Consider the following 110,729-nt stretch of genomic DNA (forward strand, 5'->3'; position numbering starts at 1 on the left):
GGAAATCGCCAACGCCGCTCGCGTTTTGGGGAATTTTCAAACGGCGGTTTTGGGGAGATTACGTCCGGCGGTTACACTGCTGGCATGGCTCTACCTCAAGGGCATTTCCAGCGGTGATCAAGGAGGTGCTCGGCCTCACCGACGGCTACCGCGAGAGCACGCAGAGCTGGCGCGAGCTGCTGATCGATCTGAAGCGCCGTGGCCTCACCCGCGCCCCGGAACTGGCCATCGGTGACGACGCCCTCGGCTTCTGGGCGGCGCTGCGCGAGGTGTTCGGCAGCTCGCGCGAGCAACGCTGCTGGGTCCACAAGACCGGCAACATTCTGAACGCGATGCCGAAATCCGTGCAACCCAAGGCCAAGGGCCATCTGCACGACATCTGGCAGGCTTAGACCAAGGCTGAGGCCGAAGCCGCCTTCGATTTCTTCCTCGAGACCTATGGCGTGAAATACGACAAGGCGACCGCCAAGCTGCTCAAGGACTGTGAGGTGCTACTCAGCTTCTACGACTTCCCAGCGGAACACTGGAAACACATTCGGACCTCGAACCCGATCGAGAGCACCTTCGCCACCGTCCGACACTGCACCGGCAAGACTAAGGGATGCCTGAGCCGGAAAACTGGGCTTGCCATGGCCTTCCGGCTGATGATGTTGGCGCAGGCTAAATGGCGAAAGCTGGACGGGGTCAATCGACTGCCCGAGATCGTCCAGGGGATTGACTTCAAGGCAGGGATCAAGCAACTTCAAGACGCCGCCTGATCATGCCGTCACCAACTTTCGGGCATAGCTCCACTCTGGAGGTATGTAGATCCTAAGCGGTTCCGCTACCGCGCGATCCGGCTTTCACAGATTTTCGAGAAACAGTGTCTAAATCCAGCTCCCGCAACCAATACCACTCTCCCAGAGCTTTGAAATTCGTCACTAGAGGCCGCCTGACTGTTGGGGGCTTGGGGCGAGCGCCGCGCGATACTTGAGCCCTCGTGTATGAACAGAGATCAACAAGATGGAAGGTGAGCGATTGATAGCTAAGGCTCCTTTCTCACCCAGTCTTTGACTGGTTAAATTTCTCGATGCTGCCGTACACTTCCGCCAGCCGATCAAGTGCCACCTTCTGGGGGTCTACGTAGTCTGTGATCCGAAGATTCGACAAATACGATTCCAGTGCTCGACTTGTTCCTTCCCGTCCGTGGTCAATGCGGTGTGCGAGAATCCGGTCGATCGTCCCTAGGTCGACGCCAATGAGGCGCATAACGGATGACGAGGTTCGTCGCAGGTCATGTCTGTTCCAACCGGAGGTGCCACTCTCGCGATAGATTGCGGTGCCAATGCGCCCCCAATTTTGGAGCGGCGTATTTTCGGTGGAGGGGAAAACAAGATCATCCGGCGTCCGGCGTTCATAGCTTGGGAGTGTCTTGAGTAACTCAACCGCGGCGGTGGATAGCGGAAGAAGCTGAGATCTAGGTTGTCCGCGTGGCGTTTTGACTGTCGGCTTGAACCACTCTTCCTTTTCGAAATCGACGTGCTTCCATTGCATCGAGACCACTTCGTTCAGCCGTGCAGCAGTGAGCAAGATGAATTTGATCGCAATCGGTCGGACATCGACCGCAGGGCGCATCTTCATTTTCAAAGCGCGTGGCGCAGGATATGTCAACAAAGGCAGGATCGCCGCGATTTCATTTTGATCCAAGACGCGATCGCGTTCGCCCCGGATGTCGGGATCATCGCTGGCGGGGTCGGCCGTGTCGCGCAGATCTGCCACTTCCAAGGTTGGGCGTCGCTTGTTACCGACGGCACGAAACTTTCCCCGGCCAGCGGCCCAGTCCATGATGGGCATTAAGTAGAGGCGCGCTTTCTGCGTCTGGCCATTGGCGGTGTTTTTGCCCGAACGTGGCTTATATCTCTGCATGGCGTCTGCCAGATCGTCTGGTGTGATATCTAGTACGCGGCGATCCAGAAGCTTTGCGAAGACGGCTTGGATACGTCGCTCAACTTCCGATCTGAGGCCTGTCTTTGATGGCTTCCACATTTTCAGAGTTACGGATTTAAGGTCTTTGTACTCATCCGTTAAATTCTGCAGGGTAGGGGCCTCTCTATGAGCCGAAGTCGCCGCTTTGCGCACGTGGTTCAGATTACCCATTGCGCCCCTCACCTCGGCGCGCTTTTGAGCCGCACGGATACGAGCCTCCTTCAGGGAGACCTCTGGATACGCGCCAATTGTGATCCGTTGCTCCACGCCATTGAGGGAGCGGACGCGGACCGAAAAGGTCTTGCGACCGGTCGGCGTCATCCGAAGTGTCAGGCCAGGTTCACGAGCATCGACGAAATCCATCCGCTTTGACGGACAGTGCTTTTTGATGAATGCATCCGTGATTTCAAATTTGGCCATTTCGCCGTCTCCTCAGTGAATGGCTAATTAAACTGGGGACGCACTGGGGACGCAACAAGAGGCCGGTGCTTATCCACAGAAATCAATCAATTATCGGACTTGGAACACAAGTATTACGCTAGACTTCATGTCAAATATCTGAATTCGTGGGCATTTACTGGGGGAGGAGTCTCTATGGAGCGGGAAGTCTACGGAATACCCGTTCTCTGAAAAGCGCTACCTCCAAGGATTGAAAATCCTCGTGTCGGTGGTTCGATTCCGCCCCCGGCACCACTACAATTTCCGCGATAGTCCGAACTTGTCCGATGTGTCCGTAAACATTGGCAATTCGGCTTTGAGTTGTCCAGCGTGTTCCGCGGTTGTCCGCCTCAAGCCAAGAAATCTGGGGGTGGAATATGGGGTTTCGAAATGCTAATTTTTAGCGTGCCGTTGACCGATATCGCCCTGAAAAAGCTGCAACTTTTCGAGCGTCCGTTCAAGCGCTCGGACCAGAATGGATTACTCATTCTGGTAAAACCAAATGGCTCCAAGCACTGGCACTTCAAATATCGGTTCCAGGGCAAGGAAAAACTGATGTCCTACGGGCCGAACCCTCTGATCTCGTTGAAGGACGCCCGGGACAAATGCGACAGGGGCCGGCGCCTCCTGTTGGAGGGCATTGATCCCGCCAACGTGAAGAAAGAGCGCAAGCGGGCCGCGCAGGTCGCACAACGAGGCCGCTTTGACTTTCTCGCGGCGGAGCTTCTTGAGAAGAACCGACAGGAAGGTCGGGCCGAGACCACGATGAATAAAAAATCGTGGCTCATGGACATCGCGAACAAGGACCTGGGTGACCGCGCGGTGATAGAGATCACTCCGAGCGACTTTCTTGCGGTGCTCAAGAAGCAAGAGAAAGGCGGAAAAATCGAAACGGCGAGCCGCCTGCGCACAACAATTGGCGAGGTGTTTCGCAACGCCATCGCGAGCGGGATCACCGAGAACGATCCGACGCTGCCGCTGAAGAGCCTCACGGCCCTTGCAAAGACGGGTTCGCATTGGACTGACGGCGCCAGCGACAGGGCTATGTCTCCGGCTCGTCCAGCGATCCGTGGATTGCAAATTGCTCCAGCCCAGCGGCCTGCGCCTTGATCACGCGGTATGTCTCCCTGACGCCGGCCTCGGTCAATTCGCGCGCGACCGTCAGCAGAGTGTTGGGATCATGTTCGTCGCACAGCTCTGCCATCTGCGACACTTCCTCCAGCGCGACGTTGCGGGCGGCCTCGTGGGAGGGCGCGCCGTAGATGTCGACGAAATGCTGCGCCAGGTGGTCGGCCAGCGCGTCCCGCTCGGACGGTTCAATCTGCGTTACGGCGACAAAGCTGACGCGGCCGAAGGTTTCGCACCCCAACCACCCGTTGGCAAAGGCCTGTCGGGCCTTGCCGGTCAGATCAGCCTCGGACCAGTTGGAAAACTCGAAGCCGCCGGAGATGCACCATTCGCCTGTTCTGGCAGGGTTGTGGAAAACGCGGGTGTCGCTTTCGTCGAAATGGATCGCGCGGGCTAGTTTCATGCAGGCTCCGTCAGCAGGGTGGTGAGGGGGATCAGTCGTGAGGTGGCCCCGGTTTTCAACAGCAGACCCAGATGTTCGTCAACTCCCGTGAACGTTCCCTCATATCTGCCGGCCGTTATCCTGGCATTCAGGCCGTGGGCGACGGCTAGCCAATCGCGATGCAGTCGCGCCTGGCCTTCATCGCTCCAGGCGTTGATCTGAACCAAGGTGTGCCGCACCCACGCCTCGAGCAGCGTCGTGGGGTCGACTTCGCCGCAGCCCTCGGCGTAAAGGGCCGTCGCATCGGGCGTCAGTCCTGTGTCCTGGACGGGTGGCCACAGGTCCAGCGTGAGGCCGATGACCAGCCAAGCGGGAACGACATCGGGATCAGCCGTGTCGGCGGCGATTTTCAACGCACCGCAGCGCCCGCCGTTGACGTAGATTGTGCCGCCCCAGCCCAGATGCACGGCGACCTCGGGCGGCGCAAGCGCGCCGAGCGCATTCTGGAACCCGACACCGCAGAGCGGAAGCATGCAGGCGGCCTCGCGCAGCGTCACATCCGGCGCAAACACGATCGCCGCGCGGAGCCGGTCATGGCCCAGATCATGGCAGACCAGCCCCGCGTCGCACACCTCTGCCGCCTTGGCGCAGGCCAGCGCGAACGGGTCCGCGCCATCCGCCTCCAGCCCGGTGAACAGCGGAGGAAAAACCGGCGGCGTCATGCGTGGCCAAGCGCGATCAGTTGCTCCGCGACCGAGCGGAACCCGGCGGCCTGCGCCGACTCAGGCTTGGACACCACGATCGGCGCACCGCCATCTGCCGCCAGCCGGATATCGAAGTGCAGCGGGATTTCCGCAAGCAGTGGCACACCCAGCTTCGACGCCTCGGCGGCGACGCCGCCATGGCCGAACATGTGCTCTTCATGGCCGCATTGCGAACAGATATGCGTGGACATGTTCTCGATCATGCCGATGATCGGCGTGCCGAGCTGATTGAACATGTCGATCCCCTTGCGGGCATCCAGCAGCGCGACGTCCTGCGGAGTCGAGACAATGATCGCGCCGTTCAACTGCGCCTTTTGTGCCAGCGTCATCTGCACGTCGCCGGTGCCGGGCGGCAGATCGACAATCAGCACATCCAGCGCGCCCCATTGCACCTGTGTCAGCATCTGTTGCAAGGCGCCCATCAGCATCGGCCCGCGCCAGACGACGGCCTGATCGTCGTTCGTCATCAGCCCGATGGACATCATGGTCACGCCAAAGTTGCGCATCGGCAGGATCGTCTTGCCATCAGGCGAGGAGGGCCGCCCCGACACACCCAGCATACGCGGCTGCGACGGGCCATAGACATCCGCATCCAGCAGCCCGACACGCCGCCCGGCAGCGGCCAAAGCGCAGGCAAGATTGGCGGCGACCGTGGATTTGCCCACGCCGCCCTTGCCGGATGCGACTGCGATGATCCGGTCCACGCCAGGTATCTTCTGTGGCCCTGCCGGTTCCGCCGCGCGGGTCGGCTTCAGATCGGGGGGCGCGGTGGGGGCACTGTGGGCGGTCATCACGACCGACAGATTTTCGACGCCGGGCATGGCGGTCAGCTTGGACTCGACCTCGTCCTTGACCTTGCCATAGGCGGCCGCGTGTTTGCCGCTGACCTCCAGCACAAAGCGCACGGCCCCGTCCTGAACCGTCAGCGCCTTGATGAGGCCGGCATCAACCAGCGACGCGCCGCTGATCGGATCGGTCAGCGTTTTCAGCGCGGCCAGCACATCCTCGCGGGCGAGCGTCATGCCCGGCTCAACCCTTGATCGTGCCGGTCACCACGTGTTCCAGATCGACTCCATCGACCGTCAGGACCATCTTGGCCTCGAACTGCTTGCCTTCGGTGCCGTCCGTCTTGCGAAATGCTTCCTCGATCGCCTGCTGGGAGGTCACGCCGACCTGCTTGAGGAATTTCCGCATCGACATGTTGAAATCATCGCTCATCGTTGTCTCCTTTTCGAGGTTGTCAGGATCAAACCTACTAGTGATCCTTGCGCTTGGACAGGTAATCATCGGTGGTGCGCACGCGCGGACGTTCCCTGCCGGCAAAGGGATTGTTCTGCGAATGGACCTGCGCCTGAACGCGGCAATTGTCGCACATCTGGATCATCCGAGCCGTGGCAGGATTGGCAAACATCGCGTGGTTGCCCGCCAGCTTTTCCATGATCCTCTCGACCGTGGATTTGACACCGAAGAGGGCGCCACATTCGACACAAGCGAAGGGTTCTTCCTCGTTCAGCACCACCTGGGACAGCGCTGTATCGGTCAGGTCGATCTGCGGGTGCAAGGTGATCGCGTCCTCGGGGCAGACATTGGAACAGAGGCCGCATTGCAGGCATGCATCCTCCTGAAAGCGCAGTTGCGGCATGTCGGGATTGTCCACAAGCGCGCCCGAGGGGCAGAGCGACACGCAGGCCAGGCAGAGCGTGCAGGCATTGGTGTCGACAACCACCGCACCATAAGGCGCGTGATCGGGCAGGGGGATGACCTGCCCCTCGGGCGACAGCGCCTTGGCGGCGAGGCGCGCGACCTGGCGGCGAGAGCCTTGCGGCAGGATCGGATCTGTGGCGGGGCGGGCCGCTATCTCGCGGTCGAACATATGATCCGACAACGCGTCAGGGTCCGCGATATCCAGCAGCGCCACAGCATCGCCCGCACCCATCGCCGCCGCCAGCGCCGCTTGGTCCTGCAGAACGTCGCGGTCGCTTTTGGGGGCGAGCAGAACATCGACAGAGGCAAACCCGCTGGCCAGTGCCGCCAGCATTTCGGCATGGCCGAACATCGCCAGCGCGTCGATCTGCAGCGGGATGACATGAGCGGGCAGGCCTCGGCCATAGCGCGCGGCAAGGCGAATCATCTCCGCCCCGTGCGCGTCGTGCACCAGCAGCGCGCCCGACTGACCGCCCGCCTTGCGGTAGCTTGAGGCCAGCGTGGCAATGCGCCGGAACACATGGTCGACGGGGGGCACATCATAGCTGATCGCGCCCGAGGGGCAGACGGCCGAACACGCGCCGCACCCGGCGCAGATCAGGGGATCGATGCTGACATGCTCGCCCGCGGGCAGGATCGCGCCCGTCGGGCAGACGTTCAGGCAGTTCGAGCAGGCAGGTTGCCCGGCACGCGAATGGGCGCAGAGGGATTCCTCCAGCCGGATATAGAGCGGTTTCTCAAATGTGCCGACCATCTGGCTGGCGGCGAGGATGGCATCCGCCACGGCAGTCAAGCTGCCCGGATCGGCGCGCAGATATCCGTCGCGTTTCTCCGGCGCGGGAAAGAGGGGCGTTTCGCCCGTCAGATCGAGGATCAGATCACATTCGGACTGCGCCCCATCGCGCGGGTCTGTCAGCGATGGGGCGCCGCGCCCGCCCGGCAGGACTTGCCGGAATGCGTCGATCGAGATGTGGAACTGACCGAGTGTCCCCGAGATATTGCCCACCCGCCCGGTGCAGCAATCGAAGCGGCTGGTCACAGGCAGGTCGGCCCCTGTCGGCAATAACAGCGTCACTGCCAGAATATCTGCCAGCTTTTCCGCGGCGGTAACCGCGACTTCGCCCGCGCCGATGATAAGACAGACCCCGTCCGAGACGACATCCGTCGTCTTGGGCGCGGGTTGGGGCAGCGCGGCCTCAGCCACCAGGGCGGCCATTTTCGCAGACGTATCGCCCTTGTCCGCCGTCCAGCCCGCGCGGTCGCGTATGTCGACGAATGTCGGTTCCGGCGCGCCGATATCCTCGGCCAGATCACTGAAACGGCTCGCCTCCTGCTGGCAGGCGATCATCACCTCGCCGCCCTCCATCGCCTTGGCGGCGAGGTCGATCTGAGATTGGCAGAGGGCCGTGTGCAAGCGCGAACATTCCATCCCCGCCCCGGCGCTCAGCGCGGCCGGGTCTATGGTCTGGGTGCCGAGGCAATCACAAATCAGCAGGGTTTTCTTCATTTCGCCTCCTCGCGCAGCGCGAGGTTAGGACGGAAAGCGAGCAGATGAAAGACGGTCCCAAAATTTTGATGCCTCCCGCCAGAGTTGACCTTGCGGCAGGGGAGGGGCCGGCAATCGACAAGACGGGATTGACGGGGTTACGCCAAGACTCCGCTTTGATTTTTCTCTATAACTCAGTACACTGAATGAAACTCTTGTCAGTGTTTCAGCCAGCGAGTGCCAGCTTGACCTTCGTCTTTCCCAATTCCCAGTCCATTCCAGTTGGGGTGGTGGTGCGGAAGTCGCCGGGTGTGACGCGCTGGGCGAAATGGGCGTGGCGGGCGGTGGGTATTCTGCCCGGTGCCGGACCGGCGAACTGGACCGTTCTGCGCAACGAAGGCGATGTGACCGAATTTCACGCTGCGACGCTGCCGCTGAAACTGTACGTCTCCGACACCGAGGCGTATGTCCACGAGCTGCAGACGCGGCAGCCATCCGTCTATGTCGTGCTTAGCCCGGACGCGTCATCGCAGGACATACCATGGAAAGTGACGCTGGTCTCGGCCTCGCCCTACGAGGCGCAGGATTACTGCGATTCCGCCGAGGTGATGGTTGAAAAGGTGGCGATGCCGGGTGGCATGCAGGCTTGGGTCGCGGATTTCCTGTCCCGCCATCACGAGGAAGAGACGTTCGTGAAGCGCAAGCGCCGCGATTGGCGCGCGGAGGATGCCGAGGACGGTATCGGCGACGCGCGCATCGCGCAGGACAGCGATGTCTACCGCTCGCCGCGCAGCCGCCTGGGGGCATTGAAGTGACCCGTTCTACCAGTTTCTGGGCGCGCCGGCGCGCTGCCGTCCAGGCCGAGGCTGAGGCCGAAGCCGCCGCCCAGCAGGCCGCGCTCGATGCGCGCCAGCAGCAGGCCATTGCCGAGAAAAGCGACGAGGAGATTTTGGCGGAACTGGATCTGCCTGATCCCGAAACCTTGACCAAGGGGGATGATTTCGCCGCGTTCATGTCCAAGGCCGTGCCGGAGCACCTGCGCAAACGCGCACTGCGCAAGCTGTGGCGCAGCAATCCGGTTCTGGCCTGTGTCGACGGGTTGAACGATTACGACGACGACTATCTGGCCGGGAGCTATGGAAATGCGCCGTTGAAGACCAGTTATCAGGTTGGAAAGGGGCTGATGGCGCATGTGCTGGAGGTGGCACATCAGAAAGAGTTGAACGCCGATGAGGGCGTGCCACTCGACAAAGAAGAAAATTCGGAAGAAGATGAAAGCCACGAAGACGTGGTTGCAGCGGTTGAGACGCCTGCGACTGACTTGGCGACCGACATCGAGCCGGAGCCGCAGGAGATTGACCAGCAAAGACCGCGCCGAATGGTTTTTCGCTTCGACGGGAACACCGCATGACATTGGCACAGGCACAGCAGCAGATAGACGAAGAAGATCGCCTGCGCGCGGATCTTTACAATTATCTCGGCGTGTTGCTGGCCGGTCCGCCGGACGAATTGCTGCTGGCGCAGACCGCGGGGCTGACTGGTGATGCATCCCCTCTGGGGCAGGCGATCGAGGGGTTGGCGCGGGTTGCGAAGGTGACGAAACCCAAATCCGCCCTCACGGAATACAATGCCCTGTTCATCGGCCTTGGGCGCGGCGAGCTGCTCCCTTATGCCAGCTATTACATGACGGGGTTCTTGAATGAGAAGCCGCTGGCCAACCTGCGCGCCGACATGGCGGCGCTGGGCATGACGCGGGCGGAAAACACGTTCGAGCCTGAGGACAACATCGCCTCCCTGATGGAGATGATGGGCGGCATGATCGTCGGGCGCTTTGGCGCGGCGACGCCGCTGGCGCGCCAGAAAGAATTCTATAGCAAGCATATCGGCCCATGGGCCCCGCATTTCTTTGCGGATCTGCAAGGCGCGAAATCATCGGTTCTCTATGCCTCGGTCGGGGCTGTGGGGGGCGAGTTTTTGAATGTCGAACAAGAGGCATTTCGGATGATGGCGGGCTGATGGCCGCCAGTAATTCGGCGGGAGGGGCCGCCACGACGATAGCAGGGAGGAGACACTTACCATGGCTGATACGAAACAGGGCACGACCCGCCGGAATTTCCTGAAGATTGCCGGCACCGCGGTGCCCGGCGTTGTGGCGGTTGCCGCAGGCAGCAGCGAGGCGCAGGCCGCGCCCGCCGAAGTGGACCTGTCATCCCAGGTGATGCAGGATACGGAACATACCCGCGCTTATCTGGAAAGCACCCGCTTTTAAGTCAGCGCCGCCCGTCTGAAAACAGGGCGGGCACGGGCAATTCATAGGTACCAAGACTGCGGGCAGCGCAGATGTAGGGAGAGAGACCATGCTCAGGAAAAAGACAAATGGAAGCGCACGCCGGGCTGCTAGGACGCCTGCTGCAAGCGCTGCGTCCACTGGCGTTGACCGCCGCACATTCCTGCGCGGCTCTGGCCTTGCGATCGGCGGCCTGGCCGCGGTCGCGGCAACCGGCGGCACGGTGTCGCGCGCGACCGCGCAAACCGCCGCTGCGCGGGCAGTCGAGATCAAGAAATCTGTCTGCACCCATTGTTCGGTCGGTTGCACGGTGATCGCCGAGGTTGATAACGGCGTCTGGACGGGGCAGGAGCCCGGCTTCGACAGCCCGTTCAACATGGGCGCGCATTGCGCCAAGGGCGCGTCAGTGCGCGAACATGCCCATGGCGAGCGGCGCCTGAAATACCCGATGAAGAAAGAAAACGGCGAATGGGTTCGCCTGAGCTGGGAACAGGCGATCAACGAGATCGGCGACGGCATGATGAAGATCCGCGACGAAAGCGGGCCGGATTCAGTCTATTGGCTGGGCTCTGCCAAGCACAGCAACGAGCAGGCCTACCTGTTCCGCAAATTCGCCGCCTACTGGGGCACCAACAACGTCGACCATCAGGCGCGTATCTGCCACTCGACCACCGTGGCGGGCGTGGCGAATACATGGGGCTACGGCGCCATGACCAACAGCTACAACGACATCCACAATTCCAAGGCGATGTTCCTGATCGGCTCCAACCCCGCCGAGGCGCATCCGGTTTCCCTGCTGCACATCCTCAAGGCGAAGGAGCAGAACAACGCGCCGCTGATCGTCTGCGATCCGCGCTTCACGCGCACTGCGGCGCATGCGGACGAGTATGTCCGCTTCCGGCCCGGCAGCGACGTCGCGCTGGTGTGGGGTATCCTGTGGCACATTTTCGAGAATAGCTGGGAGGACAAGGAGTTCATCCGCACCCGTGTCTGGGGCATGGACCAGATCCGCGACGAGGTGAAAAACTGGACCCCCGAAGAGGTCGAGCGTGTCACCGGCGCGCCCGGCGAGCAGCTGGAGCGCGTCGCGCGCACGCTGGTCAACAACCGTCCCGGCACGGTGATCTGGTGCATGGGCGGCACGCAGCACAGCAATGGCAACAACAACACCCGCGCTTACTGTATCCTGCAACTGGCCCTTGGAAACATGGGCCGTCCGGGCGGCGGCACCAACATCTTCCGTGGCCATGACAACGTGCAGGGGGCCACGGACCTTGGGGTTCTGGCCGATACGCTGCCGGGCTATTATGGCCTGGCGGAAGGCTCGTGGCAGCATTGGGCGCGTGTCTGGGAAGAAGACTTGGATTGGCTCAAGGGCCGGTTTTCCGATGCGAGCGTCGGCGACACCAAGATGATGAACCTGACCGGCATCCCGGTCAGCCGCTGGATCGATGGTGTGCTGGAGGACAAGGCCAACCTTGATCAGCCGGACAATACCCGCGCGATGGTTCTGTGGGGTCACGCGCCCAACTCGCAGACCCGGATGAAGGAAATGAAGACGGCGATGGAGCGGCTGGATATGCTGGTCGTGGTCGATCCCTATCCGACCGTGTCCGCCGTGATGCAGGACCGCACCGATGGCGTCTACCTGCTGCCGGCCTGCACGCAGTTCGAGACGCGCGGCTCGGTAACCGCCTCCAACCGGTCGCTGCAATGGCGCGAGAAGATCTTTGATCCGCTTTTTGAATCGCTGCCCGATCATACGATCATGGCGAGGTTCGCCGAGAAATTCGGCTTCCATGACCGTATGTTCCGCAACATCGCCATCGACGATGGTGGCGAGCCGAATGTCGAGGACATCACCCGCGAATTCAACCGCGGCATGTGGACGATCGGCTATACCGGCCAAAGCCCTGAGCGGTTGAAGATGCACATGGCCAGCCAGCACACGTTCGACCGCACGACGCTGCGCGCCAATGGTGGCCCGGCGGATGGCGATGTCTACGGGATGCCTTGGCCCTGCTGGGGCACAGCTGAAATGAACCACCCCGGCACGCCCGTCCTTTATGACATGTCGGTCCCCGTGGCCGAGGGCGGCCTGACCTTCCGCGCCCGCTTCGGCGTGGAGCGCGACGGCGACAACCTACTGGCCGAAGGGGTCTACTCGAAAGGGTCCGAGATCGAGGACGGCTATCCCGAATTCACTATGCAGATGCTGCGGGATCTGGGTTGGGAGGGCGATCTGACACAAGAGGAACGGGCCAGCATCGACCGCGTGGCCGGCTTCCCCGATGGTGCGCCCCTGTCGTCGGAGACTGCTGATGATGGCGGCTCGAATACAGAGCAAGAAGTGGGCGAGACCTCGCAGCAGGGAGAAATACCGTCCGACTACAACGAAAAGACAGGCGGCGTGAACTGGAAGACCGACCTTTCGGGCGGTATTCAGCGCGTTGCCATTGCGCATGGTTGCGCGCCCTTCGGCAACGCCAAGGCGCGCGCCGTGGTCTGGACCTTCCCCGATCCGGTGCCACTCCACCGCGAGCCGCTCTACTCCAACCGCCGTGACCTGGTGGCCGATTACCCGACCTACGAGGACAAGAAGTTCTGGCGCGTGCCGACGATGTACAGCTCGATCCAGACAAACGACTTCTCGGAGGATTATCCGATCATCCTGACCTCCGGCCGCCTGGTCGAATACGAAGGCGGCGGTGATGAAACCCGGTCCAACCCGTGGCTGGCCGAATTGCAGCAGGACATGTTTGTCGAGATCAACATCCGCGATGCCAACAGCTTGGGCGTTCGTGACGGCGCGCAAGTTTGGGTCGAAGGGCCCGAGGGCGGCAAGGTCAAGGTGATGGCGATGGTGACCGAGAGGGTCGGTGAGGGCGTGGCCTTCATGCCGTTCCATTTCGGCGGTCATTTCGAGGGCAAAGACCTGCGCGACAAATACCCCGAGGGGGCCGATCCATATGTCCTGGGGGAATCGTGCAACGTCGCCCAGACCTATGGCTATGACAGCGTGACCCAGATGCAGGAGACCAAGGCGACTCTCTGCAAGATCTGGACAGCATAAGGAGACCGATCATGGCTAGAGCAAAGTTTCTCTGCGACGCTGAACGCTGCATCGAATGCAACGCCTGCGTCACCGCCTGCAAGAACGAACATGAGGTGCCGTGGGGGATCAACCGCCGCAAGGTGGTCACGATCAACGACGGCAAACCGGGCGAGCGGTCGATTTCCGTCGCGTGCATGCATTGCTCGGACGCGCCCTGCATGGCGGTCTGCCCGGTGGATTGCTTTTACCAGACCGAAGACGGTATCGTGCTGCACTCCAAGGATCTGTGCATCGGCTGCGGCTATTGCTTCTACGCGTGCCCGTTTGGCGCGCCGCAATATCCCCAAGCGGGCAATTTCGGATCGCGCGGCAAGATGGACAAGTGCACCTTCTGCGCCGGCGGCCCCGAGGAAAACCACTCCGCGGCCGAGTTTGCGAAATACGGCCGTAACCGCATCGCCGAGGGCAAGTTGCCGATCTGCGCCGAGATGTGCTCGACCAAGGCGCTGTTGGCCGGTGACGGCGATGACGTCTCCAGCATCTATCGCGAACGCATTGTCGCGCGTGGCTTTGGTGCGGGTGCCTGGGGTTGGGGCACGGCGTATGGCCAAAAGGGCGAGGCACGGCAGTAGGGGCGATTGATTTGCCCGCTTTCCCACGCGCCTTTGGACAGGCGGCACTCTGATGGCCGCCTGCCTTTTCCGCCAGAAAAGCGTTTCAGGCTGACGTTGACGCATGACTCTGACCTGAGACGCTGAAGTAAAGGATTGCCCTGATGCTACGCCTCTTCGCCGTTTTCTTGCTGGTTTGCGGCCTGCTGACTCCGGCGTTGGCGCAGCAGGCCACGGTCACCCCGCGCGCTGAAACCGGCGGGGCGCAAACGCTTGATGATATCCTGCGCCGGCAAGCCGAGCAGAAGGTCGACGATTCATTCCGGCGCAACGAAACCGGCGACCCCGAGTCCGCCGCGCCGACGACAGCGCCCCTTGGCACGCTGGGCGGGCAGTCCGATCCCGATCTGTGGCGCGCGCTGCGCTACGATACGGCGGACGTGACCACCCAGGCGCGCGGGCCCGCGTCCAAAACGCTGATTCAGGATGGCGGGATGTGGTGGCTGAAATTCCGCGAAGGTCCGCTGCTGATATACGGCGCGGCGCTTTTGGGCGCCACATTGCTGCTCTTGGCGCTGTTTTACCTGATCCGTGGACGTATCCGTATCGAGGGAGCGAAAACCGGCCGCACGATCACCCGGTTTACCGGGGTTGAGCGGTTTGGCCATTGGCTGTTGGCCGCCTCGTTCCTTATCCTCGGCGTGACCGGCCTGATATCCCTCTTCGGGCGCAAGGTGCTGATCCCGGCCTTTGGGCACGAGGCCTTCTCAATCCTCGCGATCGGGACGAAGTGGATACATAACAACGTCTCCTGGGCATTCATGCTGGCGCTCGTCATCATCTTCGTCTTTTGGGTCATCCACAATCTGCCGGACCGCACGGACCTGAACTGGCTGGCCAAAGGGGGCGGTATTTTTGGGAAAGGCCATCCGCCCGCCAAGAAATTCAACGCGGGGCAGAAACTGATCTTCTGGTCAGTGATCGTGCTGGGCGGGTCGATCTCGGTCTCCGGCCTTTCCCTGCTGTTCCCTTTCGAATTCAACATGTTCGGCGCGACATTTGCGAAACTGAATGACTGGGGCGTGCCGGGGTGGTTTGGTGCGGACCCGCTGCCCTATCCGCTGTCACCGCAGGAAGAGATGCAATATGCCCAGCTGTGGCATGCGATCGTCAGTCTGGTTCTGACGGCCATCATCTTTGCGCATATCTATATCGGCAGCATCGGGATGGAAGGCGCGTTTGACGCGATGGGCAGTGGCGACGTCGAGGAGCAGTGGGCGCGCGAACATCACAGCCTCTGGGTGGACGAGGTGCAGGACGCCGAAATTCGGCAAGGCAGGAAAACCTAGGATGAAAGCGTTCTTGATAGCAATGGTGGCACTCGTGGTCATCACAATCGGCGCCAACCTGATCCTGACGCAGGCTAATTTCTCGTCCGAGGCCGCCTCGGCCTCATCGGGAAATGTTCGGATCGAGGACTAGGCTCGGAATCCGAAAATTGACGTGCGTTGACCTTGGCCGCGCGGCTGCGGTTTCTCCTGCCGAAGTGCTGCGAAGCGGCACGGGTACGATCGACGCCGCCTCTCTCAAAGCGCATCACATGGCATTGCCTCGCGACGCGCTTTAGACGAGGCGCGAGGTTTCCACTGCCGCGCGGACGAAATCGCTGAAGAGGGGGTGCGGCGCGAAAGGCTTGGATTTCAGCTCGGGATGGAATTGCACGCCGATGAACCACGGATGATCCGCCCATTCCACGATCTCGGGCAGGCGACCATCGGGTGACATGCCCGAGAAATGCAATCCGCACTCCTCCAGCTTCTCTCGATACTTGGTATCCACCTCATAGCGGTGGCGGTGGCGTTCCTCGATTGCGGTGGTGCCATAGATCTCGGCGACGCGGCTGCCCTCCTTGAGCGTGGCGTCATATGCGCCAAGACGCATCGTGCCGCCCTTGTCGTCAGTGACCTTGCGTTTGACCTTGGCGTTGCCCTGGACCCATTCCTTCAGATGGTAGACCACCGGCTCGAACCGCCGCACATCGGCCTCGTGGTCGAACTCCTCCGAGCCTGCGGTTGCGATGCCCGCGACATTGCGCGCCGCCTCGATCACGGCCAGCTGCATGCCAAGGCAGATGCCCATATAGGGGATCTTGCGTTCGCGCGCGAATTGGGCCGCCTTGATCTTGCCTTCGGTGCCGCGCTCGCCAAAGCCGCCGGGCACGAGGATGGCGTGGAAGCCTTCGAGATGCATCGCGGGGTCTTCGGTGTCGAAAACCTCGGCATCGACCCATTCCACGTTGACCTTGACCCGGTTGGCCATGCCACCATGGGTCAGCGCCTCCTTGATGGATTTATAGGCATCCTCAAGCTGGGTATATTTGCCGACGATGGCGACATTCACTGCGCCGTCGGTATTATGAATCCGGTCAGCCACGTCCTGCCAGATGCTGAGGTCGGGGCGCGGGGCGGGCGCAATCTGAAACGCGTCCAGCACAGCCTGATCGAGGCCTTCGCGGTGATAGGCCAGCGGCGCCTCGTAGATCGACTTGAGATCATAGGCGGCGACCACGGCCTCCTTGCGGACGTTGCAGAACAGCGCAATCTTCTCGCGCTCCTTTTCGGGGATCGGATGCTCGGACCGGCAGACAAGGATGTCAGGCGCGATGCCGATGCTCTGCAATTCCTTGACGCTGTGCTGGGTCGGCTTGGTTTTCAGCTCGCCGGAGGCGGCCAGGTAGGGCAGCAACGTCAGGTGCATGAAGATGCATTGCCCGCGCGGCTGGTCATGGCTGAACTGGCGGATCGCCTCGAAAAAGGGCAGCCCCTCGATATCGCCTACGGTGCCGCCGATCTCGCAGAGCATGAAGTCGACCTCGTCCTCGCCTACATGCAGGAACTCCTTGATCTCGTTCGTCACGTGGGGAACCACTTGGATCGTCTTGCCCAGATAGTCGCCACGCCGCTCTTTCTCCAGCACGTTGGAATAGATGCGGCCCGAGCTGACAGAATCCGTCATGCGGGCAGGGACGCCGGTGAAGCGCTCGTAATGCCCAAGGTCGAGGTCCGTCTCAGCGCCGTCATCGGTGACGAAAACCTCACCATGCTCGAAAGGGCTCATCGTGCCGGGATCGACGTTGAGGTAAGGATCCAGCTTGCGCAGCCGCACCGAGAAGCCGCGCGCCTGCAGAAGGGCACCAAGAGCAGCCGAGGCAAGGCCCTTGCCCAAAGACGAGACGACACCGCCGGTAATGAAGATGTAACGAGCCATTGGGTGGCGGTCCCCCCGTGTTTATGGGCCGCGCAATCGGGCCGGATCTTGTGCAAAATCGGCGTCAAAAAACCGCAGCACCACGGGACTTGAGCCATAGAGGATTCGGACGCGGCGCGCAACCGCGCCGCAGCAGGATAAAGGGCCGCATCGCTGGGGCCCGGATCACGTGAGTGGATTCAGTCGGCGGTCGGCAGAACCGGCGCGTCATCGCCAGCGGCCGGGGCCAGCGGCGCGGTCAGACCTTCATCTGCCGGAGCCTCGTCACGGGCAGGTGCGTCCGTCAGGCGGTCCAGCACCGAAGAACCTGCCGAGTTGCTGGCCGCGATCACCGTCAGCACCATCGAAGTGCAGATGAAGGCGCCTGCAAGGATCCACGTCACCTTGCCCATCGCCGTGCCGGACGAGCGGCCGGCCACGCGGCCGCCTGCACCGCCACCGCCGCCCATGCCCAGCCCGCCCCCTTCGGAGCGCTGAAGCAGCACGGCGCCGATCAGCGACAGCGCCAGAAGCAGGTGGATGATAAGAACGACGTTTTCCATTGAACGGCCTGCCGGATAGGGAAATCAGAAAATCTGACCCGGTATCTATGGAATTTCAGGCGCCCCCGCAACCCGCCATCGGCAGGCTGGCACGAGGCGCGCGCGCTTTGCGCTTACTCACTGACATCGTCCATGTCCGACTGGCCCGAGAGGCGGCGGCGCAGATGGCTCCAGCTGAGGCCGATGCCAAGAACCAGCGACAGCGCGATCAGCGCCAGCCAGACGATCTGGGAGGTGTCCCTGAGGGTCAGCAGTCCGTAATCATGCAGCACCCACAGGCCCGCCGCGGTGATGGCCAGCACCATCGTCATGCCAAAGCCTCCGATCGAACGCAGCGTCGCACGCAGGTAGACGACATAGACGACCAGCAGCAAGAGACCGGCCAGCACCACCAGCGGCAACTGCTCATCATAGCTTTGCCGCGCCCAGACCACGTAGTTCCACGGCGTGGGGTTGAACGTGGCGGTCAGCAGCACGAAGGCGATCAGCCAGCGCAGCGCGAATCCCATATGCGTCTCCTTATCTCAGCGCGGGTTTGCCTTGGGCGCCGCAGAGGGGCGAGCGGCGGGCAGGCGTTGGGGTCAATGGGACATGACGCGCGGCGACTGTCCAGTGCCGCGCCCCATTTAGAGGTTTCGCCCGCCACGGCGCACCGTTATACCGGCGCGGGTTTTATCCGTAATGACAAGAGGTCCGGCATGGCAAACGTGGTGGTCGTGGGCGCCCAATGGGGCGACGAAGGCAAGGGCAAGATCGTCGATTGGCTGAGCGAGCGCGCCGATGTCATCGCCCGGTTTCAGGGCGGGCATAATGCCGGTCACACGCTGGTCGTGGATGGCAAGGTCTACAAGCTGAACGCGCTGCCCTCTGGCGTGGTGCGCGGCGGCAAGCTGAGCGTCATCGGCAATGGCGTGGTGCTGGACCCCTGGCACCTCGTTGCCGAGATCGAGAAGATTCGCGAGCAGGGCGTCGAGATTTCCCCCGCGACGCTGATGATCGCCGAGAATACGCCCCTGATCCTGCCGATCCATGGCGAGCTCGACCGCGCCCGCGAGGAAGCGGCCAGCAAGGGGACCAAGATCGGCACGACCGGGCGCGGCATCGGGCCGGCCTACGAGGACAAGGTGGGGCGCCGCTCGGTCCGCGTAGCGGATCTGGCGGATGCCGCAACGCTCGAGGCGCGGGTGGACCGCGCACTGCAACACCACGATCCGCTGCGCAAGGGGCTTGGGATCGAGCCGGTGGATCGCGACGCGCTGATCGCACAGTTGCAGGAGATCGCGCCGGCGATCCTCGAATATGCCGCCCCCGTCTGGAAGGTGCTGAATGATCAGCGCAAGGCCGGCAAGCGCATCCTTTTCGAGGGCGCGCAGGGCGCGCTTCTGGATATCGACTTCGGCACCTATCCCTTCGTCACCTCGTCCAACGTGATCGCGGGTCAGGCGGCGACGGGTGTCGGCGTGGGGCCGGGGGCCATCAACTACGTGCTGGGCATCGTCAAGGCTTATACGACCCGCGTGGGCGAGGGGCCGTTCCCGACCGAACTGGACGATGAAAACGGTCAGCGTCTGGGCGAGCGTGGCCATGAGTTCGGCACCGTCACGGGCCGGAAGCGGCGCTGCGGTTGGTTCGATGCGGCCCTCGTGCGCCAGACCTGCGCCACCTCGGGCGTCAAGGGCATCGCGCTGACCAAGCTGGACGTGCTCGACGGGTTCGAGACGCTGCGTATTTGCACGGGCTACGAACTGGACGGCAAGACGCTGGATTACCTGCCGACCGCCGCCGACCAGCAGAGCCGTTGCAAGCCGATTTATGAGGAAATGCCCGGCTGGTCCGAGTCGACCGAGGGCGCACGCAGCTGGGCCGATCTGCCCGCCGGAGCCATCAAGTATGTGCGCCGCGTCGAGGAATTGATCGACTGCCCCGTCGCGCTACTCTCTACCTCTCCCGAGCGGGAGGATACGATCCTGGTGACCGATCCTTTCGCGGATTGACACCTGAAGCGGCGAGGACTCCATGGCCGGGACAAAGTTGAGCTACAAGGCGCGGCGGCGCTGGTCACTGGTGATCCTGCTGATCGGCCTGCCCGCCTATATCGTGGCGGCGATCAGCCTCATCGCCTGGCTGCCGGACATGCACGGAGTCGTGACATTCCTGGTCTATGTGATCGTTGGCTTTGCCTGGATGCTGCCGCTGAAATTTGTGTTTCTGGGGGTTGGCCAGGCCGACCCTGATGCGCCCCGTCCCGAGGATGACGCCCGCTGACGCGGCGGGATTTGAGTATTTTCGCCAAGATGAAGCGGGGACCAGACGCGCAGGGGCGATGCTTTGCGTCGTGGCCGCTTCAATGGCTCTGCAGTCATTGAGGTACGGTGGAGGTCATCCGGGCACTTAGGCGCGTCCGTTTTTCAATCGGCATGTGGAGGTGCGCGCCTGAGGGATCGGCGCGCGGGGACTGCTTTCCACCGGCTACGCACTCTCGTGGGAATTCGTGGGATGAAGCTGGCGCGCGCGCCGTGTCAGATGACCTCCCGCATTCGATCAGCTGTCGAATAGGTGCGAATCCCTAGTGTTTCTCGAGGAACGGCGACTCGCACGGCACGGATTCGCGGCGGCGGGCCTGCCGTTTCTTTCGATTGCGCGACTGGTTGTCAAAAATCTGGGAAATCAGGGGAAATAATTATGTCACCCAAGCTGACGCTAAATATGGTGTTGCGATGCGTGTTCTGGACTAGGTAAAGCGTAACTTCACGATTCTGTGTCACATGATCTTGTTTTGTACCCATGTGGATAACTACATCCAGTGGTCTGTGCGTGCATTTTTTTGTTGCGTGCCATGAATTCCCATGCCATCCCTATAAGCGTGATGAGGGCGGGACGAAGACAAGGGACACCAAACGATCCCGAATAAAACAACCAAAGTCAGGTTTCATACAGGCATCTGCCTTCATCCAAAACGAAGAGATCCGGCGCGCAGCGAGCAGACATCCCCCCAGGTGGCGCGCGTAGCTGGACACCCCGCAAATGCGGGACGAGGGCGGCGGATCGAGCAGTGGCAGCAGCTCGATCCGTCGTTTTCGTTTGAGCGGCGGATACGGCAAACGAGGCAGGGCGAGGGACGCCAAGCGTGGCACGCAGGTTCAGAGGCGAAAGCCATCACAAGGTGGATGCGAAGGGCAGGGTCTCGATCCCGGCCCTTTTCCGCCGTGTGATCGAAGCCTCGGACCCGAACTGGACCGACGGCCTCGCGCCCGAGCTGGTCATCGTCTACGGCGATCACCGCCGCAATTATCTGGAATGTTACACCGTCGAGGCCATCGACGAGGTCGATGCCAAGATCGACGCGATGCCGCGCGGCTCGATGGAGCGCAAGATGTTGCAGCGGCTTTTCCACGGCCAATCCTTTCCCACCACCGTCGACGATACCGGGCGCCTCGTGCTGCCCGCCAAGCTGCGCGCGAAGATCGGCCTCGAGGGCGAGGCGTTCTTTATCGCCGCGGGCGATACGTTCCAGATCTGGAAGCCCGAGACATACGAGGCCGAAGAGGCCGCCAAGACCGAGGAATGGCTGGACGAGCTCCCTGACGATTTCGATCCGCTGATCTTCCTGGACGGCGCCAAGGGGGAATAGGCGATGTCGACGGCTGCCACTTCCTCCGATGATGCTCCTCATATCCCCGTTCTGATTGCGCCACTGATTGACGCGGCATCGCCGATCACCGGCACGTGGCTGGACGGCACGCTGGGCGCGGGCGGATATACCCGCGCGCTGCTGGAGGCGGGGGCGTCCAAGGTGATCGGCGTGGACCGCGACCCGGCAGCGCTCAAGTTGGCCGAGGCATGGGCCGCGCCCTACGGCGACCGGGTGGAACTGGTAGAGGGCGTGTTCTCGCGCCTCGATGAGTATGCAAGCGATCTGGACGGCGTCGTGCTGGACCTTGGCGTCAGCTCGATGCAGCTGGACCAGGCCGAGCGCGGGTTTTCCTTCATGCGTGACGGGCCGCTGGACATGCGGATGAGCCAGGATGGGCCGACAGCCGCCGATCTGGTCAATACCGCCGAAGAGGGCGAGCTGGCCGATATCCTCTATCTTTATGGCGAAGAGCGGGCGAGTCGCCGTATCGCCAAGGCCATCCTGCGGAGGCGCGCCGAGGCGCCCATCACCTCGACCCTCGAGTTGGCCGAGGTGATCGAGAAATGCCTGCCGCGCTCGAAACCCGGTCAGGCGCATCCGGCCACGCGCAGCTTTCAGGCGATCCGCATCGCGGTGAATGACGAATATGGTGAGCTGATCGGCGGGCTTGAGGCGGCTGAGCGCGCGCTGAAGCCCGGCGGGGCGCTGGCCGTCGTGACCTTTCACTCGATTGAGGACCGCATGGTCAAACGGTTCCTGCAGGACCGCTCGGACGGGGGCGGGGGCGGTAGCCGCCACGCGCCGGCCCAAGAGACGCGCCCGCGACAGTTTACGCTGGCCAGCCGCAAGGCGATTACCGCCGACAAAGATGAATTGGCGGCCAATCCGCGCTCGCGAAGCGCCAAATTGCGCGTGGCGATCCGCACGGATGCGGCGCCGGGGGTTACGGACCGCAAGGCATTGGGCATGCCATTGCTCAAAGGGGGGAAGTGATGCGCAGTTTTTTCTACGTTCTCAGTGCACTGGCCGTGATCGGCCTGGCCTATTGGGCCTATCACGAGAATTACCGCACCCAAGCCGCGATCAGCCATGCCGAGCGGCTGGAGGGGCGGATTGCCACCGCGCGCCAGCGCCTGCGCGTGCTCAACGCCGAATGGGCCTATCTCAACCGACCCGACCGCCTGCGCGAGCTGGCGGATATCAACTTTGACCGTCTCGGCCTCATGCCGCTTGAGGCGCAGCAGTTTGGCCGGATAGACGATGTGGATTATCCGCCCGAGGTAGACCTGCGCATTGATTTCTCGGGCTCGGTCGAGGTCAGTAATCAGCCTTCCGAGGAGATGGCAGAATGATTCGCACGCCGCTGCGCCCGCTGGCGCGTATCCTGCCCGCCCGCGCCAAGGGCGAAAACCCCGACGCGATCGAGCGCGAGAATATTCGCCTGCGCCACGAGGCCATGCGCGACAAGGCGCGCCGCCGCGCCGAGGGGCGGCTTCTGGTGCTGGGGGCGACGTTTTTCTGCGCCTTTGCCGTGATCGGCCTGCGCATGGGCGTTCTGGCCCAGACCGAGCCTGCCGAGCCGCGCACCAGCGCGGCGGGCGCCGGTATCCTGGCGCAGCGCGCCGATATCGTGGACCGCGCGGGGCGCATCCTGGCGACCAATTTCGACACGCATAGCCTCTATGCCCAGCCGCAGCAGATGATCGAGCCGGAAAAGGCGGCCAAGGCGCTGGTCCAGATTTTTCCCGATCTGAAGGAGGAGCGCCTGCTCAAGGATTTCTCGGGCAAGCGCAAGTTTCTGTGGATCAAGAAGAAAATCAGCCCCGAGCAGATGCAGGCCGTGCATGATATCGGCGAGCCGGGGCTTCTGTTTGGTCCGCGTGAGATGCGCCTTTACCCCAACGGCACGCTGGCCGCGCATGTGATGGGCGGGGCTGGCTTTGGCCGCGAGGGCGTGCATGCCGCCGAGGTGATCGGCGTCGCGGGCATCGAGAAATATTTTGATGACCGCTTGCGCGATCCGGCTCAGAATCACGAGCCGTTGACGCTGTCGCTGGACCTGCCGGTGCAGGCCGCGGTCGAGCGTGTACTGGCGGGCGGCATGAGCATCATGAACGCCAAGGGCGCCGCCGCTGTGCTGATGGATGTGCAGACGGGCGAGGTGATCTCGATCGCGTCGCTGCCGGATTTCGATCCAAACGACCGTCCGCGCCCTCTGGTGCAGGGCAATGCGGCGGACAGCCCGCTCTTCAACCGGGCGGTGCAGGGGGTCTATGAGTTGGGCTCGACCTTCAAGATATTCACCACGGCGCAGGCGATGCAGCTGGGGCTGGTCAGCCCGTCGACCATCATCGACGCGACCCCGCCCATGCGTGTCGGCGGCTTTCCCATTGGCGAGTTCAACCGCAAGAATTACGGCATGATCAGCGTGTCGGACGTGATCGTGCACAGCTCGAACCGGGGCACGGGACGCATCGCGCTGGGCATCGGGGCAGAGCGTCAGCAGGACTTCCTGAAATCGCTCGGCTTCTTCAAGCCCGTCGATTTCGAGATGATCGAGGCCAGCGGCGGCCAGCCCCTCTTGCCGAAGCGTTGGACCGAGCTGTCGACCGTGACCATCTCCTACGGTCATGGCCTGTCATCCAGCCCGCTGCACCTGGCCGCGGGCTATGCCGCAATCGCCAATGGCGGGCGCTATGTCAAGCCGACGCTGCTGAAGCAGGACGGACCGCAAATGGGCGAGCGCGTCATGTCCGCCGCCGTTGCCGCCGAGTCGCGCAAGATGCTGCGCGCGGTGGTGACCAACGGCACCGCCTCCATGGGCGAGGTGCCCGGCTACAAGGTGGGCGGCAAGACCGGAACGGCGGACAAGCCCAAGGAAAACGGCGGCGGTTATTACGAGGATAAGGTGATCGCCACCTTCGCCTCGATGTTCCCCGCCGATGATCCCAAATACGTGCTGGTGGTTACGCTCGATGAGCCGGTCGAGACATCCGGGGACAAGCCGCGCCGCACGGCGGGCTGGACGGCGGTGCCGGTCGCGTCCGAGATCGTGGCGCGCGTGGCACCCCTTTTGGGCCTGCGCCCCGAGATTGAAGAGATGCCCTTGACTGATGTAACGCTGACATCCATGGCAGACGGCGACTAGGCAGCAGGCGAGGCGGGCAGAGTATGAGCGGCGGGCAGGCAAGGACATTGGCGCAGCTGGGGATTGCGGCCAAGAACGGCGCGCAGGCCAAGGTGACGGGACTGGTGATCGACAGCCGCCAGGTGCGCGATGGCAGCCTCTTTGCCGCGCTGCCGGGCACGCGGGTGCATGGCGGCGAATTTATCCAATATGCGCTGCGCATGGGCGCGTCCGCCATCCTGACCGATGCTGAGGGCGCGAGAATCGCCAAGGATGTGCTGGCCGGATCCAACGCCGCGCTGGTCGTGACCGAGGATGCGCGCGCCGCGCTCTCCTGCGCCGCCGCGCTCTGGTTCGGCGCGCAGCCCGAGGTGATGGTCGCGGTGACCGGCACCAATGGCAAGACATCCGTCGCCAGTTTCACGCGCCAGATCTGGCAGGCGATGGGACTTGAGGCGATCAACGTGGGCACAACCGGCGTCGAGGGCAGCTATGCCGCGCCGCTGGCGCATACGACGCCCGATGCAATCACCCTGCACAAGGTGCTGGCGGATGCCGCCCATGCAGGCGTCACCCATGCCGCGATGGAGGCGTCGAGCCACGGCCTCGATCAGCGCCGCCTCGACGGGGTGCAACTGGTCGCCGCCGCCTTCACCAATTTCAGCCAGGACCATCTGGACTATCACCACACGTTCGAGGCCTATTTCGATGCCAAGGCGGCGCTTTTCACCCGCGTTCTGCCCGAGGGCGGCGTGGCCGTGATCAACATGGATGATCCCAAGGGCGCCGACATGGCCGATCTGGCCGAGGCGCGCGGTCAGGACGTGCTGCGGGTGGGGCGGCACAACACGGCGCAGCTGCGGCTGCTCAGCCAGCGCTTCAATCCGACGGGGCAGTCGCTGCGCTTTTCGTGGCTGGACGAGATCCAGCAGATCGATCTGCCGCTGATCGGCGGGTTTCAGGGCGAAAATCTGCTTGTTGCCGCAGGCCTTGCCATCGGCGCGGGCGCGGATGCGAACCGCGTGTTCCAAGTCCTGCCCGAGATGCAGACAGTGCGCGGCCGGATGCAGCTGGCCGCGACACGGCGGAGCGGCGCGGCGGTGTTCGTCGATTTCGCCCATACGCCTGATGCCGTCGCCATCGCGATCGAGGCGCTGCGTCCGCATGTGCAGGGCCGCCTCGTTGCCATCATCGGTGCGGGCGGTGACCGCGATGCGAAGAAACGCCCCCTGATGGGGCAGGCGGCGGCGCAGCACGCCGACCTCGTGATCGTCACCGACGACAACCCGCGCAGCGAAGACCCCAGTGCCATCCGCGCCGCCGTGATGGAAGGCTGCCCCGAGGCCGCCAATGTCGGCGACCGCGCCGAGGCCATCCTGCGCGGCGTCGATGCACTGGGGCCCGGCGATGCGCTGCTCATTCTGGGCAAGGGCCATGAGACGGGCCAGACGGTTGGCACTGACGTTCTGCCCTTCGACGACGCCGAGCAGGCCAGCGTCGCGGTCATGGCGCTCGATTCTGCCCAAGCGGGAGAGGGCGCGTGACCCTCTGGACGGCGAGGGAGGCCGCGGCTGCCACCGGGGGCCGCCTTCAGGGCGATTGGACGGCGAATGGCGTGTCCATCGATACCCGCACATTGTCGCCCGGCGATATCTTCGTCGCCCTCGCCGCCGCCCGCGACGGGCATGAGTTCGTCGCGCAGGCGCTGAAGGCGGGCGCCGCCGCGGCGCTGGTCAGCCGGGTTCCCGAGGGCGTCGGCGAGGATGCGCCCCTTCTCATCGTGCCGGATGTGCTGGAGGCGCTGGGCGCGATGGGCCGCGCGGGCCGCGCACGGACGGAGGCCCGCGTCGTTGCGGTGACCGGTTCGGTGGGCAAGACCTCGACCAAGGAAATGCTGCGCGATGTTCTCTCGGCTCAGGGCCGCACCCATGCCGCCGAGGCCAGCTACAACAACCATTGGGGCGTGCCGCTAACGCTTGCGCGGATGCCGCGGGACACGGAATTCGCCGTTATCGAGATCGGCATGAACCATCCCGGCGAGATAGGCCCGCTGAGTAAAATGGCCCGCCCGCATGTGGCGATGATCACCACCGTCGCCGCCGCCCATCTGGAGGCGTTCGACAATATCGAAGGCATCGCCCGTGAAAAGGCGGCCATCTTCGAGGGGCTGGAGCCCGGCGGCACCGCGATCATCAATGCCGATCTGCCCACGACGCCGATCTTGGTCGAGGCGGCCAAGCGGGCTGGCGCGCGGATCGTGCCCTTCGGCATCGCCAGCGACATGTATCATCTGGACGATGTCAGTCTGGCCAATGACCGCACCATCGTGCGCGCCAATCTGGGCGGCGCGCCAGTCATCTTCAAGATCAGCTCGGCGGGCCGTCACTTTGCGATGAACGGTCTTGGCGTGCTGGCTGCCTGCGACGCGCTGGGCGCCGACACGGGCCTTGCCGCGCCCGATCTTGCGCGCTGGCAGCCACCCGCCGGGCGCGGCACCCGCGAGGTGCTTGAGCTGGACAGCGGCGACGAGGAGTGGACGCTGGACCTGATAGACGACGCTTTCAACGCCAACCCCACTTCGATGGCAGCCGCGCTTGAGGTGCTGGCGGCCAGCACCCCGCGCGACAATATAGGACGCATCGCCAAGGGCCGTCGCATCGCCATCCTCGGCGACATGCTGGAACTGGGCGAGGGCGAGGCCGAGATGCACCGCGCACTGGTGGAGCTGCCGCACATCGGCGCGTTGACCACCGTGCACTGCGTCGGCCCCCGCATGCGCGCGCTGTGGAAGGCGCTGCCGCGCGCGCAAAGAGGGCGGTGGCACGAGACAGCCGAGGAACTGGCGCTCAAGGTGCATGGCGTGATAGACGCGGGCGACGTGCTGCTGATCAAGGGATCGAAGGGCAGCAAGGTGAGCGTCATTGTCGACGCTCTGCGCAAATCGCGGCGGGCAAACTGCCCCCAGACGAGGGATGATTGAATGTTGTACTGGCTCACCGCCCTGTCCGATGGCGGCGATTTCTTCAATCTTTTCCGTTATATCACGTTCCGCACGGGCGGCGCCTTCCTGACGGCGCTGATCTTCGGCTTTCTGTTCGGCCCGCCGCTGATCAACGTCCTGCGCAAGCGGCAGGGCAAGGGGCAGCCTATCCGCACCGACGGGCCTGAGGGGCATTTCGACAAGGCGGGCACGCCGACCATGGGCGGGCTTTTGATCGTCGGCGCGCTGCTGACCTCGACGCTGCTCTGGGCGCGGCTCGATAACCCCTTTATATGGGTCGTCCTTTTCGTCACGATCAGCTTTGGCGCCATCGGCTTTGCCGATGATTATGCCAAGGTGTCCAAGCAGAACCACAAGGGCGTTCCCGGCAAGCTGCGCCTCGCGCTCGGCTTTCTCATCGCCGCCATCGCGGCCTATTGGGCATCGGCCTATCACCCCGAGGCGCTGCAATACCAACTGGCGCTGCCGGTCTTCAAGGATACGCTGATCAATCTGGGCCTCTTCTTTGTGCCGTTTTCCATGATCGTGATCGTTGGCGCGGCCAATGCGGTGAACCTTACGGACGGCCTCGACGGGCTGGCGATCATGCCCGTTATGATCGCCTCGGCCACTTTGGGCGTCATTGCCTATGTCGTGGGCCGCGTCGATTTTACTGAATATCTCGATGTGCATTACGTGGACGGCACCGGCGAGATCCTGATTTTCGTCGCGGGCCTTGTCGGCGGCGGCCTTGGCTTTCTGTGGTACAACGCACCGCCTGCCGCCGTCTTCATGGGCGACACCGGATCGCTCGCCCTTGGTGGCGCACTGGGCGCGATTGCCGTGGCCACCAAGCACGAGATCGTGCTGGCCATCGTCGGCGGCCTCTTCGTGGTCGAGGCGCTCAGCGTCATTATTCAGGTGCTCTACTTCAAGCGCACGGGCAAGCGCGTGTTCCTGATGGCCCCGATCCACCACCATTATGAGAAAAAAGGCTGGGCCGAACCTCAGATCGTCATCCGCTTCTGGATCATCGCGCTGATCCTCGCGATGATTGGTCTTGCGACGCTGAAGGTGCGCTAGGCGCAGGTTCCGGGGGGAAAGCCATGATACCAGTTCGCGGATACGAGGGCGCTCGGGTCGCCATTCTCGGCCTTGGCCGCTCGGGCCTGTCGGCGGCGCGCAGCCTTGAGGCGGGGGGCGCCACGCCTGTCTGCTGGGACGATAACGAGGCCGCGCGGGACAAGGCCGAGGAATACGGGCTGGAGGTTCTGGACCTTGGCCGCGAGGGCGCGTTTCACGGCATCGCGTGCCTGATCGTCAGCCCCGGCATTCCGCATCTCTACCCGGCGCCGAACCGAATCGTGGCTGCCGCGCAGGCGGCGGGCGTTCCGGTGGACAATGATATCGGCCTTTTCTTTCGCAGTTTCGCGGGCGCGGAGTGGAATGATTTTGACCAGCCGCCGCGCGTCATTGCCGTCACGGGGTCCAACGGCAAATCCACGACCGCAGCGCTGATTCATCACATCCTGCGCGAGGCGGGGCGCGATGCGCAGCTGGCGGGCAATATCGGGCGCGGCGTGCTGGATATTGACCCGCCTCAGGATGGCGGCGCCGTGGTCCTGGAGCTGTCGAGCTATCAGACCGAGCTGGCCCGCGCCCTGACGCCCGACATCGCGATCTTTACCAACCTTTCCCCTGATCACCTCGATCGTCATGGCGGCCTTGGCGGGTATTTCGCGGCCAAGCGCCGCCTCTTTGCCGAGGGCGGGCCGGACCGCGCCATCATCGGCGTGGACGAAGCCGAGGGGCGTTTCCTCGCCGGGCAACTGAGCGAGGGCGCGGCGGATGACCGGGTGATCCGGGTCTCCGTTGCGGAAAAGCTCACCGGCCCGGGCTGGCAGGTCTTTGCGCGCAAGGGGTTCCTCAGCGAGTATCGCAAGGGTCGGCAGGCGGGCAGCATCGACTTGCGCCCCATCAAGGGGTTGCCAGGCGCGCACAACCACCAGAACGCCTGTGCTGCCTATGCGGCCTGCCGCGCCATCGGCCTCGCGCCCCGCGTGATTGAACAGGCCATGCATTCCTATCCCGGCCTGCCGCATCGCAGCCAGGTGATCGCCGAGGCGCATGGCGTCGCTTACGTCAATGACAGCAAGGCGACCAATGTTGACAGCGCGCTGAAGGCGCTGCAGGCGTTCAGGAGCATCCGCTGGATCTGTGGCGGGCTGGAGAAGCAGGGCGGGCTGAGCGCGCTGGCCCCCGCACTGGGCAATGTGGCCTGCGCCTATGTCATCGGGCGCGAGGCCGCGCATTTCGCGATGCAACTGGAGGGGATCGAGGCGCAGGTCTGCACCACCATGGCCGAGGCCGTGCGCCGTGCCCATGCCGAGGCGCAGCCGGGCGATACCGTGCTGCTGGCGCCAGCCGCCGCCAGCTTTGACCAATATGACAGTTTCGAGCGGCGCGGCGAGGATTTCGCCGCCTGCGTGGCCGCGGCACTCGGCTCTGGTCAATAGCGGCTGCGCGCGCTATCTCGGGCGGCGAACGTTTCCAGAGATTTCTTGGGGGTCACATGCCCGATAGCACAGCCTACAGAACGCCCGGCCCGGTCGAAGCCGACCTGCGCACGGCCATGTCGAGCACCGAGGAGATCATTGCAGAGGCGCGCGCGGGCCGGATCTTTATCCTAGTCGATCATGAGGACCGAGAGAATGAGGGCGATCTGGTGGTGGCCGCCGAATTCGCGACGCCCGAGGCGATCAACTTCATGGCAACGCATGGCCGCGGCCTGATCTGCCTGCCGATGACGGCCGAGCGGGTGGATCGCCTGGGCCTGCCAATGATGGCCGTCAACAATTCCTCGCGCCACGAGACGCCCTTTACCGTGTCGATCGAGGCGCGCGAGGGCGTGTCTACAGGTATCTCGGCGCCCGACCGCGCGCATACCGTGGCCACCGCCATCAACGAGCAGAACACGATGGCCGCGCTGGCGACGCCCGGCCATATCTTTCCGCTGCGTGCGCGGCAGGGCGGCGTGCTGGTGCGCGCCGGTCATACGGAGGCTGCCGTCGATATCGCGCGGCTGGCGGGGCTGAACCCCTCTGGCGTGATCTGCGAGATCATGAAGGCCGACGGCACCATGGCGCGCCTGCCCGACCTGATCGAGTTCGCCAAGGAACACGGGCTGAAGATCGGCACGATCAGCGATCTGATCGCCTACCGGCACAAGCACGACAACCTCGTGCGCGAGCTGCGCCGTGAAAAGGTGACCGCCCATATCGGCGGTGAGTGGGAGATGCGGATCTTTGCTGATCAGATCAGCGGGACCGAGCATGTCGTGCTGGTGAAGGGCGATCTGACCGACGGTGCGCCGGTTCTGGCACGCACGCATGCCCTGAATGCTCTTGAGGACGTGCTGGGAATTGGCGGCGCGCCCGCGGGCAAACTGCGCAGCGCGATGCAGATCATCGCGGACGAGGGGCGCGGCGCTATCTTCCTCTTCCGCCAGCCCCGGCCCGAACTGGCCGAGGAGCTGGACGAGGACGGCCCGCGCACCATCAAGCATACCGGCCTTGGTGCGCAAATCATGTCGACCATGGGCATCCACGAGCTGATCCTCGTGACCGACAATCCCGAGACGCGCTATTTGGGCCTTGACGCTTATGGCATCTCGATCACGGGCACGCGCCCGCTCAGCAAAGGATAAGGCGATGGCCGGCACCGAATATACCATGCCCCGCGCAGAACTTGAGAGGCCCGCGAAACTGCTGATCGCCGTCGCGCCCTTTTACCGTGACATCGCGGACAATCTGATCAAGGGCGCCGTGGCCGAGATCGAGGCGACGAGCGCGACTTATGACCTGGTCGAGGTGCCCGGCGCGCTGGAGTTGCCCACGGCCATCGGCATCGCCGAGCGTCTGAGCAATTTCGACGGCTATGTTGCCCTCGGCTGCGTCATTCGCGGCGAGACGACGCATTACGAGACGGTCTGCAACGATTCCAGCCGCGGCATTACCCTGTTGGGTCTGCAAGGGGTGTGCATCGGCAACGGCATCCTAACGGTTGAAAATCGCGATCAGGCCGAGGTGCGGGCCGATCCCGCGCGCATGAACAAGGGGGCAGGGGCCGCCGCCGCCGCCTTGCATCTGATCGCGCTGACCCGTAAATGGGGCGCGCCGCGCAAGGGCGTCGGCTTTATGCCCGGCGCGGACGAATTGCAGATTGCGGGCAAACCCAAGGATACTCCCACGGCATGACAGACGCGGCATCTATTTCCGGCAATCAGCGGCGCAAGATGCGCTCGGCCGCGCGGCTCTATGCCGTGCAGGCGCTGTTCCAGATGGAGCATTCGGACCAGAATGTGAATTCCGTCTATCTGGAATTCCTCGATCACCGTTTCGGCGCGGAATTCGATGACGAGACCGATATGATCGAGGGGGATCAGGATCATTTTCGCATGGTTCTGGACCGCGCCGTCGATCAGCAGCGGCCCATCGACCAGATGACCGACCGCGCGCTGGTGGCCAAATGGCCGATCGCCCGGATCGACCCGACCCTGCGCGCGCTGTTTCGCGCCGCCGGGGCCGAATTTCTGGGCGATGAGACGCCCCCGCGCGTGATCATCACCGAGTATGTCGACGTCGCGACCAGCTTTTTCCCTGAAGGGAAGGAGCCGAAATTCGTCAATGCGGTGCTGGATCACATGGCGCGCGAGGCGCGGCCCGAGGCGTTCTAGCCCGCAGTCATGTTCCGCAACGAAAATGCGCCGCGTCCAAGCCGGACGCGGCGCTTTGCGTTTTTGCGGTGAGGGCGCCGCTCAGGCGTCTGCCATCATGCCTTTTTCCTGAGCCAGTTCGCGCATACGCTCCTGCAGCTTCTCAAAGGCGCGCACCTCAATTTGGCGAATGCGTTCGCGGCTGACATCATACTGCCCGCTCAGCTCTTCCAGAGTGACGGTCTGGTCGCTGAGGCGGCGCTGGGTCAGCACGTCCTTCTCGCGGTCGTTCAGCACGTCCATAGCCTCGGCCAGCATCTCGCGACGCGCGGTCAGCTCATCCCGCTCTTCGTAGTCGGTAGCCTGATCGGCGTCCTCGTCCTCAAGCCAGTCCTGCCATTGCATCGTGCCTTCGCCTTCGGAGCCGACCGTGGCGTTGAGCGACGCATCGCCACCCGACATGCGCCGGTTCATCGAGATGACTTCGGCCTCGGTCACACCCAACTGAACAGCGATTTTCTTGACGTTCTCTGGACGCAGGTCGCCCTCTTCGAGTGCGCCGATCTTGTTCTTGGCCTTGCGCAGGTTGAAGAACAGTTTCTTTTGCGCCGAGGTGGTGCCGAGCTTCACAAGGCTCCACGAGCGCAGGATGTATTCCTGAATGCTGGCGCGAATCCACCACATCGCATAGGTCGCTAGGCGAAAGCCCTTTTCAGGATCGAAGCGTTTGACAGCCTGCATCAGGCCCACATTCGCCTCCGAGATCACCTCGGCCTGCGGCAGGCCGTAGCCGCGATACCCCATCGCGATTTTGGCCGCGAGTCGCAGGTGCGACGTCACCATGCGGTGCGCCGCCTCAGTATCCTCCTGCTCGACCCAGCGTTTGGCCAGCATATATTCCTCTTCGGGCTCGAGCAGCGGAAATTTGCGGATTTCCTGCATGTATCGGTTCAGCCCGCCTTCCGGCGTCGGTGCCGGCAGATTTGCGTAATTTGCCATATCTTGCCCCTTTGCATGCCGTGATGTTTACGGCTTTAACATCTATTTGGGCGCTGCCTCGCGCGTTTTCAATGCGTGTCGCATCATTGACTTAACTTATCATGAACCGCGCTCGTTCCTTGCGCCAGCCATGTGACAGCGTGCTCACGCAACCGTGCTGGGATCGGGATCCGGTGTGAGGGCGGCAATCAGTTCGGTCATGTCGGCGGGCAGGGGGGCCTCGAACAGCATCTCTTCGCCGCTCAGCGGATGGGCGAACCCCAGGCTGGCCGCATGCAGCGCCTGCCGGCCAAACCCCTGCGCCATCGCGGCCCCGGCGGGCGGCAGCGCCTTCTGCGCCAGCTTGCGGCCCGCGCCATAGACCGGATCGCCGATCAGGCCGTGGCCCGCATAGGCCATGTGTACGCGGATCTGATGCGTGCGTCCTGTCTCCAGCCAGCATTCCAGCAGCGCACAGGCGCCCGGCGTGCCGAACCGTTCCAGCGTGCGGGCGCGGGTGACGGCATGCCGACCACCTGACCAGCACACGGCCTGCTTTTGTCGATCGGTGCGGTGGCGCGCCAGGTGCGAGACGATGCGCAGGATGTTGCCCGGCTCGAAATCCACGCCGCGCAGGCCGCGCAGGCGCGGGTCCGACGCCTCGGGCGTGCCGTGGCAGAGCGCGATATAGCGCCGCTGCGCCGTGTGTTTGGCAAACTGGGCGGCAAGCCCGTGATGCGCCGCATCGGATTTTGCCACCACCAGAAGGCCGCTGGTGTCCTTGTCAATGCGGTGCACGATGCCGGGCCGTTTCTGCCCGCCGACGCCGGACAGATCGCCACCGAAATGATGCAGAAGGGCGTTGACCAGCGTGCCGCCTGGCGTGCCGGGGGCAGGGTGGACGACCATGCCCGCAGGTTTGTTGACGACCAGCAGATCCGCGTCCTCGTAGAGGATATCCAACTCGATATCCTCGGGCAGGATATGCGTATCCTCGGCCACGGGCACGGTGATGACGACCTCGTCATCTTCGGCCACGCGTGCCTTGGGGTCGGTCACCACGGCGCCGTTGATGCGGATCTGCCCCTCTGCGATCAGCCTTGTGAGGCGCGTGCGCGACAAGGCCGCATCCTCAGGCACGTCACGCGCCAGCGCCTTGTCAAGGCGCGGCGGCGGGTCCATACCGATCCGCACAGTCAAAGAGGTCGAGCCCATGGATGAAGATCCCCAGATGCAGCCGGTCGATCCGGCGATGGTGCGATATCTGCGCGTGCTGGTCACCGTGCTGTCCGCGACCATGATCATCGGGTTCATAGTGATCGTGGCGCTCTTTGTCACCCGCTTCGCGCGCGGGGCCGATGTGACGCTGCCGGACGCAATCGCGCTGCCCGAGGGCGCCGCGCCTGCCGCTTTTACCCAAGGGGATGACTGGTATGCTGTGGTCACCGAAACGGACGAGATCCTGGTCTATGACCGCACCACTGGCCAGCTGCGCCAGACGATCCGCATCGACATTTCCCAATGAAGTGAGGGTGGTACCACCTCCCCGGCTCGAACGGGGGACCTCTTGATCCACAATCAAGCGCTCTAACCAACTGAGCTAAGGCGGCACTGGTGGCCGATTTAGCCCCGGCGCCGCATGATTGCAACCCAAAAGCGCGTGAATATGCGTGCCTGTTTGCCCTTGGCCGATGCCGTACGCAGGGGGGATGCGCCTTGCCAATCCGGGCGTGCCGGGCTATCCCCGCCGGCAGCGAAAAGGAGCCGCATCATGGGCATCAACAGCGAACGCGACGTCGAGGCCAACCTGCAGATCGGGCCGACTGATCAGGGCATGGTGCGAATCTATGTCGAATCGCAGGGCGTGGAGATCCCGATGGATTTCACCCCCGAAGAGGCCGAGGAGATCGCGGCCGAGATCATGGCCGCCGCCAAAGGCGCAGCGGCCTCTTGACATAAAGTCACACCTTCGGATCGCGCCAGCCTTGCAGGCGCCGCGCAGCGTCGCGGGCAAACTTGCGCGTGACGGCGGTGCGCCGTGCGCCGGCCAACCTGGTCTCCGGGCCCATCCGGATGATTTCGGCGCCATAGCCGTCGGCCCGGATCAAGCCGGTTTCCTCTGGGAGAATTTCAGCCGGGAAATTGGCATCGACGGCCCAGAAAAACCGGTCGGCCCAGTCCAGATAACCATGCCATTTGCTGTCGGACATGAAATCGGCGCGGCTGGATTTGCACTCGATCACCCATAGCTCACCCTTGGGTCCCAGCGCCATGACATCGACGCGGCGCCCCCGCTCGGGAACATATTCCTCAAGCGCAGCAAAGTTCATTTCGTCCAGATGGCGGCACACGCCGCGCGCCAAGATCTGGCCGGGCTGGCGGAGGATGAGAGACGTTTCCTGCATGGCCGCAATTATGAACAAAGGCCGAACATCTGCAACCCCTTGTCGTGGGCCCCGATGAGGCCTATCTCAGGCAGTGGCGGGTTCTGCCCTTCTCGTGATCGGTTTCATTCCAGTGGCCTTAATCACTTCCGAGGGAGCTGGCTCTGTCCTGGCCCTGGTCAGGTTACCCGGCGCCCACCTGTATATGCAGGCTCTCGGGAATGAGGAACCAAACGGTTGCGTGCGGGCCCGCCACTTTCGCGCAACCTTGATGACTGGCGCTCAACGGCGCTCGCGGCTGCGGGCCTCGACCGGGATGGGAATCATCTGGCCATCGTCGTACTCCCGGTGACCGCCGCCACCGCGCGGTCCGTGATCATCATCGTCCTTGCCACCATTGCGGGCCATGGCGCATTTCAGACCGGCAAAGACCGATCCGATCGCCAGCCACATCAGGGCTGCGGCGCTCCAGACACCGCCGGAGAGGGCCACGACATGCTGCAACTGACCGGTATCAAGCCAGAATAGCAGAGCCACCATCGCCGCCGCCATCGCAAAGCCTGCGACTGCGTGGCGGGCGTAGGCCCGTCCGAACTGGATGAGACTGGATTTTGGCATGTATCATCCCCCAATGATTGCTCTTTATTAAAAATAGTCTGGATACGCGGCAGCGCAAGCGGCCCGGCGATAATTAGCCGATATACCTTAACGTGATGTGGCCGTGGCTAGACAGCCACGGCGGGCATTGTCGTCGGCATGTTTGAGCCGGAGATTCCGCGCGCTTTTTCGATGTAAGAAAACGGGGCGCCAAGGCGCCCCGTCTTGTGTTCGGAGGTGGGCGCGCTCAGTCCTCCATCGCCTCCAATTCGTCTATCATGCCGGAAATCATGTCGAGGCCTTTGTCCCAGAACTTCGGGTCGCTCGCATCAAGGCCGAAGGGCTTGAGCAGGTCGGAGTGGTGCTTGGACCCGCCCGCCTTCAGCATGTCGAAATACTTGTCCTCGAAGCCATCGGGGTTTTCTTCGTAAACGGCGTAGAGCGCGTTCACGAGGCCGTCGCCGAAGGCATAGGCGTAGACGTAAAAGGGCGAATGGACGAAATGGGGAATATAGGCCCAGAATGTCTCGTACCCGTCCATGAAGTCGAAGGCCGGTCCCAGTGACTGCGCCTGCACGGACATCCAGAGCGCGTTGATATCGTCCGGTGTCAACTCGCCCTCGCGGCGGGCGGCGTGCAGCTTGCACTCGAAATCATAAAAGGCGATCTGCCGCACGACCGTGTTGATCATGTCCTCGACCTTGCCGGCCAGCATCACCTTGCGCTCGGCCTTGTCCTTGGCATTTTCCAGCATCCGGCGGAAGGTCAGCATCTCTCCAAAGACCGAGGCCGTTTCGGCCAGAGTGAGCGGGGTGGAGGACAACAGCTCGCCCTGATCCGCCGCCAGCACCTGATGCACGCCGTGCCCCAGCTCATGCGCCAGCGTCATCACGTCGCGCGGTTTGCCAAGATAGTTCAACATCACGTAAGGATGCACGTTCGTCACCGTCGGATGCGCGAAGGCACCCGGCGCCTTGCCCGGCTTGACGCCGGCATCGATCCAGCCCTTGTCAAAGAAGGGCTGCGCCAGATCGCCCATGCGCGGATCGAACTCGGTGTAGGCGTTCATCACCGTATCGCGCGCATCGCTCCAGCCGACGATCTTGGTCTGCTCCATCGGAAGGGGGGCGTTGCGGTCCCAGACTTGCATGCGGTCGAGGCCCAGCCATTTGCGCTTGAGCTCGTAATACCGGTGGCTCAGCTTGGGGTAGGCGGCGACGACCGCGTCGCGCAGCGCCTCAACCACCTCAGGCTCGACATCATTGGCAAGGTGCCGTCCGGTCTGGGCAGTAGGCATGCCGCGCCAGCGGTCGATGACTTCCTTTTCCTTGGCTGACGTGTTGTGCACGCGGGAAAACGTTCGGATGTTTTCGCCAAAGACGCGGGCGAGCGCGCGGCTCGCCGCCTCCCGCTTGGAGCGGTCCTGCTCGGTCAGAAGGTTCAACGTGCCCTCGATGCCCAGTTCTTCGCCGTCGACGTCAAAGGTGAGCCCGGCAATCGTCTCGTCAAAAAGCCGCTCCCACGCGTCGCCGACGACGCCCATGTCGTGCAGGAACTTCTCCATCTCATCCGATAGCTGGTAGGGCTTCATCGCGCGGATGCGGTCCAGTACGGGCTTGTAGCGGGCCAGATCGGCGTTCTGCTCCAGAAGGCCCGACAGGTGATCCTCATCCAGCTTGTTCAGCTCAAGCGTGAAGAAGACGAGAGGTGTGGTGAAATTGGTAATCTTTTCCTGCACATCCGAGAGGAACTTCGTGCGCGAGGCGTCGGTGGTCAGCTGGTGGTAGCGCAGACCGGCAAAGGACATGATGCGCCCGGCGATATTGCTGATCGCCTCGTCGCGGTGGATGCATTTCAGCAGGCCATCCGCGTCCAGATCCGCCAACTTGCCCTCGTAATCGGCGGCAAAGGCGGCGCATTCGGACTCAAGCCAGTCCATGTCGCGCTTGAGTTCAGGCGCGTCCGGGGCGGTGTAAAGATCGCTCAGATCCCATTCCGGCAGATCGCCCAGATCCTTCCCCTTTGCATTGGCGTTGGCGTCATGGGCGGGCTGGGAAAGATGGATCATCGGGCAAGCTCCTGAAAAATGCGTTGCGTTAGACATAGGCGGCGCGCGGCGCGCGCTCAAGGGGGCCATTTTACCCGTATTGGCGCAGCATCTCGTGCAGGTCGTCCAAGGTATTCGCCTCCTGCAGCGGCTTGTCATGGCGCCAGCGTTTCATGCGGGGAAACCTGAGGGCGACGCCGGATTTATGACGCGGCGAGGGGGCGATGCCCTCGAAGGCGATTTCAAACACATGCTCGGGTGTGACCTGTCGAACGGGGCCGAACCTCGCTTGGGTATTGCGGCGCACCCAAGCGGTGATCTTGCGGAATTCGGTGTCGGTGAGGCCGGAATACGCCTTGGTGAAGGGGACCAGATCATTGCCGCTCCAGACGGCGAAGGTGAAGTCGGTAAAGAGGTTCGCGCGCCGCCCGGATCCCTGCTGTGCGTAGATCATCACCGCGTCGATGGTCAGCGGGTCCAGCTTCCACTTCCACCAATCGCCGCGCTTGCGCCCCGCGTGATAGGGGCTGGCAGCGGATTTGAGCATCATACCCTCGGAGCGGTTCTCGCGCGCGGTGCTGCGGACTTCCGTCAGCGCCTCCCAGCTGTCATAGGCGATCAGTGGGGAGGGGCGCACAGGCGCCTCCTCGGGCAGCCGGGCCAGCAGGCTATCCATCCGCGCGCGCCGCTCGGAAAAGGGCTGGCTGCGCAGGTCTTCGCCATCCTCCTCCAACAGATCATAGGCCAGAAGGATCACCGGCGCGCTTTTAAGCAAGGTTTTTGGCACGGTTTTCCGCCCGATCCGCTTTTGCAGATCGTTGAAGGGCAGCGGGGCGGCGCCGTCCCAGGCCACGATTTCGCCATCCAGCACGGTGCCTGGGGGCAGGAAATCGGCGGCCTTGGCGAATTCGGGGAACCTATCAGTCATCAACTCTTCGCCGCGCGACCAGACGAAGTGCGCATTGCCGCGCGCGATCAGCTGGCCGCGGATGCCGTCCCATTTCCACTCGGCCAGCCAGTTTCCCGGATCGCCCAGCGTCTCCGGCTCTTCTTCCAAGCCATAGGCTAGGCAGAAGGGGTAGGGCCGCGATTGCACCGCCTCGGGATCTGGCGCCTCGATCAGCGCGCGATAGCTGGTGGTGTCGGGCGTCCAGTTACCCATCAGGCGATGGGCCAGCTCCGCCTCGTCATGGCCGGTGGCGGCGCTGAGCGCGCGGGTCATGAGCTTGCGACTGATCCCGACGCGGAAGCCGCCTGTCAGCAGCTTGTTGAAGACCAGCCGCTCGGCAGCATCCATCTGGTCCCATGCGTCCAGAACGGCGGATTTGCGCGCCTCCTCCTCGGCGCCATTGAGGCCGCGCAGATATCCGATCCAATCGGTCAGGCTGCGATCCTGTGTGCGGCTGGGCAGCGGCAGGATGAGGGCGATTGTCTCGGCCAGGTCGCCCACGATTGGATAGCTTTCCTCGAAGAGCCAGAGGGGGATGCCCGCCCGCTCGGCCGCCCATTCGCGCAGTTTTGTCGTCGTGATCGCGCGGCGCGGGCGGCGGCCCGAGAAGAGCGCGATGGTCCAAAGCCGATCCTCCTCGGGTGCGGCCTCGAAATAGGCGGCAAGGGCGGCGACCTTGGTGTTGGTTTTCGTCGTCTGATCGATGGTCGCGTAAAGCGCGGTGAACCGTTTCATTCGGTCTCCTCCGCATCGAGTGCCTCGCCGCTGAATTCGGTCGTCAGCGCCTCGGCATTGTAACCCTCACTCTTCAACCATCGCGCGAAGATATCCGTGTAACCATGTGTGGCATATAGATTTTCCGCACCAGTTTCTCTAATCGCTGTGTTGAGCCCGTTCCAATCCGCATGGTCCGACACGACAAAACCACGGTCGACGCTCCGCCGCCGACGCACGCCGCGCATCCGCATCCAGCCGCTGGCAAAACCGGTGGCATGGGGGCGAAACCGGCGGGCCCAATCGCTGCCAAGCGCGCCGGGGGGCGCGATGATCATCGCGCCTGGGTAGTCCTTGGGGGCGAGGTCGGGCGTGACATAGGTCGTGGCGGGAAGGTCAAAGCCCTGATCCCGCAGGATGGCATTCGTGTTCTCGACCGCGCCATGGGTCAGGATCGGTGCGATTTCGGGGTCGAGAAGGCTCATCACCCGCTGCGCCTTGCCGAGCGAGTAAGCGCCCAGCAGGCTGAACTTTCCCTCGGCGGCGTTGGCGGCCCACCAGTCGTTGATCTGCCGCGCGGCCTCGGCCTCGGACGGCCATTCGAAGACCGGCAGACCAAAGGTGCATTCGGTGATGAAGCTGTGGCATTTCACGGTCTCGAACGGGGTCGAGAGTGCATCAGGCACGGTCTTGTAATCGCCTGAAACGACCCAGACCTCACCCCCGACCTCGACCCTTATCTGGGCCGAGCCGGGAATGTGGCCGGCTGGGTGGAAGGACACCTTGGCGCCGCCGATGGAGCGGGGTTCACCGTATCTTATCGAATCGAGGTCAATCTGCCCGAGGCGGTGGCGCATGACCGGCCCCGCGATATCGGTGGCAAGGTAGCGCCGATGGCCCGGGCGCGCGTGATCGGCATGCCCATGCGTGATCAGCGCGCGGTCCACGGGACGCCACGGGTCGATGTAGAAATCGCCTGCGGGGCAGTAAATGCCCTCTGGTTTGAAGCTTAGCACCATGAGAGGAAGGATAGGCTGCGCCGCGACCATTGCCAGCCTCTTGCGCAGAGAGGTGGGGCGGCTAGTCTGCCGCCAAAGCAGGCAAGGGAGCTGGATATGAAATTCGTGCGATACGGCGAGGCGGGGGCCGAGCGGCCGGGCGTTCTGGATGGCGCGGGCGAGCTGCGCGATCTGTCGGACGTGGTGGAGGACATCGCGGGCGATGTCTTGGCCGCGTTGCCGCAGCTGGATGTGGATACGTTGCCCCAGGTGCCCGGTGCGCCGCGCCTTGGCCCGCCCGTGGGCGGCGTAGGCAAGCTGATCGGGATCGGGCTGAATTATTATGATCACGCCGCCGAGGTTGGGCTGGAGCCGCCGAAGGAGCCGATCGTTTTCATGAAAGCGACCTCTTCGATCTCGGGGCCGAACGATCCGGTCTACCTGCCGCGCGGGTCCGAGAAATCCGATTGGGAGGTCGAACTGGGCATCGTGATCGGGCGGCGTGCAAAATATGTCGGCGAGGCGGACGCGCTGAGCCATGTCGCGGGCTATACCATCGTCAACGATGTCTCCGAGCGCGCCTTTCAGACCGAGAGGGGTGGACAGTGGACCAAGGGCAAGAGCTGCGACAGTTTCGGCCCCATCGGCCCCTGGTTGGTCACGCCCGATGAGTTGGACGATGTTCAGGCGCTGGACATGGTGCTGGACCTCAACGGAGAGCCTGCGCAGCGCGGCAGCACGGCGTCGATGATCTTCGGCGTGGCCGAGGTGATCTCGTATCTCAGCCAGATGATGACGCTGCATCCAGGCGATATCATTGCCACAGGCACGCCGCCAGGGGTGGGCATGGGAATGAAACCGCCGCGTTTCCTGCGTGAGGGCGATGTGATGACACTTGCCATCGCCGGTCTTGGCACGCAGCGGCAGGAGGTGCGGCAAGACCCCTAGGCGTGCGCGCGCCAGAATGCGTCCAGCATGGTCCAGAGGGCCTCGCGCGTCTCGGGCAGGTCCATCATCGGCTCGTGCAGCGCGCCCTCCAGCCTTTCCAGCCGGGCGCCGGGCCAGCGGGCGATGCGCGCCTCGATGCGGGCCGTGTCAACGATACGCTCGTCGGTGCCCAGAAAAGTGAGGCAGGGCAGCGCGGGCGAGGGCAGCGAATGAAGGTGGCGGCACTCGTGCAGCGCCGCAAAGAGCCAGCGAAGGCTAGGCCCGCCAAGGGCCAGTTCGGGATGGGCGGTCAGCTGCGCGCGCATATGCTTCAGCATCTCGGCGTCTCGGGTCAGGTCATTTGTCTCGAACGGCGCGTTCAGCACATAGCTGTCTGGCCCGGTGCTGGGTACATAGCGATGCCCAAGGCCGATACGCCCGCTGGCCCAGCCCAGCGACCAGGCCACGGGCCGCAAAGCCGCACGCAGGTCGATCCCCCACATTGGCGCGGAAAAGGCACAGGTGGCGACCGACAGGCCCTCTGCCACTGCGCGCAACCCGATCGCGCCGCCCATGGAATGCGCCAGAAGGTGCCACGGGCGCGGCAGGTCCAGCGCCTCGGCGACGCCGACCATTGCGGCCACGTCATGGCCGTAGTCGGCAAAACTGCCGACATGGCCGGTCAGCGTGTCGCCTGTCAGCCGTTCCGACAGCCCCTGACCGCGCCAGTCGATCGCCGCCACGCCATAGCCCCGCGCGCCCAGATCCCGCGCCGCGTGCCCATATTTCTCAATGAATTCCGTCCGCCCGGGAAAGAGCAGCACGGTCCCGCGCGCGCCTGCGCGAGGCCAGTGCGCCACCCTGATACGCACGCCATCCGCCGCGGTGGCCCAGACCGCGCGGCCACCCGGCGGGCCGTCCGCGACATCCTCCAGCAGCGGCGCCTCGTCCATCAGCCCAGAACCCGGCCCAGCTGCATCGCGACGCTCACATCGCCCTCGACATCCAGCTTGCCGCTCATGAAGGCGGTGGCCGGGTCCAGATCGCCCTCGACGATGGCCAGAAAGACATCGGCCGGCGCGGTCAGCGTCACATCCGCTGCCGCGTCCGAGGCGCGCGCGCCCGCCGCGTCGATGATGATCGCGCCCTCGCCGGTGACGACGAACTTGGCCGAGCCCTCCATCGGCGCGCCGGTCAGCCGCGCGTTCAGTGCCTCGACCGCCTCATTCACCCTGTCGCTCATCTGCCGCTCCCGCCATTTTGATCAGCCATGATGCGCCTGCATGCATCGGGGGGGGTTTGCTTTCCCGCCCGTGGCGCTAAACTTGGGACTGTTATGGGCGCTCTTCGCATCAACCTCAATCCTGTCCTGGCGCTGTGTCTGGCGCTGGCTGCCCCTGTGGGGGCGCAGGCGCAGGATAGCGCGCGGCTTGATGACATGTACGAGGCGCTGAAGACCGCCCCCGCGCCCGAGGCCATGCGGCTGGGCCGGGAAATTCGGCTGGAGCTGTCGAAATCCGGCTCGCCCGCGATGAACCTTCTGCTGAAACGGGGGCGCGACGCGCTCTCGGCGGGGGATACCGGCCTTGCCATCGAACTCTTGAGTGCCCTGACCGATCATGCGCCCGGCTTTTCCGAAGGTTGGCACGCGCGCTCGGTCGCGTTTGCCCGCGCCGACATGATTGGCCCTGCCATGGCCGATCTGGAGCGGGCGCTGGCGCTGGACCCGCGCAATTTCGCCGCGATCTACAGCCTCGGCGCGCTGCTGGAAGAGATTGGCCAGGCCGTGCTCGCCCGCGAGGCCTATGCCCGCGTGGCCGAGATCCACCCGCATTTCGATGATACCGAGGCCGCAATGGCCCGGATCGACGCCGAAACCCAGGGCGCTGATCTCTGACGCATTCCTGAACCACCGGAGACGAGGCCCATGGCCGACAACGCACGGATCCTTGCGGTTCTGGGTCCTACCAATACCGGCAAGACGCATTTCGCGATCGAGCGGATGCTGGGCTATCCCACGGGCGTCATCGGCCTGCCGCTTCGCCTATTGGCGCGCGAGGTCTATGACAAGATCGTTCGCGCGCGCGGCCCCTCGGTGGTGGCGCTGGTCACCGGCGAAGAGCGGATCGTGCCGCCGCGGGTCAAATACTGGGTCTGCACGGTCGAGGCGATGCCCGAGGGCATCGGTGCCGATTTCGTCGCGGTGGACGAGATCCAGCTTTGCGCCGATCCCGAGCGGGGCCATGTCTTCACCGACCGCCTTTTGCGGATGCGCGGCTTGCGCGAGACGCAGTTCCTGGGCGCCGGAACGATGCGCAGCATGATCGCGCAGCTGATCCCGGAGGCGGAATTCGTGCCGCGCACCCGAATGTCGGATCTGATGTATTCAGGTTCGAAAAAGATAAGTAAAATGCCCTCGCGCAGCGCAATCGTCGGATTTTCGGTGGATAATGTTTATGCCATCGCTGAGGTGCTGCGCCGCCAGAAGGGCGGTGCGGCGGTGGTCATGGGCGCATTGTCCCCGCGCACGCGCAACGCGCAGGTCGAGATGTATCAAAACGGCGATGTGGACTATCTGGTGGCGACCGATGCCATCGGCATGGGCCTCAACCTAGATATCGACCACGTTGCGTTTTCCTCGCTGACCAAGTTCGATGGACGGCGCATGCGCCAACTGATGCCGAACGAGTTGGCCCAAATTGCAGGCCGCGCGGGGCGCGGGATGAGCCATGGCACTTTCGGCGTCACCGGTGAGGCGCCCGAGTTGACGCCCGATGTGGCCGAGGCGATCATGGAGCACCGTTTTGCTCCGATCCGCAAGCTGGAATGGCGCAACGCTGCGCTGCAGATGGGATCGACAGGTGCGCTCATCGCCTCGTTGGAGGCCAAGCCTGAGCACGAAGCGCTGGTCCGCGCCCGCGAGGCAGATGATCTGACCGCGCTGCGCACCCTGTCGGAAATTACCGATGTGCAGGCCCGCGCAATCGGTGGCGCGGCGGTGAAACTGCTATGGGATGTCTGCCGCATTCCTGATTTTCGCGGCATCAGCCAGGCCGAGCATGCGAGCCTTCTGGAGACGATCTTCTGCGACTTGCATGAATGGGGCCGCATCCCCGATGACTGGCTGGCGCGACAAATCAAGCGCATCGACCGAACCGATGGCGACATTGATACGTTGTCGAAACGTCTGGCGTATATCCGCACATGGACATACGTCGCCCAGCGAAAAGGCTGGGTGGATGACGAAACGCATTGGCGCGAGGCGACGCGCGCTGTAGAAGACCGATTGTCGGACGCGCTGCATGGGGCGTTGACGCAAAGATTTGTGGATCGGCGCACATCCGTGCTCTTGCGCCGGCTCAAGCAGAAGGAAGCCATTGTGGCAGAGGTTAACGATACTGGTGAAGTGACGGTCGAAGGCGAATTCGTCGGCCGTCTGGACGGGTTCCGCTTTGTGCAGGACAAGACGGCGTCAGGGCAGGAGGCCAAGACGCTGGGTCAGGCCAGCCTTCAGGCGCTTGCGCCTCACTTTAACCTGCGTGCCGATCGCTTTTACAATGCGCCCGATACCGAGATCGATTTTACCGAGCAGGGCGGCCTCATGTGGGGCAAGAATGCCGTGGGCAAGCTGGTGGCGGGCTCTGACCCGATGAAGCCCGGCGTCAAGGCCTTTGTCGACGACGAGGCGGGCCCCGATGTCGCGCAGAAGGTCGAGCGCCGCTTGCAGCATTTCATCGACCGCAAGGTTGCGACCCTCTTTGAGCCACTTTTGAACATCAGCCGCGATGAGACGCTGACCGGCCTCGCACGCGGCTTCGGCTTTCGCATGGTCGAGACGATGGGGATCATCCCGCGCGGTGACGTGGCCGATGAGGTCAAATCGCTCGAGCAGGACGCGCGCGGCGCGCTGCGCAAGCATGGCGTGCGCTTTGGCCAGTTCACCATCTTCATGCCGCTTCTGCTGAAGCCCGCGCCGACGCGCTTGCGCCTGGTGCTCTGGGGCCTCGCCAATGGCATGGACGAGTTCCCCGAGGCGCCGCCCCCCGGCCTCGTCACGGTGCCTGCCGCCAAGATGCCGCAGGGCTATTACACCATGGCCGGCTACCGCGCCGCTGGCGCGCGCGCCATTCGCATCGACATGCTGGAGCGTCTGGCCGACATGCTGCGCGCTGAGGACAGCCGCGGCGGGTTCGAGGCCAAGGCCGACATGCTGTCGATCACCGGCATGACGCTGGAGCAGTTCGCGGACCTGATGGAAGGCCTTGGCTACAAGGCTGAGCGCGGCGAGCGCGCCAAGGTCAAGCCTGTCGATCAGATCATGGATGAGGCGCCGGGCGTCGAGCCCGAGACCGAGACCGCAGGCGATATAGTCGAGAATATCGAGGCCGAAGGCATAGCCCCCGTGGCCGAGACGCCCGAGGAAGAGGCCGAAGTGCCCGCCGACATCCCTGAGATGAGCGAGACCGAGGTCGCGCCCGGCACGCCTGCCGATCCCATCGCGCCCTCGGCCGAGCCAGAAGTTTATTACACCTTCACCTGGGCCGGACGCGCCCGCCGCAGCGGCCCGCCCGCCGCTGCGCGCGAGGGCGCGCCCCGCGGCAAACCGCAGGAGGGGCGCGGCAAGCCGCGTGGCAAGGGCAAGCCCAAGAGTGGTGATCGGGGCGGCGAGAGGGGCGGCAAGCCCGGCAATGCCGGCGCCAAGAGCTTCGAGGCGAAGCCTGCGCCAAAGAAGGACAGGATCGACCCCGACAATCCCTTTGCCGCAGCCCTCATGGGCTTCAAGAAAGACAAGTGACGACACCCGCTGGTGACGCCGTCGAGGCGGGCAGGATCCGCCTCGACAAATGGCTCTGGCAGGCGCGTTTCTTCAAGACGCGCGGATTGGCCGCAGCCGTGGTCAAGTCGGGCCATGTGTGCGTCAACGGCAACCGGGCCGGAAAACCGGCGCAGATGGTGCGGCCCGGCGACGTTCTGACTTTCGCGCAGGCCCAGCAGATCCGCGTTGTGCGTATCATCGCGCCCGGCTTGCGGCGCGGCCCGGCGCCCGAGGCGCAGACCCTTTATGACGATCTGACGCCCGCGCCCGAACCGAAGGGCGAAACACCTGTTTCGCCCAACCCGCGTTACGAGGGAAAAGGGCGTCCCACCAAGAAGGACCGGCGCAAACTGGACCTCAATCCTCCCGGGGCGCTTGAATGATAACCGGGGCTGGACTATTTGTCGCCCGACCCACTCTCAAGAGGCCGACATGACCTATATCGTCAACGATGCCTGCATCGCCTGCAAATACACCGACTGCGTCGAGGTGTGCCCTGTCGACTGCTTTTACGAGGGTGAGAACATGCTGGTGATCCACCCTGACGAGTGCATCGATTGCGGCGTTTGCGAGCCGGAATGCCCGGCAGATGCGATCCGCCCGGATACCGAGCCGGACATGGAAAAATGGGTGGAGTTCAACCGCAAATACGCAGAACTCTGGCCGGTGATCGTCACCAAAAAGGACGAGTTGCCCGAGGCCAAGGAACGCGACGGCGAAAGCGATAAATTGGAGAAATATTTCTCCGAAGCGCCGGGCGAGGGCGGCTGACACCAGCTAACCGACCCGCAGCCTGCCAAATCAGGCAGTTTGCCCAACATCTGGTGCTGAAATCCGCCTCGAAATCGCATTGCGTCACGTGCATGTGTGACGGGATGCTAAGCGCACCCTTCCGCAAGGGCCCGATTCGTGGTATACACAGCTTAGATGTAACGCCATGCCCGATATCCACTCTCCCCTGCATATGCTTGGGTGTGGATTTTCCTGTGCCAAGACATTGTGACATGCCCCACCGGCGCCGCGCCGGGCAGCATGTGATTGTCGATGACATTCGGGCCAGCAGGAAAGGAAGTTTTGAATGAGCAAAGCCAAAAAGCCCGACTTCAGCCCGAATGATTTTGTCGTCTATCCCGCGCATGGCGTGGGCAAGATCGTCTCGATCGAAAGCCAGGAGATCGCCGGGATCGAACTGGAACTCTTTGTCATCAACTTTGAGAAGGACAAGATGACACTGCGCGTGCCCACGCACAAGGCGACCGAGATTGGCATGCGCTCGCTTTCCAGCCCCGATATCGTCTCGAAGGCGATGACGACGCTCAAGGGCAAGGCCAAGGCCAAGAAGGCCATGTGGTCGCGCCGCGCGCAGGAATACGAGCAAAAGATCAACTCGGGCGACCTGATCGCGATTGCCGAGGTCGTGCGCGACCTGCACCGCACCGACGATCAGCGCGAGCAAAGCTATTCCGAGCGTCAGCTCTACGAGGCCGCGCTTGAGCGTTTGACCCGCGAAGTCGCTGCTGTCAGCGGCGATGACGAGGTCGAAGCCGCCCGCCAGGTGGGCGACGTTCTGGTGTCGCGCGCAGCCTGACAGCTGCTGTTGTAGAGGAAAAAGGCCGCAACCCTGCACGGGCTGCGGCCTTTTTCGTGTCCAATCAGACCAGAATCGACAGCAACACGGCGATCTCGGCCAGTTGCTGCACCGCGCCCAGGGTGTCGCCCGTCTGGCCGCCGATCTTGTCCCGCGCGATCCACGCCAATGCGAAGGTTACGAGCGCGGCCCAGATCAGAGCGAAAAACGCCGACCAGCCCACCAGCACCAGCGCGATCAGTGCGGCAATCCCAGCGGCAGCGCCGCAGAGGCGCGCATCCGGGCGACCCGTGCCGTGCGACAGCCCCGCGTCGCGTGCATGGGGCAGGGCCCACATCATGGCCGGGATAGCCGCACGCGATACCGCGCCGGCGGTAACGATCGCGGCCAATGCCCAGCCCCCATCAAGTTGAAACAGCAGCCAAAGCGCCGCCCAGCGGGCGCCGAGCGACAGGATCAGCGCGATGACGCCAAAGACGCCGATATGGCTGTCCTTCATGATCTCCAGCCGCCTGGCGGGCGCCCAGCCGCCCCAGAACCCGTCGACCGTATCGGCCAGCCCGTCCTCGTGCATCGCACCGGTAACGATCACCTGCGCGGCAAGGGCCGCAAGCGCGGCCAGCGCCGAAGGCAAGCCACACCAATGCGCAATCAGGCCGATCAGACCCGCGATGAGGCCCACCAGCGCACCTACCAGAGGATAGGCCCATACCGCCCCGGCCCCGCGCGTGGGGGCGTCCGGCAGGGGCAGGCGGGTCAGCAGGGCCATCGCTGCGTGGAAGTCGCCCGTATAGGGCATCAAAGCGTCGTTTTTCCGCATGGGACCGGACCTTTTTGGGGATGCCACATTCTGCCCCTCTGCGATACACCGACGCCAAGCGCATATGCAACGGGGGCCAGCAGGATGAACGTGGAAATGCACAGCATAGCGGATCTGGCAGCTTGCCTGCAGGATCTTCCTGCACCGGACAAGGCGGCGCTGGAGGCCGCCCGTGCGCGCGATGCCAGCCTGACGAAACCGCCCGGCGCGCTGGGCCGGCTGGAGGACCTGGCCGCCTGGTATTGTGGCTGGCGCGGTGATGCGCGCGCGCAGATTCGCGCGCCGCAGGTCATCGTCTTTGCCGGCAATCACGGCGTCACGGCGCAGGGCGTGTCAGCTTTTCCTGCCGAAGTGACGGCGCAGATGGTGGCGAATTTCGAGGCGGGCGGCGCGGCGATCAACCAGTTGGCGCGCCAGTTCGGGGCTAAGATGGATGTCGTCCCTCTGAATCTGGGCTGCCCCACCGACGATTTCACGCAAGGTCCGGCGATGGACGAGGCGGGCTTCATGGCCGCCATCCGCGCAGGTTGGGACGCTGTGGATTCTGGCGCAGACCTCTTGGTGACGGGCGAGATGGGGATCGGCAATACCACCTCGGCCTCTGCCATTGCGACCGCACTCTATGGCGGGGAGGCCGCCGACTGGACGGGCCGCGGCACGGGGCTTGGGCCCGATGAGGTTTCCCTCAAGGCGCGCGTGGTTACGGCGGGCGTGGCAAGGCACGCTGCGGTGCGGGACAGGCCGCTCGAGGTACTGCGTGCACTGGGCGGGCGCGAGTTGGCGGCAATGGCGGGGGCCATCCTGCGGGCGCGGTACCTGCGCATTCCGGTGATCCTGGACGGGTTCATCTGCTGCGCCGCTGCCGCCTGTCTTGAGGCCGAGGCGCCCGGCACGCTGGACCACTGCGTGGCGGGCCATGTCAGCGCCGAGGCCGGGCATCCCCGCCTTCTGGCACAGCTTGGGAAGGAGCCGCTATTGGCGCTGGGCATGCGACTGGGCGAGGGGTCGGGCGCGGCGCTGGCCATCGCCATCCTTCAGGGCGCGCTGGCCTGCCATTCGGGCATGGCGACTTTCGACGAGGCCGGCGTCAGCGGCGGCTGACCGCTGCCGGGGCGGGGCAGTCAGGCGCTTTTCCGCGGCGTGTCGTCGTCCGATTCCTCCAGCTGGGACAGCAGCATCGTCTCCAATTCGCGCTCCAGCTCGCGGGCGCGGGCGAGGTACTCCTCGTTCTCCACCGTGGGTACGTCCGGATCCCAGAGAGAGGCCAGTTCACGCACGGAATTGCGGTCATGATGGTAGAACATATCCTCCAGCTCGGCCGCCTCGAACTCGGACAGACCCATGTTTTCCAGTACATAGCGACCGGCCCGCAGGGATGCGTCGAACATCTCGCGCACGATGTCATTGGCGCCCGCCTGATAGAGGCGAAATACGTGGTTGCGGTCGCGCGCCCGCGCGATGATGTGCAGATCGGGCCTCTCGCGCCGCGCAAACGTCACCAGCCGAACGGCGGCGTCGGGATCATCCAGCGCGGCGACCAGCACCTTGGCATCGCGCAGACCCGCCGCGTGCAGCATCTCGGGGCGGGTCGGGTCGCCAAAGAAGCCCTTGACCCCAAAGCGGCGCATCCGCTGGATCGCGCCCAGATCATGATCGAGCACGACCGTCTCGTAGCCCGAGGAGCGCACAAGACGGTTCACGATTTGCCCGAAACGGCCGATGCCGACGATGATGATGCGGGCCTGCTCGTCGACGTCATCGGGCTCGGCGGCCTCGGCGGCCTCGTCCATATGGCTCGAGAGCCAGTCATAGAGGATGAACAGCAGCGGCGTGATCAGCATCGACATGGCGACGATCAACAGCAGCATTTCGGTCATGTCGGCGGGAACGACATTCTGCTGGCCCGAGAAGGAGATGAGGACAAAGCCGAACTCGCCCGCCTGCGCCAGCGACAGGGTAAAGAGCCACAGATTGCGCCCGCGCAGTTCGAACATGCGGCCCAGCACGTAAAGGATCGCGCCCTTGAGCACGATCACCATCAGTGCCAGACCGAGGATCAGGAATGGCGCGCCAAAGAGCAGGGCAAAGTTGATGCCGGCGCCCACGGTGATGAAGAAGAGACCCAGAAGCAGGCCCTTGAACGGCTCGATATCGCTTTCCAGCTCGTGGCGGAATTCGCTGTTGGCCAAAACGACACCAGCAAGGAAGGCGCCAAGGGCGGGGGAGAGGCCGATCAGATACATCAAGAAGCTGATGCCGCAGACGATCAGCAGGGCTAGGGCGGTATACATCTCGCGCAGGCGCGCGGCGTGGATATAGCGGAAAACGGGCCGCGTCAGGTAGACCCCCGCAATGATGATCGCGCCGACCACCCCCAACGTGACCAGTGTGACGCCCCAGCCGGGCAGCCCGGCCACCAGCGACAGGCTGCTCTCGTGATGGCCGCCGGTGGCCAGTTGCTCGGCCGTGTCGCCGCCCATGGGGCGCTGCAGCGCGTCCTTCAGCACCGTGTCCGGCGTCTGGCGCATGGCCAGAAGGGGCAGGAGGGCCAGCATCGGGATGACCGAGATATCCTGCGTCAGCAGCACGGAGAAGGCCGAGCGCCCGCCCTTGGTTTGCATCAGGCCCTTTTCCGACAGGGTTTGCAGCACGATCGCGGTTGAGGAGAGGGCAAAGATCAGACCGACGGCCAAGCTGACGCTCCAATCATGTCCCAGAGCCATGGCGCCCAGCATGATGATCAGTGTGGTCAGCACCACCTGCATCCCGCCAAGGCCCAGCAGGCGATGGCGCATGTCCCAGAGCGCGCGCGGCTCCAGTTCGAGACCGATGAGGAACAGCATCATCACGACGCCGAATTCCGCGAAATGCTGCAACTCCGCCGTTTCCTGCCCGACAAGGCCCGCGACCGGACCTATCAGGATGCCCGCCGCCAGATACCCCAGCACCGATCCGAGCCCCAGACGCGCCGCAATGGGAACGGCGATCACGGCGGCAGCCAGATAGATCGAGGCCTGGAAGAGAAAGGCGTCCATCGCGGTCTCCTTTGGGGGAACGGCGCACCGCGACGGAGGCGGATGTCGTCCCGGATGAAAACGGGGGCGCAGAGCACCGCGATGCGGTGCCTCCGGCCTTACCCCGGCGGGGTCAGACCTACAAGCATAAGGGCAGAACGAAATGTCGCAACGGCCAAGCGGAGGCCGGGCGGGTGTTTACGCACGATCCTTATGCTTTTGCGTGGAATTTGCGCGGCGGGCGGCAGGCGGCAACGCTAGCCTTGGGGCATCCGCAGCACCACGTTGCGGCCACGCTTGACGTAGCGCAGCTCGCTCTCGCCGATGGCGGCCACCTGTCCGCCGTCCAGCGCGTCGCCGACGCGCACCTTCTGGTAGCGGCCATTGCCAAGGCGGACCAGTGCGCGGCGGCTGGCGCTGGAGCCATAGACGCCGATCAGGTTGACCTCGCGCAGCTTCAGCACGTTCTTCTCCGTCGCCTGTTTCGCCACCGATGCGCTGGTCGGCAAGGCAGGCTGCATCTGCTGCGAGCTTGGCACCGGCTGCGCGGCGGCCTGCTCGCGCGTGCGCTTGACGGTCGTATCGAAATCGCCGGGCCGGCGCAGCGGCGTCAGCGAGGCGGTGACGGCCTGCGGCGTCGCGTTGTCGAACGCATCCTCCAGCGCTTCGGGATCGGCCTCTGCGGCAGCCGGCTGCGTGGCAGTTGCCTCCGGTTGGGCCGAGGCGGCAGCGATCGCGCGGGTCAGTGCGGCGCCATCGACAAGCGGGGCGGCGGCCGCGCCATTCGCGCTAGCCAGCGTGGCGGCCGCGGCTGTCATTGTGGCCGGGCGTGGCTGCGGGCGCAGGATGGCCAGCGACGAGGCATTGCCGGTCACAACGGCATCCTCTGCTGTGGCGATACGCGTCTCGGGCGCGCCCGGAACTTGGGTGGCGTCCGATTCTTCCTGCTCGCCGCCGGTTTCATCGGCGATGGCGGTGCTGGGCCGCACCTTGGGGCGAGTCGTGGCAAGGGCCGGATCGCCGGTGAACGTAATCACCTCGGTCGCGGGCGCGCCACCTTCGACATTCTCGGCATCCGGGGCGGCGACGGGCACTTCGGCTGTCACAGTAACCGTCTGCGCCATGTCTGCGGGCGGCGTCAGGGGCGGGCGGCCCGCAACGACGCGAACGCCCTCGGGCGTCATGGCCCCGTCCGGGGTCGCGCGCACAAAGCCGCGCGCGTCAAAGTCAAAGCGTGTGCCTGCGGGGGGCGGCGCGCCGGGGGCCTCGGGCACGGTGTCGCGCGCATCGGGGGTCCGGCGCGGCAAGCTGGCGGGCAGGCCCAAGTCGATGCCGGGGTCCAGCGACACTTGGTAGAGATCCGTGATCGGCGCGCCCGCGCCGGGCGTTTCAGGCGGGGCGGGGGCCATCTGCCAGATACCGGTGGCGGCATAGCGCGCCATCGCCTCGCTGGGCGACAGGGGCAGGGGGCGATCTGGCAGACTGGCCACCTCGGGGCGGGCTGCGCCGGTATCTTCGGGCAGGGACGCAACGCGCGCCTCGTCGCCGCCCGGCAGCGGCGCGATCAGTGCAGGCGCTTCTGCTTCCTCTTCGGATGCGGCAGGGTCGGCTTCCTCTTCGCTCGTGGCGGGGACGTCCGCCAGCTTGATATCGCCGCCGCCGAAGAACCGCGCCAGCCCGTCATCGAGGAAGATCGAGGCCCAGGCCGCAACGCCCACCAGGAAGAGCAGCAGGATCGCCGTCAGGATCAGACCCAGAAAGCGCGGCTTGCCCCGTACTTCGGTCTGGCGCGCGCCAAAGACGGTCATGCGCTGCTTTTCATCCTCGCGGGGGCGAAATTTGGCGGCCTTGGGCGGGACCTCGTTCGCCTCCTTGTCGGCGCGGGTGCCGAAAAGGCCGGGCAGGCTGGCGCCGGTGGCGGCCGGGGCATCGCTCTCCTGCTCGTCGCTGGCGGCGGCCGCGGCGTCGCGGTCCAGCCGCGCCTCGGGATCGGGCTGAAGGCTGGCGGCAAGTTCGGCCATGAGGGCAGGGTCGTTGACGCCGCTATCGGCGGGGCTGGGCAGGGGCGGAGCGGTGCCGGTGGCGGGGGCAGGCTCGGCCCCGCCGAGCCGGCTCAGCCTTGGTTCGCCCGAGACAAGCGGCGCACGGGGCGAGCCTTCGGCCCCGCGGCTGGCCCGGATCGAGGTGAAAGCCGTCGGCGCCGGTGCCTCGGCCTTGTCGGTGCTCTTGGCGGGCTCGGCCTTGGGCGATGAAGCCGGAGCCTCCGTCGCCATAACCGGCTTGGCGGCATCCGCCTCGGCCTCTGGCGCTTTGTTATTTTTCGGGGCCGGACCGGCCTCGGCCACAGCTTGGGCCGCGGCGGCGGCAACGGGTGCGTCGGTGTCTTCCTCGGCGGGCATCTCGGCATCGCCGGTGATGCGAATCGGCGCGGCATCCCGCTCGATCGTGGTGCCCTCGGGCAGGGCGGTGCCGGCCCAGCGGGTGGCGCCAAAGAACGGCTCACCCCGGAAATCGCCATGTGCAGGGATCGCGGCAAAGCCAACGGGCTCGAACCCGTTCTCGACGGCAAAACTCTCGGCCTCGCCCAGCGTTTCCAGCGCGACGGCGGCGATGTGGATCACGCCTTCTTCGGCGGTCCAGTCATATTCCAGCTCGTCCACCGCGTAGGGTGTCGCGCCGTCCAGCGCGGCGCGCACGGCGGTGTCAGGATCGCCCTCCGCCTCGATAGTGAGGTATTTGATCTGATCCTCGGGGATCACAATCTTACAGGTCTGATCGCCGGGCAGTCGCCCCGCGCGCTCTTGCAGCGCGGCAATGGTGCCGGGGAGGTCCGTATCGTCGAAACGCGCATCGCCGACCCGCGCCCATCCGGAATAGGTCCGGTGCAAAAGGGTCAGGTCCTCACTGGACAGGATCAAGGCAAAATTCGGTTTCATCGCACGTCTCTAGCACCCGGGGCTGCGCGGCGGGAGTCCTGCCGCGCACCATATGATTCTATAGCAGGTTCCTGCCGAACGGAAGGAAAAGCCCCGCTGCCCGGCAAACCCCCGCGCGCTAGCCCGCTTTGGCGAGGGCCTGATTCAAATCGGCGATCAGATCATCCGCAGTCTCGATCCCGATCGAGATGCGCACCACCTCGGGGCCCGCGCCAGACGCGCGCTGCTGATCCTCGCTCAGCTGGCGGTGCGTGGTCGATGCGGGGTGGATCACGAGGCTGCGGGTATCGCCCAGATTGGCCACATGGCTGAACAACTCCAGCGCATCGACGAACTTGACGCAGGCGTCATAGCCCCCCTTGAGCGAAATGGTGAAAAGTCCGCTTGCGCCCTTGGGACAGACCTGCGCCATGCGCCCGTGATAGGGCGAGCTTTTGAGGCCCGCATAGGTCACGCCGGAAATCGCATCATGGCCTTCCAGCCATTCCGCGATCTTCTGCGCGTTGGCGCAGTGGCGCTCCATCCGCAGGGACAGCGTCTCGATCCCCATCAGCGTGTAATGCGCCGCCTGCGGATTCAGCGTCATCCCCAGATCGCGCAGGCCGATGGCGATGCCGTGAAAGGTGAAGGCCAGCGCGCCGAAGGTCTCGTGGAACTTGAGGCCGTGATAGGCAGGCTCGGGTGCGCTGAGCGACGGGAACTTGTCGGAGGCGGACCAGTCGAATTTGCCCGAATCCACCACGGCGCCGCCCGTGACGGTGCCATTGCCGGTGAGGTATTTCGTCATCGAGTGGACGACGAGGGTGGCCCCATGCTCGATCGGGCGGCAGAGGTAGGGCGTGGCGGTGGTGTTGTCCACGATCAACGGCAAACCGGCCTTGTCTGCCACATCCGCAACGCTGCGCAGATCGGCGATATGCCCGCCCGGATTGGCGATGGATTCGCAGAAGATCGCGCGCGTGTCGTCGTCGATAGCGTCTGCGATGGCGTCCATATCGTCGATATCAACGAACCTGGCCGCCCAACCGAAACGCTTGATCGTCTGGCTGAACTGCGTGATCGAGCCGCCGTAGAGCCGCGTCGAGACGACCACATTCTTGCCCGGCCCCATCAGCGGGAACAGCGCCATGATCTGCGCCGCGTGCCCGGACGAGCAGCAGACAGCGCCAGCGCCGCCCTCGAGCGTCGCTATACGTTCCTGCAACGCCGAGACGGTCGGGTTGGTCAGGCGCGAATAGATGTAGCCGACTTCCTGAAGGTTGAAGAGCTTGGCCGCATGTTCGGCATCGCGAAAGGCGTAGGCGGTCGTCTGGTAGATCGGCACCTGCCGCGCGCCGGTGGCCGGATCGGGACGTGCGCCCGCGTGGACCTGCAAAGTGTCAAAACCGAGTGTCATGGGATGCCCCCTCCTGAAAATTCCCTTGGCGGATTTGTAGGGGATGGCGGTGGATCGGGCAATGACCCTGCTGGCCCGGATGATGACGCGGCTGGCGTCAGGGCGCCTAGCGCATCCAGAACCCGTTGCGCTTGATCGTGTTTCGGATGGCTTGCTCGCGCCGGGGCAGATCATCCCGATCGAAGAGCGCGCGCACCTTCATGCCGCGGCCCTGATAGACCATGCGCTTGATCGGCTCGTAGTCCTTGAGCACCTTTTTCACCCGGTTGTGATTGGTGATGTGGTGCAGCGCATCGACGACGTGATCGCCCTCACGCGCATAGAGCAGCGGAAGCAGGCGGTAGTGGCAGCTGACCGCGCCGTCCAGATACCCCTCGGGCAGGGCATCGCGCCCGCCGCCAAAGCTGTGAATCACCAAGGGCAGCGCCACCTGGTCCAGCCACGGGTCCAGCTCCTGGCAGATCAGCTCTTCGGGGGGATCGTCGCGGATGGCGAGCGCATAGTCGAGAAAGCGCTGTCCGAAGGCGCGCGGGCATTTGTAGTAGAAGAAGCCGGCATTGAAGTAGAGGTAGCGTTTCCAATATTCATCGGGTTGGCTCTGGTCGAGCGAGCTTTCGTAATCCAGCCCAAACTTGTCATAGAGCGACTTCCAGATCGCGCCGTATTGCGGCCCGTAAAGCTCGGGTTTGGGCCATGTGCCCTCGCGGCGCAGCGAGGCGCTGGGCCGGGCGAAGTCGAAGGGGACGCTGGTCAGATCGCCGGTGATCAGCGTGTCGGTGTCGAAGAACACGAAAGGCTCGCCCTTGGGCAGGGCTGCCAACGCTTCAATCTTGTTGCCATAGGGGTAGGCATGGCCGAAATGCTGGCTCTGGAACGGGATGATCTCGGCGCCCAGTTCCTCCAGCATGGCGCGCGTCTCCTCCCCCTTGATGCGCGGATCGTTCGGCCAGAGAGGGCCGGGCTGCGGCTCGGCCACCAGCAGGCGCCCCGCGAAGTCCGGGCAATAGCTGCGCAGGGACAGGCAAAAGAGCAGCGCCTCATATTGCAGTCGCCCGGCTTGCGCCACGATCATCACGTTGAAATGCTGCGGTGCTGCCGGCTGCCCTGCCATGTCCATCCTGCTGGTGAGACGCGTTTTTTCGGCACTATAGGGCGCAGATTGCCCTTGCACGAGGGAAAGATGCGCAAAATGCACGCGATTGTTTCACGCACGGCATCAAATTGGAAATTGGGAGGAAAAAGTGGTGGGCGACCCAGGAATCGAACCTGGCGTGCGTCTCCGCGAGGGAGTTACAGTCCCCTGCCACACCTTGCGGCCTGTCGCCCACTTGGCCAGTCGCGCAAGCGCCTGACGTGGGGGGCTGATTACAAGCGCGCCCGTGAGGCGTCAACCGGAAAATGGCCGGGATACGGGCGGATCAAATCCCCTGTGGAAAACGCCTTGCACGCGGGGCGGGGGCACCCGATATTGCGCGGCCTAAGCAGAAGGGGCCACGCGCCATGAAAAAACCGAAATGGGTGGTCGAAAAGGAGCAGGCCAAGAAGGCGGCGGATGCCGAGACGGTCTGGCTCTTTGGTCTGCACGCGGTGCGCGATGCACTGCTGAACCCGGCGCGCGAAAAATTGCGCCTGATCGTGACGCTGAACGCCCGCAACAAGCTGCAGGAGGCGATCGACGCATCCGGCATGACGCCCGAGGAGGTGGATCCGCGCAAGTTTTCCGCGCCGCTCGATCCCGGATCGGTGCATCAGGGGGCCGCGCTTGAGGTCAAGCCGCTGGATTGGGGCGATCTGGAGACGCTGGCGCTGGGCGGCGGCGAGGGCGGGCGCCCGCCGCGCATCATCCTGCTGGACCGTGTGACCGATCCGCATAATGTGGGCGCGATCCTGCGCTCGGCCGAGGTGTTCGGCGCCTGCGCCGTCATCGCGCCGCGCCATCACAGCGCCCCCGAGACCGGCGCGCTGGCGAAAACCGCCAGCGGCGCGCTGGAGCGGCAGCCCTACAAGCAGGTGCGCAACCTTGCCGATGCGATACAGCAGCTACAGAAGATGGGTTATCTGGTGCTGGGCCTCGACGGCGAGGCCCAGCAGACGATTGAGCAGGCGCTGGACGGGCGGCGTGATCGCCCCGTTGCGCTAGTGCTGGGCGCCGAGGGGCCGGGGCTGCGCCAGAAAACCCGCGAGACCTGCGACATTTTGGTGAAAATCCCGTATTTTGGCGCCTTTGGCTCGCTCAACGTCTCAAATGCAGCGGCGGTGGCCCTATATGCCACTCAGGCGCCGGACCAGGCCGCGCCGTAGCTGGAGAAATCATGCGCAAGATCGCCACATGTTGCTATTGCGGCACGCGCGCCGCGTTGGTTTTGCGCGGCGAGGGCCGTCACGAGCTGTCCTGCGCGGCCTGCGGTGCGCCCTTGCACGAGATGAAGGCGATGCCCTGCAACGCGCCGTCGCGAAACGGCGCCCAGCCGAAACCGGCGCCGCGCCGCAAACCCGCGCCCCATCCCTATGACACGCAGCGCGACGATCTGGAGCAGCGCCGGAGGGCCGAGCACGAGGCCTATCGCCAGCCAACCCGCAGGCGCAAACGGCGCAAACCCTTGCTGCGCAAGGCGCTGGAGGAGATATGGGATGTGGTCGAAGATATCTTCGACTGAGCCCGCCATGCTGCAAAAGGTCACATGCCGATCACAGGTCTATTACCGCCTCTTCTTAATCTGAAATTCAGTCCTAAATGATACTGCACAGACGCCGGACCGGAACTTCGGTGTCTATTATCACTGTCCCTCGTTCCGTGACTGCGCCCGAAGTCTGTACTTCGGGCGCTTTTTTGTGGAGCGTTGCGGCGGACAGGCAGACGCGAGGGAGCCACCATGACAGACGACACGATCAGGCAGATACTGAAATCCACGCGGCGCATCGCGCTTGTGGGCGCCTCGGCCAATCCGGCGCGGCCCAGTCATGGTGTGATGCGTTTCCTCTTGGGCAAGGGATATGAGGTGGTTCCGGTCAATCCCGGCCTTGCGGGCCAGAGCCTGCTGGGACAGGAGGTGGTCGCCCACCTTGCCGACATCGAGGGCGATATCGACATGGTCGATGTCTTTCGCAGCCCCGAACACGTGCCGGGCGTCGTGGACGAGGCGTTGGCCGCGTTGCCGAAGCTGCAGACGATCTGGATGCAGCTGGGCGTTGTGCACGAAGAGGCCGCCGAGACGGCCCGCGCGCGCGGTGTTCAGGTGATCATGGATCGCTGCCCGGCCATCGAGTATCCGCGCCTGATGGCCTAAGCCTCAGCCCGCCACAAAATCCGCTGCAATGCGCATCTCACGCATGGGGCGCACATGCGCGATGCAGGCGGCGTAGGTGGGATGCGCCTTGAATGCGCTCAGCGCGGCCTCGTCGGCGAATTCCGCATAAACGATCAGATCAGGCGCCTCCTGCGTGATGACATCGCTGTGCAGGTTGCGGCCGACTTCGAAATGGTCGGCATGCGGAATCTCCGCCAGCATCATCAGGCCCTCGCGGACCTCATCCACGGATTGATCCGCCTTCGCGGAAAAGAAAACGACGTGCCTGATCATCTCAGCCCTTTTGTCTGCTGGCTTTTTCGGCGAGGCCGGATTGGGATTGACGGCGCTCCAACTCGGCCATGACGTCGCTGAGCGCGACACCCCGCGCGCGCAGCATCACCATGAGGTGAAAAAGCACATCCGCCGCCTCGCTGGTCAGCGCCGCGCGGTCGCCCTTGACCGCCTCAATGATGGCCTCGACGGCCTCCTCACCGAATTTCTCGGCGCATTTCTCGGGGCCCTTGGACAGCAGTTTTGCCGTCCAGCTGGTCTCGGGGTCCGCCGCGGCGCGCCGGGCGATGACCGCTTCCAGATCGTCGAGGGTCATAGTCCCGTCCTCATCGGTATTCCGGCGGCGGCCATATGCGCCTTGGCCTCGCCTATCGTGAACTCGCCGAAGTGAAAGATCGACGCGGCCAGCACCGCGCTGGCGCCGCCCTCGATTACGCCATCCACCAGATGGTCCAGTGTGCCGACACCGCCCGAGGCAATGACGGGAACATCCACCGCGTCCGATATCGCCCTCGTGAGAGGCAGGTTGAACCCCGCGCGCGTGCCGTCCCGGTCCATCGAGGTCAGCAGGATCTCGCCCGCGCCATAGCCCGCGACCAGCCGCGCGAATTCCACCGCGTCGATGCCCGTCTCGCGCCGCCCGCCATGGGTGAAGATCTCCCACTTGCCGGGGCTGACCGTCTTGGCGTCGATTGCCACGACGATGCACTGGCTGCCGAACTGGTCCGACGCCTCGCGCACCACCTCGGGCCGGGCCACGGCGGCGGAGTTGAAGCTGACCTTGTCCGCCCCCGCCAGCAATAGCGCGCGCACATCGGCAGGCGTGCGCACGCCGCCGCCCACGGTCAGCGGAATATAGCATTGCTCGGCCGTGCGCCGCACCACGTCGAACATGGTGCCGCGATTCTCATGCGTTGCGTGAATGTCGAGGAAACACAGCTCATCCGCGCCGGCGGCATCATAGGCGCGCGCGGCATCCACCGGATCGCCCGCATCGCGCAGATCGACGAAGTTGACGCCCTTGACCACGCGGCCATCGGCCACGTCGAGGCAGGGGATGATGCGGGTTTTCAGCATGGTGGATCCGGCCCTTGGCGTGTCAGGCGATTGTCTATGGCCAAATCGCGCTACATGCTAGGGCCAGAAGATGAAAAACCGGACAAGGAGATTTCATATGAGACGACTTATCGCAGCCGCGCTGTTCGCGGTGATGGGCAGCACCGCCTTTGCCAGCGAAGAGAGCGTGACCCATGTCGAGGCCGCCGGTGGTGTGACCGAGACGATGGACAGCCTCGAAGCGGCTGTTACCTCGGCCGGGGCCACCGTCTTTGCCCGCGTCGATCACGGCGCCGGGGCCGAGGGCGTGGGCATCGACCTCAAGCCGTCACAGCTTCTGATCTTCGGCAATCCCAAGCTGGGCTCGCAGGCGATGGAGGATGATATCCTTGCCGGTCTGCATCTGCCGATGAAGGTGCTGGTCTACGAATCGCTCGACGGGCAGGTCTACCTCGCTTACGAGGATCCGGCCGTCATGCTGGGCAATCTCAGCGGGGTTGAGCCGGGCGCCACCTACATCGCCGAAATGCGCGCCGCCCTTGGCAAGCTGACCAGCAAGGCCGCTGGCCCGGCCAACTAAAGCTTAGCGCAGCGCGTCCAGCGCGCTGCGCAAATCCAGCGCCCCGTCATAGAGCGCGCGGCCAGAAATGGCACCGTCCAGCGGCGCGCCGCAGTCACGCAGCGCCAGCAGATCATCCAGCGAGCTGACGCCGCCTGATGCGATGACCGGAATGCTGACCGCATGGGCCAGCGCCGCTGTCGCTTCGATATTCGGGCCCTGCATCGCACCGTCACGCTCGATATCGGTATAGATAATGGCGGCCACGCCCGCGTCTTCGAGACTGCGGGCGAGGTCGGTAACCATCACCTCGGTTTCCTCGGCCCAGCCCTTGGTCGCAACACGCCCGTTGCGCGCGTCGATTCCCACGGCCACTTGTCCTGGAAACGCTTTGGCCGCCTCACGCACCAGCGCCGGATTTTCGACGGCTACGGTGCCAAGGATCACCCGCGCCAAACCTTTCGACAGCCACGCTTCGATCGTCGCCATGTCGCGAATGCCGCCGCCCAGCTGTGCCGGCACCTTGCAGCGTTTCAGAATGTCCTCGACCGGCGCGGCATTGACCGGCGTGCCCGCAAAGGCCCCATTCAGATCGACAAGGTGCAACCATTCGCAGCCCGCCGCGACAAAGGCTTCGGCCTGCGCTGCGGGGTCGTCATTGAAGACGGTGGCGGCATCCATTTCGCCGCGTAAAAGGCGCACGGCCTGGCCGTCCTTGAGGTCGATGGCAGGGTATAGGATCATGATATGTCTCGCAAAATGAGGTCAGGGCGTCCAGCGCAGGAAATTCGAGATCATGCGCAGCCCGGTCACCTGGCTTTTCTCGGGGTGGAATTGCGTGCCGATCAGGTTGTCACGGCCCACCACGGCAGTGACCTGCCCGCCATAATCCACATGCGCCAGCAGATGCGCGGGATCGGCCACCTGGAACTGGTAGGAATGGACGAAATAGGCATGCTGGCCGGTCTCGATACCGTCGAACACGGGGTGCGCCCTGTCCAGCACCAGATCATTCCAGCCCATATGCGGCACCTTCAGCGCCTGATCGGAGGGCGTGATCGCTTCGACCGTGCCGCCGATCCAGTCAAAGCCCGCCGTCTCGCCATGCTCCAGTCCGCGCGTGGCCAGCATCTGCATCCCGATGCAGATCCCCATGAAGGGGCGGGCATTATCGATCACCGCCTCGCGCATCGCCTCGAACAGCCCGCGATGGTCATAAAGCTCGGCCCTGCACGCGGCAAAGGCGCCGTCGCCCGGTAGCACGATCCGATCGGCGTGGCGTACGGTTTCGGGATCCGAGGTCACGATCACCTCGCCCGCATCCACCTTGCGCGCCATGCGCTGAAACGCTTTTTCGGCCGAGTGCAGGTTGCCGCTCTCGTAATCGACGATGACCGTGCGCATCAGATCACAGCGTCCCCTTTGTAGACGGTATCGCATCCGCCTTGCGCGGATCGGTCTCGACCGCCTCTCGCAGCGCGCGCGCGACCGCTTTGAACGCCGCCTCGGCCATGTGGTGGCTATTGATCCCATGCAGCGCATCGACATGCAGAGTCATGCCGGAATGCGTTGAGAATGCCTGGAAAAACTCGCGCACCAGCTCGGTGTCGAATGTGCCGATCCTGGCGGTAGGCAGGTCCATGTTCCACACCAGATAGGGACGCCCCGAGAGGTCCAGCGCCGCGCGCACCAGCGCATCATCCATCGGCAAAAGGCAGGCGCCATAGCGGCGAATCCCGCGCTTGTCGCCCAGCGCCTCGGCCAGCGCCTGGCCCAGCGCGATGCCCACATCCTCGACACTGTGGTGATCGTCGATATGCAGATCGCCCTCGCAGGTCACTTCCATGTCGATCAGCGCATGGCGCGCCAGCTGGTCCAGCATGTGATCGAAAAAACCGACGCCGGTCTTGTTGGAATAGTTGCCCGAGCCATCCAGCGTGATGGCCACGCGAATATCGGTCTCGGCGGTCTTGCGGGTGATGGTGGCGCTGCGCATGTCGGTCTCCTGCTCTTTGCCGCGCTTATAGGCAGATCGCGCCGCCCCGCCAAGGGCTGCGCGGCAAAACGCGCATGCCGAAAACAGAAAAGGCCGCCCGAAGGCGGCCTTGATCTTGTGACCGTGGGTAGCGGTCTAATTGGAGCGGGCGAGGCGATTCGAACGCCCGACCCTAACCTTGGCAAGGTTATGCTCTACCCCTGAGCTACGCCCGCACCGATTGAGGGGTATCTACAAATTGCGGGCGGAGGCCGCAAGGGCAAATTTCGGGCAAAATGAAAAAAGTGGGATCGTCAGAGGCCGCCGTCGGGGCAACTTTGATTGTTCCAAAAATACTCTGGGGGTCCGGGGGGTGAAACCCCTAGCCGCCGCATGCAGGCACGCGGGCCTCAGACGTAGCTCAGCGTCCGCCTGCCGGGGATCCCGAAATCCTCGGAATGCATGACGGGGCCTTCCTCGCCCAAGTAGAGAATGCCATAGGCCCCCGGCTCGTCGACGGAGGTATCCGTGTCCATGCCGGGCTGCAGGATGGGCGATTGGTGGCAAGGGCTCTTGAGAACCGTGGTCGCGATTCCGCCCGCAGCGCCCGAGATCGTGCGGTGCACATGGCCCGCGACGATCTGGCAGGTGCTGGCGCGGTGTTTGAGCAGGGCAAGGAACTCGGCCCGATTCGCGAGGCCGATTTCGTCCATCGCGGCAAAGCCGACCGGCATCGGCGGATGGTGCATGAAGACGGCGGTGCGCCGCCCCTCGGCGGCGGCCAAAGCCGCGTCCAACCATTGAAGTCGCGCGTCGCATAGCAAGCCTGCATGATGACCGTCATCGACCGTATCAAGCACGATCAGGCGCGTGTCGCCCGTGTCGATCACCTCGCAGACGTGCCCCTCGGGGGTCAGCGGCGCCTCTGGGAACGCCTCGGCAAAATGCGCGCGGCGGTCGTGATTTCCGATGGTCAGATGCACGGGCAGGGGGCAGTCCGCCAGCGCGCTGCGCAGGCGGGCGTATTCCGCAGGGTGGCCGTGATGCGTCAGATCTCCGGTGATGACGATGCGCTCGGCCTCGGGGAACTGCGCCAGCGCATGGGCCAGCCCCTCGCGAAAGCGCGCATCGGGGTCCAGATGGCCGATCAGCGCGCCCGGGGCTGTGTAATGCAGATCGGTGAAGATCAAAATCTTGCGCATGCCGCCTATTCCAGTTCGATCAGCAGGTCCTTGGCGTCAATCTGTCCGCCCGGTGTGACGTGGACGGATTTGACCACCGCGTCCCGCTCGGCATGCAGGCCCGTTTCCATTTTCATCGCCTCGATGGTCAGCAAGAGATCGCCCGCCTTGACGCTTTTGCCCGGGGTGGCCGAGACGCTGGCCACGACGCCCGGCATCGGCGCGCCGATATGGTTCGGATTACCCGGCTCGGCCTTGGGGCGGGCCGCGGTGGTGGCCTTGACCAGCCGGTTGGGCACGCGGATGACGCGGGGCTGGCCATTCAGCTCGAAGAAGACCTTGACCTCGCCGTCCTCGCCCGTCTCGCCCACGGCCTGCAGGCGGATTTCAAGGATCTTGCCGGGATCAATCTCGGCCGTGATCTCCTCGGCCGGCTCCATCCCGTAAAAGAAGGTCCGTGTCGGCAGGGTCCGCACGGGGCCGTAGATGCGGTGGCGGCCCATGTAATCGAGGAAGACCTTGGGATACATGAGATACCCGTTCAGGTCCTCATCATCGACGGCACGGCCTTCCAGCTGCGCGCGCAGTTCGGCGCGGGTGGCCTCCAGATCGACGGGCGGCAGATGCGCGCCGGGACGCTCGGTATTGGGCGCCTCGCCCTTCAGCGCTTTCTTCACCAGCGGCACGGGAAAGCCACCGGGAGGCTGGCCCAGATTGCCGCGCAGCATGTCGATCACCGAATCGGGGAAAGACACGTCATGCGCCGGGTCCTCGACCTGCGCGCGGGTCAAACCTTGGCTCACCATCATCAGCGCCATGTCCCCCACCACCTTGGACGAGGGCGTGACCTTGACGATATCGCCGAACATCTGGTTCACGTCGGCATAGGTCTGCGCCACTTGCGGCCAGCGGTCCTCCAGGCCCATCGAGCGGGCCTGCTCCTTGAGGTTGGTGAACTGCCCGCCGGGCATCTCGTGCAGATAGACCTCGGACGAGGGGGCCTGCATCGACGATTCGAATGCCGCGTAATGCCCGCGCACATTGTCCCAATAGTCCGAGATTTCGCGCACGGCGGCGATGTCGAGGCCGGTTTCGCGCTCGGTATGGGCCAGCGCCTCGACGACCGAGCCAAGCGTGGCCTGGGAGGTATTGCCGCTGAGCGCGTCCATCGCGCAATCGACCGCATCGACACCCGCGTCGGCGGCGGCGAGAATCGTAGCGCTGGCAATGCCGGCGGTGTCGTGGGTGTGAAAATGGATCGGCAGGCCGACCTCGTCCTTGAGCGCCGTGATCAGCTTGCGCGCGGCGGCGGGCTTCAGGAGGCCTGCCATGTCCTTGAGGCCCAGCACATGCGCGCCCGCCTTCTCCAGATCGCGGGCCATGCCGACATAGTATTTCAGGTCATACTTGGCACGGTCGGGGTTCAGGATATCGCCCGTGTAGCAGATCGAGCCTTCGCAGATCTTGCCGCTCTCGACGACGGCATCCATCGCCACGCGCATGTTTTCCACCCAGTTGAGCGAGTCGAACACGCGGAACACATCGACGCCCGTCTCGGCGGCCTGACGCACGAATTCCTGCACCACGTTATCGGGGTAGTTGGTGTAGCCGACGCCGTTCGAGGCGCGCAGCAGCATCTGCGTCATCACGTTGGGCATCGCTGCGCGCAGATCGCGCAGGCGCTGCCACGGGCATTCCTGCAAGAAACGGTAGGCGACATCGAAAGTCGCGCCGCCCCAGCACTCGACCGAGAAGAGCTGCGGCAGATGCGCGGCATAGGCGGGCGCGACGCGGATCATGTCGCGGCTGCGCATCCGCGTCGCCAGCAGCGACTGGTGCCCGTCGCGCATCGCCGTATCGGTGATCAGCAGTTGTGTCTGCGCCTTCATCCAGTCGGCCACGGCCTGAGGGCCTTTTTCCTCGAGCAGATTGCGCGTGCCGGGCTGCGGCGCGCAGCGGGGCTTGGGCGGGCGCGGATCCTTGAGATCGGCGCGCGGGCGCGGGCGGTCCTTGGTCTCGGGATGCCCGTTCACGGTGATATCCGCGATATAGGTCAGCACCTTGGTGCCCCGGTCGCGGCGCGAGCGGAAGTTGAAAAGCTCGGGCGTGTCGTCGATGAACTTGGTCGTGTAGGTGTTGTCGAGGAATGTGGGATGTTTCAGCAGGTTCTCGACAAAGGCGATATTGGTGCTGACGCCGCGAATACGGAACTCGCGCAGCGCGCGGTCCATCCGCGCGATCGCCGCCTCGGGCGTTTGCGCATGGGCCGTCACCTTGACCAGCAGGCTGTCGTAAAAGCGGGTGATGACGCCGCCCGCATAGGCCGTGCCGCCGTCAAGGCGAATGCCCATGCCGGTGGCCGAGCGATAGGCGGTGATGCGGCCGTAATCGGGGATGAAGCTGTTCTGCGGATCCTCGGTCGTGATGCGCGTCTGCAGCGCGTGGCCATGCAGGCGGATATCGTCTTGGCTCTTCTTGCGCGTCGCCTCGGCCAGCGTCTTGCCCTCGGCGATCTTGATCTGCGCCTGCACGATGTCGATGCCGGTGACTTCTTCGGTCACAGTATGCTCGACCTGCACGCGGGGGTTCACCTCGATGAAGTAGAACTGGTTCGTGTCCATATCCATCAGGAACTCGACCGTGCCGGCGCACTCGTAATCCACATGTTTGCAGATCTTGTAGCCCAGCTCGCAAATCTCGGCGCGCTGGATTTCGGTCAGATAGGGCGCGGGCGCGCGCTCGACCACTTTCTGGTTGCGGCGCTGGACAGAGCAGTCGCGCTCATACAAATGATACATGCCCCCATGCTTGTCGCCGAGGATCTGCACCTCGACATGGCGCGCGCGTAGGATCATTTTCTCCAGGTAGCCCTCGCCATTGCCAAAGGCCGCCTCGGCCTCGCGGCGGCCTTCCAGCACCTTTTCTTCCAGCTCGTCCGGTCCGTTGATGGGACGCATCCCGCGCCCGCCGCCGCCCCAGGACGCTTTCAGCATCAGCGGATAGCCCACCTCGGCGGCCTCGGCCCGGATGGCGTCCATATCGGTCCCCAGAACCTCGGTCGCGGGAATGACAGGCACGCCCGCTTCGATGGCGACGCGCCGAGCGCTGGCCTTGTCTCCCAGCTGGCGCATGGTCTTTGCCTTCGGGCCGATGAAGGTGATGCCGTTCGCCTCGCAGGCATCGACGAAATCGGGGTTCTCGCTGAGCAGGCCATAGCCGGGATGGATGGCGTCGGCGCCCGATTCCTTGGCAACGCGGATGATCTCGTCGATGCTCAGATAGGCGGCAACGGGGCCCAGCCCTTCGCCGATGCGATACGCCTCGTCGGCCTTGAAGCGATGCAGGCCCAGCTTGTCCTCTTCGGCAAAGACCGCGACCGTGCGTTTGCCCAGCTCATTGGCGGCGCGCATGATGCGGATGGCGATCTCGCCGCGATTGGCGATCAGGATTTTCTTGAACTCGGTCATTGTGCGTCCCCCGGTTATGTCACGCGCGGGTCACTGCCCGGTTGCGCGCAGAGTGCGAATTGCCGCAGCGCAGCGCAAGGTATTTCCAGTCTTGTAGAAATCGCGCCGGATTCGCGCAACAGATGCGGCGCGCGGCCCACCCATTTGCGACATTTCCTACCCGGTTCGGTCCGGGATCAGTCGTCCGGGCAAGTCCGCAAGGCGGCGCGCGCCAAGCTGGCCCATATTGGCCGTCATGTCGGCGGCAAGGATATGCGCCAGATACGCGGGCCCCTCGGGGCCAAGTGCGGCCAGCGCGTAATGCCAGGGGCGCGCCATCATTACGAAATCTGCCCCCAGCGCCAGCGCGCGCAGGATGTCGAGTCCGCCCGTGATGCCCCCGTCGAAGATTAGCGGCAGGTCTGTCGCGGCGCGAATCCGCGGCAGTTGCCGCACGGTGGCAGGTGCGCCGTCGAATTGTCGCCCGCCGTGGTTTGAGATCCAGATGCCATCGACCCCGGCCTCTTGCAGCCTCGGCACATCGGCGGGGTCGAGCACGCCTTTGACCACCAGCGGGCCGTCCCAATTCACGCGCAGCCAGTCCAGATATCCGGCATCTGGCGAGGTGCGCAGCAGGTATCCGGCGTGCGCCGTCGAGGGCAGGCCGCTGGTATCGCCCGCATAGCTGTCGATCATGCGCATGCGCGGCATGCCCATCCGCGCCATGCCCAGCGCCCAGGCTGGGCGCTGGGCCACCTGCGCCATCAGCCGGGGCGTCAGGCGCGGCGGCTGCGTCAGGCCCGAGCGTGTCTGACGCTCGCGCCGCGAGGCGACAGGCACATCGACGGTCAGCACAAGCACCTTGAAACCCGCCTTGCGCGCGCGCTCCAGCATGTCGCGACGAATGCCCTCATCGCGCGGCGGGTAAAGTTGAAACCAGGCGTCATCGCCTGCCAGCGGGCCGATATCCTCGGGCGTTTGCGCGGCGACGGTCGAGAGGGTGTAGGGCATTTGCGCGGTGGCCGCGGCGCGGGCCAAGTGGCGCTCGGCATTGGGCCAGACAAGGCCCGACATACCCACCGGGCCGATGCCGAAGGGCAGGGGGTGCGCACGCCCAAAGAGGGTTGTGGCAAGGTCCGGCGTGAATTCGCCATGCAGGATCGAGGGCATCATTTCGACCTCTTGCAGCGCGGCGGGGCCACCATGGCGCGCGCGCTCGGTTCCCGTGCCGCTGTCGAGATATTCCCAGACGAAACGGGGCAGTCGGGCGCGGGCGCGGGCCTTGAGATCGCTGAGGGCAGGGTATGTCGCGTCGTGGCTCATGCGCCGCATTTGGCGCAGCGGAGCGCGCCTTGTCCAGTGCTGTCGCGATGTGGCACGCTTCGCGTGGGAATGTGGTGACCGCCCGAGAGTTGCTGTAAGGATTTGGTCGCGCCGTGCGACCGGGCAAGGTCGCCGAGGGAAAGAAATGATGGCTCTCATCCGATATCGTCAGGTTGCCGAGGCCGGGGGGCGGGGTGCGCCGTGATCGCCGCCTCGCGCAATATCGCGCTGGCGGCGCTGGGCATGGCGCTGCTGATCCATGCGGCGCTGGCGCTGGTGCTGGTGGACACGTCCGGGCCCGAGATCGAAGGCGGCGCCAGTGCGCCCGAGACGCGGCTGGGCACCAGCTTTGCCGACATGGCCGCCGGCACCTTGACCGCCGCGCGTGCGACCGAGCCTGCCGAGGCGCTGCAGCCTGCCAAAGAGACGCCCCTGCCGGCGCTGAAACCCGCGCCGCAAACCGCACTGCAGCCGCAGCGTGCCGAGCCTGTCGTGGTAGAGTCCGACCCTACCCCAAAGGTGACGCCGCAGGCTGCGGAGATGCTCGCGCCGGAGGTGCCTTCACCCGCCGAGGCGGTGCGCCCGGCGAAAGACATCAGCCCCGCTGTCACCGGATCCGTTCGGCCCAAACTCCGAACGCCCGAATTTGAGGCGGCAAACACGCCTGCGCGGCCCGCGCCCCAACCCAAGCCGGAACCCCGGCAGCAGGCCCAGCCCGCCCCGCGGGGCAATGCCGAGCAGGACGCAACTAAAGGCACCGTGTCCGGCACGGAGAGCGCCGAGGCCCGGACCAGCGGCGCCGGCGCGGAGCAACCGCAGGCAGCGGGTAATGCAGCGGCGTCGAACTATCCGGGCGTCGTGATGGCGAAAATCTCGCGCGTGGCACGCCCGCGCTCGGCTTCGCGGGGAACGGCGGTGGTCAATTTCAGCGTGGCGGCAGGCGGCGGTCTCGCGGGTCTGGCCATCGCAACCAGCTCGGGTTCGGCGCAACTGGACAATGCGGCGTTGCAGATGATCCGGCGCGCCGCCCCGTTCCCCGCGCCGCCGCCAGGCGCGCAGCGCAGCTTTACCATCAGCATCGAGGGCCGCTAGAAAACGCGCGAAATATCAGGCAGATCGTCCCTCGACATTCCCGTGCAATTCATTTCTCAATGCGCGAATGGCAAGTGAGATCAATACGCGGCCCGGCTGGGGCATCTTCTGGATGGTGGTGACCGGCCTCCTTTTTGTGGGGGTGACAGCACTGGTCAAGACGATCGGGCCGCGCATCCCCGCAGCCGAGACCGCGTTTTTGCGCTATGCCCTTGGCCTCGTCCTGCTGATCCCGGCCATTCCGGCCATCCGGCGCGCGCAGCTTACGCCGCGCCTATTGGGCATCTTCTGCGGGCGTGGCGCGGTGCACACTATCGGCGTGGCGCTGTGGTTCTATGCGATGGCGCATATCCCGCTCGCGGATGTTACGGCGATGAACTACCTGTCGCCCATCTACGTGACGATCGGCGCGGCGCTGTTCCTGGGCGAGCGGCTGGCGATGCGCCGCCTCATGGCGATCCTCGTGGCCTTGCTGGGCGCGGTCATCATCCTGCGCCCCGGTCTGCGCGAAATCGGGCCGGGCCATATGGCCATGCTGGTGACTGCCATCAGCTTCGGCGCGTCCTACCTTCTGGCCAAGCTGGCGACGGATGAGGCGTCGCCCGTTGTCGTCGTGGCGATGCTGTCGCTGACAGTGACGGTGGGGCTTGCGCCCTTTGCCGCGCTGCATTGGGTGACGCCGACCCTGCTTGAGCTGGTAACGCTGTTTGGTGTCGCAGTCCTCGCAACGGGGGGGCATTACACGATGATGCTGGCCTTCCGCGCCGCGCCGCTGGCCGTGACGCAGCCGATGACGTTTCTTCAGCTGGTGTGGGCGGTTCTGCTGGGCGCGCTGGTCTTTGACGAGGCGGTGGACCCATACGTGGTGCTGGGCGGGATGGTGATCGTGGGGTCCGTCAGCTTCATCACCTGGCGCGAGGCCATGCTGAAGCGCCGCGCGATCACGCCGAACAGTACTGCCACCAAGGTCTGAGCGCTTCAGCCCGCCCTGTCAGCCTCTCTTGTCAGCCCGCCTTGGGCCGCCGCGTCGGGCTGAGCTTCATCCCCGGCGAGGCAAGGCGATGTGCGGGCCCGACCCAGGCATAGGCCAGCAGGCAGGGATCGCGGTCGCCGGTGGTGATGCGGTGCTCCATGCCCGAGCCATTGAAGATCAGCGATCCGGGCGCATAGACCGCGCCGTTGTTTTCCGACCATGCGCCGGCGATCGAGATGTAGCTCTCCTCGATATCCTGATGGCTGTGTTGCGGGTATGTCGTGGTCGGCGCGAAAAGCACGAAGCCGAGGTTCAGTCGGTCTGATTGCACCGGCCCTTTCTGGCCGAGGATTTCGCAGAACGCATACTTGCGCGCCAGTGCCATCGGCATTTTCTCATACCCGTATTCCCAGGTCAGCGAGGCGCGCACCTCGCGCAGGGCGCGGGCCATGCCCTGCATCGCCGCGCGTTCCCCCAGATCTAGCGCGCGGGCGAGATGGGCTGTCACCGGCAGCGTTTCGGGCTGGCGCGGCAAGATGGGCAGGTTCGCTGCAATCGTTGCCGACAGTCCGTCGCGCACCCGCTTGCGGTGGCTGCGGATCACGGGGCTGCCCCCGTCCGAGCCAAAGCGGTAGAGCGCGTCGAACTCGCGCAGCAGGTAGAGCCAGTCGGGACTGTCGGTAAGACGCGGCCCTTCGGACATGAGCGCCGCGCTGGACGTATGGGTATGATTGGTCGGGGGCAGGTCGGTCATGGGGCGCATCCGGGCAGGGGATTCTTCCCGATTAGAACCACGGGAATTGCCGCCTGCGCAAGCCTTGGCGATGCGCCGTAGGCCGCACTAAAAGAAAAATGCTGCCGGGCGGTGCGGCCCGGCAGCATCTATTTTCTGGTCGATGGGGCGGCGCTCCGCCCCTAAGCCCGGATCAGGCGAACCACCAGCGCTCTGCCCAACGCTCGCCGTCCATGTCCCAGTTGGAAGCGATGTTCTCGGGCTTGCCGACCTTCTTGCTGGAGGCAAACACGTAGTTGGCGAACATCGGGATGATGATCGAGCCTTGCGTACTGACGATCTCCTGCAGCTCCCAGTATTGCTGGCGGCGGACTTCCGGGTCCAGCTCGGCGCGTGCTTCCTTCAGCAGAGCGTCGAACTTCTCATTGCACCAGAAACCGTCGTTCCAGTCCGCGCCGCAGGTATAGGCGGTGGCGAACATCTGATCCTGCACGGGGCGGCCGCCCCAATAGACGGCGGTGAAGGGCTTCTTCATCCAGACATCGGACCAATAGCCGTCATTGGGCTCGCGCACGACCTTGAGGTTGATGCCGGCATCCTTGGCCGAGTTCTGGAACAGCGTCGCCGCGTCCACCGCCCCCGCGAAGGCCGCATCGGCCGCCGAAAGGCTGACGTCGATCGAATCGAGGCCGGCCTCCTTGAGGTAGTACTTGGCCTTGTCGGGGTCGTAGGTCTTCTGCTCGAGCTCGGTGTTGTAGAACTGCTGGCCCTGACCGATCGGGATATCATTGCCGACCGAGCCGTAGCCAAAGAGAATCTTCTCGACCAGCTCCTCGCGGTTGATCGCGTGCTTGAGCGCGAGGCGGACGTTATTGTCGTTATAGGGCTCGGCGCGAGAATCCATGGCGAAAGTGAAATGCTGCGTGCCCGCGATCGAGCTGATGTCGATATCGGGGTTGCGCGCCAGAAGGCCGATGGTCTTGAGGTCAAGACGATCGACACTGTCGACATCGCCCGAGACAAGCGCCGTGGTGCGCGCGTTCTGATCGACCAGCGACAGCATCTCGATCGTGTCGAACCAGCCGACATCGCTGCGCCAGTGATTCTCGTTACGCTCGAACGTGGTCGAGATGCCGGGCTTGAACGAGACGATCTTGTAGCTGCCGCACCCGTCGCCGGATTTCCAGTCGATGCCGCCATCGTTGGCGGGCAGAACGGGCAGATGATAGTCGCTGAGGATGAACGGGAAGTCGGCATTGCCGCCATCCAGCGTGAAGACGACCGTATCGCCCTCGATCGCGATGTCGGTGATCGGCGCGAGGATCGGCGTGGCGGCCGAAGCGGCCTCTTCGCCGCGGTGGAAGTTGATCGAGGCGACGACATCCTCGGGGGTCACGGTCTTGCCCGAATGGAAGGTCACGCCATCGCGGATCTTGAAGCGCCAGACGGTGGCGTCATCGGAGGCTTCCCAGCTTTCGGCGACCTCGGGTCCGACCGATCCGTCGGCCAGAACCTCGGTCAGGTGCCCGTCCTTGGCAAAGGTCAGCGCGACCATATAGCCATTGTCCCAGACGCCGGGGTTCAGTGTGTCTGTGGTCTGGCCATAGCCCTTGCCGATGCGGAAATTCCCGCCTTTCTTGGGGGTGGCGGCATAGACCCCGCCCAGCGGCAGCGAGGCTGCAATGGCGCCTGCGGCGGTGGTTTTCAGAAATCCGCGCCGGTCAAGGCGTCCATTCGTGATGAGCGACATGTAAATCTTCCCTTTTGTCGTTTCTATCAAGGTCTTGTTTCTCAGCCCGCCAGCAGCGGCAGGGGGTGCCTTGTCTCTTCCGGTTGGTCCTCGGGCGCGCTGCGGTTTGCCGGTCCCGCGGCGGTATGGCCCTGGCCGGGACATGCAGACCTCTGCGCGCCCGGCGACGTTATTATGCCGCCGCGCCGGGTTGCAACCATTTTGCGGGGCGCGTCCGGGCAGCATCGCGGCTGAGCATTCAGGCTGCAGATTGACGAGTCAATGAAATTTCCATAGCGCCAACGTGAACCTTGTATGACAGAGTGTCGCCGCGCGCCACGGTGCGCGCGTGGGGCACTCTGCGCCTTTCCATCCACACTGCCTGAGAGGACACCGCACATGAGCCGCCCGAACATCCTGATCTTCATGGTCGACCAGCTCAACGGCACGTTCTTTCCCGACGGCCCCGCCGAGTGGCTGCACGCGCCCAACCTCAAGCGGCTCGCCGCACGCTCGACCCGCTTTGCCAATGCCTACACGGCCAGCCCGCTTTGTGCGCCGGGGCGCGCCAGCTTCATGTCGGGCCTTCTGCCTTCGCGGTCCCGTGTCTATGACAACGCCGCAGAGTTCGCCGCTGATATCCCCACCTATGCGCATCACCTGCGCCGGGCGGGCTATCAAACCTGCCTTTCGGGCAAGATGCATTTCGTTGGCCCCGACCAGATGCACGGGTTCGAAGATCGTCTGACGACCGATATCTATCCCGCCGATTTCGGCTGGACGCCCGACTACCGCAAGCCGGGCGAGCGGATCGAGTGGTGGTATCACAACATGGGCAGCGTCACCGGCGCGGGGGTGGCCGAGATCTCGAACCAGATGGAATATGATGACGAGGTTGCCTACGAGGCGACGCGCAAGGTCTATGACTACGCGCGCGGGAAGGATCTGCGCCCCTGGTGCCTGACGGTCAGCTTTACGCATCCGCACGATCCCTATGTCGCGCGCAAGAAATACTGGGATCTCTACGAGGATTGCGACCACCTGCTGCCCGAGGTTGGGGCGATGGGCTACGAGAACCACGATCCCCATTCGCAGCGCATCTTCGACGCCAATGACTGGCGCAGCTATGACATCACCGAGGATCACATCCGCCGCGCCCGCCGGGCCTATTTCGCCAATATCTCCTATCTCGACGACAAGATCGGTGAGGTGATGGAGGCGCTCGACGGTACGCGGCAGACCGAGGACACCATCATTCTGTTCGTCTCGGATCACGGCGACATGCTGGGCGAGCGCGGGCTCTGGTTCAAGATGAGCTTCTTTGAGGGCTCGTCGCGCGTGCCGATGATGATCGCCGCGCCGGGCATGGAGGCGGGGCGCATCGACACGCCCGTCAGCAATATCGACGTCTGCCCGACGCTCTGCGATCTGGTGGGCGTGTCGATGGACGAGGTCGCGCCTTGGGTCGCGGGACAATCTCTGGTCCCGCTGGGTCAGGGCCGGACGCGCGAGGCGCCGGTGGCGATGGAATACGCGGCCGAGGCCTCCTACGCGCCGCTGGTGTCACTGCGGCAGGGCAAGTGGAAGTTCAACCGCTGCAGGCTCGATCCGGACCAGCTCTTTGATTTGGAGGCGGATCCGCACGAGTTGAACGATCTGGCCGCCGACCCGGCCCATGCCGAAACGCTCAGGACGTTCTCGGCAATGGCCGAGGCGCGCTGGGATCTGCAGGCTTTCGATGCGCAGGTGCGCGAATCGCAGGCGCGCCGCTGGGTGGTCTACGAGGCGCTGCGCGAGGGCGGCTATTACCCGTGGGACTACCAGCCGCTGAAAAAGGCGTCCGAGCGGTATATGCGCAATCACATGGATCTGAACGTGGTCGAGGAAAATGCGCGTTTTCCGCGGGGAGAGTAGCGCCGTTTGATCCGGGTCAATGCGCGGGCAGATTTGCCCGCGCAAACTGCACGCAACCTGCAACAAGAGGAGCCCGCAGATGACCCATGTCCCACACCAGCTGAGCGAAGAATTCCCCGACAAGGCCGAGGAAATCGCCAAGCTGGAGCAGTCCAACGCCCATTTCGCCAAGCTGTCCAAGGAGTATGACGAGGTGAACCGCATCATCCACAAGGCCGAGACCAATGTCGCCCCGATGGATGAGCTGGCCGAGAGCGAGCAGCGCCGCAAGCGCGCCGCCCTCAAGGACGAGATCTATGCCATGCTGACCAAGGCGGCCTAGCCGACCTCGTAAGGGAGCACGCCGCGCGCGTCCGGCCTTATGGTCAGGCGCCGCTCGAGCGGGGGGATGGAGCGCTGATGGCACTCGGTCCGCTCGCAGATGCGGCAGGAAATTCCGATGGGCTCGAACGCGGCCGGACTGCTGAGGTCCAGCCCATCGGCATAGACGAGGGCGGGCGCATGCTTGACCTCGCATCCCAGCGCGATGGCAAAGCGGCGCACCGGCGCGCCGAAATGCCCGCCGGGCTTTGAGACGTCCCGCGCGAGGTTGATGTAGCGCACCCCGTCCGGCGTCTCGGCCAGCTGGCGCAGGAAACGTCCCGGCGTCTCGAACGCGCGGTGCACGTTCCAAAGGGGGCAGGCGCCGCCGTAGCGCGCGAACTGCATCCGCGTGGCCGAATGCCGCTTGGTGATCGTGCCCGCCTGATCGACCCTCACAAAGAAGAACGGAATACCCTTGGCGCCGGGGCGCTGCAGTGTCGAGAGGCGGTGGCACACCTGCTCGATCGAGGCGCCGAACCGATGGGCCAGCACCTCCAGATCGTGCCGGCAGTCGCGCGCGGCAGTGAGGAAAGCGGTGTACGGCATCATCGCCGCCCCTGCGTAGTAATTAGCAAGGCCGATTTTCGCGATGGCGCGGGCCTCGTCCGACTGGAACCGGGCCAGGTCCAGCGTCGCCTCCAGCAGTTGGTCCTGCGTCAGCAACGCCAGTTGCAGCAGCAGCTGAAACCGCCGGGTTTCCGGCGCGGCGCGGGCGCTGAGATAGAGGATGCCGCTACCCCGGTCCAGTCGCCGCAAAGGGCCGTCATCGGTGTTGACCACGGTAATCCCGATCCGCGCCAGCGCCTCGGTCGCGCCATCGGGGGCGGCGACGGCAAACCGCTCAGCGGCGCGGTCGACGGCGTCGATGTAATTGTCGCAATAGTGAAAGAAATCGCGCACTTCGGTCCATGGGCTTTGCTGGGTGAGGGCATCATGCGCCCCCAGCGCCTCATCCAGTGATGCCAGCCGCTCATGCGTCTGGCGATAGGCGCCGTGCAGCTCCAGAAAGGCGCGGGCGAAGGCGGGAGCATTGGAGGCGACAAGGCGCAGATCGGCCAGACCGGGCGGGTCGGCAAAGATCGGATCGGCCAGCGCCTCGCGGATGTCGCCGGCCATGCGCTCGGCCTCGCCCGAGCCCAGCTCGGTCACGTCAAAGCCGAATTCCTGCGCCAGCGCCAGCACGACAGTGGTGCTGACGGGGCGGTTGTTGTTCTCCATCTGGTTCAGATAGGGCAGGGACACGCCAAGGCGGGCGGCGAAATCTTTTTGCGTCAGGCCGATGCGCTGGCGCGTCTCGCGCAGCTTGGCCCCGGCGTAGAGTTTTCGGTTCGCCATGCGCGCCTCATTTGCAAGTTAGCCTCATGCGCAGACTATGTTTGCAAATTCATGCGCGCAAGCACCCGGATCACAGCGCGCCCAGCCGCGCCTCGCGCCGCATTACTAGCAGGATGGTCGCCACCGCGCCGAGGGCCGTGACCAGCATGATCCACAGCAGTGGATAGGCCCCCGATTGCGGCGTCAGCCACGCGCCGGCCAATGCCGACAGCGCCGCGCCCCCACCGATCATCAGCGCGCCGGCAAGGCCGCTGGCCGTGCCCGCCAGATCTGGCCGCACCGACAGCGCGCCGGCCGTGGCGTTGGGGATGGTCATGCCGTTGCCAAGCCCCATCAGCATCATCAGGCCGAAAAAGCTGAGTGCGGTGCCGAAACCGGCGTAGAAAAGCGCAAGATTGATCGCGATGCCCACCGCATTGGCGATCGTGCCCCAATAGACCATGCGGTTGACCCCCACCTCGACCGAGAAGCGGCCCGAAAGGTAATTTCCGGCGAAATAGCCCACGGCGGGCGCGCCGAAGTAAAACCCGATCTCGTGCGGGGCCAGGCCGAAGACATGATCGCCCACATACGGCGCGCCGCCCAGATAGGCGAAGAACGCCCCCGAAGAAAATGCGGCCGCGCCCGCATAGCCCCAGAACCGCAACGACCTGCAAAGCACCGGGTATTCGCGAAACTGCTGCGCAAAGCTGAGCCCGCTGCCCTGCGCCGTCTCGCCCAGATCGGCCCATGTGAGCGCCAGGATCAGGATGCCCACTACCGTCAGAGCCCAGAAATTTGCTTGCCAGCCAAAGGCTTGCTCAAGCATGCCGCCAAACATCGGGCCGACCATGGGCACCACGGCCATGCCCATCGTGACATAACCGATCATGCTGGCTGCGCGGTCTTGGGGCACCATGTCCCGCACCACCGCGCGGCTGAGAACCATGGCCACGACGATGCCCGCCTGCACCATACGAAACGTCAGGAACATGGCTGCGCTGGTCGAGAGCGCGCAGCCGATGCTGGCAAGGATGAAGATAATCATGCCGGCCATGATCACCGGGCGGCGGCCCAGCTTGTCCGAGATGGGGCCGATCAGGATCTGCAGCACCGCGTTGACCGCCAGATAGAGCGCGACCGACAGTTGCATCAGCCGATAGGGCGCATCGAAATACGTGGCCATGTTCGGCAGCGACGGCAGAAAGATGTTCATCGCCAGCGCTGACAAGCCCGTCATGACGATCAGCGTCGAGATATGGGGCGGCGTCCTGCGGTCGAGAAATTTGACTTGGGGCTTGGGCATGCGCAATGGCTAGGCGCGCGCTCCGGCAGAGTCCATCTGGGCGCTGCCGGTTATGCAAGTTTGCAAATTGCAATGAGTGGAATTGCCTGTGTTTGCAAATTTGCCGAAATTTGCTGTCGCATGACAACCGATGCGGTATAGCCTGCGCCAAATGGTCAGACGGCCAGCCAGCCAAGAGGACAGGGGAAGAGCGCCATGAAGGACATCTTGCAGGAACTTGAGAACCGCCGCGCCGAAGCGCGCGCAGGTGGTGGCGCGCGCCGTGTCGAGGCCCAGCACGCCAAGGGCAAGCTGACGGCGCGCGAGCGGGTCGAGCTCTTGCTGGACGAAGGCAGCTTTGAAGAGTTCGACATGTTCGTCGCGCATCGCTGCACCGATTTCGGCATGGAGAAGGACCGCCCCTACAGTGACGGCGTTGTCACCGGCTGGGGCACGATCAATGGCCGTCTGGTCTATGTGTTTTCTCAGGATTTCACCGTGCTCGGCGGCTCGGTGTCTGAAACGCATGCCAAGAAGATCTGTAAGATCATGGATATGGCCGTGCAAAACGGTGCGCCCGTGATCGGGATCAACGATTCGGGCGGTGCGCGCATTCAGGAGGGTGTCGACAGCCTTGCGGGTTATGGCGAGGTCTTCCAGCGCAACATCACCGCCTCGGGCGTCGTGCCGCAGATCAGCGTCATAATGGGCCCCTGTGCGGGCGGTGCGGTCTATAGCCCTGCGATGACCGACTTCATCTTCATGGTGAAGGACAGCAGCTACATGTTCGTGACCGGCCCCGACGTGGTCAAGACCGTCACGAACGAGCAGGTGACCGCCGAGGAACTGGGCGGCGCGAGCACACATACCCGCAAATCGAGCGTGGCCGATGCGGCCTTCGAGAACGATGTCGAAGCGCTGGCCGAGGTGCGTCGCCTGGTCGATTTCCTGCCCTCGTCCAACCGCGAAAAACCCCCGGTGCGTCCGTTCTTCGACGATCCAGGCCGTATCGAAGACAGCCTCGACACGCTCATCCCCGACAATCCCAACATGCCCTATGACATGAAGGAATTGATCCTCAAGATTGCCGATGAGGGCGATTTCTACGAGATCCAGGAAGAATTCGCCAAGAACATGATCACCGGCTTTATCCGGATTGAGGGGCAGACCGTGGGCGTCGTCGCCAACCAGCCGATGGTGCTGGCCGGGTGCCTTGATATTGACAGCAGCCGAAAGGCCGCGCGCTTTGTCCGCTTCTGCGATTGCTTCGAGATCCCTCTGCTGACGCTGGTCGATGTGCCCGGCTTCCTGCCCGGCGTCACGCAGGAATATAACGGTGTGATCAAGCACGGCGCCAAGCTGCTCTTTGCCTATGGCGAGGCGACGGTTCCCAAGGTCACGGTGATCACGCGCAAGGCCTATGGTGGCGCCTATGTGGTGATGTCGTCCAAGCATCTGCAGGGCGATTTCAACTATGCATGGCCCACCTCCGAGATCGCCGTGATGGGCGCCAAGGGCGCGACCGAGATCATCCATCGGGCTGATCGCGGCGACGCCGAGAAGCTGGCGGCCCATGCCAAGGATTATGAGGACCGCTTTGCCAGCCCCTTCGTCGCCGCCGAGCGCGGTTTTGTCGACGAGGTGATCATGCCGCATTCCACCCGCAAGCGCGTCGCGCGGGCCTTCGCGTCGCTGCGCGGGAAAAAGGCGCAGATGCCGTGGAAGAAGCACGACAACATCCCGCTTTAGGACAGCTTGGCAGGAGGCCGGGGGCATGGGCATGACAAGGCAGCATCAGATCGCGCGAACGGGCCGTGCAGCGGGAACCGCGCCGCCACCATGCGCGTTTTTCGCGTCAAAGGAGGCATGTCATGGCCAAATCGAAGAGTGGGAACAGTATCAAGGACGCGGATACCTACGAGGCGCTGCGCGACGAGGGGGCATCCAAGGAGAAAGCGGCGCGGATTGCGAATGCCAAGGCGAACGACAGCATGAGTCCCTCGACGAAAGGAGGCAAAGCGCCGCCTTACGAGGAGTGGAGCAAGGACGAGCTCTACGAGCGGGCGCAGGAGATCGGAATCGAGGGCCGCTCGGAGATGGACAAGGACGAGCTGATCGAGGCGCTGCGAAACCACTGACGCGCCGGCGGCTTGCCGCCGCCTTCACGGCTGCCGCTGCGATGTACGCGGCGCCTGCCGCTGCCGAAAATATCACGCTGCCTTCGGGGTTGATCGCCCAGCTTCACGAGTTCATCGTGGAGGACCAGTTCAAGATCCGGCTGCGCTATGTCTCGGAAGGGTTCGATCCCTTGGGCATGGACCCTGAGATACTGCTGACCGATATGACTTTCCTTTGCGAAAACAGTGACTTGATGCCGATCACGCAGCCCGGCGGCACGGTGCATGTCATCGTGTCCATCGCCGATCAACCGGCGGAATTCGGCGTATTGAACACCGATATTCGGCAAAGCTTCGACGCCTTCACAATGGCCGATGGCACCTGCATCTGGGAGGCATTTTGATGTATCCACAATATCTTGCGCGGATTTGTTCACCCTCACGGGTTTGTGAGGCTTTGAGGACACATACCTTGCGCATTCGTGCAATGACGTATCGCTTCGCGCGAAACTGCATTATCCTCAACACCGATTGCACCCAAGCAATCCAAACCTCGAAGACATGGCGGGGCGTTTGCCTATGCGCGGCCCCGTTTTCAATAAGTGACAGGAGAATTCAATGTCGAATGCTATCAAGAGCCTCATGGCCCTCGGCCTGGTCGTCGCAGTCTCGGCTTGCCAGCAGGCACCCGAGGACGATTACGTCGTGGTCGAGCCCGTTACGACCGAGCCCGTTCAGACCGGCAAATACTAATCCGCATCGTCGGACCCTGATACCGGGGCAGGCCGCTGGGCCTGCCTCGACCCTCGGCCGTAGCCTGCGCCAGCGCCCGTTATCGGAGGGCATGGCATGATCAAGCATCGCGGCTTCCCCGGCAGATTGCCGTCTTCCGATTTCCAGTTCACCATTCGCCGCGCCAATCCCAAGGGCGCCACGCCCCTGATCCGGCGTGAGCGATACGCCGACCGGCGCATGCCCGACCGGCGCGCCGATACGGGCTTTGTGAGGGCGCTCTATGAGTGCTTTGGCGACGAGCCGTTCGAGCGCGGCAATCTCGATGCTGGGCGGCTCTCGTGGCTGCTGGGGCGCGAGGTGCTGCCTGTGTCTGATCCGTTCGATCCCACGGATTACGAGGCGCTGCTGGTTCTTGACGTCGAGGTGGCGCGCCGGTCCTTCCCGGCAGCCTTCGATGACGAGGAGGGTGCATGAGCCTGCGCGCCGCCCCTCCTGCAGGCTGCTCCGGCATGAATTTGCCCATGATTTCCGCGTCTGCGCGGAATGCAGCCGATAATTGTATTGCCTCCGGATTTGACTTGGCTCGGACCCGCGTCGATGGCACCGTGATGCATGTAGTGGCGGGCCTTCCCCAAGGGCCCGGGGCACCATGTCCACACCGTTACCCTTCCCCTGATGGGCGGCGTCTCGCAGTATTGCGGACGTCGCTCTTTTTTCTTTCTGTAGCAAGGGGTTCAGTCTATCGGCGGCAACTCGCCCATAAGCGGGCCAAAGGTGGGAACCGTTTTGACCTGCCGGTTGTTAACCTTACTGATGTGGCTTCGCATCGTGCATGTATACAAAGGGGCGACATACCATGGTCAGAACAATTACCAGACAACCTAAGGCTGTATTTGCGGTGCTCGCACTATTTGCGCTCGCGGCGTGCGGCGACACTATTGGCGAGCAGGCTGCCATCGGCGGCGTGGGCGGCCTCGGGACGTCCGCGGTCCTTGGCGGCAACCTTGCGGCAGGCGCCGTCGTGGGCGCCGCGGGCAACGTCGCCTATTGCCAGGCCTTCCCGGACCGCTGCAACTGATATCACCGCGCATCGCGCGAGCTTCATCGAACCATCCGTGCCACCGGGCGCGGGTGGTTCTTTTCGTTTCAAGACCCAATCATAAGGGGACATGCCCATGTTCAAGAAGATCCTGATCGCCAACCGTGGCGAAATCGCCTGCCGCGTCATCAAGACGGCCCGCGCCATGGGTATCCAGACCGTCGCGATCTATTCCGACGCCGACCGGAACGCGCTGCATGTGCGCATGGCCGATGAGGCCGTACATATCGGCCCGGCGCCCGCCAATGAGAGCTATATCGTCATCGACAAGGTAATGGCCGCGATCAAGGAAACGGGCGCGGAGGCGGTGCATCCCGGTTACGGATTCCTGTCCGAGAACGCCAAATTCGCCGAGGCGCTGGAGGCCGCAGGCGTCGCCTTCATCGGGCCGCCCAAGGGCGCGATCGAGGCGATGGGCGACAAGATCACGTCCAAGAAGCTGGCGCAGGAGGCAGGAGTTTCGACGGTTCCCGGCTATATGGGCCTGATCGAGGATGCCGAGGAGGCGGTCAAGATATCGAACGAGGTCGGCTATCCGGTGATGATCAAGGCCAGCGCCGGCGGCGGCGGCAAGGGCATGCGCATCGCGTGGAACGATGACGAGGCGCGCGAGGGGTTTCAAAGCTCCAAGAACGAGGCGGCCAGCAGTTTTGGCGACGACCGGATCTTTATCGAGAAATTCGTGACGCAGCCGCGCCATATTGAAATCCAGGTGCTTTGCGACAGCCACGGCAACGGCATCTATCTGGGCGAGCGGGAATGCAGCATCCAGCGCCGCAACCAGAAGGTCATCGAAGAAGCGCCAAGCCCGTTTCTGGACGAGGAGACCCGCGCCGCGATGGGCAAACAGGCCGTCGCGCTGGCGCAGGCGGTGGATTACACCAGCGCGGGCACGGTCGAATTTATCGTCGATGGCGAGCGGAACTTCTACTTTCTGGAGATGAACACGCGCCTGCAGGTCGAACATCCGGTGACGGAACTGATCACCGGCGTCGATCTGGTCGAGCAGATGATCCGCGTGGCGAATGGCGAGGCGCTGAGCATCGCGCAAGACGACGTCAAGCTGAACGGCTGGGCGATGGAATGCCGCCTATATGCCGAGGATCCCTATCGCAACTTCCTGCCGTCCATCGGACGGCTGACGCGATATCGCCCGCCAGAGGAGCTGGATGTCGAAGGCGCTACCGTGCGCAACGATACCGGCGTCTATGAGGGCGGTGAGATCAGCATGTATTACGATCCGATGATCGCCAAGCTCTGCACTTGGGGGCCGGACCGGGGCGCAGCCATTGAGGGGATGCGCGTCGCGCTCGACAGTTTCGAGGTCGAGGGGATCGGGCATAACCTGCCCTTCCTGTCCGCGGTGATGGATCACCCCAAGTTTGTCTCGGGCGATATCACGACGGCCTTCATCGCCGAAGAGTATCCCGACGGGTTTGACGGAGCCGTATTGGATGACGCGCTGCTGCGCCGCGTTGCCGCCTCTTGCGCCGCGATGCACCGGGTGGGCGAGATCCGCCGCACGCGGATTTCGGGGCGCATGGACAATCACGAGCGCAAGGTGGGCGATGACTGGAACGTCGCCCTGCAGGGCACCAGCTATGATCTGCGTATCGAGGCGCGCCGCGGGGGGGCCACGGTGCATTTCGACGATGGCACATCCATCGAGGTGGTCAGCGACTGGACGCCGGGCGATCATCTGGCCCGGATCGAGGTGGATGGCGCGCCGCTGGTTCTGAAGGTCGGCAAGATCTCGGGCGGCTTCCGCATCCGCTGCCGCGGCGCGGATCTGAAGGTGCATGTGCGCACGCCCCGTCAGGCTGAACTGGCTGCCAAGATGCCCGAGAAACAGGCGCCCGACACATCCAAGATGCTGCTCTGTCCGATGCCAGGCCTCGTGGTCAAGATGAACGTGGCCGTGGGCGACGAAGTGCAGGAGGGTCAGGCGCTCTGCACCATCGAGGCGATGAAGATGGAGAACATCCTGCGCGCCGAGAAGCAGGGCATCGTCAGTGTCGTGAATGCCGGCCCGGGCGACAGCCTTGCCGTCGACGAAGTCATCATGGAGTTCGAATAGCCCGCCATGCTGCGCGCCGCGTCATATCCCTTTCGGGCGGCTGCGCTGCTTGGTCTGGCGGCGCTTGCGCTGACCGGGTGCCAGCGCAGCAGCGAGGATGACATGCGCGCGGTGCTCGACGGCTGGGCGCCCTTGGGCGAAACGCTGAGCTTCACTTCTCAGAGGCATTGCGCGGCAGGGCGTTTCGAGCTGGTGGACGGGCGGATCGCGTCGCGAATGCGGGTGGCCGGGGACGCGCGTGAGGCGGCGATGATCCTGCGCGGGCAGGGCGCCGTCGCGATAGACGACGCGCGCCTCACCCCCGATGCGGCCATCGCCGCGTTGATAGAGGCTGATCGCGGCGCCGGCATGGCGATGCGCATGGCCGGCCTCGAGGGGCGCGCCTGCATGGATGCCGAGACCGAGGCCGCGTTTGCCACCGCTCTGGTCGCGCCGCGCGCAGTGCTGATGGTCGGGCGCGATCAGGGCATCCTGGCGCTGATGGACGTGGATGCGGGCGTAGTCGTTGCCACGATGGGGGCGAAATGACCGGGCCTCGCGAAACTCAGTTGCTGAGGCCGCGCCGGTCCTCGATCTCCTGCTCACGCATGGGCAGCTTGTCGATGGTGCGGCTGATCTCGCGCACGTCCCAAGGCACCGGCTTGCGCAGATATATGGTACCGTCCTTGACGATGAGCGCCAGCATGAAGCCGCGCGGACGCAACTGGTCGCGCAAGGCGCTTTTCGCGTCGGGGTCGGTATCGGTCAGAATGACGACGTCGCGCTCGATCAACTCGTCCAGCTCGCGGGTCAGCAGCTCCATCTGGCGGACGAATTGCGGGTCGTACGGACTATCGGCAAAAACGACGAGCGGCCTTTTTTCCCATAGAAATTGCTTCAAATCGACATCGTTACCTTCGATCACGATGCTCTCGGGGGCAGGCTGCCCCCCGTTGGACAGCACCTCTTGCGCGGCAAGCGGACCGGCCAAAAGACCAGCAAAAACAAGGCTCAGTATTGGTTTCATCAGCACTCCTATCGGGTATGATATAAGCGGGTATGCGCCGATTGCGATGCGCAAAATGGCCGCTTTTGCGCAAATTTTCCCGTTAAGAGCATCATCAGACATGCCGGCTAGCACCGAGGGCACAAGAGTGTGCCGCCCATTCCGGCGCGGTGCCATAGCCAAAGGCGGGCCTTTACATGGAGATTATCCTGCATCTTGGGGTGCATCGCAGCGCCTCCACCAGTTTTCAGTTTTACTTGCGCAAGAACGGAGCGCGCCTTGCGGGATCGGGCGTAGGGGTGTGGACACCTCAGCAGACGCGCAGGGGCCTCATGGAGGGTATTCTGACCAGCCCGGGCCTTTTCAGCACAGCAAAACAGGCGGCGCGTGCCCGCGGGCGGATTGCGCTGGCGCTTCGCACCGCCGAGGACGCCGGGATACGCCAACTGATCGTCTCGGACGAGAATATGATCGGCACTCCGCGAGGCACGATACGTGCCATGCGCCTTTATCCGGCCATTGGCGAGCGGATGGCGCGCTACGACGCAGCCTTCGGCGGGCGGATCACGCGCGTTGCCATTTCGGTGCGTGCGCAGGATGCTTGGTGGGCCTCGTGCATCGCCTATGCGGTGGCGCGCGGCGCTCGGGTGCCGCCCTCGAAGCGTCTGGCGGAAATCGTCGCGGGTCCGCGCGGCTGGCGCGACGTGATCACCGATCTCAGCTGCGCCATGCCGGACACCGAAGTGATGGTGATGCCGCACGAGGCCTTCGCGTCGCGGCCCGAGGCGCGTCTAAAGGCTCTGACAGGCCTCAGCGAGGTGCCTCAGGCCCACGCGCGCGAATGGCTGAACCGCGCGCCCGATCTGCCCGAACTGCGGCGGCTGATTTTCGAGCGCGGCGGCAATCCTGGGGTTCTTCCCGGCGGGCAGGGGCCATGGCAACTATTTTCGCGAGAGGAGCGTGCAGCCCTGCGCGAGGCTTATCTGGACGATCTCTACTGGCTGCGGGCCGGTGCAGGCGGTCTGGCGACTTTGACAGAAGAAACGGGCCAGGACGAGGCGGGGCAAACACCGCCCATTCCGGCCGAGACAAGAGGACGACATCATGACCAAGAAGGTGCAAGGCGAGTGGCGCAAGCTGGCGGAGGCTGAGCTGAAGGACCGCCCGCTGGAGGATCTGACCTGGCACACGATTGAGGGGATCGACGTCAAGCCGCTCTATACCGCCGAGGATATCGAGGGCCTGGAGCATATGGGCGGCATCCCCGGCGCCGCCCCCTTCACCCGCGGCGTCAAGGCGACGATGTATGCCGGGCGCCGTTGGACCATCCGGCAATATGCCGGTTTCTCGACGGCCGAGGAATCGAACGCCTTTTACCGCCGCAATCTGGCGGCCGGGCAGCAGGGCGTGTCCGTTGCCTTCGATCTGGCGACGCATCGCGGCTATGACAGTGATCACCCCCGGGTAGAGGGCGATGTGGGCAAGGCCGGCGTCGCCATCGATTCGGTCGAGGACATGAAGATCCTCTTCGACCAGATTCCGCTTGATCAGGTCAGTGTCAGCATGACGATGAACGGCGCGGTCATTCCGATCCTCGCCAATTTCATCGTCGCGGGCGAAGAGCAGGGGCATGACAAGTCGGTCCTGTCCGGCACCATTCAGAATGACATTCTGAAAGAGTTCATGGTGCGCAACACCTACGTCTATCCGCCCCAGCCCAGCATGCGCATCATTTCGGACATCATAGAATACACCTCGAATGGCATGCCCAGGTTCAACTCGATCTCGATCTCCGGCTACCATATGCAGGAGGCTGGCGCGAACTTGGTGCAGGAGCTGGCCTATACGCTGGCCGATGGGCGCGAATACGTGAAGGCCGCCATCGAGGCGGGCATGGACGTCGACAAATTCGCAGGTCGGCTCAGCTTCTTCTTCGCGATCGGCATGAATTTCTTCATGGAGGCGGCCAAGCTGCGCGCCGCACGTCTGTTGTGGCACCGCATCATGACAGAGTTCGGCGCCAAGAATGATCGCTCGAAAATGCTGCGCACCCATTGCCAGACCTCTGGCGTGAGCTTGCAAGAGCAGGACCCCTATAACAACGTCGTGCGCACCGCCTACGAGGCGATGAGCGCCGTTCTGGGCGGCACGCAGTCGCTGCATACCAATGCGCTGGATGAGGCGATGGCGCTGCCCACCGATTTCAGCGCGCGGATTGCCCGCAACACCCAGCTCATCCTGCAGGAGGAAACCGGGGTGAGTGCGGTCGTCGACCCGCTGGCCGGCAGCTACTATGTCGAAAGCCTCACCGCAGAGCTGGCCGAGAAGGCATGGGAGCTGATGGAAGAGGTCGAAGAGATGGGCGGCATGACCAAGGCGGTGGCCAGCGGCATGCCCAAGCTGCGGATCGAGGAATCGGCGGCAACACGTCAGGCGATGATCGACCGGGGCACCGAGGTGATCGTCGGTGTCAACAAGTATCGCCGCGACAGCGAAGACCCGATCGACCTGCTGGATATCGACAATTCCAAGGTGCGCGACAGCCAGATCGCACGGCTGGAAAAGATTCGCGCCGAGCGCGACGAAGACGCCTGCACTGCCGCGCTGGACGAGGTTGAGCGCCGCGCGCGCGAGGGCGGCAATTTGCTGGAAGCGGCGGTCGAGGCGGCCCGCGCCCGCGCCACGGTAGGAGAGATATCGATGAGCATGGAAAAGGTGTTCGGCCGCCATCGCGCCGAGGTAAAAACGCTGGCCGGTGTCTATGGCGCCGCTTATGAGGGCGACGAGGGCTTTGCCGCCATTCAGAAATCGGTCGAGGATTTCGCCGAGGAAGAAGGTCGCCGCCCCCGGATGCTGGTGGTCAAGATGGGCCAGGACGGGCACGATCGCGGCGCCAAGGTGATCGCGACGGCCTTTGCCGATATCGGGTTCGACGTCGATGTCGGCCCGCTGTTCCAGACGCCCGAGGAGGCCGCGCAAGACGCGGTAGACAACGACGTGCATGTCATCGGCATCAGCAGCCAGGCCGCCGGCCACAAGACCCTCGCGCCCAAGCTGGTCGAGGCGCTGAGGGCCCAGGGCGCCGAGGATATCCTGGTGATCTGCGGCGGGGTGATTCCGCAGGCAGACTATGACTTCCTGAAAAAGGCCGGCGTGAAGGCGATCTTTGGGCCGGGCACGAATATCCCCGATGCGGCGCAGGACATCCTCAAGATGATCCGCGACGCGCGGAAGTGATCCATGGCGGCGCGGCGGAAGACTGCCGCGCCTTCGCCTGCCGCTAACAGGACGCGCAAATGTCTATTTGCGCGGGCATTTTGCATCGCAAAATGCGGCACCATGGCACCGGTGGGTCCAAGGGGCACTGAGTGCCAGGATGATTTTTCGCGGAGAGGGCACTTTGCGCTGCAAAGTGTCTGTGGTGGCGTGAGGTGGATTTGAACCACCGACCTAACGATTATGAGTCGTTTGCTCTAACCCCTGAGCTACCACGCCATGGGCGCGTGGCTAAGGCAGAGCCGCGCGCCCGTCAAGGTGCAAATCGGTCTTCTTATCCGGTTAATTTGCGGCGGGCGCGCCGGGGCGGGTGGGATTGAACTTCGCCCGCGGGCGCGTTTAAGGTCGGGCGCGATATGAACCCGATCCGAAAGGTCCCTCATTTGCTTGAACTCGATCACCTTGCCATTGCCGCCGAAACTTTGGGGGAGGGGTGTGAGTGGCTGCATGATGCCATTGGTGCGAGGGCCGGACCGGGCGGGCAGCATGCACATTTCGGCACGCATAATCGTCTTTTGGGACTATCCGGGGGCCTCTATCTGGAAGTGATTGCAATCGATCCGGAGGCCGCCAAGCTGGCCCACGCGCGCTGGTTCGATCTGGACCGGTTTTCCGGCCCGCCGCGGCTGCACAACTGGATTTGCCGCACCAGGGATCTGGAAGCAGCGCAGCAGGCGCTTCCGGGTATGGGGCCGCAGGTTGCGCTGGTGCGCGGCGAGCTTAATTGGCGCATGGCGGTCCCTGAGGATGGGCAACTGCCATTCGATGACTGCCATCCGGCGGTGATTCAATGGGATTGCGATGCGCATCCCGCCGCGCTGCTGCCGGACCACGGGATATCGCTGCGCCGCTTGATCGTGACCCATCCCGAGGCGCAGGAGCTGGAAGCGCGGCTTGAGGGTCATCTATCGGACCGCCGCGTTGTCTTCGAGACGGGGCAGGCCGGGCTGCGCGCGGAATTCGACACGCCCGGCGGATGCAGGTTCCTGGGATGATCGTGCGGCCCGCGCGGCGGGACGATGTCACGCGGATCATGGATTTCTGGAACCCGCAGATCCGCGATACGGCCATCACCTTTACGACCGTCGAGAAGACGGGGGCTATGCTGGCCGCCGAGATTGACGCCTGTGCCGAGGAGGGCCGAGCGTTCCTGGTGGCGGAAGAGGCGGGGCAGGTGATCGGAGTGGCCACCTGGTTTCTGTTTCGCAAAGGGCCGGGTTATGCGCATTCGGCGGAGCATACCATCGTTCTGGCGCCCGAGGTGCGGCGGCGCGGTGCTGGCCGCGCGTTGATGACCGCGCTAGAAGAGCATGCGCGGGCACAGGGCGTGCATGTTCTGGTCGCCGGCGTCACCGGCGAGAATGCGGGGGGCATCGCGTTTCACGAGGCGCTGGGCTTTACCGAGGTCGGGCGCATGCCGCAGGTTGGCCGTAAATTTGGGCGATGGATGGACCTTGTCCTGTTGCAAAAAATTCTCTGAGACGCTTTTTCGGCGCGGAATGCTGCATCGCACTGACACTGCTGAGCAAAGGCAGTAGGATCGCGCCATGTCGCTCTGGACCCGCATAACCGAGGCCGTGTCGGCCCTCGCCAATGGCGAGGGGCTGAGCCATGTGTTCGAGCGTCTGCGCACGCCGCCCGAGCGGCGCGTGGCCTTTGCCATCGCCGTGATCGCGCTGGGGGCCAAGATGGCGAAGGCCGACGGCCAGGTGACGCGGGGCGAGGTGTCGGCCTTTCGAGAGGTGTTTCAGATTGCGCAGGATGATGAGGCGGGCGCGGCGCGGGTCTTCAACCTGGCGCGGCAGGACGTGGCGGGATTTGAGGAATATGCTGCGCGCATCAAGGCGATGTTCGGGGATCAGACAGATGCGCTGAGCGATCTGCTGGAGGGGCTTTTCCACATTGCGATAGCCGATGGTCAGTATCACCCTGACGAGAATATCTTCCTTGAGAGGGTTGCGCAGATATTCGAGCTGCCCGAACGCGATTTTCAGCAGATGCGCTGCCGATTCGTGCCCGATGCAGCGCCCGACCCCTACCAGGTGCTGGGCGCGTCGCCGGATGACGACATGGACACTTTGCGCAAACGATATCGCGAGAGGGTGCGGGCCTCGCATCCTGACCGGATGGTCGCACGCGGCGTTCCGGTTGAGGCGATGCGCCTTGCCGAAAAGCGCATGGTCGATATCAACCGCGCGTGGGACCAGATTCGCGCGGCGCGCGGAGAATGAGGCTGGCGACCTGGAACATCGAATGGTTCAACAGTCTGTTCGATGATGCGGGGCGATTGATCGAAGATGGGGAATGGTCGTCGCGCCGCGATGTTACGCGGAGGGAACAGGCGGCGGCGATTGCCATGATCATGCACGCGCTGGATGCCGATGCGCTGATGATCATCGAGGCGCCGGATGACAATGGTCAGCGCAGCACCGTGACCGCGCTGGAAGGATTTGCAGAGGCCAAGGGGCTGCGCACACGGTGTGCGCTGATGGGGTTTCGCAATGACACCCAGCAGGAAATTGCGCTGCTTTATGATCCCTACGTAATAAGCGCGGCGCATGATCCGATAGGTGCGCCGACGGGCAAGCAGGGCGCGGCCGGGGCGCCTCGCTTTGACGGGACGTTCCGCATCGATTTGGATATCGACGCCAAAGAGGATCTGGTGCGGTTTTCCAAGCCGCCGCTGGAGGTGCGGCTGGAGCCGCATGGCGAAGGCGCGGTGCGATTGATCGGGGTGCACCTGAAATCCAAGGCGCCCTACGGGGCGGCGACGCCTGAGGACGTCATGCGCATGGCCATAGCCAATCGGCGCAAGCAATTGGCGCAGGCGATATGGCTGCGCAGCCGCGTGGCCGAGCATCTGGCGGCGGGGGAGTCCTTGATCGTGATGGGCGATCTGAACGACGGCCCCGGTCTGGATGTGTACGAGGATCTCTTTGGCCGCTCCTCGGTGGAGGTGGTGCTGGGGGACGGCCAGGAGGTGCAACTGTTTGATCCGCATGCGCATTCGGCGCTGGGCCAGCGGATCGGGGCGCGCTACAGCACATCGAGATTCTACATGAATCACGAAGGCCGCTACATGCAGGCGCTGCTGGATTACATCATGGTCTCGCCCGATCTGCGGGCACGCGCGCCGGTCTGGCGCATCTGGCACCCCTTCGACGATCCGCATTGCTATGGCACGCCCGCGCTGCGCGAGGCGCTGCTGACGGCGTCGGATCATTTCCCGGTGACGCTGGATATCGACCTTGGGGCTTAAATCGGCGCGGCAGACGCGCTATATTGAACCTATGAGACAGATACTTCTTCCGCTCGCCCTTGCTGCTAGTCTTGCCATGCCTGCCGCTGCACAGGAGGCTGACCCGTCCGAGGATGGCAGATCGCTCATCGAAGACGGTGCGCGTATGCTGCTGGATGGCCTGATGAAAGAGGCGCAGCCGGCGATGGAGGGCCTGCGCGATATGGCTGAGCGGTTTGGTCCGCAACTGCGCAACTTTGCCGAGGAGATGGGGCCGGCGCTGGCCGAGATCCTGGAGGATGTTGACGATCTGAGCGTTTACGCCGCACCTGAGCGACTGCCGAATGGCGATATCATCATTCGCCGCAAGGTGCCTCTGGAGCCCGAGACGCCCGAGGGTGAGGGGCCTGAACGGCCTGCGCCGGACGCTGTTCCGGACACAGAAGGCGAGATCGAGATCTAGGAGGGCACCGCGTCCTTGACCGTGGGGGTTGCCCCCAGCGACGAGGCGAGCGAGGCGAAGCGTGCTTGGGCAACCTCGCCGAACAGCGGTTTGGCCTCGGGGGCGAGACCCAGTTCCAGCACCTTTTTCTTGGGGTAGTAGTGTAGGGCACCGGGAGGCGCCTCGCGCTGCAGCCAGAGCATGGCACCAAAGCGCATCGCGCGGCCGAGGATCTCGGCGTCGCGGCGCAGCGGCTCGTCGATCAGGCGATTGACGTCTTCGAAGCGGGTATGGCCGGTCGAGTTGGAATAGCGGTGCAGGAGGGCCAATCCGAGGAAAATCCGCTCGGAATGTTTCAGACCGCCCAGATTGGCGCGTGTCGCGGTGTCGAAGCAGATGTCGGCGCGGTAATCGGGATGCGCGCGCCAGTTGACGTCATGCAGCAGACAGGCGGCCTTGATCAGGCGCACGCGCTCGGGCTTGGCCGCTTTGAAAAGCGGCATGATAAAATGATAAAGCACCTTGCCAAAGCCGGGCACGCGCGCGTCCTTCGCCTCGGTAAAGCGGCAGGCCTCGATCAGGGGATCGCGGTCGCGCAACTGCTGGGGCATCTGCTCGTAAAGCATGCCCTCGCGGATACCGTAGCTGGAGACGGCGATGTCATGCGGCTTGAAGATGCGGACCACTTCGCGCAGAACCTCGGCGGCCTGCGGGACCAGCGCCATACGCGCCGCGGACACGCCCGCCCGTTGGCGCAACGAGTCGAGATCGCCCGAGGACTGCAGATAGGCCAGCGTGTCGCGCACGGAGGAGGCGCGCATGCGGTATTCATGCAGAACGTGCAGCGGATAGGCGCGACGCTCCATGTCGATGCGGGCGATGGCGCGCCACGAGCCGCCAACGAGGAAGAGACGGTTGCGCTGTTCGCCCAGCTCGGCGGTCATGGCCTCGATCGTTTCGGCGATGTAGGCGCGGCGTGCGCGGCGCCCGCCCTTCATGTCGCGCAGTTTCAGCGGGCCCAGTTGCGAGGTGACGCGCCGCCCGACGGTGCCGCCGTTGATCTCGGCCAGTTCCATGGACGAGCCGCCGATATCGCAAACGAGGCCGTATGCGCCGGGCCAGCCCAGAAGGACGCCCTGCGCCGACAGCCGCGCCTCTTCGCGCCCGTCGATGACCCAGAGGATGAGGCCGGTTTCCTCTTCGACCTCGCGGCGGAAATCGTCGCCGTCCAGCGCCTCGCGCACGGCGGCGGTTGCAACGCAGGTCAGCGGGCCGGTTTCCATCGCGCGGGCAAGATGGGCAAAACGGCGCAGCGCGCTAAGGGCGCGGGCGCGCCCATCGGGATTGAGCCGCCCGGTTTCGGACATTCCCGCGCCAAGGCCGCACATGATCTTTTCGTTGAAGAAATAGGCGGGGCTGCGGGCCGCCCCGTCAAACACCACCATCCGGACCGAGTTGGAGCCGACATCAACCACGCCGACCCGTCGCAGGCGCCGGGCAGAGGGCGAATCGAACAGGGCGCGGCCAAACGGGCTGAAGGCCGCGCCGCTATCGGCGCTGTCGCCTTCGGTTTCGGGTGTGCTCATATTCTCACCAGCCCTCGTCCTTTTTCTGCCGTCTTATGTGCCACGCGGGCCTCCGCCGTCAACGCATGTGCTGCGCGCCGGACAATCTGGCGCAGGATCAGTCTTCGGCATGGGTCAGTTTGGGCACATCCGCGGCCCCCGCCGAGCCGCGCCCGGAGAGCGACGGGTTTTCCATGAAGAAGCGGTGGCAGTTGAAGGCGAATTCGCCTTCAGGGACGGGTATGCGCTCGAAGCCGCCATCGGGCTTCATAACCCAGCTTTGCGCCGTATCGGCCATGTTGGCGGCCAGAACCTGCGATGTGATCTGCGCCTTGACGGTAGGGTTCTCGATCTCGACAAGCGTCTCGACGCGGCGGTTGAGGTTGCGGCCCATCCAGTCGGCGGAGGAGATGTAGACACGCGCCTTTTTGTGCGGCAGGCCGTGGCCCGCGCCGAAACAGACGATCCGGCTATGCTCCAGAAACCGTCCGACGATGGATTTGACGCGGATATTCTCGCTGAGGCCCGCGACGCCGGGGCGCAGCCCGCAGATGCCGCGCACCACGAGGCTGATGCGGACGCCCGCCTGGCTGGCGGCATAGAGCGCGTCGATGATATCGGGCTCGATCAGTGCGTTCATCTTGGCCCAGATCTCGGCGGGGCGGCCCGCCTCGGCATGCTCGATCTCGGCAGCGATCATTTCCAGCAGGCGGGGCTTCAGCGTGGTAGGCGAAATGGCGAGGTTTTCCAGCATCTCGGGCTGGGCGTAGCCCGAAAGGTAGTTGAAGACCTTGGTGGCGTCGCGCCCCAGCGCGGTGTTGCAGGTGAAGAAGGACAGATCGGTGTAGATGCGCGCGGTGATGGGGTGGTAATTGCCGGTGCCGTAATGGGTATAAGTTACCAGATGATCGCCCTCGCGGCGGACCACGGTGCTGATTTTCGCGTGGGTTTTCAGATCAAGGAATCCGTAGACGACGTGTGCGCCCGCGCGCTCCAGGCGGCGTGACTGCCGGATGTTCGCGGCCTCGTCAAAGCGCGCCTTCAGCTCGACCAGCGCGGTGACGGATTTGCCGTTCTCGGCCGCCTCGCACAGCGCCTCGACGATGGGCGAGAGGTTGGAGGTGCGATAGAGCGTCTGCTTGATGGCCACCACATCGGGATCGTTCGCCGCCTGCTTGAGAAAGCGGATGACCATGTCGAACGTCTCATAGGGGTGATGCAGCAGCATATCCTTTTGCCGGATCGCCGCAAACATGTCGCCGTCGAAATCCTGCACCCGTTCGGGCACACGCGGTGAGAAGCTGGGCCAGAGAAGGTCGGGCCGGGCCTCGAGCACCAGTTCCTTGAGATCGGCCAGTCCGATCATGCCCTCGACCTCGACCACCTCGTCCGGTGTGACGTGCAATTCTTCCATTACGAGGCTGCGCAGCGCGTCCGGCGCATCGGCGGTGATGTTCATGCGCACCACCTCGCCGCGGCGGCGCCGTTTCAACGCGACCTCGAATTCGCGCACGAGGTCCTCGGCCTCTTCCTCGACCTCCAGATCGCTGTCGCGCAGGACGCGAAAGGCGCAATGGCCCTTGTATTTGTAACCCGGAAAGAGGCTGTGCAGATGCAGGATCAGCAGTTCTTCGAGCGGGAGGAACCGGTGTGCGCCGACCGCCCCCGGCAGCGCGACAAAGCGGTCGATCTGCTGCGGAATGGGCAGGAGCGCCTGCAGCGGGCGTTTGTCGCGGGTGCGCATCAGGTTCAGCGCAAGGGTATAGCCAAGGTTCGGGATGAAGGGAAACGGATGCGCCGGGTCGATCGCCAGCGGCGAGAGGACCGGAAAGACATTGTTCAGGAAAACATCGTTCAGATAGGTTTGGTCATCTTCAGTCAGGTCCGCGCCCGACATGATGGTGATCTGCTCGCCCTCCAGCTCATCGCGGAGCTGTTGATAGGTCTGCTGCTGCGCGCCCAGCAGGCGACGGGCGTTTTCGTTGATCAGCACCAGCTGCTCGGCCGGCGTCAGCCCGTCTGCGGCGGGGGTCGTGTTGCCCGCGCGGGCCAGCTCGCGCAGGCCGGCGACGCGCACGTTGTAGAACTCATCCAGGTTGGTGGCCGAGATCGACAGGAAGCGCAGCCGCTCCAGCAGGGGCACACGCAGGTTCTGCGCCTCTTCCAACACGCGCCAGTTGAAACCCAGCCAGCTAAGCTCGCGGTTGTAGAACCGGCCGGGGCCGGTGCGATCCAGATCAGGCAGGTCCTGAGCGGGCGGAAAGGGCGAGGCAAGGAAATCTGCGTAATTCATAAGGCGGGAAATAGCGGCCTGATATGACGGGAGTGTGATAAAGCGGGGCAAGGTTGAGTGTGGCTCTAGAGGCCCAGCTTGTCCAGCACCTCGGCGGCTAGGGCGCGCGTGACCGGGCGCCGCCGCTCGAGCGCGAGCTGGTCAATCGCCGCCACCACGCGGCCCGCATCCCCGAAGGCGCGCGGCATGCGTCGCACGAGATAGGGGATGGTACCCGGCGTCGGCAGGATCTGCCGGTCGCCCATCTGCTTCATCAGGACGGCTGCAAGCAGCTCGTCATCCGGCTCTTTCAGCGTGCAGGTGGGCGTGGCCTGCATCCGGCTAGCCAGATCGGGCAAAACCAGCGGCCAATGGTTGGGCGCGCTGCGCGCCGTGATCAGAAGAGAGTTGCCCTCGGCCAATGTGAGGTTGTGCAGGTGAAAGAACGCTTCTTCCGCGTCTTTTTGACCGGCGATGGTATCGGCGCCCTCGATGGCGACATGTCCAGCGGCAAGGGTCGGGATATCGGCGCCGGGCAGGTCCTTTGCAGGCAGAATGACAGCCCCGCAAAGATCGCGCCAGACATGGACCAGATGCGTCTTGCCCGAGCCGGGCGGGCCGTTCAGCACCAGCTTGCGCGCCGGCCAGTCCTGCCAGCCCTCGATCAGCGCAACGGCGGTTGCATTGGCCGACGAGACGTAGAAATCATCCCGGCCCTGTGCGGGCATGGTGACCAGATCGAGGCTGAGCTGACGGGGCGGGACGATCCGGCGCGCCATCACAGGCCGTCTTGCTTCGGGGCTCCGCGGTAGAGCTGGCTGTCCTTGTACCGCCCGATGGCATAGCGCGCCAAGACGCCGATCGCCGCCGCGACAGGGACCGCCACCAGCATCCCGACAAAGCCGAACAATGTACCGAAGACCGTCAGGGCGAAGATCAGCCAGACAGGATGCAGCCCGATCGAACTGCCGACCAGCTTGGGCGTGAGGATGTTGCCCTCGATCGTCTGGCCCAGCACGAAGATCACCGCGACGAGGCCGATTTGCAGCCAATCCCCCCAGAACTGGAAAAGGGCGAGGCCGATGGCCAGAACGCCGCCCACCAGCGCGCCGACATAGGGAATGAAGGTCAGCAGGCCCGCGGCAAACCCCACGACAAGCCCGAATTGCAGACCGGCCAGCATGAGCGCTACGGCATAATAGGTGCCAAGGATGAGGCAGACGGTGCCCATCCCCCGGATGAAGCCCGACATCGTGGCATCGATCTCGCCCGCGAGGTAGCGGATCACGGGGGCATGTTCGCGCGGCAGCATATCGTCGAGGCGCGCCACCATGCGGTCCCAATCATATAGCAGGTAGACCGCGACAACCGGAACCACGACGAAAAGAACAAGCACGCTGATCAGCGACGAGACTGAGCCGAGTATCGCCTCCAGCATCTGGCCGCCGCGTTCCTTGATCGTCTCGCCGATGGCTGTGAGCGACTGGCGCAGCGCACTGTCGGCGTCGGCAATGTCAGGAAAATGATTGTTGGCAAAGACTTGCAACTTGCGCGTCAACTCTGGCGCGCTCTCGATCAGGGCCGTCGTCTGGTTGACCAATGTCGGCACCACCAACAAGGTCATCGCGATGAAGATCAGCAGACACAGGACTGCGATGACCGCGACCGACATGGCGCGGTTGAGACCGAGGCGTTCAAGCCTGTCGGCCACGGGATCAAGAAAATAGGCGATGGCCGCGCCGACGACAAAGGGCAGTATCACATCGCCGAGCACCCAAAGCACGCCAAGAAAGACCGCCGCAGCGATCCCCCAGTATTTCAGCTGCGTCGATACGGGCAGGGCCATGATGTCCTTTCAGGTGGGCGTCTGACACATGTCGCCCAAGCAGCGCGCGCTTTCAAGTGCGTGTTTGCGCCGAAACAGTGCCTTGTGCATCACGCGTGGCTTGCCGGGGGGCGCGTCAGGCCATAAACGGGGGCAAATGTCCCTGTCCCTCCGAGAGGATCGTCATGCGCCTGTCCCGCTATTTTCTGCCCGTTCTGAAAGAGACGCCCGCCGAGGCGCAGATCGTGTCCCATCGCCTGATGCTGCGCGCGGGCATGATCAAGCAGGCGGGGGCCGGGATCTATTCGTGGCTGCCCATGGGCTTCAAGGTGTTGCGCAAGCTGGAGAATATCGTCCACGAGGAGCAAATTCGCGCAGGTCACATGCCGATGCTGATGCCGGTGATCCAGCCCGCCGACCTCTGGCGCGAAAGTGGGCGCTATGACGCCTATGGCGCCGAGATGCTGCGCATCAAGGACCGGCAGGACCGTGACATGCTGTTCACTCCCACCGCAGAAGAGCTGATCACGGATATTTTCCGCGCAAATGTCAGCAGCTACAAGGATCTGCCGCTGACGATGTATCAGATCCAGTGGAAATTCCGCGACGAGATGCGCCCGCGCTTTGGCGTGATGCGGGGCCGCGAGTTCTACATGAAGGACGGCTACAACTTCGATTTGACCAAGGAGGATGCGTTGCACGCTTATAACCGCCATCTGGTCAGCTACCTGCGCACTTATGAGCGCATGGGCCTGCAAGCCATCCCGATGCGCGCCGATAGCGGCCCGATCGGCGGCGACGACACGCATGAATTCCTGGTGCTGGCCGAGACGGGCGAGAGCGAGGTGTTCTATGACAGCGAGATCACCGATCTGAAATTCGGCGACCGAGAAGTGGATTACCAATCTCACGAGGCCTGCCGCGCCGTTCTGGACGAGTTCACATCGCGCTATGCCCGCACTGATGAGACCCATGACGAGGCCCTGTTCAATGAGGTCCCCGAAGAGCGCCGCCGCACGGCGCGCGGCATCGAGGTGGGGCAGATCTTCTACTTCGGCACCAAGTATTCGGACGCCATGGGCGCGACCGTGCAGGGCCCGGATGGCAAATCCGTGCCGGTCCATATGGGCAGCCACGGGATCGGCGTCAGCCGCCTTGTGGGCGCGATCATCGAGGCCAGCCATGATGACAAGGGCATCATCTGGCCCGAGGGTGTGACGCCCTTCCATGCGGGGATCGTCAACCTCAAGCAGGGCGACGCCGAGGCGCACGCGGCCTGCGACGCGCTTTATGACGGGCTGGTCGCGCTGGGCCTCGACCCGCTTTACGACGACCGCGATGAGCGGGCGGGCGGCAAGTTCGCCACGATGGACCTGATCGGCCTGCCGTGGCGGATCACCGTGGGGCCGCGCGGGCTCAAGAACGGTGTGGTCGAACTGACCAGCCGCCGCACCGGCGAGAGCGAGGAAATGCCGCCCGAGGACGCGATCAAGCGCCTCGCCGAGATCTACGCGCCTCACCGCGTGGCGACGCCTTTCTGAATGCTGCTGCGCGCCCTCACATTGGTGGGCGGTCTCGCCGGGGCGGCGGGGTTATCGCAATTTCCCGAGTTCTCGCAGCAATATGTGCAGCGTCTGGGCGGCGCGGTGGATGAGCTGGGCCGCTTCGTGGCCGAGTTTGACGCCGATGCCGCCGAGGTCGGGCTGAGCCGCGAGGCGGCGCTGTCTGATCTGGCGCAGGGCGGCGTGATGGGGGCCAAGCGGGCCGAGACGATGGAGGGCGTGATCCTGCGTCACCATCGGTTGTCCTCGGATCTGGCGGCACTGCGCAGTGCCGGGCCGTTCACCCGCGCCCACCGCATGGGCAAGTTCGCCGATCCCGAGATCGCCGAAGCCGCGTGGCAGGAGTTTCAGCCCGCCGTGCCCCTGACTGCGGCGGGCGGCATCTTTGCCGGGGCTGGATTTCTGGGCGGGCTGGCCGTTGTCGGAGGCGTTCTGGCGCTTTTGCGCGCGCCCTTTCGCCGGAGGCGCGCCGGCGTCGCTTGACGGCGGACGGCAACCCGGCGCAAGTTGCGCCGAATTTTGAGGAAAGGTTCCTGACGTGGCAGGCAAATCGCCCCCCTTCGCGCCCTATGAATGGATGATCGCCTGGCGGTACCTGCGCGCCAAGCGGGCGGAGGGCGGCGTCAGCGTGATGACGTGGATCTCGCTGATCGGGATTACTCTGGCGGTGCTGGCTCTGATCGCAACACTGGCTGTAAGGGCCGGATTTCGCGCGGAATTCGTCGATACGATCCTTGGGTCTAACGCGCATGTCACCGTCTATGACGCGGGCGAGGTCGATGCCGCCTCGGGCCGGATCGACCGGCTGATTGAGGATTATCCCGCCATGGCCGAGCGCGTGCGCGCGGTGCCGGGCGTGACCCGCGTCGCCCCCCTGATCAAGGGGCAGGTGATGGCCAATGCGCGCGATCGGAACGCAGGCGTCGAGGTGTTCGGGATCACGCTGGAGGATCTGAAGGGCATCCCGCGCATCGCGGACCCCGAGACCGGGCAGGGCGATATCGAGCAGTTCGGGACCGGCATCGCCATAGGCTCGGGCGTGGCGCGCGAATTGGGCGTGGGCGTGGGTGACCGGGTCAAGATCATCTCGCCCGGCGGGGTCAAGACCGCCTTTGGCACCACCCCGCGCGTCAATGCCTATGACGTGGCCTATATCTTCAGCGCTGGGCGCTGGGATATCGACCGCACGCGCGTCTACATGCCATTTGCCGAGGCGCAGTCGTTCTTTAACCGCGAGGGCGCGGCGGATGAGCTGGAGGTGATGGTCACCGACCCCGAGCAGGTGGGTGACATGGCTGTGCCCCTGATGCAGGCGGCGGGCGAAGGCGCGCTTCTTTGGACATGGAAGGACCAGTCGGGCGGCTTTCTGCGCGCGCTGGAGGTGGAGGACAACGTGATGTTCATCATCCTGTCGATCCTTGTGCTGATCGCGGCGATGAACATTACGTCGGGCCTGATCATGCTGGTCAAGAACAAGGGCCGCGATATCGGGATTCTGCGCACGATGGGCCTGACGGAGGGTTCGGTCTTGCGCGTGTTCTTCATCTGCGGGGCCTTCACCGGGATAATCGGCACCGCGATGGGGGTGATCCTTGGCTGTCTCTTCGCCATTTACATTGACCCGCTCTTTGCCTTCGTGAATTGGGCGATGGGGGGCGAGATATGGGATCCTTCGGTGCGCGGCATCTACTATCTGCCCGCCAAGCTGCAATTTGGCGATGTGATGTCTGCTGTGGCGCTGTCGCTGACGCTGTCCTTCATCGTGACCATTTTTCCCGCGCGCCGCGCCGCGCGCATGAACCCGGTGGAGGCGCTGCGCTATGAGTGATCCCGTGCTGCGCCTCAAAGGCATCGAAAAGATCTACAATCGCGGGAAGGAGGCCGAGATTGCCGTTTTGCGCGGCGCCGATCTGGACATCGCGCGCGGCGAGATCGTGGCGCTGGTTGCCCCCTCGGGGGCCGGCAAATCCACGCTCCTGCATATTGCGGGGCTTTTGGACACGGCGGATGCGGGCGAGGTGTCGATCGGGGGCGAGGTGATGACCGGCCTTGGCGACCGGCGGCGCACGATTGCACGGCGGCGGGATGTGGGGTTCGTCTACCAGTTTCACCACCTTCTGCCCGAGTTTACGGCGCTTGAGAATATCGTGCTACCGCAACTGGCCGATGGCGTGCGCCGGAACGAGGCGCAGGTGCGCGCGCAGGAATTGCTGGATCACGTGGGCGTCGGGCCGCGCGCGGGGCACCGCCCGTCCGCCATGTCGGGGGGCGAGCAGCAGCGCGTCGCGTTTTGCCGTGCGCTGGCCAACAGTCCACGCCTGTTGCTGGCGGACGAGCCGACGGGCAACCTTGACCCGGCGACATCCGATCAGGTCTTTGCCACGCTGATGGGGCTGGTGCGGGAAACGGGGCTGTCGGCGCTGATCGCCACTCATAACCTCGAGCTGGCGGCGCGCATGGACCGGGTGGTCCGGCTGGATCACGGGCGCCTTGTACCGGGATGATTGACGCGGCAGGCCGGGCGGCGCAAAAGGCGGCATAGTTCAAGGAGCTTGCCATGCCCACCATCGCTACCACCGAAATCGAAGCCCTCTCGAAGGCCGCGCTGATGCGACACGGGGCCGAGGAATGGATCGCCGCCAGTGTGGCGGATGCCATCCGCGAGGCGGAAGCGACGGGCAACCCGATCTGCGGGCTGTATTATCTGGAGAGCTATTGCCAGCAGTTGGCAAGCGGCCGGGTCAAAGGCAGTGCCGCGCCCGAAGTGACGCGCCCGCGCCCCGGATCGGTCCGGGTGGATGCGAAGTTCGGCTTTGCGCAGGCGGCGTTTCAGAAGGCGCTACCCGAGGCGATCGCCGCCACGCGCGAGAATGGGACGGCGTCGCTGGCGGTCTGCCACGCGCATACCTGCACGTCACTGGGCTATTTCACGGGGCAGATCGCGCGTGCGGGGCTAATCGGGCTGGGCCTGACGAACGCAACGCCCATCGTCGCGCCGCCGGGCGGCAGCACGCGCGTGATCGGGACCAATCCCATCGCATTCTCGGTGCCGGACGGGCAGGGCGGTGTCGCCATGCAGTTCGACCAGTCCACGACCACCGTTGCGCTGGGCAAGATCACCATGGCCAAGGCGGCGGGTGAGGCGATCCCCGAAGGCTGGGCTGTCGACAAGGAAGGCCGCCCGACGACCGACCCGGAGGCGGCGCTGGCCGGCTCGCTGGTTAGCCTCGGGGGTAGCGCGGCGGGCTACAAGGGCTGGGGCTTTGGCCTGATGGCCGAAGTGCTGGCGGCGGGTCTGACCGGGGGGCTGGCCAGCCTGGATGTTGCGCCGCTGAAGGCGCCCGAGGGCGCGCCGCATGATCTGGGGCAGTTCTACCTGCTGATCGATCCGGGCATGTCCGAGCATTTCGCCGCGCGCCTTGCCCGACTGGCCGAGGGTGTGGCCGCCAATGAGGGCGCGCGGATGCCGGGGCAGGGGCGTGTCGAGGCTGTGCACGTCGACGTACCCGATGCCTTTTGGGCGCAGGTGCAAGGGCTGGCAGGGCGCGCCTGACGGCTTTGTCATTTGCCCGAAGCGGGGCGCAGAGTATCTTCCCCGTCAGGGAGGGATACATATGAGACATTTCATACTGGCGCTTTGCGCCGCCGCCGCGCTTGGCCTGCCTCAGGCCTCCGGCGCGCAAGAAGAACCCATTCGTGCCGTGATCGAGGCGCAGATCAGGGCCTTTGAGGCGGATGATTTCGACACGGCCTTTACCTATGCCAGCCCGACGATTCAGGGCATGTTTGGCACCGCACAGAATTTTGGCGCGATGGTCAAGGGCGGCTACCCCATGGTCTGGCGTCCAGACAATCTGCGGTTTCTGGCGTTGGAAGAGCGGGGCGGGCGGCTCTATCAGGACGTGATGATCCGTGATCTGGACGGCGCGCTGCATATTCTTGAGTACCAGATGCAACAGGGAGAAGATGGCCGGAAAATCAACGGCGTGACCATCCGGCGCGCGGCCGCCGGAACGGCCTGAAGCGCCACCACCGTCACGGTGCTGCCAGCGCCCGTTAACCTTGCATCTTTAAGTCCCTCAGCCAACCGGGCGCGCCCCGGTCTGGCGTCAATAGTGACATCCGCCGTCCGCTGACCGGGCCGGGTGCGAAAGGGAAAGCAAGATGAACAAGGCAGTTACCGACGGGATCCTCTTCATGCCGCCGAGCTTTGCGGATGGTCTGGGCGTCTGGTCAAGCGGCGATGGCACGCCGGGCTCGGACACCTATCTGAACGCGCCCAATGCGGCGTTTCTGCCCGCCGATCAGGACTTTGGCAGCACGCTGGAGCTGCAGAAGGCGCAGACGGTGCAGCGGTTGCGCTATATGGGGCAAACGCCGATCCTGCCCGGCTGCTACCTGCGCGTCACTGCGCGCATCAAGGCCATGTCGGGCAACCTGCCGACGGTGCGCATTGCGGGCCGCGCCAGTCTGCCGGACGGTGGCGCGGTCAGCGGGGCGGATGAGACCGGCCCAGAGATCACGCTGACCCGGTATGGTGAGGTGGTCGAGATCAGTGCGATTGTCGGGACCGGCCAGCGGCCCGGCGTTGACATGGTCTGGGGGCCGAGCGCCGCATATGGCCATTTTGGGCTGGACCTGATCGGCGTCAACGGCGGCGTCGTGCGCATCGACGATCTGGAGATCGAGGACGTCACCCGCGTTTTCCTGCGGGATCTGATCGACATCGTGGATGTGCGCGACTACGGCGCCATCGGTGACGGTGTGCATGACGACGCCCCTGCTTTTGAGGCGGCAGATGCCGCGGCGGCGGGGCGCGACGTTTTGGTGCCGGACGGCAACTACCGGCTTGGCGACAGTGTGACGATGCAATCCTCCGTCCGTTTCGACGGCACGGTTGTCATGGCGCGCGAGCATATTCTGGCGCTGACCCGTAACTACGACCTGCCCGCGTATATCGACGCCTTCGGCGATGAGGAAGAAGGGTTTCGCAAGGCGTTCCAGGCGCTCTTGAACAATTCTGGGCACGAGTCGCTCGACATGCAGGGGCGCATCATTTCGCTGTCCGGACCGATCGACATGGCCGCCGCCGTGCCTGACAAGACCTCTTACTCGCAGCGCCGCCTGATCAAGAATGGGCAATTCTCGGCGCTTGAGCGCACGGCATGGGAGACAGAGGTGGTCACCTCGCGCGCGACCTATTCGGCCAGTGACCCCCTGCGCCTGACCAATGTCGTCGACGTGGCCAACATCCCCCTGGGCGCGGTGGTCGAGGGTAATGGCGTCGGGCGCGAGGTCTATGTCGCGAGCATCGATATTCCGGCGCAGGAAGTGCGGTTGAGCCAGCAGCTTTACGATGCGGCGGGCACGCAGAATTTCACCTTTCGGCGGTTCAAATACATGCTGGATTTCAGTGGCTTCGAGAAGCTGAGCAAGTTCAGCCTGTCGAATATTGAATTTCAGGCCGGCGGCGATTGCAGCTGTGTGATGCTGCCGCAGGCGGGAACCGGGTTTCATTTCCGCGACTGTTTCTTTACCCGCCCCAAGGATCGCGGCATCTCCAGCCTGTCGGTGGGCGATCAGGGTATGATCGTGGACCGCTGCCAGTTTCTGTCGAATGAGGATGCCGAGCTGGTCGCGGATCGCACCTCTATCGCGCTGAATGCGAACGCCAATGACGTCAAGCTGCGCGACAACCGCGTGACGCGTTTCCGACACTTCGCCCTGCTGGCCGGGTCGAGCAATATCGTCTCGGGCAATCACTGGTTTCAGGGCGACGAGTCCAATGACGGCACGCGGACGGCGGGCCTGATCCTGACGCGCACCAACAGCCGGAGCACGGTCAATTCGAACTATGTCGACAATTGCTTTATCGAGTGGAGCAACGAGCATGACGCGGCGCCCGAATTCTCCAGCGAGTTCTCCTTCAGTGCGCTGAACATCGTCGACAACGTGTTTCTGGCGGGAAATGTCGCGCCCTGGTTCACGTTCATTGTGGTCAAGCCGCATGGGTCTGGGCATTATCTGAACGGCGTCAATGTCAGCGGCAACTCGTTCCGGATCATCGACGATCCCATCGACAGGATCGAGCGGATCGATACGACCTTTGCGGACCTGGATTATAACCGGATCAAGAACATTGCCTTTGCAGACAATACCTTTGGCAACATCTTTCACCCGGTCTCCAGCCCCCTGATGATCGAATACGAGCAATCGTCGCCCGCGCAGACTTGGACAATCGATGCGGGTCAAAACCTGCCATTCGGCGCCTTTGTGCAGACCGTCACATCGGCAATCCCCGCCGGGCCACTACGTGATGCGTCGGGATCGATCGTGCATGTTGCGCCCTATTACGAGGCCAAGCAGGGGCCGGACAGTAACTGGATACGCCTCCAATTCGGCACGCCGGTCCGAGGCACGATGACGGTAGTGATGCGGATCGACGATCCGTTCTGATACCGCCACAGACAAGGGGGATGGGGCAGGCCTGCGGGCCTGCCCTTTTTCGTTCAGAACGTCGGTGGGGTGCAGGCGCTGATGATCTCGCAGGGTTCGGGACCGACCTGTCGGAATCGGTGGGGATTGCGGCTGTCGAAATAGTAGGCGTCGCCGGGGCCCAGCACCTTGCGCTGATCGCCCACGGTCACCTCGACACGGCCCCGCACGACGATGCCGCCCTCTTCGGCCTCATGGCCGATCATGGTCCGGCCCGTGTCGGCGCCGATCTCGTAGGTTTCGGCAAGGATCATCATCGCGCGGCCATATAATGTGGTGCCAACCTGGCGCAGCGAGACGCCGTTCTTGCCGATCTGGGTCAGCTCTTCGGCAGCGTAGAAGACCTTGCGCTCGGCCTCGGGCTGGAAGGCGAAGAATTCGGAAAGAGCGATGGGAATTCCTTCGAGTATCCGTTTGAGGGCCGAGACAGATGGGTTCATCTTGCCGGCTTCGATCAGGGAAATGGTCGAATTGGGCACGCCCGTTTTCTTGGCCAGCGCCCGTTGCGACAGGCCCGCCTGCGCGCGTACTGCCTTGAGTCGCGGCCCCAATTCCAGATCGCCCTTACTCTCGGCCATGTTTGCGTTCCTGAACAGTTTTCACCCCGCTACAATTAAATCAATGGCTTGGCCCGCGCAAGAAACAGACTTTTGAGCGGTGATGAAACGGCGTACAGCAGGTGGCAGATCCGGGCAGGGCGAATCCGCGCCGGATATGGTACAATTTCTCGAAAGGATGCGTCATGTTGAACGCCGAGATCGCAGAACGCCGCACAGGCGCCATTTCGCAGGGCGTGGGCATGATGACCCAAGTCTATGCCGACCACGCCAAGAACTCCGAAGTGTGGGACGTCGAGGGCAACCGTTATATCGACTTTGCCGCCGGGATCGCCGTCGTCAACACTGGCCATTGCCACCCCAAGGTAATGCAGGCCGTGTCCGACCAGGTGGCCAAGTTTACCCATACCTGCCACCAGGTCCTGCCCTACGAGAATTACATTCGTCTGGCCGAGCGGCTGAACGAGAAGGTGCCGGGCGATTTTGACAAGAAGACCGTCTTTGTCACCACCGGCGCCGAGGCTGTCGAGAACGCGATCAAGGTCGCGCGTATCCACACGGGCCGTTCGGCGGTCATCGCCTTTGGCGGCGCGTTTCACGGTCGGACCTTCATGGGCATGTCCCTGACCGGCAAGGTCGCGCCCTACAAGAAGGGCTTTGGCGCGATGATGCCGGATGTCTATCATATCCCGTTCCCGATCGACCTGCACGGCATCTCGACCGAGGATGCAATGGCGTCGATGACGCAGCTCTTCAAATCCGATCTGGATCCGGGCCGCGTTGCCGCCATCATCATCGAGCCGGTTCAGGGCGAGGGTGGTTTCTATCCCGCACCCGCCGAGCTGATGCGCGGCCTGCGCAAGCTCTGTGACGAGCATGGCATCGTGATGATCGCGGATGAGGTTCAGACAGGCTTTGCGCGCACCGGTCATCTCTTTGCGATGGAAGGCTATGGCGTGGCCGCCGACATCACCACGATGGCCAAGGGTCTGGCTGGCGGTCTGCCGCTGGCGGCGCTGACGGGCCGTGCCGAGATCATGGATGCGGCGCATCCGGGCGGTCTGGGCGGTACCTATGGCGGCAACCCGCTGGGCATCGCGGCGTCGAACGCCGTTCTCGACGTGATCGAGGAGGAAGACCTCTGCAACCGCGCGAACGAGCTGGGCTCGCGCCTCAAGCAGCGCCTCGAATCGATCCGTTCGACCACGCCCGAGATGGTGGACGTGCGCGGTCCGGGCTTCATGGTGGCGGCCGAGTTCAACCTGCCCGACGGCAGCGCGCCCAACCCCGACATGACCAACCGCATCCGCATGGAAGCGCTGAAGCGGGGCCTGATCCTGCTGACCTGCGGCGTCTATGGCAACGTGATCCGCTTCCTCGCGCCGATCACCATCCAGGACGAGATCTTTGCCGAAGCGATGGATATCCTGGAGGAATCGATTGCGGCAGCGCGCGCGGCCTGAGGTTGCGCGATAGGGCAAAAGACAGGGGGCGGGCCGAAAGGTCCGCCCTTTTTGCTGGACGGCGTTGGCTCAAGCTCATGCTCCACCTCTTGTGGGGGAGGTGATGAGAACATATAAAGAACACATGACCCGCCAAACCCTCGATGACAAGCTTGCGATTCTGTCCGATGCCGCCAAATACGATGCCTCCTGCGCGTCGTCCGGCGGCACGAAACGCAATGCGCGCGGCGGGGGCCTCGGCTCGAACACGGGCAGCGGGATCTGCCACAGCTACGCGCCTGACGGGCGTTGCATCAGCCTGCTCAAGATCCTGATGACGAATTTCTGTATCTACGATTGCAGCTATTGCATCAACCGGGTCTCATCGAATGTGCCGCGCGCGCGGTTCTCGGTGGATGAGGTGGTCAAGCTGACCATCGAATTCTACCGCCGCAACTATATCGAGGGGCTGTTTCTGTCGTCTGGGGTCATCCGATCGCCCGATGCGACCATGTCGGACATGGTGCAGATTGCGCGCAAACTGCGCCACGAGGAGCATTTCAAGGGCTATATCCACCTCAAGACTATCCCGGACGCCGCGCCCGAGCTGATCGCCGAGGCGGGCCTTTTGTCGGATCGCTTGTCGATCAACGTGGAATTGCCCACCGATGCCGCGGTCGAGACCTACGCGCCCGAGAAAAACCCCGGCCAGATCCGCCGCGCGATGGCCGATGTGCGCCAGCGCCGCGACGCCTCCAAGGACTGCAGCCATACCGGCAAGCGGCCGCCGAAATTCGCTCCCGCCGGGCAGTCGACGCAGGTCATCATCGGCGCCGATGGCTCGACCGACGCCACGATTCTCGGCCAGTCGACGCGGCTCTATTCGGGCTACGGGCTGCGGCGGGTCTATTACTCGGCCTTCTCGCCCATCCCCGACAGCTCGGCCAAGTTGCCGCTGATCAGCCCGCCCTTGCAGCGCGAACATCGGCTTTATCAGGCCGATTGGCTATTGCGGTTCTATGGATTCGGCGTCGATGAGATCACCTCGGTCACGCCCGATGGCAATCTCGACCTCTCGATCGACCCCAAGCTGGCCTGGGCGATGCAACATCGCGGTCTTTTCCCGCTGGATGTGAACCGCGCCAGCCGCGATCTGCTGCTGCGCGTTCCGGGCTTTGGCGTCAAGACGGTGAACCGCATCCTGACGACGCGGCGCCACCGGCATCTGCGGTATGAGGATATCACGCGGATGGGCGCGTCGATGAAGAAGGCGGGCGCCTTTGTGACTGCAGGCGGCTGGACACCCGGCGCGCTGACCGACAGTGCCAATCTGCGGGCGCGCTTCGCGCCGCCGCCGGAACAGATGAGCCTCTTCTGATGCGCCAGGTCATCGTACCGCTGATCGGGGCCGCGGGTATCTGGCGAGACGCCGCGCGCGGCCTCTTGGCCGAAGGCGTGCCACCGCAGGATGTGCTGTGGAACGCCGAGGGGCAGGGCGACGCCCCCGACCTGTTCGGCGGCGATCAGCAGGCCCCGACCGGCGGCGGCGCCATCACGGTGCCGCGCAGTTTCATCGCGCTGGCAAACAGCGTCTGTTTTCATAGCGATCCGCAGCGATACGCCCGGCTTTATGCCTTTCTCTGGCGCTTGCGGTCGGCCCCGCACCTGATGTCCGACCGTGCTGATCCGGATTTGGCGAAGCTACGCCAGATGGAGAAGGCCGTGCATCGCTGCCGTCACAAGATGCGCGCGTTTGTCCGTTTTCGCGAGCTTGGCGGGGCAGGTTCCAATCGGCGCAGCTTCGGCGCGTGGTTCGAGCCCACGCATTACACGCTGGAAATGAACACCGCGTTTTTCCGCGACCGCTTTGCCGATATGAATTGGCGGATCGTCACGCCCGATGTGACGGCGATCCATGAAGGCGGTGCGGTGCGGCTCGAGCCGGGGCAGGCGGCCCCGAACCTGCCCGAGGATGCCAGCGAGGAGCTTTGGCTCACCTATTTTCGCAACATCTTCAATCCCGCGCGGCTCAAGATCAGCGCCATGACCTCGGAGATGCCGCGCAAATACTGGAAGAACCTGCCCGAGGCGGCGGCGATCCCGGAGCTCATCGCCAGCGCGCCGGCCCGCGCGCGTGAGATGGCCGAGGCCGCGCCAACGCTGCCGCCCCTGCGCGCCGCAGCCGCTCAGGCGCAGCTTGCGGCGCATAAATCGGTCTGGGTCGATCAGGGCGAGGGGCTCGAGGCCGAGATCCGGACCTGCACGCGCTG

The 110,729-nt window shown here is 64.1% G+C and carries 106 protein-coding genes, 4 tRNA genes, 1 other RNA gene and 1 pseudogene (1 of these 112 running past the window's edge); 66 read left to right on the forward strand and 46 right to left on the reverse strand.

The features are described 5' to 3' along the window. Positions 1–119: 119 nt before the first annotated feature. Positions 120–758: pseudogene (locus ACEWPL_RS08270) on the forward strand (IS256 family transposase); the annotation flags it as partial. Between the two features lie 280 nt (positions 759–1,038). On the opposite strand, the gene ACEWPL_RS08275 reads toward ACEWPL_RS08270, so the two are convergent. Beyond that, positions 1,039–2,385: a tyrosine-type recombinase/integrase gene (locus ACEWPL_RS08275; RefSeq protein ID WP_393931239.1), complete on the reverse strand. Its 1,347-nt coding sequence runs from the start codon at positions 2,383–2,385 to the stop codon at positions 1,039–1,041. A gap of 408 nt (positions 2,386–2,793) precedes the next feature. Between ACEWPL_RS08275 and ACEWPL_RS08280 the strand changes: the two genes are divergently transcribed. Then, entirely contained in the window at positions 2,794–3,513 is a 720-nt protein-coding gene (locus ACEWPL_RS08280; RefSeq protein WP_393931241.1) for a tyrosine-type recombinase/integrase, read from the forward strand. Here ACEWPL_RS08280 and ACEWPL_RS08285 read toward each other — a convergent pair. Genes ACEWPL_RS08285 through ACEWPL_RS08305 form a run of 5 tightly spaced genes read right to left on the reverse strand, consistent with a single transcriptional unit; the run spans position 3,446 to position 7,888 of the window. Beyond that, on the reverse strand, positions 3,446–3,934 hold the full coding sequence (locus ACEWPL_RS08285; RefSeq protein WP_393931243.1) for a DUF6505 family protein: 489 nt from the start codon (positions 3,932–3,934) through the stop codon (positions 3,446–3,448). The genes ACEWPL_RS08280 and ACEWPL_RS08285 overlap by 68 nt on opposite strands. Beyond that, entirely contained in the window at positions 3,931–4,635 is a 705-nt protein-coding gene (locus ACEWPL_RS08290) for a biotin/lipoate--protein ligase family protein (RefSeq protein WP_393931245.1), read from the reverse strand. The genes ACEWPL_RS08285 and ACEWPL_RS08290 overlap by 4 nt, the downstream gene beginning before the upstream one ends. Continuing rightward, a complete protein-coding gene (locus tag ACEWPL_RS08295; protein ID WP_393931247.1) occupies positions 4,632–5,699 on the reverse strand; it encodes an Mrp/NBP35 family ATP-binding protein in 1,068 nt (355 codons plus the stop codon). Before ACEWPL_RS08295 ends, ACEWPL_RS08290 begins: the two co-directional genes overlap by 4 nt. Positions 5,700–5,706: 7 nt before the next feature. After that, a complete protein-coding gene (locus ACEWPL_RS08300; protein WP_393931249.1) occupies positions 5,707–5,895 on the reverse strand; it encodes a DUF6494 family protein in 189 nt (62 codons plus the stop codon). 37 nt (positions 5,896–5,932) lie between these two features. Then, entirely contained in the window at positions 5,933–7,888 is a 1,956-nt protein-coding gene (locus ACEWPL_RS08305; RefSeq protein WP_393931251.1) for a 4Fe-4S binding protein, read from the reverse strand. 185 nt (positions 7,889–8,073) lie between these two features. Here ACEWPL_RS08305 and ACEWPL_RS08310 point away from each other — a divergent pair, with 185 nt between their 5' ends. From ACEWPL_RS08310 to ACEWPL_RS08345, 8 genes are all read left to right on the forward strand, one after another. Continuing rightward, on the forward strand, positions 8,074–8,682 hold the full coding sequence (locus tag ACEWPL_RS08310; protein WP_393931253.1) for a DUF3305 domain-containing protein: 609 nt from the start codon (positions 8,074–8,076) through the stop codon (positions 8,680–8,682). Continuing rightward, on the forward strand, positions 8,679–9,278 hold the full coding sequence (locus tag ACEWPL_RS08315; RefSeq protein ID WP_393931255.1) for a DUF3306 domain-containing protein: 600 nt from the start codon (positions 8,679–8,681) through the stop codon (positions 9,276–9,278). The genes ACEWPL_RS08310 and ACEWPL_RS08315 overlap by 4 nt, the downstream gene beginning before the upstream one ends. After that, positions 9,275–9,883, forward strand: coding sequence for a TorD/DmsD family molecular chaperone (locus tag ACEWPL_RS08320; protein WP_393931257.1), 609 nt, complete (start codon positions 9,275–9,277; stop codon positions 9,881–9,883). Before ACEWPL_RS08315 ends, ACEWPL_RS08320 begins: the two co-directional genes overlap by 4 nt. A gap of 61 nt (positions 9,884–9,944) precedes the next feature. Next, a complete protein-coding gene (locus ACEWPL_RS08325) occupies positions 9,945–10,136 on the forward strand; it encodes a twin-arginine translocation pathway signal protein (protein WP_393931259.1) in 192 nt (63 codons plus the stop codon). An 88-nt stretch (positions 10,137–10,224) separates the two neighbouring features. Then, positions 10,225–13,227, forward strand: coding sequence for a formate dehydrogenase subunit alpha (locus tag ACEWPL_RS08330; protein ID WP_393931261.1), 3,003 nt, complete (start codon positions 10,225–10,227; stop codon positions 13,225–13,227). 11 nt (positions 13,228–13,238) lie between these two features. Then, positions 13,239–13,841, forward strand: coding sequence for a formate dehydrogenase FDH3 subunit beta (fdh3B, locus tag ACEWPL_RS08335; protein WP_393931263.1), 603 nt, complete (start codon positions 13,239–13,241; stop codon positions 13,839–13,841). A gap of 143 nt (positions 13,842–13,984) precedes the next feature. Further along, positions 13,985–15,169, forward strand: coding sequence for a formate dehydrogenase subunit gamma (locus ACEWPL_RS08340; protein WP_393931265.1), 1,185 nt, complete (start codon positions 13,985–13,987; stop codon positions 15,167–15,169). Position 15,170: 1 nt separating this feature from the next. Next, complete coding sequence (locus tag ACEWPL_RS08345) at positions 15,171–15,302, forward strand: hypothetical protein (RefSeq protein WP_393931267.1); 132 nt, start codon at positions 15,171–15,173, stop codon at positions 15,300–15,302. Positions 15,303–15,443: 141 nt separating this feature from the next. Here ACEWPL_RS08345 and ACEWPL_RS08350 read toward each other — a convergent pair whose 3' ends face one another. The 3 genes from ACEWPL_RS08350 to ACEWPL_RS08360 all read right to left on the reverse strand — a co-directional run bounded on the left by ACEWPL_RS08350 (position 15,444) and on the right by ACEWPL_RS08360 (position 18,138). Then, on the reverse strand, positions 15,444–17,087 hold the full coding sequence (locus ACEWPL_RS08350; protein ID WP_393931269.1) for a CTP synthase: 1,644 nt from the start codon (positions 17,085–17,087) through the stop codon (positions 15,444–15,446). Between the two features lie 179 nt (positions 17,088–17,266). Next, positions 17,267–17,629, reverse strand: a complete 363-nt coding sequence (secG, locus tag ACEWPL_RS08355) for a preprotein translocase subunit SecG (RefSeq protein ID WP_393931271.1) — start codon at positions 17,627–17,629, stop codon at positions 17,267–17,269. Positions 17,630–17,742: 113 nt separating this feature from the next. Continuing rightward, positions 17,743–18,138, reverse strand: a complete 396-nt coding sequence (locus tag ACEWPL_RS08360) for a DUF6524 family protein (RefSeq protein ID WP_393931273.1) — start codon at positions 18,136–18,138, stop codon at positions 17,743–17,745. A 189-nt stretch (positions 18,139–18,327) separates the two neighbouring features. On the opposite strand from ACEWPL_RS08360, the gene ACEWPL_RS08365 reads away from it, so the two are divergent. The 13 genes from ACEWPL_RS08365 to nusB all read left to right on the forward strand — a co-directional run bounded on the left by ACEWPL_RS08365 (position 18,328) and on the right by nusB (position 32,105). Continuing rightward, positions 18,328–19,623: an adenylosuccinate synthase gene (locus ACEWPL_RS08365; RefSeq protein WP_377168042.1), complete on the forward strand. Its 1,296-nt coding sequence runs from the start codon at positions 18,328–18,330 to the stop codon at positions 19,621–19,623. A gap of 22 nt (positions 19,624–19,645) precedes the next feature. Next, positions 19,646–19,894 carry a DUF2842 domain-containing protein gene (locus tag ACEWPL_RS08370; protein ID WP_393931276.1) on the forward strand — a complete coding sequence of 83 codons (249 nt, stop codon included), beginning with the start codon at positions 19,646–19,648 and terminating at the stop codon, positions 19,892–19,894. Positions 19,895–20,756: 862 nt separating this feature from the next. Further along, a complete protein-coding gene (gene mraZ, locus ACEWPL_RS08375; protein ID WP_393931278.1) occupies positions 20,757–21,260 on the forward strand; it encodes a division/cell wall cluster transcriptional repressor MraZ in 504 nt (167 codons plus the stop codon). Between the two features lie 3 nt (positions 21,261–21,263). Further along, complete coding sequence (gene rsmH, locus ACEWPL_RS08380; protein WP_393931280.1) at positions 21,264–22,256, forward strand: 16S rRNA (cytosine(1402)-N(4))-methyltransferase RsmH; 993 nt, start codon at positions 21,264–21,266, stop codon at positions 22,254–22,256. Next, on the forward strand, positions 22,256–22,615 hold the full coding sequence (gene ftsL / locus ACEWPL_RS08385) for a cell division protein FtsL (protein WP_393931282.1): 360 nt from the start codon (positions 22,256–22,258) through the stop codon (positions 22,613–22,615). Before rsmH ends, ftsL begins: the two co-directional genes overlap by 1 nt. Further along, positions 22,612–24,411 carry a peptidoglycan D,D-transpeptidase FtsI family protein gene (locus tag ACEWPL_RS08390; protein ID WP_393931284.1) on the forward strand — a complete coding sequence of 600 codons (1,800 nt, stop codon included), beginning with the start codon at positions 22,612–22,614 and terminating at the stop codon, positions 24,409–24,411. The genes ftsL and ACEWPL_RS08390 overlap by 4 nt, the downstream gene beginning before the upstream one ends. Positions 24,412–24,434: 23 nt before the next feature. Beyond that, entirely contained in the window at positions 24,435–25,934 is a 1,500-nt protein-coding gene (locus tag ACEWPL_RS08395; protein ID WP_393931286.1) for a UDP-N-acetylmuramoyl-L-alanyl-D-glutamate--2,6-diaminopimelate ligase, read from the forward strand. Then, on the forward strand, positions 25,931–27,370 hold the full coding sequence (locus tag ACEWPL_RS08400) for a UDP-N-acetylmuramoyl-tripeptide--D-alanyl-D-alanine ligase (protein WP_393931288.1): 1,440 nt from the start codon (positions 25,931–25,933) through the stop codon (positions 27,368–27,370). Before ACEWPL_RS08395 ends, ACEWPL_RS08400 begins: the two co-directional genes overlap by 4 nt. After that, positions 27,371–28,453, forward strand: a complete 1,083-nt coding sequence (gene mraY / locus ACEWPL_RS08405) for a phospho-N-acetylmuramoyl-pentapeptide-transferase (RefSeq protein WP_393931290.1) — start codon at positions 27,371–27,373, stop codon at positions 28,451–28,453. Positions 28,454–28,476: 23 nt separating this feature from the next. Further along, positions 28,477–29,886 (forward strand): UDP-N-acetylmuramoyl-L-alanine--D-glutamate ligase, encoded by a 1,410-nt coding sequence (gene murD / locus ACEWPL_RS08410; protein WP_393931292.1) that lies wholly within the window; start codon positions 28,477–28,479, stop codon positions 29,884–29,886. Between the two features lie 56 nt (positions 29,887–29,942). Then, positions 29,943–31,076, forward strand: coding sequence for a 3,4-dihydroxy-2-butanone-4-phosphate synthase (gene ribB, locus ACEWPL_RS08415; RefSeq protein WP_393931294.1), 1,134 nt, complete (start codon positions 29,943–29,945; stop codon positions 31,074–31,076). A gap of 4 nt (positions 31,077–31,080) precedes the next feature. Continuing rightward, entirely contained in the window at positions 31,081–31,626 is a 546-nt protein-coding gene (locus ACEWPL_RS08420) for a 6,7-dimethyl-8-ribityllumazine synthase (protein WP_393931297.1), read from the forward strand. Beyond that, positions 31,623–32,105: a transcription antitermination factor NusB gene (nusB, locus tag ACEWPL_RS08425; protein ID WP_393931299.1), complete on the forward strand. Its 483-nt coding sequence runs from the start codon at positions 31,623–31,625 to the stop codon at positions 32,103–32,105. Before ACEWPL_RS08420 ends, nusB begins: the two co-directional genes overlap by 4 nt. 81 nt (positions 32,106–32,186) lie before the next feature. Here nusB and rpoH read toward each other — a convergent pair whose 3' ends face one another. Both rpoH and ACEWPL_RS08435 read right to left on the reverse strand, forming a co-directional pair. Then, on the reverse strand, positions 32,187–33,083 hold the full coding sequence (gene rpoH / locus ACEWPL_RS08430) for an RNA polymerase sigma factor RpoH (protein ID WP_393931301.1): 897 nt from the start codon (positions 33,081–33,083) through the stop codon (positions 32,187–32,189). A 144-nt stretch (positions 33,084–33,227) separates the two neighbouring features. After that, positions 33,228–34,277, reverse strand: a complete 1,050-nt coding sequence (locus tag ACEWPL_RS08435; protein WP_393931303.1) for a pseudouridine synthase — start codon at positions 34,275–34,277, stop codon at positions 33,228–33,230. Here ACEWPL_RS08435 and ACEWPL_RS08440 point away from each other — a divergent pair. Continuing rightward, the gene (locus ACEWPL_RS08440) at positions 34,276–34,587 is read left to right on the forward strand and encodes a DUF6476 family protein (protein WP_393931305.1); all 312 of its coding nucleotides are present in this window, start codon (positions 34,276–34,278) and stop codon (positions 34,585–34,587) included. The two genes, ACEWPL_RS08435 and ACEWPL_RS08440, sit on opposite strands and share 2 nt — an antisense overlap. Before the next feature lie 8 nt (positions 34,588–34,595). Here the strand turns inward: ACEWPL_RS08440 and ACEWPL_RS08445 are convergent. Further along, positions 34,596–34,672 (reverse strand) — tRNA-His (locus ACEWPL_RS08445). A gap of 161 nt (positions 34,673–34,833) precedes the next feature. Between ACEWPL_RS08445 and ACEWPL_RS08450 the strand changes: the two genes are divergently transcribed. Continuing rightward, a complete protein-coding gene (locus ACEWPL_RS08450) occupies positions 34,834–35,016 on the forward strand; it encodes a DUF6324 family protein (protein WP_393931307.1) in 183 nt (60 codons plus the stop codon). A gap of 7 nt (positions 35,017–35,023) precedes the next feature. Here ACEWPL_RS08450 and ACEWPL_RS08455 read toward each other — a convergent pair whose 3' ends face one another. Beyond that, positions 35,024–35,467, reverse strand: a complete 444-nt coding sequence (locus tag ACEWPL_RS08455) for an MmcB family DNA repair protein (protein ID WP_393931309.1) — start codon at positions 35,465–35,467, stop codon at positions 35,024–35,026. Positions 35,468–35,544: 77 nt separating this feature from the next. Between ACEWPL_RS08455 and ssrS the strand changes: the two genes are divergently transcribed. Continuing rightward, positions 35,545–35,700: non-coding RNA, 6S RNA (gene ssrS, locus ACEWPL_RS19525), on the forward strand. 28 nt (positions 35,701–35,728) lie between these two features. Here ssrS and ACEWPL_RS08460 read toward each other — a convergent pair. The 4 genes from ACEWPL_RS08460 to ACEWPL_RS08475 all read right to left on the reverse strand — a co-directional run bounded on the left by ACEWPL_RS08460 (position 35,729) and on the right by ACEWPL_RS08475 (position 40,802). Continuing rightward, a complete protein-coding gene (locus tag ACEWPL_RS08460) occupies positions 35,729–36,064 on the reverse strand; it encodes a hypothetical protein (protein WP_393931311.1) in 336 nt (111 codons plus the stop codon). A gap of 226 nt (positions 36,065–36,290) precedes the next feature. Beyond that, positions 36,291–38,111 carry a M3 family oligoendopeptidase gene (locus tag ACEWPL_RS08465; RefSeq protein ID WP_393931313.1) on the reverse strand — a complete coding sequence of 607 codons (1,821 nt, stop codon included), beginning with the start codon at positions 38,109–38,111 and terminating at the stop codon, positions 36,291–36,293. A 70-nt stretch (positions 38,112–38,181) separates the two neighbouring features. Then, the gene (locus ACEWPL_RS08470) at positions 38,182–39,774 is read right to left on the reverse strand and encodes an ATP-dependent DNA ligase (protein WP_393931315.1); all 1,593 of its coding nucleotides are present in this window, start codon (positions 39,772–39,774) and stop codon (positions 38,182–38,184) included. Then, complete coding sequence (locus ACEWPL_RS08475; RefSeq protein WP_393931317.1) at positions 39,771–40,802, reverse strand: ligase-associated DNA damage response exonuclease; 1,032 nt, start codon at positions 40,800–40,802, stop codon at positions 39,771–39,773. Before ACEWPL_RS08475 ends, ACEWPL_RS08470 begins: the two co-directional genes overlap by 4 nt. A gap of 66 nt (positions 40,803–40,868) precedes the next feature. On the opposite strand from ACEWPL_RS08475, the gene ACEWPL_RS08480 reads away from it, so the two are divergent. Further along, positions 40,869–41,699 (forward strand): fumarylacetoacetate hydrolase family protein, encoded by an 831-nt coding sequence (locus tag ACEWPL_RS08480; RefSeq protein ID WP_393931319.1) that lies wholly within the window; start codon positions 40,869–40,871, stop codon positions 41,697–41,699. Here the strand turns inward: ACEWPL_RS08480 and ACEWPL_RS08485 are convergent. After that, complete coding sequence (locus ACEWPL_RS08485; RefSeq protein ID WP_393931321.1) at positions 41,696–42,631, reverse strand: alpha/beta hydrolase; 936 nt, start codon at positions 42,629–42,631, stop codon at positions 41,696–41,698. The two genes, ACEWPL_RS08480 and ACEWPL_RS08485, sit on opposite strands and share 4 nt — an antisense overlap. Then, a complete protein-coding gene (locus ACEWPL_RS08490; protein ID WP_393931323.1) occupies positions 42,631–42,921 on the reverse strand; it encodes an SCP2 sterol-binding domain-containing protein in 291 nt (96 codons plus the stop codon). The genes ACEWPL_RS08485 and ACEWPL_RS08490 overlap by 1 nt, the downstream gene beginning before the upstream one ends. Positions 42,922–43,014: 93 nt before the next feature. Here ACEWPL_RS08490 and ACEWPL_RS08495 point away from each other — a divergent pair, with 93 nt between their 5' ends. The 5 genes from ACEWPL_RS08495 (at position 43,015) to ACEWPL_RS08515 (ending at position 48,082) form a co-directional block, all read left to right on the forward strand. After that, entirely contained in the window at positions 43,015–43,575 is a 561-nt protein-coding gene (locus ACEWPL_RS08495; RefSeq protein ID WP_393931325.1) for a tetratricopeptide repeat protein, read from the forward strand. Positions 43,576–43,605: 30 nt separating this feature from the next. Then, positions 43,606–46,473 (forward strand): helicase-related protein, encoded by a 2,868-nt coding sequence (locus ACEWPL_RS08500; protein ID WP_393931327.1) that lies wholly within the window; start codon positions 43,606–43,608, stop codon positions 46,471–46,473. Further along, a complete protein-coding gene (locus tag ACEWPL_RS08505) occupies positions 46,470–46,877 on the forward strand; it encodes an RNA-binding S4 domain-containing protein (RefSeq protein ID WP_393931329.1) in 408 nt (135 codons plus the stop codon). The genes ACEWPL_RS08500 and ACEWPL_RS08505 overlap by 4 nt, the downstream gene beginning before the upstream one ends. Positions 46,878–46,926: 49 nt before the next feature. Then, positions 46,927–47,265 (forward strand): ferredoxin FdxA, encoded by a 339-nt coding sequence (gene fdxA, locus ACEWPL_RS08510; RefSeq protein WP_393931331.1) that lies wholly within the window; start codon positions 46,927–46,929, stop codon positions 47,263–47,265. Positions 47,266–47,572: 307 nt separating this feature from the next. Beyond that, positions 47,573–48,082, forward strand: a complete 510-nt coding sequence (locus ACEWPL_RS08515; protein WP_393931333.1) for a CarD family transcriptional regulator — start codon at positions 47,573–47,575, stop codon at positions 48,080–48,082. A 64-nt stretch (positions 48,083–48,146) separates the two neighbouring features. Here ACEWPL_RS08515 and cobS read toward each other — a convergent pair whose 3' ends face one another. Then, positions 48,147–48,902, reverse strand: coding sequence for an adenosylcobinamide-GDP ribazoletransferase (cobS, locus tag ACEWPL_RS08520; protein WP_393931335.1), 756 nt, complete (start codon positions 48,900–48,902; stop codon positions 48,147–48,149). Positions 48,903–48,998: 96 nt separating this feature from the next. Between cobS and cobT the strand changes: the two genes are divergently transcribed. Further along, the gene (gene cobT / locus ACEWPL_RS08525) at positions 48,999–50,003 is read left to right on the forward strand and encodes a nicotinate-nucleotide--dimethylbenzimidazole phosphoribosyltransferase (protein ID WP_393931337.1); all 1,005 of its coding nucleotides are present in this window, start codon (positions 48,999–49,001) and stop codon (positions 50,001–50,003) included. Between the two features lie 20 nt (positions 50,004–50,023). Here the strand turns inward: cobT and ACEWPL_RS08530 are convergent, their stop codons facing one another. From ACEWPL_RS08530 to ACEWPL_RS08550, 5 genes are all read right to left on the reverse strand, one after another. Then, on the reverse strand, positions 50,024–51,937 hold the full coding sequence (locus ACEWPL_RS08530; RefSeq protein ID WP_393931339.1) for a cation:proton antiporter domain-containing protein: 1,914 nt from the start codon (positions 51,935–51,937) through the stop codon (positions 50,024–50,026). A gap of 236 nt (positions 51,938–52,173) precedes the next feature. After that, on the reverse strand, positions 52,174–54,852 hold the full coding sequence (locus tag ACEWPL_RS08535; RefSeq protein WP_393931341.1) for a hypothetical protein: 2,679 nt from the start codon (positions 54,850–54,852) through the stop codon (positions 52,174–52,176). A gap of 118 nt (positions 54,853–54,970) precedes the next feature. Then, the gene (locus tag ACEWPL_RS08540; protein WP_393931343.1) at positions 54,971–56,248 is read right to left on the reverse strand and encodes an O-acetylhomoserine aminocarboxypropyltransferase/cysteine synthase family protein; all 1,278 of its coding nucleotides are present in this window, start codon (positions 56,246–56,248) and stop codon (positions 54,971–54,973) included. 106 nt (positions 56,249–56,354) lie between these two features. After that, positions 56,355–57,359 carry a hypothetical protein gene (locus ACEWPL_RS08545; RefSeq protein WP_393931345.1) on the reverse strand — a complete coding sequence of 335 codons (1,005 nt, stop codon included), beginning with the start codon at positions 57,357–57,359 and terminating at the stop codon, positions 56,355–56,357. A gap of 131 nt (positions 57,360–57,490) precedes the next feature. Beyond that, positions 57,491–57,574 (reverse strand) — tRNA-Tyr (locus ACEWPL_RS08550). Between the two features lie 174 nt (positions 57,575–57,748). Here ACEWPL_RS08550 and rlmB point away from each other — a divergent pair. The 3 genes from rlmB (at position 57,749) to ACEWPL_RS08565 (ending at position 59,535) form a co-directional block, all read left to right on the forward strand. Continuing rightward, on the forward strand, positions 57,749–58,549 hold the full coding sequence (gene rlmB, locus ACEWPL_RS08555) for a 23S rRNA (guanosine(2251)-2'-O)-methyltransferase RlmB (RefSeq protein WP_393931347.1): 801 nt from the start codon (positions 57,749–57,751) through the stop codon (positions 58,547–58,549). Positions 58,550–58,560: 11 nt separating this feature from the next. Continuing rightward, positions 58,561–58,905 carry a hypothetical protein gene (locus ACEWPL_RS08560; RefSeq protein ID WP_393931349.1) on the forward strand — a complete coding sequence of 115 codons (345 nt, stop codon included), beginning with the start codon at positions 58,561–58,563 and terminating at the stop codon, positions 58,903–58,905. Positions 58,906–59,121: 216 nt separating this feature from the next. Then, positions 59,122–59,535: a CoA-binding protein gene (locus ACEWPL_RS08565; RefSeq protein WP_393931351.1), complete on the forward strand. Its 414-nt coding sequence runs from the start codon at positions 59,122–59,124 to the stop codon at positions 59,533–59,535. A 3-nt stretch (positions 59,536–59,538) separates the two neighbouring features. On the opposite strand, the gene ACEWPL_RS08570 is transcribed toward ACEWPL_RS08565, so the two are convergent. Genes ACEWPL_RS08570 through hisF form a run of 3 tightly spaced genes read right to left on the reverse strand, consistent with a single transcriptional unit; the run spans position 59,539 to position 60,906 of the window. Continuing rightward, positions 59,539–59,829 (reverse strand): Dabb family protein, encoded by a 291-nt coding sequence (locus tag ACEWPL_RS08570; protein WP_393931353.1) that lies wholly within the window; start codon positions 59,827–59,829, stop codon positions 59,539–59,541. Between the two features lies 1 nt (position 59,830). Continuing rightward, positions 59,831–60,145 carry a phosphoribosyl-ATP diphosphatase gene (locus ACEWPL_RS08575; protein ID WP_393931355.1) on the reverse strand — a complete coding sequence of 105 codons (315 nt, stop codon included), beginning with the start codon at positions 60,143–60,145 and terminating at the stop codon, positions 59,831–59,833. Beyond that, positions 60,142–60,906: an imidazole glycerol phosphate synthase subunit HisF gene (gene hisF, locus ACEWPL_RS08580; RefSeq protein WP_393931357.1), complete on the reverse strand. Its 765-nt coding sequence runs from the start codon at positions 60,904–60,906 to the stop codon at positions 60,142–60,144. The genes ACEWPL_RS08575 and hisF overlap by 4 nt, the downstream gene beginning before the upstream one ends. Before the next feature lie 97 nt (positions 60,907–61,003). Between hisF and ACEWPL_RS08585 the strand changes: the two genes are divergently transcribed. Then, the gene (locus ACEWPL_RS08585; RefSeq protein ID WP_393931359.1) at positions 61,004–61,465 is read left to right on the forward strand and encodes a DUF302 domain-containing protein; all 462 of its coding nucleotides are present in this window, start codon (positions 61,004–61,006) and stop codon (positions 61,463–61,465) included. 3 nt (positions 61,466–61,468) lie between these two features. Here ACEWPL_RS08585 and hisA read toward each other — a convergent pair whose 3' ends face one another. The 7 genes from hisA to ACEWPL_RS08620 all read right to left on the reverse strand — a co-directional run bounded on the left by hisA (position 61,469) and on the right by ACEWPL_RS08620 (position 69,369). After that, on the reverse strand, positions 61,469–62,188 hold the full coding sequence (gene hisA, locus ACEWPL_RS08590; RefSeq protein ID WP_393931361.1) for a 1-(5-phosphoribosyl)-5-[(5-phosphoribosylamino)methylideneamino]imidazole-4-carboxamide isomerase: 720 nt from the start codon (positions 62,186–62,188) through the stop codon (positions 61,469–61,471). 21 nt (positions 62,189–62,209) lie between these two features. Then, the gene (hisH, locus tag ACEWPL_RS08595; RefSeq protein WP_393931363.1) at positions 62,210–62,848 is read right to left on the reverse strand and encodes an imidazole glycerol phosphate synthase subunit HisH; all 639 of its coding nucleotides are present in this window, start codon (positions 62,846–62,848) and stop codon (positions 62,210–62,212) included. Between the two features lie 4 nt (positions 62,849–62,852). Further along, positions 62,853–63,440, reverse strand: a complete 588-nt coding sequence (hisB, locus tag ACEWPL_RS08600) for an imidazoleglycerol-phosphate dehydratase HisB (RefSeq protein WP_393931365.1) — start codon at positions 63,438–63,440, stop codon at positions 62,853–62,855. A gap of 140 nt (positions 63,441–63,580) precedes the next feature. Further along, positions 63,581–63,655 (reverse strand) — tRNA-Gly (locus ACEWPL_RS08605). A 174-nt stretch (positions 63,656–63,829) separates the two neighbouring features. Beyond that, the gene (locus ACEWPL_RS08610) at positions 63,830–64,621 is read right to left on the reverse strand and encodes a phosphodiesterase (protein ID WP_393931367.1); all 792 of its coding nucleotides are present in this window, start codon (positions 64,619–64,621) and stop codon (positions 63,830–63,832) included. A gap of 5 nt (positions 64,622–64,626) precedes the next feature. Next, positions 64,627–68,067 (reverse strand): pyruvate carboxylase, encoded by a 3,441-nt coding sequence (locus ACEWPL_RS08615; protein WP_393931369.1) that lies wholly within the window; start codon positions 68,065–68,067, stop codon positions 64,627–64,629. 156 nt (positions 68,068–68,223) lie between these two features. After that, entirely contained in the window at positions 68,224–69,369 is a 1,146-nt protein-coding gene (locus tag ACEWPL_RS08620) for an alpha-hydroxy acid oxidase (protein ID WP_393931371.1), read from the reverse strand. A 201-nt stretch (positions 69,370–69,570) separates the two neighbouring features. Between ACEWPL_RS08620 and ACEWPL_RS08625 the strand changes: the two genes are divergently transcribed. Then, the gene (locus tag ACEWPL_RS08625) at positions 69,571–70,461 is read left to right on the forward strand and encodes a TonB family protein (protein ID WP_393931373.1); all 891 of its coding nucleotides are present in this window, start codon (positions 69,571–69,573) and stop codon (positions 70,459–70,461) included. A gap of 67 nt (positions 70,462–70,528) precedes the next feature. Beyond that, complete coding sequence (locus tag ACEWPL_RS08630; RefSeq protein ID WP_393931375.1) at positions 70,529–71,434, forward strand: DMT family transporter; 906 nt, start codon at positions 70,529–70,531, stop codon at positions 71,432–71,434. Positions 71,435–71,465: 31 nt separating this feature from the next. Here ACEWPL_RS08630 and ACEWPL_RS08635 read toward each other — a convergent pair whose 3' ends face one another. Both ACEWPL_RS08635 and ACEWPL_RS08640 read right to left on the reverse strand, forming a co-directional pair. Continuing rightward, positions 71,466–72,137: a dimethylsulfonioproprionate lyase family protein gene (locus tag ACEWPL_RS08635; RefSeq protein WP_393931910.1), complete on the reverse strand. Its 672-nt coding sequence runs from the start codon at positions 72,135–72,137 to the stop codon at positions 71,466–71,468. A gap of 223 nt (positions 72,138–72,360) precedes the next feature. Beyond that, the gene (locus tag ACEWPL_RS08640) at positions 72,361–73,917 is read right to left on the reverse strand and encodes an ABC transporter substrate-binding protein (RefSeq protein ID WP_393931377.1); all 1,557 of its coding nucleotides are present in this window, start codon (positions 73,915–73,917) and stop codon (positions 72,361–72,363) included. A gap of 378 nt (positions 73,918–74,295) precedes the next feature. Here ACEWPL_RS08640 and betC point away from each other — a divergent pair, with 378 nt between their 5' ends. Then, complete coding sequence (gene betC / locus ACEWPL_RS08645) at positions 74,296–75,810, forward strand: choline-sulfatase (RefSeq protein WP_393931379.1); 1,515 nt, start codon at positions 74,296–74,298, stop codon at positions 75,808–75,810. A gap of 79 nt (positions 75,811–75,889) precedes the next feature. Next, positions 75,890–76,132: an HP1242/YdcH family protein gene (locus ACEWPL_RS08650; RefSeq protein WP_393931381.1), complete on the forward strand. Its 243-nt coding sequence runs from the start codon at positions 75,890–75,892 to the stop codon at positions 76,130–76,132. On the opposite strand, the gene ACEWPL_RS08655 is transcribed toward ACEWPL_RS08650, so the two are convergent. Both ACEWPL_RS08655 and ACEWPL_RS08660 read right to left on the reverse strand, forming a co-directional pair. Then, complete coding sequence (locus ACEWPL_RS08655; RefSeq protein WP_393931383.1) at positions 76,129–77,508, reverse strand: helix-turn-helix domain-containing protein; 1,380 nt, start codon at positions 77,506–77,508, stop codon at positions 76,129–76,131. The genes ACEWPL_RS08650 and ACEWPL_RS08655 overlap by 4 nt on opposite strands. A gap of 70 nt (positions 77,509–77,578) precedes the next feature. Beyond that, on the reverse strand, positions 77,579–78,793 hold the full coding sequence (locus tag ACEWPL_RS08660) for a multidrug effflux MFS transporter (RefSeq protein ID WP_393931385.1): 1,215 nt from the start codon (positions 78,791–78,793) through the stop codon (positions 77,579–77,581). Positions 78,794–78,988: 195 nt separating this feature from the next. On the opposite strand from ACEWPL_RS08660, the gene ACEWPL_RS08665 reads away from it, so the two are divergent. The 8 genes from ACEWPL_RS08665 (at position 78,989) to ACEWPL_RS08700 (ending at position 85,328) form a co-directional block, all read left to right on the forward strand. Next, positions 78,989–80,521: an acyl-CoA carboxylase subunit beta gene (locus ACEWPL_RS08665; protein ID WP_393931387.1), complete on the forward strand. Its 1,533-nt coding sequence runs from the start codon at positions 78,989–78,991 to the stop codon at positions 80,519–80,521. Positions 80,522–80,643: 122 nt separating this feature from the next. After that, positions 80,644–80,910, forward strand: a complete 267-nt coding sequence (locus tag ACEWPL_RS08670; RefSeq protein ID WP_393931389.1) for a DUF7218 family protein — start codon at positions 80,644–80,646, stop codon at positions 80,908–80,910. A 41-nt stretch (positions 80,911–80,951) separates the two neighbouring features. Then, positions 80,952–81,293, forward strand: a complete 342-nt coding sequence (locus tag ACEWPL_RS08675; RefSeq protein WP_393931391.1) for a DUF6497 family protein — start codon at positions 80,952–80,954, stop codon at positions 81,291–81,293. 214 nt (positions 81,294–81,507) lie between these two features. After that, positions 81,508–81,642, forward strand: a complete 135-nt coding sequence (locus ACEWPL_RS08680; protein ID WP_393931393.1) for a hypothetical protein — start codon at positions 81,508–81,510, stop codon at positions 81,640–81,642. A 96-nt stretch (positions 81,643–81,738) separates the two neighbouring features. Then, positions 81,739–82,098, forward strand: coding sequence for a hypothetical protein (locus ACEWPL_RS08685; protein ID WP_393931395.1), 360 nt, complete (start codon positions 81,739–81,741; stop codon positions 82,096–82,098). Between the two features lie 424 nt (positions 82,099–82,522). Continuing rightward, entirely contained in the window at positions 82,523–82,702 is a 180-nt protein-coding gene (locus ACEWPL_RS08690) for a hypothetical protein (RefSeq protein WP_393931397.1), read from the forward strand. A 97-nt stretch (positions 82,703–82,799) separates the two neighbouring features. After that, the gene (gene accC, locus ACEWPL_RS08695; protein ID WP_393931399.1) at positions 82,800–84,800 is read left to right on the forward strand and encodes an acetyl-CoA carboxylase biotin carboxylase subunit; all 2,001 of its coding nucleotides are present in this window, start codon (positions 82,800–82,802) and stop codon (positions 84,798–84,800) included. Positions 84,801–84,806: 6 nt separating this feature from the next. Then, positions 84,807–85,328 carry a hypothetical protein gene (locus ACEWPL_RS08700; protein WP_393931401.1) on the forward strand — a complete coding sequence of 174 codons (522 nt, stop codon included), beginning with the start codon at positions 84,807–84,809 and terminating at the stop codon, positions 85,326–85,328. 16 nt (positions 85,329–85,344) lie between these two features. Here the strand turns inward: ACEWPL_RS08700 and ACEWPL_RS08705 are convergent, their stop codons facing one another. Further along, a complete protein-coding gene (locus tag ACEWPL_RS08705; protein WP_393931403.1) occupies positions 85,345–85,806 on the reverse strand; it encodes a DUF4174 domain-containing protein in 462 nt (153 codons plus the stop codon). A 176-nt stretch (positions 85,807–85,982) separates the two neighbouring features. Between ACEWPL_RS08705 and ACEWPL_RS08710 the strand changes: the two genes are divergently transcribed. Both ACEWPL_RS08710 and scpA read left to right on the forward strand, forming a co-directional pair. Continuing rightward, on the forward strand, positions 85,983–86,936 hold the full coding sequence (locus tag ACEWPL_RS08710; protein ID WP_393931405.1) for a hypothetical protein: 954 nt from the start codon (positions 85,983–85,985) through the stop codon (positions 86,934–86,936). Continuing rightward, a complete protein-coding gene (gene scpA / locus ACEWPL_RS08715; protein ID WP_393931407.1) occupies positions 86,890–89,022 on the forward strand; it encodes a methylmalonyl-CoA mutase in 2,133 nt (710 codons plus the stop codon). Before ACEWPL_RS08710 ends, scpA begins: the two co-directional genes overlap by 47 nt. 182 nt (positions 89,023–89,204) lie before the next feature. On the opposite strand, the gene ACEWPL_RS08720 is transcribed toward scpA, so the two are convergent. After that, positions 89,205–89,280, reverse strand: a tRNA-Met gene (locus ACEWPL_RS08720). Between the two features lie 164 nt (positions 89,281–89,444). On the opposite strand from ACEWPL_RS08720, the gene ACEWPL_RS08725 reads away from it, so the two are divergent. The 5 genes from ACEWPL_RS08725 (at position 89,445) to ACEWPL_RS08745 (ending at position 92,762) form a co-directional block, all read left to right on the forward strand. Then, positions 89,445–90,056 carry a VOC family protein gene (locus tag ACEWPL_RS08725; protein WP_393931409.1) on the forward strand — a complete coding sequence of 204 codons (612 nt, stop codon included), beginning with the start codon at positions 89,445–89,447 and terminating at the stop codon, positions 90,054–90,056. Then, on the forward strand, positions 90,053–90,541 hold the full coding sequence (locus ACEWPL_RS08730; RefSeq protein WP_393931411.1) for a GNAT family N-acetyltransferase: 489 nt from the start codon (positions 90,053–90,055) through the stop codon (positions 90,539–90,541). The genes ACEWPL_RS08725 and ACEWPL_RS08730 overlap by 4 nt, the downstream gene beginning before the upstream one ends. Positions 90,542–90,608: 67 nt before the next feature. Beyond that, entirely contained in the window at positions 90,609–91,292 is a 684-nt protein-coding gene (locus ACEWPL_RS08735; protein ID WP_393931413.1) for a TerB family tellurite resistance protein, read from the forward strand. Continuing rightward, positions 91,289–92,320 (forward strand): endonuclease/exonuclease/phosphatase family protein, encoded by a 1,032-nt coding sequence (locus ACEWPL_RS08740; RefSeq protein WP_393931416.1) that lies wholly within the window; start codon positions 91,289–91,291, stop codon positions 92,318–92,320. Before ACEWPL_RS08735 ends, ACEWPL_RS08740 begins: the two co-directional genes overlap by 4 nt. A gap of 76 nt (positions 92,321–92,396) precedes the next feature. Beyond that, a complete protein-coding gene (locus ACEWPL_RS08745; protein ID WP_393931418.1) occupies positions 92,397–92,762 on the forward strand; it encodes a hypothetical protein in 366 nt (121 codons plus the stop codon). On the opposite strand, the gene ACEWPL_RS08750 is transcribed toward ACEWPL_RS08745, so the two are convergent. The 4 genes from ACEWPL_RS08750 to ACEWPL_RS08765 form a co-directional block, all read right to left on the reverse strand. Then, positions 92,759–94,327 (reverse strand): Ppx/GppA family phosphatase, encoded by a 1,569-nt coding sequence (locus tag ACEWPL_RS08750; protein WP_393931420.1) that lies wholly within the window; start codon positions 94,325–94,327, stop codon positions 92,759–92,761. The genes ACEWPL_RS08745 and ACEWPL_RS08750 overlap by 4 nt on opposite strands. A gap of 97 nt (positions 94,328–94,424) precedes the next feature. Then, a complete protein-coding gene (locus ACEWPL_RS08755) occupies positions 94,425–96,599 on the reverse strand; it encodes an RNA degradosome polyphosphate kinase (RefSeq protein ID WP_393931422.1) in 2,175 nt (724 codons plus the stop codon). 65 nt (positions 96,600–96,664) lie between these two features. Then, positions 96,665–97,357, reverse strand: a complete 693-nt coding sequence (locus ACEWPL_RS08760; RefSeq protein WP_393931424.1) for a P-loop NTPase family protein — start codon at positions 97,355–97,357, stop codon at positions 96,665–96,667. Then, the gene (locus ACEWPL_RS08765; RefSeq protein ID WP_393931426.1) at positions 97,357–98,424 is read right to left on the reverse strand and encodes an AI-2E family transporter; all 1,068 of its coding nucleotides are present in this window, start codon (positions 98,422–98,424) and stop codon (positions 97,357–97,359) included. The genes ACEWPL_RS08760 and ACEWPL_RS08765 overlap by 1 nt, the downstream gene beginning before the upstream one ends. A gap of 164 nt (positions 98,425–98,588) precedes the next feature. Between ACEWPL_RS08765 and proS the strand changes: the two genes are divergently transcribed. The 7 genes from proS (at position 98,589) to ACEWPL_RS08800 (ending at position 106,421) form a co-directional block, all read left to right on the forward strand. Continuing rightward, positions 98,589–99,944 carry a proline--tRNA ligase gene (gene proS, locus ACEWPL_RS08770; protein WP_393931428.1) on the forward strand — a complete coding sequence of 452 codons (1,356 nt, stop codon included), beginning with the start codon at positions 98,589–98,591 and terminating at the stop codon, positions 99,942–99,944. After that, entirely contained in the window at positions 99,945–100,448 is a 504-nt protein-coding gene (locus ACEWPL_RS08775) for a DUF2937 family protein (RefSeq protein WP_393931430.1), read from the forward strand. A gap of 55 nt (positions 100,449–100,503) precedes the next feature. Continuing rightward, positions 100,504–101,793 (forward strand): lipoprotein-releasing ABC transporter permease subunit, encoded by a 1,290-nt coding sequence (locus tag ACEWPL_RS08780; protein WP_393931432.1) that lies wholly within the window; start codon positions 100,504–100,506, stop codon positions 101,791–101,793. Next, positions 101,786–102,469: an ABC transporter ATP-binding protein gene (locus ACEWPL_RS08785; protein ID WP_393931434.1), complete on the forward strand. Its 684-nt coding sequence runs from the start codon at positions 101,786–101,788 to the stop codon at positions 102,467–102,469. Before ACEWPL_RS08780 ends, ACEWPL_RS08785 begins: the two co-directional genes overlap by 8 nt. 53 nt (positions 102,470–102,522) lie before the next feature. Next, positions 102,523–103,518, forward strand: a complete 996-nt coding sequence (locus tag ACEWPL_RS08790) for an Ldh family oxidoreductase (protein ID WP_393931436.1) — start codon at positions 102,523–102,525, stop codon at positions 103,516–103,518. 61 nt (positions 103,519–103,579) lie between these two features. Further along, positions 103,580–103,987, forward strand: a complete 408-nt coding sequence (locus ACEWPL_RS08795; RefSeq protein ID WP_393931438.1) for a DUF4864 domain-containing protein — start codon at positions 103,580–103,582, stop codon at positions 103,985–103,987. Positions 103,988–104,129: 142 nt separating this feature from the next. Next, positions 104,130–106,421 carry a right-handed parallel beta-helix repeat-containing protein gene (locus tag ACEWPL_RS08800; protein ID WP_393931441.1) on the forward strand — a complete coding sequence of 764 codons (2,292 nt, stop codon included), beginning with the start codon at positions 104,130–104,132 and terminating at the stop codon, positions 106,419–106,421. Between the two features lie 53 nt (positions 106,422–106,474). Here ACEWPL_RS08800 and ACEWPL_RS08805 read toward each other — a convergent pair whose 3' ends face one another. Then, the gene (locus tag ACEWPL_RS08805) at positions 106,475–107,038 is read right to left on the reverse strand and encodes a cupin domain-containing protein (protein ID WP_393931442.1); all 564 of its coding nucleotides are present in this window, start codon (positions 107,036–107,038) and stop codon (positions 106,475–106,477) included. 164 nt (positions 107,039–107,202) lie between these two features. Here ACEWPL_RS08805 and ACEWPL_RS08810 point away from each other — a divergent pair, with 164 nt between their 5' ends. From ACEWPL_RS08810 to ACEWPL_RS08820, 3 genes are all read left to right on the forward strand, one after another. Further along, entirely contained in the window at positions 107,203–108,480 is a 1,278-nt protein-coding gene (locus ACEWPL_RS08810; RefSeq protein ID WP_393931444.1) for a 4-aminobutyrate--2-oxoglutarate transaminase, read from the forward strand. 124 nt (positions 108,481–108,604) lie between these two features. Further along, positions 108,605–109,837 (forward strand): putative DNA modification/repair radical SAM protein, encoded by a 1,233-nt coding sequence (locus tag ACEWPL_RS08815; RefSeq protein ID WP_393931446.1) that lies wholly within the window; start codon positions 108,605–108,607, stop codon positions 109,835–109,837. Then, positions 109,837–110,729, forward strand: partial view of a UdgX family uracil-DNA binding protein gene (locus tag ACEWPL_RS08820; RefSeq protein WP_393931448.1) — the 5' portion only. 598 nt of this gene lie beyond the right edge of the window; the window shows 893 of its 1,491 coding nt (coding positions 1–893); its start codon is at positions 109,837–109,839; its stop codon lies off the right edge, out of view. The genes ACEWPL_RS08815 and ACEWPL_RS08820 overlap by 1 nt, the downstream gene beginning before the upstream one ends.

Source organism: Roseovarius roseus (genome assembly GCF_043355935.2).
In the GTDB taxonomy this organism is placed as follows: Bacteria; Pseudomonadota; Alphaproteobacteria; order Rhodobacterales; family Rhodobacteraceae; genus Roseovarius; species Roseovarius roseus.

What these genes read in the sequence shown, in the direction of transcription:
- ACEWPL_RS08360 (WP_393931273.1), bottom strand. Translation starts at nt 18,138, where the DNA reads ATGGGATTCGCGCTGCGCTGGCTGATCGCCTTCGTGCTGCTGACCGCC.
- ACEWPL_RS08295 (WP_393931247.1), bottom strand. Translation starts at nt 5,699, where the DNA reads ATGACGCTCGCCCGCGAGGATGTGCTGGCCGCGCTGAAAACGCTGACC.
- ACEWPL_RS08370 (WP_393931276.1), top strand. Translation starts at nt 19,646, where the DNA reads ATGGCCGGGACAAAGTTGAGCTACAAGGCGCGGCGGCGCTGGTCACTG.
- ACEWPL_RS08455 (WP_393931309.1), bottom strand. Translation starts at nt 35,467, where the DNA reads ATGCAGGAAACGTCTCTCATCCTCCGCCAGCCCGGCCAGATCTTGGCG.
- ACEWPL_RS08745 (WP_393931418.1), top strand. Translation starts at nt 92,397, where the DNA reads ATGCCTGCCGCTGCACAGGAGGCTGACCCGTCCGAGGATGGCAGATCG.
- ACEWPL_RS08485 (WP_393931321.1), bottom strand. Translation starts at nt 42,631, where the DNA reads ATGGACGAGGCGCCGCTGCTGGAGGATGTCGCGGACGGCCCGCCGGGT.
- fdh3B (WP_393931263.1), top strand. Translation starts at nt 13,239, where the DNA reads ATGGCTAGAGCAAAGTTTCTCTGCGACGCTGAACGCTGCATCGAATGC.
- ACEWPL_RS08495 (WP_393931325.1), top strand. Translation starts at nt 43,015, where the DNA reads ATGGGCGCTCTTCGCATCAACCTCAATCCTGTCCTGGCGCTGTGTCTG.
- ACEWPL_RS08320 (WP_393931257.1), top strand. Translation starts at nt 9,275, where the DNA reads ATGACATTGGCACAGGCACAGCAGCAGATAGACGAAGAAGATCGCCTG.
- scpA (WP_393931407.1), top strand. Translation starts at nt 86,890, where the DNA reads ATGACCAAGAAGGTGCAAGGCGAGTGGCGCAAGCTGGCGGAGGCTGAG.
- cobT (WP_393931337.1), top strand. Translation starts at nt 48,999, where the DNA reads ATGCACAGCATAGCGGATCTGGCAGCTTGCCTGCAGGATCTTCCTGCA.
- ACEWPL_RS08795 (WP_393931438.1), top strand. Translation starts at nt 103,580, where the DNA reads ATGAGACATTTCATACTGGCGCTTTGCGCCGCCGCCGCGCTTGGCCTG.
- murD (WP_393931292.1), top strand. Translation starts at nt 28,477, where the DNA reads ATGATACCAGTTCGCGGATACGAGGGCGCTCGGGTCGCCATTCTCGGC.
- rlmB (WP_393931347.1), top strand. Translation starts at nt 57,749, where the DNA reads ATGAAAAAACCGAAATGGGTGGTCGAAAAGGAGCAGGCCAAGAAGGCG.
- cobS (WP_393931335.1), bottom strand. Translation starts at nt 48,902, where the DNA reads ATGCGGAAAAACGACGCTTTGATGCCCTATACGGGCGACTTCCACGCA.
- ACEWPL_RS08460 (WP_393931311.1), bottom strand. Translation starts at nt 36,064, where the DNA reads ATGCCAAAATCCAGTCTCATCCAGTTCGGACGGGCCTACGCCCGCCAC.
- rsmH (WP_393931280.1), top strand. Translation starts at nt 21,264, where the DNA reads ATGTCGACGGCTGCCACTTCCTCCGATGATGCTCCTCATATCCCCGTT.
- ACEWPL_RS08310 (WP_393931253.1), top strand. Translation starts at nt 8,074, where the DNA reads ATGAAACTCTTGTCAGTGTTTCAGCCAGCGAGTGCCAGCTTGACCTTC.
- ACEWPL_RS08800 (WP_393931441.1), top strand. Translation starts at nt 104,130, where the DNA reads ATGAACAAGGCAGTTACCGACGGGATCCTCTTCATGCCGCCGAGCTTT.
- ACEWPL_RS08670 (WP_393931389.1), top strand. Translation starts at nt 80,644, where the DNA reads ATGGCCAAATCGAAGAGTGGGAACAGTATCAAGGACGCGGATACCTAC.
- ACEWPL_RS08765 (WP_393931426.1), bottom strand. Translation starts at nt 98,424, where the DNA reads ATGGCCCTGCCCGTATCGACGCAGCTGAAATACTGGGGGATCGCTGCG.
- ACEWPL_RS08470 (WP_393931315.1), bottom strand. Translation starts at nt 39,774, where the DNA reads ATGAAACGGTTCACCGCGCTTTACGCGACCATCGATCAGACGACGAAA.
- ACEWPL_RS08450 (WP_393931307.1), top strand. Translation starts at nt 34,834, where the DNA reads ATGGGCATCAACAGCGAACGCGACGTCGAGGCCAACCTGCAGATCGGG.
- ACEWPL_RS08680 (WP_393931393.1), top strand. Translation starts at nt 81,508, where the DNA reads ATGTCGAATGCTATCAAGAGCCTCATGGCCCTCGGCCTGGTCGTCGCA.
- hisF (WP_393931357.1), bottom strand. Translation starts at nt 60,906, where the DNA reads ATGCTGAAAACCCGCATCATCCCCTGCCTCGACGTGGCCGATGGCCGC.
- ACEWPL_RS08560 (WP_393931349.1), top strand. Translation starts at nt 58,561, where the DNA reads ATGCGCAAGATCGCCACATGTTGCTATTGCGGCACGCGCGCCGCGTTG.
- ACEWPL_RS08740 (WP_393931416.1), top strand. Translation starts at nt 91,289, where the DNA reads ATGAGGCTGGCGACCTGGAACATCGAATGGTTCAACAGTCTGTTCGAT.
- ACEWPL_RS08650 (WP_393931381.1), top strand. Translation starts at nt 75,890, where the DNA reads ATGACCCATGTCCCACACCAGCTGAGCGAAGAATTCCCCGACAAGGCC.
- ACEWPL_RS08285 (WP_393931243.1), bottom strand. Translation starts at nt 3,934, where the DNA reads ATGAAACTAGCCCGCGCGATCCATTTCGACGAAAGCGACACCCGCGTT.
- hisH (WP_393931363.1), bottom strand. Translation starts at nt 62,848, where the DNA reads ATGCGCACGGTCATCGTCGATTACGAGAGCGGCAACCTGCACTCGGCC.
- ACEWPL_RS08545 (WP_393931345.1), bottom strand. Translation starts at nt 57,359, where the DNA reads ATGGCAGGGCAGCCGGCAGCACCGCAGCATTTCAACGTGATGATCGTG.
- ACEWPL_RS08305 (WP_393931251.1), bottom strand. Translation starts at nt 7,888, where the DNA reads ATGAAGAAAACCCTGCTGATTTGTGATTGCCTCGGCACCCAGACCATA.
- ftsL (WP_393931282.1), top strand. Translation starts at nt 22,256, where the DNA reads ATGCGCAGTTTTTTCTACGTTCTCAGTGCACTGGCCGTGATCGGCCTG.
- ACEWPL_RS08530 (WP_393931339.1), bottom strand. Translation starts at nt 51,937, where the DNA reads ATGGACGCCTTTCTCTTCCAGGCCTCGATCTATCTGGCTGCCGCCGTG.
- ACEWPL_RS08535 (WP_393931341.1), bottom strand. Translation starts at nt 54,852, where the DNA reads ATGAAACCGAATTTTGCCTTGATCCTGTCCAGTGAGGACCTGACCCTT.
- ACEWPL_RS08760 (WP_393931424.1), bottom strand. Translation starts at nt 97,357, where the DNA reads ATGGCGCGCCGGATCGTCCCGCCCCGTCAGCTCAGCCTCGATCTGGTC.
- ACEWPL_RS08730 (WP_393931411.1), top strand. Translation starts at nt 90,053, where the DNA reads ATGATCGTGCGGCCCGCGCGGCGGGACGATGTCACGCGGATCATGGAT.
- ACEWPL_RS08805 (WP_393931442.1), bottom strand. Translation starts at nt 107,038, where the DNA reads ATGGCCGAGAGTAAGGGCGATCTGGAATTGGGGCCGCGACTCAAGGCA.
- ACEWPL_RS08630 (WP_393931375.1), top strand. Translation starts at nt 70,529, where the DNA reads ATGGCAAGTGAGATCAATACGCGGCCCGGCTGGGGCATCTTCTGGATG.
- ACEWPL_RS08635 (WP_393931910.1), bottom strand. Translation starts at nt 72,137, where the DNA reads ATGTCCGAAGGGCCGCGTCTTACCGACAGTCCCGACTGGCTCTACCTG.
- ACEWPL_RS08810 (WP_393931444.1), top strand. Translation starts at nt 107,203, where the DNA reads ATGTTGAACGCCGAGATCGCAGAACGCCGCACAGGCGCCATTTCGCAG.
- ACEWPL_RS08610 (WP_393931367.1), bottom strand. Translation starts at nt 64,621, where the DNA reads ATGCGCAAGATTTTGATCTTCACCGATCTGCATTACACAGCCCCGGGC.
- proS (WP_393931428.1), top strand. Translation starts at nt 98,589, where the DNA reads ATGCGCCTGTCCCGCTATTTTCTGCCCGTTCTGAAAGAGACGCCCGCC.
- ACEWPL_RS08325 (WP_393931259.1), top strand. Translation starts at nt 9,945, where the DNA reads ATGGCTGATACGAAACAGGGCACGACCCGCCGGAATTTCCTGAAGATT.
- ACEWPL_RS08705 (WP_393931403.1), bottom strand. Translation starts at nt 85,806, where the DNA reads ATGAAACCAATACTGAGCCTTGTTTTTGCTGGTCTTTTGGCCGGTCCG.
- ACEWPL_RS08475 (WP_393931317.1), bottom strand. Translation starts at nt 40,802, where the DNA reads ATGGTCGCGGCGCAGCCTATCCTTCCTCTCATGGTGCTAAGCTTCAAA.
- ACEWPL_RS08490 (WP_393931323.1), bottom strand. Translation starts at nt 42,921, where the DNA reads ATGAGCGACAGGGTGAATGAGGCGGTCGAGGCACTGAACGCGCGGCTG.
- ACEWPL_RS08275 (WP_393931239.1), bottom strand. Translation starts at nt 2,385, where the DNA reads ATGGCCAAATTTGAAATCACGGATGCATTCATCAAAAAGCACTGTCCG.
- ACEWPL_RS08655 (WP_393931383.1), bottom strand. Translation starts at nt 77,508, where the DNA reads ATGGCGAACCGAAAACTCTACGCCGGGGCCAAGCTGCGCGAGACGCGC.
- ACEWPL_RS08290 (WP_393931245.1), bottom strand. Translation starts at nt 4,635, where the DNA reads ATGACGCCGCCGGTTTTTCCTCCGCTGTTCACCGGGCTGGAGGCGGAT.
- ACEWPL_RS08665 (WP_393931387.1), top strand. Translation starts at nt 78,989, where the DNA reads ATGAAGGACATCTTGCAGGAACTTGAGAACCGCCGCGCCGAAGCGCGC.
- rpoH (WP_393931301.1), bottom strand. Translation starts at nt 33,083, where the DNA reads ATGGCAAATTACGCAAATCTGCCGGCACCGACGCCGGAAGGCGGGCTG.
- secG (WP_393931271.1), bottom strand. Translation starts at nt 17,629, where the DNA reads ATGGAAAACGTCGTTCTTATCATCCACCTGCTTCTGGCGCTGTCGCTG.
- ACEWPL_RS08300 (WP_393931249.1), bottom strand. Translation starts at nt 5,895, where the DNA reads ATGAGCGATGATTTCAACATGTCGATGCGGAAATTCCTCAAGCAGGTC.
- ACEWPL_RS08700 (WP_393931401.1), top strand. Translation starts at nt 84,807, where the DNA reads ATGCTGCGCGCCGCGTCATATCCCTTTCGGGCGGCTGCGCTGCTTGGT.
- fdxA (WP_393931331.1), top strand. Translation starts at nt 46,927, where the DNA reads ATGACCTATATCGTCAACGATGCCTGCATCGCCTGCAAATACACCGAC.
- mraY (WP_393931290.1), top strand. Translation starts at nt 27,371, where the DNA reads ATGTTGTACTGGCTCACCGCCCTGTCCGATGGCGGCGATTTCTTCAAT.
- betC (WP_393931379.1), top strand. Translation starts at nt 74,296, where the DNA reads ATGAGCCGCCCGAACATCCTGATCTTCATGGTCGACCAGCTCAACGGC.
- ACEWPL_RS08735 (WP_393931413.1), top strand. Translation starts at nt 90,609, where the DNA reads ATGTCGCTCTGGACCCGCATAACCGAGGCCGTGTCGGCCCTCGCCAAT.
- ACEWPL_RS08755 (WP_393931422.1), bottom strand. Translation starts at nt 96,599, where the DNA reads ATGAATTACGCAGATTTCCTTGCCTCGCCCTTTCCGCCCGCTCAGGAC.
- ACEWPL_RS08480 (WP_393931319.1), top strand. Translation starts at nt 40,869, where the DNA reads ATGAAATTCGTGCGATACGGCGAGGCGGGGGCCGAGCGGCCGGGCGTT.
- ACEWPL_RS08440 (WP_393931305.1), top strand. Translation starts at nt 34,276, where the DNA reads ATGGATGAAGATCCCCAGATGCAGCCGGTCGATCCGGCGATGGTGCGA.
- ACEWPL_RS08615 (WP_393931369.1), bottom strand. Translation starts at nt 68,067, where the DNA reads ATGACCGAGTTCAAGAAAATCCTGATCGCCAATCGCGGCGAGATCGCC.
- ACEWPL_RS08350 (WP_393931269.1), bottom strand. Translation starts at nt 17,087, where the DNA reads ATGGCTCGTTACATCTTCATTACCGGCGGTGTCGTCTCGTCTTTGGGC.
- ACEWPL_RS08790 (WP_393931436.1), top strand. Translation starts at nt 102,523, where the DNA reads ATGCCCACCATCGCTACCACCGAAATCGAAGCCCTCTCGAAGGCCGCG.
- ACEWPL_RS08640 (WP_393931377.1), bottom strand. Translation starts at nt 73,917, where the DNA reads ATGTCGCTCATCACGAATGGACGCCTTGACCGGCGCGGATTTCTGAAA.
- ACEWPL_RS08620 (WP_393931371.1), bottom strand. Translation starts at nt 69,369, where the DNA reads ATGAGCCACGACGCGACATACCCTGCCCTCAGCGATCTCAAGGCCCGC.
- nusB (WP_393931299.1), top strand. Translation starts at nt 31,623, where the DNA reads ATGACAGACGCGGCATCTATTTCCGGCAATCAGCGGCGCAAGATGCGC.
- ACEWPL_RS08345 (WP_393931267.1), top strand. Translation starts at nt 15,171, where the DNA reads ATGAAAGCGTTCTTGATAGCAATGGTGGCACTCGTGGTCATCACAATC.
- ACEWPL_RS08570 (WP_393931353.1), bottom strand. Translation starts at nt 59,829, where the DNA reads ATGATCAGGCACGTCGTTTTCTTTTCCGCGAAGGCGGATCAATCCGTG.
- ACEWPL_RS08340 (WP_393931265.1), top strand. Translation starts at nt 13,985, where the DNA reads ATGCTACGCCTCTTCGCCGTTTTCTTGCTGGTTTGCGGCCTGCTGACT.
- hisA (WP_393931361.1), bottom strand. Translation starts at nt 62,188, where the DNA reads ATGATCCTATACCCTGCCATCGACCTCAAGGACGGCCAGGCCGTGCGC.
- ACEWPL_RS08750 (WP_393931420.1), bottom strand. Translation starts at nt 94,327, where the DNA reads ATGAGCACACCCGAAACCGAAGGCGACAGCGCCGATAGCGGCGCGGCC.
- ACEWPL_RS08395 (WP_393931286.1), top strand. Translation starts at nt 24,435, where the DNA reads ATGAGCGGCGGGCAGGCAAGGACATTGGCGCAGCTGGGGATTGCGGCC.
- ACEWPL_RS08675 (WP_393931391.1), top strand. Translation starts at nt 80,952, where the DNA reads ATGTACGCGGCGCCTGCCGCTGCCGAAAATATCACGCTGCCTTCGGGG.
- ACEWPL_RS08365 (WP_377168042.1), top strand. Translation starts at nt 18,328, where the DNA reads ATGGCAAACGTGGTGGTCGTGGGCGCCCAATGGGGCGACGAAGGCAAG.
- ACEWPL_RS08515 (WP_393931333.1), top strand. Translation starts at nt 47,573, where the DNA reads ATGAGCAAAGCCAAAAAGCCCGACTTCAGCCCGAATGATTTTGTCGTC.
- hisB (WP_393931365.1), bottom strand. Translation starts at nt 63,440, where the DNA reads ATGCGCAGCGCCACCATCACCCGCAAGACCGCCGAGACCGATATTCGC.
- ACEWPL_RS08685 (WP_393931395.1), top strand. Translation starts at nt 81,739, where the DNA reads ATGATCAAGCATCGCGGCTTCCCCGGCAGATTGCCGTCTTCCGATTTC.
- ACEWPL_RS08565 (WP_393931351.1), top strand. Translation starts at nt 59,122, where the DNA reads ATGACAGACGACACGATCAGGCAGATACTGAAATCCACGCGGCGCATC.
- ACEWPL_RS08390 (WP_393931284.1), top strand. Translation starts at nt 22,612, where the DNA reads ATGATTCGCACGCCGCTGCGCCCGCTGGCGCGTATCCTGCCCGCCCGC.
- ACEWPL_RS08500 (WP_393931327.1), top strand. Translation starts at nt 43,606, where the DNA reads ATGGCCGACAACGCACGGATCCTTGCGGTTCTGGGTCCTACCAATACC.
- ACEWPL_RS08710 (WP_393931405.1), top strand. Translation starts at nt 85,983, where the DNA reads ATGGAGATTATCCTGCATCTTGGGGTGCATCGCAGCGCCTCCACCAGT.
- ACEWPL_RS08785 (WP_393931434.1), top strand. Translation starts at nt 101,786, where the DNA reads ATGAGTGATCCCGTGCTGCGCCTCAAAGGCATCGAAAAGATCTACAAT.
- ACEWPL_RS08575 (WP_393931355.1), bottom strand. Translation starts at nt 60,145, where the DNA reads ATGACCCTCGACGATCTGGAAGCGGTCATCGCCCGGCGCGCCGCGGCG.
- ACEWPL_RS08540 (WP_393931343.1), bottom strand. Translation starts at nt 56,248, where the DNA reads ATGACACTCGGTTTTGACACTTTGCAGGTCCACGCGGGCGCACGTCCC.
- ACEWPL_RS08585 (WP_393931359.1), top strand. Translation starts at nt 61,004, where the DNA reads ATGAGACGACTTATCGCAGCCGCGCTGTTCGCGGTGATGGGCAGCACC.
- ACEWPL_RS08435 (WP_393931303.1), bottom strand. Translation starts at nt 34,277, where the DNA reads ATGGGCTCGACCTCTTTGACTGTGCGGATCGGTATGGACCCGCCGCCG.
- ACEWPL_RS08815 (WP_393931446.1), top strand. Translation starts at nt 108,605, where the DNA reads ATGACCCGCCAAACCCTCGATGACAAGCTTGCGATTCTGTCCGATGCC.
- ACEWPL_RS08660 (WP_393931385.1), bottom strand. Translation starts at nt 78,793, where the DNA reads ATGCCCAAGCCCCAAGTCAAATTTCTCGACCGCAGGACGCCGCCCCAT.
- ribB (WP_393931294.1), top strand. Translation starts at nt 29,943, where the DNA reads ATGCCCGATAGCACAGCCTACAGAACGCCCGGCCCGGTCGAAGCCGAC.
- ACEWPL_RS08330 (WP_393931261.1), top strand. Translation starts at nt 10,225, where the DNA reads ATGCTCAGGAAAAAGACAAATGGAAGCGCACGCCGGGCTGCTAGGACG.
- ACEWPL_RS08420 (WP_393931297.1), top strand. Translation starts at nt 31,081, where the DNA reads ATGGCCGGCACCGAATATACCATGCCCCGCGCAGAACTTGAGAGGCCC.
- ACEWPL_RS08465 (WP_393931313.1), bottom strand. Translation starts at nt 38,111, where the DNA reads ATGATCCATCTTTCCCAGCCCGCCCATGACGCCAACGCCAATGCAAAG.
- ACEWPL_RS08775 (WP_393931430.1), top strand. Translation starts at nt 99,945, where the DNA reads ATGCTGCTGCGCGCCCTCACATTGGTGGGCGGTCTCGCCGGGGCGGCG.
- ACEWPL_RS08280 (WP_393931241.1), top strand. Translation starts at nt 2,794, where the DNA reads ATGCTAATTTTTAGCGTGCCGTTGACCGATATCGCCCTGAAAAAGCTG.
- accC (WP_393931399.1), top strand. Translation starts at nt 82,800, where the DNA reads ATGTTCAAGAAGATCCTGATCGCCAACCGTGGCGAAATCGCCTGCCGC.